This window comes from Azospirillum lipoferum 4B (assembly GCF_000283655.1).
Taxonomy (GTDB): domain Bacteria; phylum Pseudomonadota; class Alphaproteobacteria; order Azospirillales; family Azospirillaceae; genus Azospirillum; species Azospirillum lipoferum_C.
The window spans coordinates 322501-435817 of the sequence record NC_016622.1; the positions used below are offsets into that span (position 1 = coordinate 322501).

Annotated in this window: 99 protein-coding genes, 4 tRNA genes, 1 pseudogene and 1 riboswitch (1 of these 105 cut by a window edge); of the genes and pseudogenes, 64 read left to right on the plus strand and 40 right to left on the minus strand. The window is 67.7% G+C overall.

The window, feature by feature from the left end:
* The 5 genes from tyrS to AZOLI_RS01450 form a co-directional block, all read right to left on the minus strand.
* Positions 1 to 195, minus strand: the 5' end (the start) of a protein-coding gene (gene tyrS, locus AZOLI_RS01430; RefSeq protein ID WP_014246795.1) for a tyrosine--tRNA ligase. Its footprint begins 1062 nt before the window's first position; the window shows 195 of its 1257 coding nt (coding positions 1-195); its start codon is at positions 193 to 195; its stop codon lies beyond the left edge, outside the window.
* A 235-nt stretch (positions 196 to 430) separates the two neighbouring features.
* The gene (locus AZOLI_RS01435; protein ID WP_014246796.1) at positions 431 to 1090 is read right to left on the minus strand and encodes a YcbK family protein; all 660 of its coding nucleotides are present in this window, start codon (positions 1088 to 1090) and stop codon (positions 431 to 433) included.
* A 116-nt stretch (positions 1091 to 1206) separates the two neighbouring features.
* On the minus strand, positions 1207 to 1941 hold the full coding sequence (radC, locus tag AZOLI_RS01440) for a RadC family protein (RefSeq protein ID WP_044550293.1): 735 nt from the start codon (positions 1939 to 1941) through the stop codon (positions 1207 to 1209).
* A 262-nt stretch (positions 1942 to 2203) separates the two neighbouring features.
* Complete coding sequence (locus tag AZOLI_RS01445; RefSeq protein ID WP_014246798.1) at positions 2204 to 3157, minus strand: hydroxyacid dehydrogenase; 954 nt, start codon at positions 3155 to 3157, stop codon at positions 2204 to 2206.
* A gap of 27 nt (positions 3158 to 3184) precedes the next feature.
* Positions 3185 to 3853 (minus strand): 4-carboxy-4-hydroxy-2-oxoadipate aldolase/oxaloacetate decarboxylase, encoded by a 669-nt coding sequence (locus AZOLI_RS01450; protein ID WP_014246799.1) that lies wholly within the window; start codon positions 3851 to 3853, stop codon positions 3185 to 3187.
* A 295-nt stretch (positions 3854 to 4148) separates the two neighbouring features.
* Here AZOLI_RS01450 and AZOLI_RS01455 point away from each other — a divergent pair, with 295 nt between their 5' ends.
* Positions 4149 to 5237, plus strand: coding sequence for a tripartite tricarboxylate transporter substrate binding protein (locus tag AZOLI_RS01455; protein WP_014246800.1), 1089 nt, complete (start codon positions 4149 to 4151; stop codon positions 5235 to 5237).
* Between the two features lie 99 nt (positions 5238 to 5336).
* Here the strand turns inward: AZOLI_RS01455 and AZOLI_RS01460 are convergent, their stop codons facing one another.
* Positions 5337 to 6305, minus strand: coding sequence for a tripartite tricarboxylate transporter substrate binding protein (locus AZOLI_RS01460; protein WP_014246801.1), 969 nt, complete (start codon positions 6303 to 6305; stop codon positions 5337 to 5339).
* Positions 6306 to 6969: 664 nt separating this feature from the next.
* Between AZOLI_RS01460 and ykgO the strand changes: the two genes are divergently transcribed.
* The 8 genes from ykgO (at position 6970) to AZOLI_RS01500 (ending at position 17450) form a co-directional block, all read left to right on the plus strand.
* Positions 6970 to 7095, plus strand: a complete 126-nt coding sequence (gene ykgO / locus AZOLI_RS01465; protein ID WP_012973122.1) for a type B 50S ribosomal protein L36 — start codon at positions 6970 to 6972, stop codon at positions 7093 to 7095.
* 209 nt (positions 7096 to 7304) lie between these two features.
* Positions 7305 to 8792 (plus strand): FAD-linked oxidase C-terminal domain-containing protein, encoded by a 1488-nt coding sequence (locus tag AZOLI_RS01470; protein ID WP_014246802.1) that lies wholly within the window; start codon positions 7305 to 7307, stop codon positions 8790 to 8792.
* Between the two features lie 16 nt (positions 8793 to 8808).
* A complete protein-coding gene (locus AZOLI_RS01475) occupies positions 8809 to 10119 on the plus strand; it encodes an FAD-binding protein (protein ID WP_014246803.1) in 1311 nt (436 codons plus the stop codon).
* 17 nt (positions 10120 to 10136) lie between these two features.
* On the plus strand, positions 10137 to 11462 hold the full coding sequence (gene glcF / locus AZOLI_RS01480) for a glycolate oxidase subunit GlcF (protein ID WP_014246804.1): 1326 nt from the start codon (positions 10137 to 10139) through the stop codon (positions 11460 to 11462).
* 198 nt (positions 11463 to 11660) lie between these two features.
* Positions 11661 to 12368, plus strand: coding sequence for a phosphatidylcholine synthase (pcsA, locus tag AZOLI_RS01485; protein WP_014246805.1), 708 nt, complete (start codon positions 11661 to 11663; stop codon positions 12366 to 12368).
* A gap of 90 nt (positions 12369 to 12458) precedes the next feature.
* Positions 12459 to 13199 (plus strand): DUF72 domain-containing protein, encoded by a 741-nt coding sequence (locus tag AZOLI_RS01490; protein WP_014246806.1) that lies wholly within the window; start codon positions 12459 to 12461, stop codon positions 13197 to 13199.
* A gap of 115 nt (positions 13200 to 13314) precedes the next feature.
* The gene (locus AZOLI_RS01495) at positions 13315 to 16050 is read left to right on the plus strand and encodes a DUF2339 domain-containing protein (RefSeq protein WP_014246807.1); all 2736 of its coding nucleotides are present in this window, start codon (positions 13315 to 13317) and stop codon (positions 16048 to 16050) included.
* Between the two features lie 83 nt (positions 16051 to 16133).
* Complete coding sequence (locus tag AZOLI_RS01500; RefSeq protein WP_014246808.1) at positions 16134 to 17450, plus strand: hydroxyacid-oxoacid transhydrogenase; 1317 nt, start codon at positions 16134 to 16136, stop codon at positions 17448 to 17450.
* Here AZOLI_RS01500 and AZOLI_RS30240 read toward each other — a convergent pair.
* Both AZOLI_RS30240 and AZOLI_RS01510 read right to left on the minus strand, forming a co-directional pair.
* On the minus strand, positions 17441 to 19270 hold the full coding sequence (locus AZOLI_RS30240) for a tetratricopeptide repeat protein (RefSeq protein ID WP_014246809.1): 1830 nt from the start codon (positions 19268 to 19270) through the stop codon (positions 17441 to 17443). The two genes, AZOLI_RS01500 and AZOLI_RS30240, sit on opposite strands and share 10 nt — an antisense overlap.
* A gap of 727 nt (positions 19271 to 19997) precedes the next feature.
* Complete coding sequence (locus tag AZOLI_RS01510) at positions 19998 to 21794, minus strand: acyl-CoA dehydrogenase (protein ID WP_014246810.1); 1797 nt, start codon at positions 21792 to 21794, stop codon at positions 19998 to 20000.
* 218 nt (positions 21795 to 22012) lie between these two features.
* Here AZOLI_RS01510 and AZOLI_RS01515 point away from each other — a divergent pair, with 218 nt between their 5' ends.
* Together AZOLI_RS01515 and cobT are read left to right on the plus strand one after the other, a co-directional pair.
* Positions 22013 to 23059, plus strand: coding sequence for a hypothetical protein (locus AZOLI_RS01515; RefSeq protein ID WP_014246811.1), 1047 nt, complete (start codon positions 22013 to 22015; stop codon positions 23057 to 23059).
* 114 nt (positions 23060 to 23173) lie between these two features.
* Positions 23174 to 24199, plus strand: coding sequence for a nicotinate-nucleotide--dimethylbenzimidazole phosphoribosyltransferase (gene cobT, locus AZOLI_RS01520; RefSeq protein WP_014246812.1), 1026 nt, complete (start codon positions 23174 to 23176; stop codon positions 24197 to 24199).
* A gap of 36 nt (positions 24200 to 24235) precedes the next feature.
* On the opposite strand, the gene AZOLI_RS01525 is transcribed toward cobT, so the two are convergent.
* The 4 genes from AZOLI_RS01525 to AZOLI_RS01540 all read right to left on the minus strand — a co-directional run bounded on the left by AZOLI_RS01525 (position 24236) and on the right by AZOLI_RS01540 (position 27892).
* Positions 24236 to 24808 carry a hypothetical protein gene (locus tag AZOLI_RS01525; protein ID WP_014246813.1) on the minus strand — a complete coding sequence of 191 codons (573 nt, stop codon included), beginning with the start codon at positions 24806 to 24808 and terminating at the stop codon, positions 24236 to 24238.
* 19 nt (positions 24809 to 24827) lie between these two features.
* Complete coding sequence (gene dapE / locus AZOLI_RS01530; RefSeq protein WP_014246814.1) at positions 24828 to 25976, minus strand: succinyl-diaminopimelate desuccinylase; 1149 nt, start codon at positions 25974 to 25976, stop codon at positions 24828 to 24830.
* 245 nt (positions 25977 to 26221) lie between these two features.
* Positions 26222 to 27064 carry a 2,3,4,5-tetrahydropyridine-2,6-dicarboxylate N-succinyltransferase gene (gene dapD / locus AZOLI_RS01535; RefSeq protein WP_014246815.1) on the minus strand — a complete coding sequence of 281 codons (843 nt, stop codon included), beginning with the start codon at positions 27062 to 27064 and terminating at the stop codon, positions 26222 to 26224.
* Positions 27065 to 27172: 108 nt separating this feature from the next.
* Positions 27173 to 27892: a pyrimidine 5'-nucleotidase gene (locus AZOLI_RS01540; RefSeq protein ID WP_014246816.1), complete on the minus strand. Its 720-nt coding sequence runs from the start codon at positions 27890 to 27892 to the stop codon at positions 27173 to 27175.
* Positions 27893 to 28112: 220 nt separating this feature from the next.
* Between AZOLI_RS01540 and AZOLI_RS01545 the strand changes: the two genes are divergently transcribed.
* The 4 genes from AZOLI_RS01545 (at position 28113) to AZOLI_RS01560 (ending at position 32584) form a co-directional block, all read left to right on the plus strand.
* Positions 28113 to 29843: a sensor domain-containing diguanylate cyclase gene (locus tag AZOLI_RS01545; protein WP_014246817.1), complete on the plus strand. Its 1731-nt coding sequence runs from the start codon at positions 28113 to 28115 to the stop codon at positions 29841 to 29843.
* Positions 29840 to 31171: a DUF2336 domain-containing protein gene (locus tag AZOLI_RS01550; protein WP_014246818.1), complete on the plus strand. Its 1332-nt coding sequence runs from the start codon at positions 29840 to 29842 to the stop codon at positions 31169 to 31171. The genes AZOLI_RS01545 and AZOLI_RS01550 overlap by 4 nt, the downstream gene beginning before the upstream one ends.
* A 29-nt stretch (positions 31172 to 31200) precedes the next feature.
* Entirely contained in the window at positions 31201 to 31833 is a 633-nt protein-coding gene (locus AZOLI_RS01555; RefSeq protein WP_014246819.1) for a hypothetical protein, read from the plus strand.
* A gap of 106 nt (positions 31834 to 31939) precedes the next feature.
* Positions 31940 to 32584 carry a hypothetical protein gene (locus tag AZOLI_RS01560; protein WP_014246820.1) on the plus strand — a complete coding sequence of 215 codons (645 nt, stop codon included), beginning with the start codon at positions 31940 to 31942 and terminating at the stop codon, positions 32582 to 32584.
* Between the two features lie 8 nt (positions 32585 to 32592).
* On the opposite strand, the gene AZOLI_RS01565 is transcribed toward AZOLI_RS01560, so the two are convergent.
* Positions 32593 to 33945 carry a pentapeptide repeat-containing protein gene (locus AZOLI_RS01565; protein WP_014246821.1) on the minus strand — a complete coding sequence of 451 codons (1353 nt, stop codon included), beginning with the start codon at positions 33943 to 33945 and terminating at the stop codon, positions 32593 to 32595.
* A 332-nt stretch (positions 33946 to 34277) separates the two neighbouring features.
* Between AZOLI_RS01565 and ffh the strand changes: the two genes are divergently transcribed.
* The 15 genes from ffh to thiC all read left to right on the plus strand — a co-directional run bounded on the left by ffh (position 34278) and on the right by thiC (position 47205).
* A complete protein-coding gene (gene ffh / locus AZOLI_RS01570) occupies positions 34278 to 35663 on the plus strand; it encodes a signal recognition particle protein (RefSeq protein ID WP_014246822.1) in 1386 nt (461 codons plus the stop codon).
* A gap of 61 nt (positions 35664 to 35724) precedes the next feature.
* Positions 35725 to 36081, plus strand: a complete 357-nt coding sequence (gene rpsP, locus AZOLI_RS01575; protein ID WP_014246823.1) for a 30S ribosomal protein S16 — start codon at positions 35725 to 35727, stop codon at positions 36079 to 36081.
* A 49-nt stretch (positions 36082 to 36130) separates the two neighbouring features.
* Positions 36131 to 36712, plus strand: a complete 582-nt coding sequence (gene rimM / locus AZOLI_RS01580) for a ribosome maturation factor RimM (RefSeq protein ID WP_014246824.1) — start codon at positions 36131 to 36133, stop codon at positions 36710 to 36712.
* Positions 36713 to 36771: 59 nt separating this feature from the next.
* Complete coding sequence (trmD, locus tag AZOLI_RS01585; protein WP_244442547.1) at positions 36772 to 37518, plus strand: tRNA (guanosine(37)-N1)-methyltransferase TrmD; 747 nt, start codon at positions 36772 to 36774, stop codon at positions 37516 to 37518.
* 41 nt (positions 37519 to 37559) lie between these two features.
* A complete protein-coding gene (gene rplS / locus AZOLI_RS01590) occupies positions 37560 to 37955 on the plus strand; it encodes a 50S ribosomal protein L19 (protein ID WP_012973145.1) in 396 nt (131 codons plus the stop codon).
* Between the two features lie 101 nt (positions 37956 to 38056).
* Positions 38057 to 38191 (plus strand): 50S ribosomal protein L34, encoded by a 135-nt coding sequence (gene rpmH, locus AZOLI_RS01595; RefSeq protein WP_012973146.1) that lies wholly within the window; start codon positions 38057 to 38059, stop codon positions 38189 to 38191.
* A gap of 8 nt (positions 38192 to 38199) precedes the next feature.
* Positions 38200 to 38586, plus strand: a complete 387-nt coding sequence (gene rnpA / locus AZOLI_RS01600) for a ribonuclease P protein component (protein WP_014246826.1) — start codon at positions 38200 to 38202, stop codon at positions 38584 to 38586.
* 15 nt (positions 38587 to 38601) lie between these two features.
* Positions 38602 to 38973: a membrane protein insertion efficiency factor YidD gene (yidD, locus tag AZOLI_RS30910; protein ID WP_014246827.1), complete on the plus strand. Its 372-nt coding sequence runs from the start codon at positions 38602 to 38604 to the stop codon at positions 38971 to 38973.
* Positions 38974 to 39000: 27 nt separating this feature from the next.
* Complete coding sequence (gene yidC / locus AZOLI_RS01605; RefSeq protein ID WP_014246828.1) at positions 39001 to 40728, plus strand: membrane protein insertase YidC; 1728 nt, start codon at positions 39001 to 39003, stop codon at positions 40726 to 40728.
* 114 nt (positions 40729 to 40842) lie between these two features.
* A complete protein-coding gene (gene yihA / locus AZOLI_RS01610; protein WP_014246829.1) occupies positions 40843 to 41526 on the plus strand; it encodes a ribosome biogenesis GTP-binding protein YihA/YsxC in 684 nt (227 codons plus the stop codon).
* Between the two features lie 15 nt (positions 41527 to 41541).
* Positions 41542 to 42834: a cation:proton antiporter domain-containing protein gene (locus AZOLI_RS01615; RefSeq protein WP_014246830.1), complete on the plus strand. Its 1293-nt coding sequence runs from the start codon at positions 41542 to 41544 to the stop codon at positions 42832 to 42834.
* Positions 42835 to 42916: 82 nt separating this feature from the next.
* Positions 42917 to 43816, plus strand: a complete 900-nt coding sequence (gene argB / locus AZOLI_RS01620; protein ID WP_014246831.1) for an acetylglutamate kinase — start codon at positions 42917 to 42919, stop codon at positions 43814 to 43816.
* Positions 43817 to 43835: 19 nt separating this feature from the next.
* The gene (locus AZOLI_RS01625; RefSeq protein WP_014246832.1) at positions 43836 to 44123 is read left to right on the plus strand and encodes a hypothetical protein; all 288 of its coding nucleotides are present in this window, start codon (positions 43836 to 43838) and stop codon (positions 44121 to 44123) included.
* A 41-nt stretch (positions 44124 to 44164) separates the two neighbouring features.
* Positions 44165 to 45148 carry a magnesium transporter CorA family protein gene (locus AZOLI_RS01630; protein ID WP_014246833.1) on the plus strand — a complete coding sequence of 328 codons (984 nt, stop codon included), beginning with the start codon at positions 44165 to 44167 and terminating at the stop codon, positions 45146 to 45148.
* 79 nt (positions 45149 to 45227) lie between these two features.
* A riboswitch (TPP riboswitch) is annotated at positions 45228 to 45361 on the plus strand.
* A 119-nt stretch (positions 45362 to 45480) separates the two neighbouring features.
* Positions 45481 to 47205 (plus strand): phosphomethylpyrimidine synthase ThiC, encoded by a 1725-nt coding sequence (gene thiC / locus AZOLI_RS01635; protein WP_014246834.1) that lies wholly within the window; start codon positions 45481 to 45483, stop codon positions 47203 to 47205.
* Between the two features lie 155 nt (positions 47206 to 47360).
* On the opposite strand, the gene greB is transcribed toward thiC, so the two are convergent.
* Together greB and AZOLI_RS01645 are read right to left on the minus strand one after the other, a co-directional pair.
* Entirely contained in the window at positions 47361 to 47912 is a 552-nt protein-coding gene (greB, locus tag AZOLI_RS01640) for a transcription elongation factor GreB (protein ID WP_014246835.1), read from the minus strand.
* Between the two features lie 100 nt (positions 47913 to 48012).
* Positions 48013 to 51102, minus strand: coding sequence for an Rne/Rng family ribonuclease (locus AZOLI_RS01645; RefSeq protein ID WP_014246836.1), 3090 nt, complete (start codon positions 51100 to 51102; stop codon positions 48013 to 48015).
* 685 nt (positions 51103 to 51787) lie between these two features.
* On the opposite strand from AZOLI_RS01645, the gene AZOLI_RS01650 reads away from it, so the two are divergent.
* The gene (locus AZOLI_RS01650) at positions 51788 to 53299 is read left to right on the plus strand and encodes an N-acetylmuramoyl-L-alanine amidase (protein ID WP_014246837.1); all 1512 of its coding nucleotides are present in this window, start codon (positions 51788 to 51790) and stop codon (positions 53297 to 53299) included.
* A gap of 210 nt (positions 53300 to 53509) precedes the next feature.
* Positions 53510 to 56044, plus strand: coding sequence for a penicillin-binding protein 1A (locus AZOLI_RS01655; protein ID WP_014246838.1), 2535 nt, complete (start codon positions 53510 to 53512; stop codon positions 56042 to 56044).
* A gap of 41 nt (positions 56045 to 56085) precedes the next feature.
* Here AZOLI_RS01655 and AZOLI_RS01660 read toward each other — a convergent pair whose 3' ends face one another.
* On the minus strand, positions 56086 to 57192 hold the full coding sequence (locus tag AZOLI_RS01660) for a hypothetical protein (protein ID WP_014246839.1): 1107 nt from the start codon (positions 57190 to 57192) through the stop codon (positions 56086 to 56088).
* A 21-nt stretch (positions 57193 to 57213) separates the two neighbouring features.
* Entirely contained in the window at positions 57214 to 58650 is a 1437-nt protein-coding gene (locus AZOLI_RS01665; protein WP_014246840.1) for an MBOAT family O-acyltransferase, read from the minus strand.
* A gap of 347 nt (positions 58651 to 58997) precedes the next feature.
* Between AZOLI_RS01665 and prfB the strand changes: the two genes are divergently transcribed.
* Positions 58998 to 60129, plus strand: a protein-coding gene (gene prfB / locus AZOLI_RS01670; RefSeq protein ID WP_149225537.1) for a peptide chain release factor 2 whose coding sequence is annotated in 2 segments (ribosomal slippage) — positions 58998 to 59066 and positions 59068 to 60129 — 1131 coding nt in all. Because the reading frame shifts where the segments join, the coding sequence is not laid out codon by codon here.
* A gap of 141 nt (positions 60130 to 60270) precedes the next feature.
* A complete protein-coding gene (locus AZOLI_RS01675) occupies positions 60271 to 60597 on the plus strand; it encodes a peptidoglycan-binding domain-containing protein (protein WP_014246843.1) in 327 nt (108 codons plus the stop codon).
* Between the two features lie 15 nt (positions 60598 to 60612).
* Here the strand turns inward: AZOLI_RS01675 and AZOLI_RS01680 are convergent, their stop codons facing one another.
* From AZOLI_RS01680 to AZOLI_RS01695, 4 genes are all read right to left on the minus strand, one after another.
* Complete coding sequence (locus AZOLI_RS01680; RefSeq protein WP_014246844.1) at positions 60613 to 60849, minus strand: hypothetical protein; 237 nt, start codon at positions 60847 to 60849, stop codon at positions 60613 to 60615.
* Positions 60850 to 61054: 205 nt separating this feature from the next.
* The gene (gene otsB, locus AZOLI_RS01685; RefSeq protein ID WP_014246845.1) at positions 61055 to 61843 is read right to left on the minus strand and encodes a trehalose-phosphatase; all 789 of its coding nucleotides are present in this window, start codon (positions 61841 to 61843) and stop codon (positions 61055 to 61057) included.
* A 942-nt stretch (positions 61844 to 62785) separates the two neighbouring features.
* On the minus strand, positions 62786 to 63010 hold the full coding sequence (locus AZOLI_RS01690; RefSeq protein ID WP_244442498.1) for a hypothetical protein: 225 nt from the start codon (positions 63008 to 63010) through the stop codon (positions 62786 to 62788).
* Positions 63011 to 63203: 193 nt separating this feature from the next.
* Complete coding sequence (locus AZOLI_RS01695; protein WP_014246847.1) at positions 63204 to 64106, minus strand: ROK family protein; 903 nt, start codon at positions 64104 to 64106, stop codon at positions 63204 to 63206.
* A 218-nt stretch (positions 64107 to 64324) separates the two neighbouring features.
* On the opposite strand from AZOLI_RS01695, the gene AZOLI_RS30245 reads away from it, so the two are divergent.
* Positions 64325 to 66775, plus strand: a complete 2451-nt coding sequence (locus AZOLI_RS30245; RefSeq protein WP_014246848.1) for an ankyrin repeat domain-containing protein — start codon at positions 64325 to 64327, stop codon at positions 66773 to 66775.
* 23 nt (positions 66776 to 66798) lie between these two features.
* Here the strand turns inward: AZOLI_RS30245 and AZOLI_RS01705 are convergent, their stop codons facing one another.
* The gene (locus AZOLI_RS01705; protein WP_162488103.1) at positions 66799 to 68496 is read right to left on the minus strand and encodes a caspase family protein; all 1698 of its coding nucleotides are present in this window, start codon (positions 68494 to 68496) and stop codon (positions 66799 to 66801) included.
* Positions 68497 to 68802: 306 nt separating this feature from the next.
* Here AZOLI_RS01705 and AZOLI_RS01710 point away from each other — a divergent pair, with 306 nt between their 5' ends.
* Positions 68803 to 69066, plus strand: coding sequence for a DUF3126 family protein (locus AZOLI_RS01710; RefSeq protein WP_014246850.1), 264 nt, complete (start codon positions 68803 to 68805; stop codon positions 69064 to 69066).
* 35 nt (positions 69067 to 69101) lie between these two features.
* Here the strand turns inward: AZOLI_RS01710 and AZOLI_RS01715 are convergent, their stop codons facing one another.
* Positions 69102 to 69731, minus strand: a complete 630-nt coding sequence (locus AZOLI_RS01715) for a hypothetical protein (protein ID WP_162487945.1) — start codon at positions 69729 to 69731, stop codon at positions 69102 to 69104.
* Positions 69732 to 70307: 576 nt separating this feature from the next.
* On the opposite strand from AZOLI_RS01715, the gene AZOLI_RS01720 reads away from it, so the two are divergent.
* The 7 genes from AZOLI_RS01720 (at position 70308) to AZOLI_RS01750 (ending at position 76444) form a co-directional block, all read left to right on the plus strand.
* Positions 70308 to 71159, plus strand: a complete 852-nt coding sequence (locus AZOLI_RS01720) for an ABC transporter ATP-binding protein (protein WP_014246852.1) — start codon at positions 70308 to 70310, stop codon at positions 71157 to 71159.
* A complete protein-coding gene (locus tag AZOLI_RS01725) occupies positions 71152 to 72015 on the plus strand; it encodes an ABC transporter permease (protein WP_014246853.1) in 864 nt (287 codons plus the stop codon). Before AZOLI_RS01720 ends, AZOLI_RS01725 begins: the two co-directional genes overlap by 8 nt.
* Complete coding sequence (locus AZOLI_RS01730) at positions 72012 to 73166, plus strand: ABC transporter permease (RefSeq protein ID WP_014246854.1); 1155 nt, start codon at positions 72012 to 72014, stop codon at positions 73164 to 73166. Before AZOLI_RS01725 ends, AZOLI_RS01730 begins: the two co-directional genes overlap by 4 nt.
* A 72-nt stretch (positions 73167 to 73238) precedes the next feature.
* Entirely contained in the window at positions 73239 to 73586 is a 348-nt protein-coding gene (locus tag AZOLI_RS01735; protein WP_014246855.1) for a hypothetical protein, read from the plus strand.
* Positions 73587 to 73762: 176 nt separating this feature from the next.
* Positions 73763 to 74536, plus strand: a complete 774-nt coding sequence (locus AZOLI_RS01740; RefSeq protein ID WP_014246856.1) for an ABC transporter ATP-binding protein — start codon at positions 73763 to 73765, stop codon at positions 74534 to 74536.
* Complete coding sequence (locus AZOLI_RS01745; RefSeq protein WP_162487946.1) at positions 74529 to 75356, plus strand: ABC transporter permease; 828 nt, start codon at positions 74529 to 74531, stop codon at positions 75354 to 75356. The genes AZOLI_RS01740 and AZOLI_RS01745 overlap by 8 nt, the downstream gene beginning before the upstream one ends.
* 50 nt (positions 75357 to 75406) lie before the next feature.
* Complete coding sequence (locus AZOLI_RS01750; RefSeq protein WP_014246858.1) at positions 75407 to 76444, plus strand: ABC transporter substrate-binding protein; 1038 nt, start codon at positions 75407 to 75409, stop codon at positions 76442 to 76444.
* Positions 76445 to 76465: 21 nt separating this feature from the next.
* Here AZOLI_RS01750 and AZOLI_RS01755 read toward each other — a convergent pair whose 3' ends face one another.
* From AZOLI_RS01755 to AZOLI_RS32230, 6 genes are all read right to left on the minus strand, one after another.
* The gene (locus AZOLI_RS01755; protein ID WP_014246859.1) at positions 76466 to 77179 is read right to left on the minus strand and encodes an ABC transporter ATP-binding protein; all 714 of its coding nucleotides are present in this window, start codon (positions 77177 to 77179) and stop codon (positions 76466 to 76468) included.
* Positions 77176 to 77934, minus strand: coding sequence for an ABC transporter ATP-binding protein (locus AZOLI_RS01760; protein ID WP_014246860.1), 759 nt, complete (start codon positions 77932 to 77934; stop codon positions 77176 to 77178). Before AZOLI_RS01760 ends, AZOLI_RS01755 begins: the two co-directional genes overlap by 4 nt.
* Positions 77931 to 79763: an ABC transporter permease gene (locus AZOLI_RS01765; RefSeq protein ID WP_014246861.1), complete on the minus strand. Its 1833-nt coding sequence runs from the start codon at positions 79761 to 79763 to the stop codon at positions 77931 to 77933. Before AZOLI_RS01765 ends, AZOLI_RS01760 begins: the two co-directional genes overlap by 4 nt.
* Before the next feature lie 164 nt (positions 79764 to 79927).
* Entirely contained in the window at positions 79928 to 81187 is a 1260-nt protein-coding gene (locus AZOLI_RS01770) for an ABC transporter substrate-binding protein (protein WP_014246862.1), read from the minus strand.
* 160 nt (positions 81188 to 81347) lie between these two features.
* Entirely contained in the window at positions 81348 to 81788 is a 441-nt protein-coding gene (locus AZOLI_RS01775) for a MarR family winged helix-turn-helix transcriptional regulator (RefSeq protein ID WP_014246863.1), read from the minus strand.
* A gap of 384 nt (positions 81789 to 82172) precedes the next feature.
* Positions 82173 to 82346, minus strand: a complete 174-nt coding sequence (locus AZOLI_RS32230; protein WP_014246864.1) for a hypothetical protein — start codon at positions 82344 to 82346, stop codon at positions 82173 to 82175.
* A 386-nt stretch (positions 82347 to 82732) separates the two neighbouring features.
* On the opposite strand from AZOLI_RS32230, the gene AZOLI_RS01780 reads away from it, so the two are divergent.
* A complete protein-coding gene (locus tag AZOLI_RS01780) occupies positions 82733 to 84001 on the plus strand; it encodes an outer membrane beta-barrel protein (protein WP_014246865.1) in 1269 nt (422 codons plus the stop codon).
* Between the two features lie 334 nt (positions 84002 to 84335).
* Positions 84336 to 84917, plus strand: a complete 582-nt coding sequence (locus AZOLI_RS01785) for a polysaccharide biosynthesis/export family protein (RefSeq protein ID WP_044549452.1) — start codon at positions 84336 to 84338, stop codon at positions 84915 to 84917.
* A 138-nt stretch (positions 84918 to 85055) separates the two neighbouring features.
* On the opposite strand, the gene AZOLI_RS01790 is transcribed toward AZOLI_RS01785, so the two are convergent.
* A complete protein-coding gene (locus AZOLI_RS01790) occupies positions 85056 to 85319 on the minus strand; it encodes a hypothetical protein (RefSeq protein ID WP_014246867.1) in 264 nt (87 codons plus the stop codon).
* Between the two features lie 753 nt (positions 85320 to 86072).
* Here AZOLI_RS01790 and AZOLI_RS01800 point away from each other — a divergent pair.
* Complete coding sequence (locus tag AZOLI_RS01800; RefSeq protein WP_044549456.1) at positions 86073 to 86291, plus strand: superinfection immunity protein; 219 nt, start codon at positions 86073 to 86075, stop codon at positions 86289 to 86291.
* A gap of 36 nt (positions 86292 to 86327) precedes the next feature.
* Here AZOLI_RS01800 and AZOLI_RS01805 read toward each other — a convergent pair whose 3' ends face one another.
* From AZOLI_RS01805 to AZOLI_RS30915, 4 genes are read right to left on the minus strand one after another with little or no spacing between them, the layout of a single operon-like run.
* Positions 86328 to 86855: a hypothetical protein gene (locus AZOLI_RS01805; RefSeq protein ID WP_014246868.1), complete on the minus strand. Its 528-nt coding sequence runs from the start codon at positions 86853 to 86855 to the stop codon at positions 86328 to 86330.
* Between the two features lie 3 nt (positions 86856 to 86858).
* Complete coding sequence (locus tag AZOLI_RS01810) at positions 86859 to 87359, minus strand: hypothetical protein (RefSeq protein ID WP_044549459.1); 501 nt, start codon at positions 87357 to 87359, stop codon at positions 86859 to 86861.
* On the minus strand, positions 87356 to 87595 hold the full coding sequence (locus AZOLI_RS01815; RefSeq protein ID WP_081505898.1) for a hypothetical protein: 240 nt from the start codon (positions 87593 to 87595) through the stop codon (positions 87356 to 87358). The genes AZOLI_RS01810 and AZOLI_RS01815 overlap by 4 nt, the downstream gene beginning before the upstream one ends.
* A gap of 14 nt (positions 87596 to 87609) precedes the next feature.
* The gene (locus AZOLI_RS30915; RefSeq protein ID WP_162487928.1) at positions 87610 to 88605 is read right to left on the minus strand and encodes a hypothetical protein; all 996 of its coding nucleotides are present in this window, start codon (positions 88603 to 88605) and stop codon (positions 87610 to 87612) included.
* A 276-nt stretch (positions 88606 to 88881) separates the two neighbouring features.
* Here AZOLI_RS30915 and AZOLI_RS01825 point away from each other — a divergent pair, with 276 nt between their 5' ends.
* Positions 88882 to 89097, plus strand: a complete 216-nt coding sequence (locus AZOLI_RS01825; protein ID WP_044549464.1) for a hypothetical protein — start codon at positions 88882 to 88884, stop codon at positions 89095 to 89097.
* An 86-nt stretch (positions 89098 to 89183) separates the two neighbouring features.
* On the opposite strand, the gene AZOLI_RS01830 is transcribed toward AZOLI_RS01825, so the two are convergent.
* From AZOLI_RS01830 to rlmB, 6 genes and pseudogenes are all read right to left on the minus strand, one after another.
* Positions 89184 to 89894 (minus strand): recombinase family protein, encoded by a 711-nt coding sequence (locus AZOLI_RS01830; RefSeq protein ID WP_014246871.1) that lies wholly within the window; start codon positions 89892 to 89894, stop codon positions 89184 to 89186.
* A gap of 57 nt (positions 89895 to 89951) precedes the next feature.
* Positions 89952 to 91607, minus strand: coding sequence for a site-specific integrase (locus AZOLI_RS01835; protein ID WP_014246872.1), 1656 nt, complete (start codon positions 91605 to 91607; stop codon positions 89952 to 89954).
* 30 nt (positions 91608 to 91637) lie between these two features.
* Complete coding sequence (locus tag AZOLI_RS30920) at positions 91638 to 92186, minus strand: IS5 family transposase (protein WP_244442499.1); 549 nt, start codon at positions 92184 to 92186, stop codon at positions 91638 to 91640.
* Positions 92114 to 92392 (minus strand): annotated as a pseudogene (locus AZOLI_RS33095) (transposase); the annotation flags it as partial. The pseudogene AZOLI_RS33095 and the gene AZOLI_RS30920, both read right to left, overlap by 73 nt.
* Positions 92393 to 92701: 309 nt before the next feature.
* Positions 92702 to 92777: transfer RNA gene (locus tag AZOLI_RS01850), tRNA-Thr, on the minus strand.
* Between the two features lie 85 nt (positions 92778 to 92862).
* Positions 92863 to 93762, minus strand: a complete 900-nt coding sequence (gene rlmB / locus AZOLI_RS01855; RefSeq protein ID WP_014246874.1) for a 23S rRNA (guanosine(2251)-2'-O)-methyltransferase RlmB — start codon at positions 93760 to 93762, stop codon at positions 92863 to 92865.
* Positions 93763 to 93903: 141 nt separating this feature from the next.
* On the opposite strand from rlmB, the gene AZOLI_RS01860 reads away from it, so the two are divergent.
* From AZOLI_RS01860 to tuf (AZOLI_RS01935), 17 genes are all read left to right on the plus strand, one after another.
* A tRNA-Tyr gene (locus AZOLI_RS01860) sits at positions 93904 to 93989 on the plus strand.
* Between the two features lie 65 nt (positions 93990 to 94054).
* A tRNA-Gly gene (locus tag AZOLI_RS01865) sits at positions 94055 to 94128 on the plus strand.
* A gap of 80 nt (positions 94129 to 94208) precedes the next feature.
* Positions 94209 to 95399, plus strand: coding sequence for an elongation factor Tu (gene tuf, locus AZOLI_RS01870; protein ID WP_014246875.1), 1191 nt, complete (start codon positions 94209 to 94211; stop codon positions 95397 to 95399).
* Between the two features lie 192 nt (positions 95400 to 95591).
* A tRNA-Trp gene (locus AZOLI_RS01875) sits at positions 95592 to 95667 on the plus strand.
* An 88-nt stretch (positions 95668 to 95755) separates the two neighbouring features.
* Entirely contained in the window at positions 95756 to 95953 is a 198-nt protein-coding gene (secE, locus tag AZOLI_RS01880) for a preprotein translocase subunit SecE (RefSeq protein ID WP_014246876.1), read from the plus strand.
* A gap of 3 nt (positions 95954 to 95956) precedes the next feature.
* A complete protein-coding gene (gene nusG / locus AZOLI_RS01885) occupies positions 95957 to 96487 on the plus strand; it encodes a transcription termination/antitermination protein NusG (protein WP_014246877.1) in 531 nt (176 codons plus the stop codon).
* A 160-nt stretch (positions 96488 to 96647) separates the two neighbouring features.
* Positions 96648 to 97082, plus strand: a complete 435-nt coding sequence (gene rplK / locus AZOLI_RS01890; RefSeq protein WP_014246878.1) for a 50S ribosomal protein L11 — start codon at positions 96648 to 96650, stop codon at positions 97080 to 97082.
* Between the two features lie 4 nt (positions 97083 to 97086).
* Positions 97087 to 97800: a 50S ribosomal protein L1 gene (gene rplA / locus AZOLI_RS01895; RefSeq protein WP_014246879.1), complete on the plus strand. Its 714-nt coding sequence runs from the start codon at positions 97087 to 97089 to the stop codon at positions 97798 to 97800.
* 308 nt (positions 97801 to 98108) lie between these two features.
* Entirely contained in the window at positions 98109 to 98633 is a 525-nt protein-coding gene (gene rplJ / locus AZOLI_RS01900; protein WP_014246881.1) for a 50S ribosomal protein L10, read from the plus strand.
* Between the two features lie 58 nt (positions 98634 to 98691).
* Complete coding sequence (gene rplL, locus AZOLI_RS01905) at positions 98692 to 99069, plus strand: 50S ribosomal protein L7/L12 (RefSeq protein ID WP_014246882.1); 378 nt, start codon at positions 98692 to 98694, stop codon at positions 99067 to 99069.
* A 248-nt stretch (positions 99070 to 99317) separates the two neighbouring features.
* A complete protein-coding gene (gene rpoB / locus AZOLI_RS01910) occupies positions 99318 to 103511 on the plus strand; it encodes a DNA-directed RNA polymerase subunit beta (protein ID WP_044549473.1) in 4194 nt (1397 codons plus the stop codon).
* 102 nt (positions 103512 to 103613) lie between these two features.
* Complete coding sequence (rpoC, locus tag AZOLI_RS01915; protein WP_014246884.1) at positions 103614 to 107786, plus strand: DNA-directed RNA polymerase subunit beta'; 4173 nt, start codon at positions 103614 to 103616, stop codon at positions 107784 to 107786.
* A 116-nt stretch (positions 107787 to 107902) separates the two neighbouring features.
* A complete protein-coding gene (locus AZOLI_RS32235; protein WP_162487947.1) occupies positions 107903 to 108574 on the plus strand; it encodes a hypothetical protein in 672 nt (223 codons plus the stop codon).
* Positions 108575 to 108858: 284 nt separating this feature from the next.
* Positions 108859 to 109230 carry a 30S ribosomal protein S12 gene (rpsL, locus tag AZOLI_RS01920; protein ID WP_012973201.1) on the plus strand — a complete coding sequence of 124 codons (372 nt, stop codon included), beginning with the start codon at positions 108859 to 108861 and terminating at the stop codon, positions 109228 to 109230.
* Positions 109231 to 109242: 12 nt separating this feature from the next.
* Positions 109243 to 109713 carry a 30S ribosomal protein S7 gene (gene rpsG, locus AZOLI_RS01925; protein WP_012973202.1) on the plus strand — a complete coding sequence of 157 codons (471 nt, stop codon included), beginning with the start codon at positions 109243 to 109245 and terminating at the stop codon, positions 109711 to 109713.
* A gap of 27 nt (positions 109714 to 109740) precedes the next feature.
* Positions 109741 to 111813: an elongation factor G gene (fusA, locus tag AZOLI_RS01930; RefSeq protein WP_014246886.1), complete on the plus strand. Its 2073-nt coding sequence runs from the start codon at positions 109741 to 109743 to the stop codon at positions 111811 to 111813.
* 38 nt (positions 111814 to 111851) lie between these two features.
* Entirely contained in the window at positions 111852 to 113042 is a 1191-nt protein-coding gene (gene tuf, locus AZOLI_RS01935) for an elongation factor Tu (protein WP_014246887.1), read from the plus strand.
* Positions 113043 to 113317 lie beyond the last annotated feature (275 nt).

A 113317-nucleotide genomic window follows, 5' to 3' on the forward strand; every position in this document is an offset into this window, starting at 1 on the left:
CAGCAGATGCCCGACATGCAGGCTGGCCGCCGTGGCGTCGAAGCCGACATAGGCGGTCAGCAGCCCGCCGGGCGCCGCGCCGGCAAGGCCCGACAGGTCGTCGGCCGGGTCGCTGCACTGGTGGAGGAAGCCGCGCTCACGCAGGATGCGGAGGAACTCGGCGGCGCTGGATTTGGAAGGCATGGGAAAAGACATGGGGCAGGTCTCTTGCGGATGGACCGTTGCCGTCCGGAGACTGTCTCTGTCGGGGAGAGAACCATGGCCGCCGGACTTGCAACGGCATGGTTTCGGGGATGACCGATCGACGCCGCGCTATGAGAGCGGCGGATAATACATCGGGGCGGTGAGGGCGATGCGGTCGGTCATGCGATCTTCCCTACACCGGGTTGCCGGAAAGATCCACCCCCGGCAGGTCAATGCTGCCAACCGCTCAGCGCCTGCCGAGCAGCTGGCGGCGGGCGAGCGCGCGGTGAAGCTGCATCCGCTGGGACACGGTGCGGGGGCGGGCGCCGCGGATTCCGGGGGCGAACAGCCCGTCCAGATTCTGGCCGAACATCTCCCAGCTGCGCAGCGGCCCGGTGTCGATGTGCAGGAAATGCGAGCGCGGATACCAGCCGACCCCGCCGCGCTTGAGCTCCAGCGCGCTGCGATGCGCATCGGGCAGGCGGGAGGGCAGGGTGATGTCCAGCGCGCGGCCCAGCAGATGCTGGCTGTGCTCCGCCACGCCCAGGCTGCGCGCGGCCAGCATAGCGTTGGTCTCCGGCGTGCGGAAGGCCGACAGGATGGTCGCCTTGCTCTGCCCGACCGCCTCCAGGATGTCGGCGAGGAAATCGAGCGTGCCGACGTCGATCGGCCCCTCCTTGTTGGCGCGGTGGTCGCGCAGCAGCTTGGAGAGGTCGGCCATAGCGTCGGGCAGTGGACCGGAGGCGTCGCGGTAGGGCCCCTCGAACGTCTCGCCGGTGTGCTGGTTCCTGAGGCTGAGGCGGCGGGGTGCCGCGGGCGCGGCCAGCGCGCGGTCCGACATCAGGACAAGCGCTCCGCAGCCGATCAGCAGGCTTCGGCGCTTCAGGGAGAGGGACGAGGAGGACATGGAGGGGGCGGGTCTTTCAGCAGGGCACCGTCACGTCAACAAAATGGAGAGCGATTCGCAAATGCAAAGTGGCGGAGCATGGCCCGGCTGCGCGGAAAGCAGGGGGCCTTTACCGCTCACAGCAGGCGCTGGGCCTTGAAGCTGGTGTGGCGCCCGCCCTTGCCGATCACCAGATGGTCGTGGACGATCAGGCCGATCGCGTTGGCGGCGCGCACGATCTCCTTGGTCATCTCGATATCGGCCCGGCTGGGGGTGGGATCGCCGGAGGGGTGGTTGTGGACCAGGATCACCGCACTGGCCGACAGCTCCAGCGCCCGCTTCACCACCTCGCGTGGGTAGACGGGGGTGTGGTCGACGGTGCCGCGCTGCTGCACCTCGTCGGCGATCAGGGTGTTCTTGCGGTCGAGGAACAACAGGCGGAACTGTTCCGTCGGCTCATGCGACATGGCGGCGGAGCAATAGTCGATCAGCGCCTGCCAGGAGGCCAGCACCGGCCGGTCGATCACCCGCTGCTGCAGGGCGCGCAGGGCGGCGGCCCCGACGATGCGGACCGCGGCGACGGCGTTGTCAGTGCCGAGCGACACGCCTTCCGCCTTCAGCCCGCGCAGCCGCTCCGGCGGCGCGTTGACCACGCCCCACAGGTCGCCGAAGGTCCGGATCAGCAGCTTGGCCAGCGGCTTCACGTCGCGCCGCGGGCTGACGGCGAACAGCACCATCTCCAGCAGCTCGTAATCCTCAAGCGAATCAGGGCCGCGGTCGAGGAAGCGGCGGCGCAGGCGGTTGCGATGGTCCAGATAATGGGGATCGCCGTCGTCGGGCTCATCGGCCTGCCCATCGTCGGAGGCCGGCATCGAAGCCGCCCCCACAGGTGCGGCATCGGTGTTCGAGCCCAGGATCTCCGGAAAGGGCAGGAGGCCGGCGGTCAGGCCGGCATCGTCCATTTCCGCTCCGCCCCCCGCGCTTCCGGCCTTCCTGCCGCGTCCCGTCGTCTTGCGTCCTGCCATCGATCGTCGCCATCCCTATGTATGGCGCCGACTATAGCGTCTGAATGCGCGAGCGCACAGGGGGAGCGCTCGCGCATCCGGAGAGGGACGTCCGGTCCGGCAACGGTCCTCAGACGATCGCGGTGTCCGGGATGGTGCCGGTCAGCACGGCGCGGACATTGTCGGCGATCATGTGGCCGGTGCGGATGCGCGCCTCGTCGGTGGTGGCGCCGATGTGCGGGGTCAGGATCAGGTTCGGCACGCCCCGGAACGGGTTGTCGGCCGGCAGCGGCTCCGTCGCGAAGACGTCCAGCAGGGCGCCGCCGAGATGGCCGCTCGTCAGCGCCGCGGCCAGCGCCGCCTCGTCGAGGATGCCGCCGCGGGCGACATTGACCAGGATGGTGCCGGGCTTCAGCCGGGCGATAACCTCGGCGCTGACCAGATTGTGGGTCTCCGGCGTGTAGGGCAGGTGGAGCGACAGCGCGTCGGCACTGTCCCAGATGCGGTCGAACGACACCTTCTCGACGCCCATGCCGGCCCAGACCGGATCGTCGGCCGGCACATGCGGGTCGGCGGCGATCACCGTCATGTCCAGCCCCTGGGCGCGGCGGGCGACATGGCGGCCGATGCGGCCGAAGCCGACGATGCCCAGCGTCTTGCCCGACACCTCGCGCCCGATCAGCCGGCCGCGCGGCCAATTGCCGGCGACCACGTCGGGCGTGGCGAAATAGGTGGTGCCGCGCACCAGCATCATCAGGCCGGCGATGGCCAGCTCGGCCACCGATACCTCGTTGGCGCCGGTGGCGGGCAGGACGGCGATGCCGCGCTCCTGGCAGGCCGGCACGTCGATGTTGTCCAGCCCGACGCCCAGCCGGCCGACCGCCTTCAGGTTGGGGAAGGCGTCGAAGAAGGCGCCGCGGATCTCCGTCTCGTTGCGGATGCAGATGGCGCGGGCGTCCTGGCCCATCGCATACAGCTCGTCGAGGCGCTTGTAGAGGGTCTCGTCATAATGGACGTCGAAGTCGCGGCGCAGGTCGTCGACGGCGCTCGGCTGCATGAATTCGGAAATGATGATGTCGGGCATGGCGGAAGGCTCGATCAAGAGGGAGGGTCAGAGCGTGATGCCGGCGGCGTCCAGATAGGGCTTCAGGTTCAGAAGCTCGATCGTGGTTTCGCCGGCTTCCAGCTTGTGGCGGTAGGCCTCTTCCGCGGCCTCGCGGGCGGCGGCCTTCTCCAGCGTGTCGGCGGCCAGATCGCGGGGCACCACCACCACCCCGTCGTCGTCGGCGACCACGATGTCGCCGGCCGACACCATCACGCCGCCGCAGACGATGGTGGTGTTGATGTCGCCCTTGGCGTCGGTCTTGTTGGTGCCCTTCATGTTGGTGCCGCGGCAGAAGACGGGGAAGCCCATGTCGCGGATGGCGACGGCGTCGCGCACGCAGCCGTCGATCACCAGACCGCCCAGGCCGCGGGCGATGGCCGACGCGGTCAGCACGTCGCCCCAGGGGCCGGCGTCGGTCATGCCCTTGAAATCGACGACCAGGATGTCGCCCGGCTTCGCCAGCGCCACCGCGATGTGGATCATCAGGTTGTCGGTCGGCCCGCAGGACACGGTCAGCGCCGGCCCGCACAGCCGCATGCCGGGGAACAGCGGCTTGATCGGGTGGCCCATGGCGCCCTTCTTGCCCATCGCCTCGTGCAGGGTGGCGGGGGATTGGGCGCGCAGAGCCTCCAGCGTCGCAGCATCGGGGCGGAGGAAATCCTTGTGGACGGTCATGCCGGGAACAGCCTTTCGCGGATGAGCGGGGTACGATCCGGCTGCGCGCCGGACAATCCGCATAGCGGGTGAACATATACTGATAAACAAGTATTAGAATATTTGCGGGTTGCTGAAAATATCGAAACGGCGGTTGATTGGCAGAAAATCGCCTTTACGATGGAGCAACCGCAAGAAGGCGCCAGCCTGACAATTGGCGGTTGATAAAAGCAATTGAAAGATGCCGCATCCGCCTGGGCGGCGGTCCTGGGAAGGGCCCGGCTGTTCAGCGGATGCGAACCGAAGGAGGCGATGTATGGATACGAACGCGCGTCCCGCCGTGCGGGGTGGATCGACAGGAACGGCCGCCGACGGGGCCGGAACCGGGCGGTTCGGTGCCCTTTCGCGCGGACTGCGGCGGCGTGCCGCCCGGCTGGCCGGTGTCGCCGGGATTGCGGTCTCCGCACTGGCCGCGGCCTTCGGGCTGGCGGGGCCGGGTGCGGCCTGGGCGGCCTATCCGGAGAAGCCGATCACCCTGATCGTCGGCTATGCGGCCGGCGGCGGATCGGACTTCATCGTCCGTTCGCTCGCCCCCTTCATCGAGAAGGAACTGGGCGGCGGCACCCGCGTCATCGTGATGAACCGTCCCGGTGCCGGCGGCGAGATCGGTTTCGCCGCCATCGCCGACGCGGCCCCCGACGGCTACACCATCGGGCTGATCAACTCGCCCAACGTCGTGACGATCCCGATCGAACGCCAGGCCCGTTTCTCGCTGGACCGGCTCGACCCGCTCTACAATCTGGTCGACGACCCCGGCTCCTTCGTCGTCCACAAGGACAGCCCCTACCGGACGCTGGCCGACGTGGCCGCCTTCGCCAAGGCCAACCCCAACAGCGTGACGGTCGGCACCACCGGCATCGGATCGGACGACCATCTGGCCATGCTGGTGTTCCAGCGACTGACCCAGACCCGGCTGACCCATGTGCCCTTCCCGGGCAGCGCCGATGCCCACCGCGCGCTTCTGGGCCGGCATATCCAGGTGACTGCGATGAACATCGGCGAATCGGCGCGGGCTCGCGAGGGCGATCCGATCCGCATCCTGGGCGTGATGACCGAGGAGCGGTCGGCCCAGGCCTCCGACGTGCCGACCTTCAAGGAGCTGGGGTTCGACGTGAAGATGTCCTCGCTGCGCGGTCTGGCCGCGCCGACGGGGCTGCCGCCGGACATCCGCGCCAAGCTGGTGGATGCCATCGGCAAGGCCGTCCTGCATCCGGAATTCCAGGAGATCGCCCGCAAGGCCTATCAGCCGCTGCGCCTGCTGCCCCCCGACCAGTATGCGGCGGAGCTGAAGACCCAGGAGGCGACCTTCCGCACCATGTGGAAGGAGACGCCCTGGCTGAAATGACGGTCGCCGCGCGGTTCGGCGAGACGACCGTGCGGACATGGAAAAGGGCGCCGGCAGATCGCCGGCGCCCTTTCTTTTCGCGTCAACCTTGCGCAGGTCTTACTTCAGCCAGGGGTTCGTGGCCCACAGCTCGCGCAGTTCCTTGGTCGACTCGGCCAGTTCGGCGGCATACTTCTCCGGCGGCAGCAGGCGCACCGGCTGGTACAGTTCCTTCGCCTTGGCCTGGAAGCCCGGGTCGTTGGCCGCCTTGTCCAGGGCGTCGACCAGCTTGGTGCGGACGTCCGGCGGCAGCCCCTTCGGGGCGGCGATGCCGCGCAGCGACGACATCAGCGCGGCGAAGCCCTGCTCCTTGAAGGTGGCGACGTCGGGAGCCTGCTCCACCTTCGTCTCGGCCATCACGCCCAGGACGGCGATGGGGTCCTTCTGCTTGTACTGCATCGCCTCGCCGATGTTCACGGCGCTCAGCATGATCTTCTTGTTGGCCAGCGCCGCTTCGTTGGCGGCGGAGCCCTGGAAGGGCACATGGGTGAAGGTCACGCCGGCCTGGCGCTGGAACACCAGCATCGCCAGATGGTCGTCGGAGCCGATGCCGGTGGTGCCGACGGTGACGCCGTTGGGGTTGGCCTTGGCGAAGGTCACCACGTCGGCCAGCGTCTTGAACTGCCCTTCCTTGTGGACCGCGAAGGAGCTGGGATCGTCGACCAGATTGTAGAGCGGGTCGAGCCGGTCCAGCGAATAGCGGGCCTGGCGTTCGATCGGGATGGCGTTGACGTTGGGCGAGTTGATGGCGCCGATGGTGTAGCCGTCGGGGGCCGAATCGGCGATGGCGGCGAAACCGATCTCGCCACCGGCGCCGGGCTTGTTCACCACCTCGACCCGGGCGCCGTCGCCCAGCTGCTTCTCAAGGAAGGGCGCCAGGGCGCGAATCAGCAGGTCGGTGCCGCCGCCGGCGCCGAAGGCCACGATCATCGTGATCGGCTTCTCCGGATAGGCCGCCTGGGCGTTCGTGGCCGACATGAGCATCGCACCGGCCGCAGCCGCCAGAGTCAGAGACTTCCAGAACTTCATGATCCCCCCTTCGATGATGCACTGCGCAGGGCGGGCCGGAGTCGGCATGCCATGCGCGGAACGGGGCGGAGTCCGGCCCGGTCCGGCACGAATCGGCGCCGTCCCGGCGGGATCGGCTGTAATCGTGCGCGGCGGCGGGCCAGATGCCGCTGAATATCTGAGGATGTTCCTACATCAGCAAGAACAAGCCTTCAACTCCGCAGCATACAATTTCGCATCGTCGCGTCAATACACCGCAGAATATTGAGAAGGATTGGTGAATGTGATGGGGCCTGCCAAATAAATACTGTGTATTGGTTCAGAGAGTCGGCGATTTTTGTTGGGATTGGCTTGCGTTTGCCAAGTCGAGAATCATGGGCGGACAGTCGTCTTCCACTCGCCACCCATCAGGGCCGTCTAACGCGAAGTTGTATATCTTCCATACCATTTGCCGGAGCGCCCGCAGGGTTTCTCTTTATTGGAGAACATATTCCGGTATGACGTCCCAGTGATATGTACCATGTCTCCCGCCTCCCGCGCCTGTCGTTCCGCTCCTGCGGACGCGGTGCGAAGGGCGGTCGGCGGCGGCCGGTGTTTCGGGGCGTTCCCGGGCGTTGACAGTCGGTGGGCACCGCACTATGGTGCGCGCCTTCAATCGAGCCGCCGAGCGTTCAGGAACAGCATCATGAAAATCGTCAACTCCCTGAAGTCGATGAAGACGCGCCATAAGGCCTGCCGCGTGATCCGCCGCAAGGGCCGCGTCTACGTCATCAACAAGCAGAACCCCCGTTTCAAGGCCCGCCAGGGCTGATCGATCCGCAAGGTTCGATCGACTGCGAGGCCGGGCATCGCGCCCTGCCTCTCCGTCATCGGGTGTTTACGCAAGAGCCGCGCCTTCAGGTGCGGCTCTTGCGTTTTGGGGTCCCTGCATCCCCGTCGCCGCATCGCCTTGTATTAGGATCCCGGCGGATGGTACGTGTGGCTGACGAGTTCGCCGCAACGGGATGAGGACCGCCCGCCATGAAGATGCCGGTGCCGGACAGCGGGGTGATCGCCCGCCGCCGGGAGATCGTGGAGGCGCTGCGCGCCATCGTTCCCGGCGAAGGCGTGATCGTCGACGAGAACGAGCTGCGCGCCTACGAGTGCGACGGCCTGACCGCCTACCGCCAGCTGCCGATGGTCGCCGTCCTGCCCAGCACGGTGGAGCAGGTGTCCCAGGTCCTGAAGACCTGCAAGGCGATGGGGGTGAAGGTGGTGCCGCGCGGCGCCGGTACCTCGCTGTCGGGCGGCGCCCTGCCGCTGGCCGACGGCGTGCTGCTGGGCATGGGCAAGTTCAAGCGCATCCTCGACATCGATTATGCCAACCGCTGCGTCACCGTGCAGCCGGGGGTGACCAACCTCGGCATCTCCAACGCGGTCGCGCATGAGGGCTTCTATTACGCCCCCGATCCGTCCAGCCAGATCGCCTGCACCATCGGCGGCAACATCGCCGAGAATTCCGGCGGCGTGCACTGCCTGAAATACGGGCTGACCACCAACAACGTGCTGGGGCTGGAGATGGTGCTGATCGACGGCACCGTCATCCGGCTGGGCGGCAAGCATCTGGACGCCGGCGGCTACGACCTGATGGGCATCGTCACCGGGTCGGAAGGGCTGCTGGGCGTGGTGACCGAGGTCACCGTCCGTATCCTGAAGAAGCCGGCCACCGCCCGCGCCGTCCTGCTGGGCTTCCCCAGCAGCGAGCAGGGCGGCGACTGCGTGGCCGCCATCATCGCCGCCGGCATCATCCCCGGCGGCATGGAGATGATGGACCGTCCCGCCATCCATGCGGCGGAGGCCTTCGTCCATGCCGGCTACCCGCTGGATGTCGAGGCTCTGCTGATCGTCGAGCTGGACGGCCCGGCGGCGGAGGTCGACCATTTGATCGACCGGGTCGAGGCTATCGCCCGGACCAAGGGAGCCTGCTATGCCCGCGTGTCCAAAAGCGAGGAGGAGCGGCTGGCCTTCTGGGCCGGGCGCAAGGCGGCCTTCCCGGCGGTGGGGCGGATCAGTCCCGATTACTACTGCATGGACGGCACGATTCCGCGCAAGGCGCTGCCGCTGGTGCTGCAGCGGATGCAGGAGATGTCGGACCGCTGCGGCCTGCGCGTCGCCAACGTCTTCCATGCCGGCGACGGCAACCTGCACCCGCTGATCCTCTACGATGCCAACAAGCCGGGCGAGCTGGAGGCGGCGGAGGAGTTCGGCAACGACATCCTGCGCCTGTGCGTCGAGGTCGGCGGCGTGCTGACCGGCGAGCATGGAGTCGGGGTGGAGAAGCGCGACCTGATGACCGACCAGTTCGACGAGGCCGACCTTCAGCAGCAGCAGCGGCTGAAATGCGCCTTCGATCCCGACGGGCTGCTGAATCCCGGCAAGGTCTTCCCCACGCTGCACCGCTGCGCCGAGCTCGGCCGGCTGCATGTCCACCAGGGGGAGCTGCGCTTCCCCGACATCCCGCGCTTCTGAAGGACCGCTGTCCGCCATGACCATCACCACCTTGAAGCCGGATAGCGCCGCGCAGGCGTCCGACGCGGTGCGCTGGGCGCTGTCGGCCGGCGAACCGCTGGAGATTTTGGGCAGCGGCAGCCGCCGCGGGCTGGGCCGCCCGGTGCAGGCCGGCCACGCGCTCGACCTGTCGGGCCTGTCCGGCGTCATCGCCTATGAGCCGGAGGAGCTGGTGCTGACCGCGCTGGCCGGCACGCCGATGGACCTGATCCGCAGCATGCTGGCCGAGCGCGGGCAGCATCTGGCCTTCGAGCCGCCGGAGGGCGGGACGCTCGGCGGCTTGGTCGCCAGCGGGCTGGCCGGGCCGCGCCGCATCTCCGCCGGTTCCGCCCGCGACCACACGCTGGGCATCGCCGGGATCAGCGGCCGGGCCGAGGCCTACAAGGGCGGCGGCAAGGTGGTGAAGAACGTCACCGGCTATGACGTACCCAAGCTGATGGCCGGCTCCTTCGGCACGCTGACCGCGCTGACCGAGATCACGGTGAAGGTTCTGCCGGCGCCGGAGGACACCGCGACGCTGCTGCTGTTCGGGCTGGGCGATTCGGCGGCGGTGGCGATGCTCGACCGGGCGCTGCGCAGCCCCTACGAGGTGTCGGGCGCCGCCCATCTGCCGGCGGGGATCGCCGCGCGGTCGGGCGTGTCCGCCGTGGCGGGAGCGGGCGGTGCGGTGACGCTGGTGCGGCTGGAGGGCTTCGGCCCCTCGGTCGCCGCACGCGTCACCATGCTGCGTGAGGAACTGCGGGCCGACGCGGTGCTGGGGCGCGACGAGTCGCTGGCGGTCTGGCGCGAGGTGCGGGACGGGGGGTGGTTGGGGGAGGTGGTCGCTGGTTGCCCCCTCCCCAACCCTCCCCCGCCTTCGGCGGGAGAGGGAGCCTTGCCGACGACGCCCCAATCTCCCTCCACCGCGCAAGCGGGGGAGGGTCGGGGAGGGGGCATGAGCACTTCCCCTCCCGCACACCCGCCCCACCTCTGGAAACTCTCCGTCCCCCCCTCGACCGGCCCGTCCACGGTGGACGCCATCCGCCGGACGCTCGACGTCGAGGCTTTCTACGACTGGGGCGGCGGGCTGGTCTGGCTGGCGGCGCCGCCCGACTCGGGCGCAACCATCCGCAGCGCGCTCTCCGCCGGCGGCCACGCCACATTGGTGCGGGCGCCGGAGGCGGTGCGCGCCGCGACCGACGTGTTCCAGCCCTTGCCCGAGCCGCTGATGGCGCTCAGCCGCCGGGTCAAGGAGAGCTTCGACCCCAAGGGCATCCTCAACCCCGGCCGCATGTATGCGGGGCTGTAACGGGAAGACCGATCTCGATGCAAACGAACTTCTCGCTGGCCCAGCTGGCCGATGCCGCGATCCGCGACTCGGAACAGATCCTGCGCAAATGCGTGCATTGCGGCTTCTGCACCGCGACCTGTCCGACCTACACCATCCTGGGTGACGAGCTGGACAGCCCGCGCGGCCGCATCTACCAGATCAAGGACATGCTGGAGAAGGGCGGGCCGCCGCCCGACACCACGGTCAAGCACATCGACCGCTGCCTGTCCTGCCTGTCCTGCATGACGACCTGCCCGTCCGGCGTCCATTACATGCATCTTGTCGATCACGCCCGCGCCCATATCGAGGCGACCCACACCCGCCCGCCGGCCGACCGGGCGGTGCGCGACCTGATCGCACGGGTTCTGCCCAATCCGCGGCTGTTCCGGCTGGCCCTGCTGGGCGCCTCCCTGGGCCGGCCGTTCCGCGGCATGCTGCCCAAGCGTCTGTCCGCCATGCTGGCGCTGACCCCGGCCAGCGTCCCGGCGCCGAGTTACAGCGACCGGCCCGGCGTGCATCCGGCACAGGGGCCGCGGCGGAAGCGGGTGGCCCTGCTGATCGGCTGCGCCCAGCAGGTGCTGGCCCCGCAGATCAACGAGGCGACCATCCGCCTGCTGACCCGGCACGGCGTCGAGGTCGTGGTGTCGAAGGGCGCCGACTGTTGCGGCGCCCTGACGCACCATATGGGCAAGGAGGATCTCGCCCACGCCGCCGCGAAGAAGACCATCGACGCCTGGACCAGGGAGATCGAGGGCGAGGGGCTGGACGCCATCGTCATCAATGCGTCGGGCTGCGGCACCAGCGTGAAGGATTACGGCCACATGTTCCGCGAGGACTCCGCCTATGCCGCCAAGGCGGCACGGGTGGCGAATCTTGCGAAGGACGTCACCGAGCTGATGGGCGAGATCGGGCTGGCCCGGCCGGTGGTGGAGACGGGGCAGGCGGTCGCCTACCACTCCGCCTGTTCCATGCAGCATGGCCAGCGCATCAAGGAGCCGCCGCGCGCCCTGCTGCGCGCCGCCGGATTCCTGGTGAAGGAGATCCCCGACGCGCATCTCTGCTGCGGATCGGCCGGCACCTACAACATGCTGCAGCCCGAACTGGCGGGGGAACTGCGGAACCGCAAGGTCGCGGCCATCGAAAGCACGCAGGCCCAGGCGGTGGCGGCCGGCAATCTCGGCTGCATCACGCAGATAGCGTCCGGCACCGGCCTGCCGGTGGTCCACACGGTGGAGTTGCTGGACTGGGCGACCGGCGGGCCGATGCCCGAAGCGCTGGCAGGCCGGGCGGCCTTCCGGCAAGGCGGCGCGCAGGCGGCCTGAGACGAAGCGGAAGCGTGGCGGCACGGAGCGGCGTGGGTGGCGCCGGGGGTTTCGTACCCCCACAATTCTGTGTTTATCTGCGTTCATCTGTGTCAGAAGATCCGCCCGTTTCACCGCGTTCCGTCCCAGCCCCATTCCGTTCAGGTCATCGCCTTGTCCTTGCCACCGTCCTCCTCGCCACCCACGGAAAACATCGGCATGAGCGCCGGCTATGGAATCACCCATCGCCTGTCGGCCTGGGGCGTTCACATCTTCACGGCCAGCGGCGCCGTGCTGGGGCTGCTCGGTCTGTTGGCGGCGGCGGCGGGCGATGCCAAGCTGTGCCTGATGTGGCTGGGCATCGCGCTGGTCGTCGACGGCGTCGACGGCACGCTGGCCCGCCGGGTGTCGGTCAAGCAGGTGCTGCCGGGGATCGACGGATCGGCGCTGGACCTCGTCATCGATTACCTGACCTATGTCGTGGTGCCGGCGGTGTTCATCCACCGCTTCGGCCTGCTGCCGGACGGGCTGGTCAGCATCGCTCTCGCCGCCTGGATCCTGCTGACGGCGCTCTACTGCTTCGCCAATGTCGGGATGAAGAGCGGCGACAATTACTTCGTCGGCTTCCCGGCAATCTGGAATGTCGTCGCCCTGTATCTCTGGCTGCTCGACCTCAACCCCTGGTTCAATGCGGCGGTGGTGGTGGCGCTGGGGCTGCTGACCTTCACCACGGCCAAGTTCCTGCACCCCTTTCGGGTCAAGGCGCTGATGCCGCTGAACATCGCGGTGACGACGCTCTGGCTGCTCTGCTGCGTCGCGCTGGTGGTGCTGGAGCCGGCGCGTCCGGGCTGGCTGTTCGGTCTGTGGCTGGCCACCTCGGTCTATTACGCCGCCGTCTGTGCCTGGCGGACCCTGCGCGGCCCCTGATCGCCTGACGTCCGGGCGGCGGGGGAACAGCTCCGCGTGGTGGGCGTTGCCTGGATGCAAATCCGGCATCGCACCAGAGGGGACCCCGCCTTGGCCGCAGACCATCCGATTCGGATCGGCACCGCCGGCTGGAGCATTCCCAAGATGTCCGCCCCGGCCTTTCCCGCCGACGGCACCCATCTGGAGCGCACCGCCCGCGTCATGGCGATGACGGAGGTGAACAGCAGCTTCTACCGCCCGCACAAGCCGGAGACCTGGGCGCGCTGGGCCGCCTCCACCCCGCCCGATTTCCGCTTCGCGGTGAAGCTGCCCAAGGCGATCAGCCACGAGGCCCGGCTGGTCGGCGCCGACGCCGCGCTGGAGCGCTTCCTGGCGGAGGCCGGGATGCTGGGCGACCGCTTCGGTCCGCTGCTGGTCCAGCTGCCGCCCAGCCTGCGCTTCGACCGCTCGGTCGCGGAGGATTTCTTCGCGCTGCTGCGCGCCCGCTTCGACGGCGACGTGGTGTGCGAGCCGCGCCATGCCTCCTGGTTCACCGACGAGGCGGACTCCCAGCTGGTCGCCCACCGCGTCGCCCGCGTCGCCGCCGATCCCGCCCCGGTTCCGGGAGCCGGCGAACCCGGCGGCTGGGACGGGCTGCGCTATTGGCGGCTGCACGGGTCGCCGGTGATCTACCGCTCGGCCTACGAGCCGGCGGTGCTGGACGCGCTGGCCGAGCGGCTCCTGGAGGAGGCGGCGCGGCGGCCGGTCTGGTGCGTCTTCGACAACACCGCCGACTTCCACGCGGCGGACGACGCGCTGGCGACGATGGCGCGGCTGCGGGGCCGGTCATAAGCGCCATTCTCTATCGGACGACCCCCCAGCACGACCGAGACAGTGCATTGTTGCAAGGCTATCCTGCCGCGAAATGCCCCGATAGGAGGGGCAACGACGTGCAGGCGGTGCGGTTATGGAGTTCGTCGTCCTACTGCTGATCTTCGGCTTCATCACCCACCGGCTGGACCGCCGGCTGAAGGCGCAGGAGGCGGAAATCGCCACGCTGCGCGGCAGGCTGGACAAGGCGCTGACCGGCGCCGTTCCCCTGCAGGCGGCCCCGTCCGTCGAAGCGGCCCCCGAGGCGTTGCCGGACGCGCAGCCGGCGGAACCGCTCCCCGAACCGGTCCTTGCCGCCGAAGCGGCTCCCCTGCCGGAAGAGACCGCGCAGCCGACTGCACCGGAACCGGTCACCCCGCCGCGGGCGGGCTGGCGCGAGCTGGAGGAATCGCTGGCCTCGCGCTGGCTGATCTGGCTCGGCGGCGGCACCATGGCGCTGGCGGCGGCCTTCTTCATCAAGCTGTCGGTCGAGCATGGCTGGCTCGGGCCGTCTGTGCGGGTGGCGCTGGGGCTGCTCGCCGGCTTCGGGCTGATGGTGGGCGGCGAATGGCTGCGCCGCCGGCCGGCCCAGCGCGCCGTCGCGGCGCTCCGCCCCGATTACGTGCCGCCGGCCCTGACCGCCGCCGGCCTGTTCACCGCCTTCGCCAGCGTCTATGGCGGCTTCGCCCTGTTCGGCCTGTTCGCGCCGCTGGTCGCCTTCGCGCTGCTGGCGGCGCTGTCGGTCGTCGGCATCGGGCTGTCGCTGCTGCAGGGGCCGTTCATCGCCGCGCTGGGGCTGCTGGCCGGCTATGTCTCCCCCCTTCTGGTGTCTACCGGCGACCCGGACGCCTGGGGCCTGTTCGCCTATCTGCTGGCGCTGAACGGGGCGGGCATGGCGGTGGTGCTGTATCGCCGCTGGCGCTGGCTCGGCTGGGGGGCGCTGGCCGGTGCCGCGCTCTGGCCGCTGCTGTGGATGATCGACCCGTGGAGCCGCGGCGACGCGCTGCCGACCGGCCTCTACCTGCTGCTGACCTCCGCCCTGTTCCTGGTTCCGGCCGTGCTGGGCGTGGTTGCGGGAACCGCGGAGGACCGGCTGGCGGAGCCGGCGCCCGCCACCGGCTGGCGAGCGGCGCTGCCCGACTGGATCCGGCGCAAGCAGCGCCATCCCGCCGACCGGCTGGCGATGATGGCGATGCGGCTGTTCGGCCTGCTGGTCGCCGCCGTCACCTGGCGCGCCGGGCATGACGCGGTGTCGCTGACCGTGCTGACCCTGTTCGCGCTTCTCGCCATGGCCGCCGGCCGGCGGACCGAGCGGATCGCCGGAGTCGCCTGGATCGCGGCGCTGACCGTGCTGCTGTCGCTGGCGCCCTGGAACCTGCCCTATGTGCCGTCCAGCCCGCCGCCGCTGACTGCGGAGGGCCAGCCGCTGATCGTCGCCGATCCGGCCGGCTATCCGGCGGCGGTCGTGCGCTTCCTGTGGGTGGCGGGCGGCTTCGCGGCGCTGTTCGGCATCGGCGGTTTCGCCGCGCTGTGGGGCGCCCGGCGGGCGGCGCTGTGGGCGTCGCTGTCGGCCCTGGTGCCGCTGACCCTGCTGACACTGGCCTACGCCCTGGTCGAGCCGCCGGAGACCGCCATCGGCTGGCCGGCGGCTGCGCTGGCCTTGGCCGCCCTGCTGGTCGCCGGCACCACGCCGCTGGCCCGCCACCGTCACCGGCCGGGCGCCGCGCTGGGCCTGGCTGCCTTCGCCGCCGGGGCGAGCGGCGCCATCGCCCTTGGCGCCACAATGACCCTGCAGGAGGCGTGGCTGACGGTGGCGCTGGCGATGCAGGTGCCGGTGCTGGCCTGGCTGGAGCGGCAGATGACCCTGCGCGAGCTGCGCGGCGTCGCCCTGCTGGTGGCGGCCGCCGTGCTGGTGCGGCTGGCGATCAACCCCTATGTGCTGGATTACGAAGGCTATGCCTGGATCGCCTATGGCTATGGCCTGCCGGCGCTGGGCTTCCTGCTGGCGGCGCGCCTGATGCGGACGGCGCCGGACGGGAGAGGTGACGATCTGGTGGTGATGGTGCTGGAGGCCGGCGCCCTGATCTTCACCACCCTGATGCTGTCGCTGGGCATCCATCGCTGGATGGCCGGCAGTCTGGAGGCGGAGCCGTCCGGCCTGGCGGAGGTGGCGCTGCACACCCTGTCCTGGCTCGGGCTTGCCCTGCTGCTCGCCGCCGACCGGCGGTGGAGCGCGCGGCCGGTGGCGGTGTGGGGCCGGCGTCTGCTGGTGCTGATGGCCGCCGCGACCACCGTCTTCCTGCATCTGCTGGGGCTGAACCCGCTGTGGAACGACGAGTGGGTGGGGACATGGCCGGTGGTCAACCGGCTGCTGCTGGCCTATGGCGCGCCGGCCGTGCTGCTTCTGCTCTATCTGTGGTACGACCCGCCGCCGTCGCGCAGCCTGCGGAGCGCCGCGCCGGTCCTGCCGATGCTGCTGATCGCCACCAACCTCGCGCTGGAGATCCGCCGCGCCTTCCAGGGGCCGATCCTGTCCGGCTACGACATGTCGGACGCCGAATGGTACGCCTATTCCGTCGGCTTCCTGCTGTTCGCGGTGGCGATGCTGGTGACGGGGATCCGCTTCGGCTGGGGCTGGATGCGCCATGCCGGGCTGGTGCTGGTTCTGGCGGTGGTCGCCAAGGTGTTCCTCAGCGACATGTCGGATTTGGAGGGGATGTACCGCGTCGCCTCCTTCCTCGGCCTCGGCGTCTCGCTGGTCGGCATCGGCTGGCTTTACCAGCGCCTTCTGCGCCCGCCCGCTGACAATCTGTTGGACCAACGGACTCATTGACAGACCGGGCGGGGAACGCTCCCATACGGTGAAGGATGGGCCGGGAAGGAACCCGGCCCCCGCCACCGGAGGAGCAGCGCCAGATGGACCGCGAGACGCACGGCAACGCCTATCCCATCCTTCCCGACGGCGAGGAGGGCTTCACCGTCGAGGCGGCGCGGATGAAGTTCGGCCCCGGCATACTGGCCGAGCTGGGCGGCGATGCGGTCTCGCTGGGCATGACGCGGGTGGCGCTGTTCACCGACCCGCGGGTTGCCGCAACCGCCCCCTTCGCCATGGCGCTGGAGTCGCTGAAGCGGGCGGGCGTCGATCCGGTGGTCTATGACCGCTGCCGGGTGGAGCCGACCAGCGCCTCCTTCCTCGACGCCGCCGATTTCGCGCGGGATGGCGGCTTCGACGGCTATGTCTCCATCGGCGGCGGATCGGTGATCGACACCGCCAAGGCGGCGAATCTCTACGCCACATACCCGGCCGACTTCCTCGCCTACGTCAACAAGCCGCTGGGGGAGGGCATCCCGGTGCCCGGCCCGGTCAAGCCGCACATCGCCTGCCCGACCACCTGCGGCACCGGCAGCGAGACCACCGGCGTCGCCATCTTCGACCATGTGGAAAAGCAGGTGAAGACCGGCATCTCGTCGCGCCATCTGCGGCCGAGCCTCGCCGTCGTCGATCCGCGCACCATCGACAGCCTGCCGCCCGGCGCCATCGCCGCCACCGGCTTCGACGTGCTGACCCACGCCATCGAGAGCCACACCGCGCGCCCCTTCCGCTCCCGCCCGCGCCCGGACTCGCCGACGGCCCGCCCGCCCTACCAGGGCGCGAACCCGTGGTCGGACATCGGCAGCCTGCAGGCGATCCGGCTGGGCGGGCAATGGCTGGAACGGGCGGTCAACGACCCCGACTGTGCAGAGGCGCGCGACGCGCTGATGTTCGCGGCGACACTGGCCGGTCTGGCCTTCGGCAATGCCGGCGTCCACATCCCGCACGCCATGTCCTATTCGGTGGCCGGGATGAACCACAGCTTCACCGCGACGGGATACGAGACGGTGGACCCGATGGTGCCGCACGGCATCTCGGTGGTCCTGAACGCCCCCGCCGCCTTCCGCTTCACCGGCCCCGCCGCTCCCGAAGCGCATCTGTGCGCCGCCGAGGCGCTGGGGGCGGACACGCGCGGCGCTGTGCCGGAGGATGGCGGCGAACTGCTGGCGACCCGGCTGATCTCGATGATGCGGGCGACCGGGCTGCCGAACGGGTTGTCGGCGCTGGGTTACGGCGAGGCCGACATCCCCGGTCTGGTCAAGGGAGCCGCCGCCCAGCAACGCCTGCTGACCATCGCCCCGCGCCCAGTGTCGGAGGACGACCTGCGCGGGCTGTACGCGGATGCGATGCGTTATTGGTGAGGGGCTGGGGCCGCGCTGCTTTCGAGCTTGGTGAGGGTGGCGCGGGCGGTGGCGAGGTTGTCGGTTGCCAGGGTGATGTGATAGGGAGCGTTCAGGTGGGTGAACATTTCCAGGGCTGCCTCTTGGGCGGTGACCGCCTGTCTGGCGCTGTCCATGTCGCGGGTCTGTTCGGCCAGCGCCCGCAGGGCGTTGCCCATGTTGCTCTGCGTCATCGCCCAGTGGAGGGGAACGCGGTCGCGTGTGTACTCGAGCAAGGCGTTGTTGTAGGCGTCCACGGCCTGCCGCAGCCCTGTACTGTCGCCGTCGCGCTCCCCGAAACTTTGGAGGGCGGCTCCGAGATTGTTCTGCGTCATCGCCCAGTCGAGGGGAACGCGGTCGCGTGTGTACTCGAGCAAGGCGTTGTTGTAGGCGTCCACGGCCTGCCGCAGCCCTGTACTGTCGCCGTCGCGCTCCCCGAGCCTTCGGAGGGCAACTCCGAGATTGTTCTGCGTCATCGCCCAGTCGAGGGGAACGCGGTCGCGTGTCCGCTCGAGCAAGGCGTTGTTGTAGGCGTCCACGGACTGCCGCAACTGTGCGCTGTCGCCATCGCGCTCCCCGAGAATGCTGAGGGCGTTTCCGAGATTGTTCTGCGTTATCGCCCAGTCGAGGGGGACGCGGTCGCGTGTCCACTCGAGTAAGGCGTTGTTGTAAGCGTCCACGGCCTGCCGCAGCCGTGTACTGTCGCCGTCGCGCTCCCCGAGACTCAAGAGGGCGTTTCCGAGATTGTTCTGCGTCATCGCCCAGTCGAGGGGAACGCGGTCGCGTGTCCGCTCGAGCAAGGCGTTGTTGTGGGCGTCCACGGCCTGCCGCAGCCGTATACTGTCGCCGTCGCGCTCCCCGAGACTAGTGAGGGCTAATCCGAGATTGTTCTGAACGCGCGCCCATAGTGTGGCGTGGCTGTCGCGCGATGGCATTGCCTCGCGGTAGCGGGCGATGGCGGCCAGGAGGGCGTTGTTGTCGCCCCGCTCGTCGCCATGCTGCCGAAGGGCGTCGGCGGAATCGGTGAGATAGTTGCCGCGACCCTCCGTATCCCCGGTTGGCAGCAGATTGGCGGCGGCGAGGAAATGGTCGGCGGCGGCGCGGTGGTCGGAACGCAGGGCGCTCAGCCGCGCACGTTCGGCGCGGGTGGCGGCTTGACGGCGGGCAAGATCGTCGACATTGGCCTGCGCCTTGGCGCGGGCGGCGGCCTGGGCGTTTTCCAGCGTGACCAGCAGGCGTTCGGCGTGATCGTAATCACCCTTTTCAATGGAGATTCGGGCCTCGGCCAGTGTCGGGCGGTCATCCGGGCCGGCGGATTGCTCCAGCGCGGTGAGGCGGTCCACCATCTCGCGGTATTGCAGGGCGATGCTGGTCAGTTTGGCGGTGAGCTGTTCGGGGGGAACCTGTTCGTGCCGCAGGATGGTGAAGAAGGAGGTCAGCGCCTCCCGGCTGATCGTGCCGAACTGGTCGGCGACGGCGATGGCCTTCGCTTCGGAGCTTGCGGACAGGTCGCGCACGCCCGCGAAGATGGCGGCGATCTGGTCCGGCGTCGCACCGTGGTTCGTCGTGATCGTGTTGCCGGTCATCGATTCGCCGGTGCTGGCGCCGCCGGTGCTGGCGCTGACGTGGGTGCCGCCGGTCTGGTCCGGTGCTGGCGCTTTGGATTTGCGCTGCCAAAGCCAGCCACCCGCACCGCCCGTGAGAGTCAGAACGGCCAGCACTGCGGACAGGGCTCCCGCATTCTGCTCGGCATTGAGCCATGCCCAGATCGTTCCGGCGAATATGGAAAGCGTATCGGTCATAACAACGCGCAGTCAGGGGGAGGATTGCGCGCATCGTGTCATGTGGGTGGAGTGTCCCGCAAGCGAGGCGTGTTGCGTGTTCCCGCAGTTTTGGCAAAGCGTGATCCATCCCCTCTCCCCCCCGCTTTCGCGCAAACGAAGTTTGCGCTGTCGCGGCAGGCGGACCAAAGGTCCGCTGAGAGCGGGGAGAGGGTTAGGGTGAGGGGGACGCGTGGCGGCCTTTCACCGAGAATCCACCATGTGCATCCCCCTCACCCCGACCCTCTCCCCGGGGGGCTATGGCATTCACACAATTCCAGGCATCGCTAAGCTTCTGAGATAAAAGGAACTTTGCGTCATCCCCGCGAAGGCGGGGATCCAGGAAACTCCGCAGATCAGCGGCGTATGTGGCTGGATTCCCGCCTTCGCGGGAATGACGGCCGACAAAGTTGCTTTATTTCAACGTCTTAAGTGACGCTAAGATGTGTGAATGCCATAGCTCCCCGGGGGGAGGGGGGATGGTGCCCGTTTTTCCTGCTGGCTGTTGCCCGCGACACCCGCTCGTTATAGGAATAATACCCTATATCCGTGCGGAGTCCCCATGCCCCCCGTTGCCCGGTTTCCCACCCCGTTCACCGCTCCCCGCCGCCCTCGCGCGGCCGGCGTGGAACACCTGAACAGGGTCCGGAAAACCGTTTCACGGTGTTTCAAACGTTCCATCCACCCCCGCGAAACAGGGGTGCCAACCTCAGAACTGTTCCTCGCTCAGCGCCATCACCGTGTTGCGGGCGCTGGCGATGGTCGGCAGCAGGGCGGGGGCGGTCGCCAGAACCTGCTCGGCGTAGAAGCGCGCGACGATCAGCTTGGTTTCCAGGAAGGAGGCGTTGGCGCCGGGCTGGCGCAGGCCCTCCATCGCCTTCATCGCCGAACGCGCCAGCATCCAGCCGCCGGCCACACTGCCCCACAGCTTCAGATACGCCACCGCACCGGCCGCGGCGCCCTGCAGGTCGCCCTCCGCCTGGGTCGCGACCATCCAGTCGATGGCCTTGTCCAGCGCGTCCAGCCCGGCCGACAACTCGGCCCGGATCACGGCGAGGTCGTCGCCGGGGGCCGCACCCAGCTCCTCCACCGTCGCCCGCATGTCGGCGACGAAGGCACGGGCGGCGGCCCCCTTGTCGCGGCCGGTCTTGCGGAAGGTCAGGTCGTTGCCGTGGATGCCGTTGGTGCCCTCATAGATCGGGGTGATGCGCGCATCGCGGTAATGCTGGGCCGCACCCGTCTCCTCGATGAAGCCCATGCCGCCATGGATCTGCACGCCGGTGGAGGCCACCTCGCAGCCGATGTCGGTCGACCACGCCTTGACGATGGGGGTCAGCACGTCGACCCGCGCGGTGGCCGCGGCCCGCACCGCCGGATCCTCGTGGTGGCGGGAGATGTCGAGCTGCGTGCCGGCATAGAGCGCCAGCGCCCGCGCCGCCTCGGTCTTGGCGCGCATGTCCAGCAGCATGCGGCGCACGTCGGGATGCTTGATGATGGCGACGCCGGCGCCCTTCGGATCGGCCAGATCCTTGCTCTGCACGCGGCTCCTGGCATAGTCGCGAGCCTGCTGATAGGCGCGCTCGGCAATCGCCACGCCCTGGATGCCGACGCCGAGCCGGGCGTTGTTCATCATCGTGAACATGTATTCGATGCCGCGGTTCTCCTCGCCGACGAGATAGCCGATGGCGCCCTCGTCGTCGCCATAGGCCATCACCGCGGTCGGGCTGGCCATGATGCCCAGCTTGTGCTCCAGGCTGGCGCAGCGCAGGTCGTTGCGCTGGCCGGGGGTGCCGTCGGGCTTGGGCAGGAACTTCGGCACGATGAACAGGCTGATGCCCTTGATGCCGGCCGGGGCGTCGGGCAGGCGGGCCAGCACCAGATGGACGATGTTCTCCGTCAGGTCATGCTCGCCATAGGTGATGAAGATCTTCTGGCCGGTGATGCGATAGCTGCCGTCGTCCGCCCGCACCGCCTTGGTCCGCACCGCGGCAAGGTCGCTGCCCGCCTGCGGTTCGGTCAGGTTCATCGTCCCGGTCCATTCGCCGGAGATCATCTTCGACAGGTAGACCGCCTTCTGCTCGTCGCTGGCATGCTCGGTCAGCAGATCCACCGCGCCCTGGGTCAGCAGCGGGCACAGGCCGAAGGACAGGTTGGCGGCCTGCCACATCTCGTTCACCGCGAAGGCGACGGTCCAGGGCAGGCCCTGCCCGCCATACTCTGGCTCGAAGGGCAGGCTGTTCCAGCCCGCTTCGGTGAACTGGCCGTAGGCCTCCTTCCAGCCGGTGGCGGTGCGGACGACGCCGTTCTCCAGCTTCGCGCCCTCCTTGTCGCCGACCCGGTTCAGCGGGGCGAGCACGCCGGAGGCGAATTTGCCGGCCTCTTCCAGGATGGCGTCGACCAGATCGGGGGCGGCGCTGTCGCAATGGGGCAGGGCGGCGATGGCGTCGAGGCCCACCACCTCGTTCAGGACGAAGCGCAGATCGTCGACCGGAGCGGTGTAGGTCATGGCGGGGCGGTTCTCCCAAGGCAGATTTATAGGGGAAAGATTGTTTGGTTTACCTATACGTTAACATACAGCATCGGATGGCGCTTGGCGAGAGGGCGGGATGCCGCGTGGTTAAGGCTAGGCCCGCCACACGGCGCCATCAAGTCCCCACCTGATTGGCACGGCGTCTGCATAGGAGTGTCCGCCTCCCACCGGGGCCTTCACACGGGGATCGACCCATGACCTACGCTTCCGCCCTCGGCAATCCCAGCGACACCGCCGCCCAGCAGGCCCGCGCATCCCGCGGCCCGGCCAATGTGGAGGCCGCCGTTCGCAATGCCAGCGCCAGGACAGGGGTCGATTTTTCCTACCTCATGGAAAAAGCTGCCGTGGAGAGCGGCTATCGCACGGACATAAAGTCCTCCTCCTCGTCGGCGACGGGGCTCTACCAGTTCATCGACAGCACCTGGCTGCAGACGATGAAGGAGCATGGCGCCGACCATGGCTATGGCAAATACGCCAATGCCATCCAGACCCGCAGCGACGGCCGCCCCTATGTCGCCGATCCGGCGATGAAGAAGGAGATCCTGGAGCTGCGCAAGGATCCGACCGCCTCGGCCCTGATGGCGGCGGAATACACCCGCGGCAACAAGGAGTATCTGGAGGAGACGGTGGGCGGCAAGATCGGCTCGACCGAGCTGTACATGGCCCACTTCCTGGGGGCCGGCGGCGCGTCGAAGTTCCTGAACGCGATGCAGGAGAATCCCGGCCGCACCGCCCGCGACGTCTTCCCCGATGCCGCCGCCGCCAACAAGAACGTCTTCTACGACAAGGCCACCGGCAAGGCGAAGTCGCTGAAGGAAATCTACGACCGCTTCGCCACCAAGTTCTCGGAGAACCCGCTGGCCAGCTTCGCCCCGGCCCAGGTGGCGACCGACGCCGTGCGCAAGCAGGACATGCCGGACGGTTTCACCACCCAGGTGCCGATGGCCCCGGCCAAGGCGCTGAACGGCACGCCGCTGTCGATCTATCAGGTGCTGGCGCTGAACGCGCTGGAGACGCCGGACGAGGTCGACAGCATCAGCGGCCGCCCGGCCCGCCTGCGCGACAAGGAGAACCGCCGCATGCGCGAGGAGCCGGTGCGGACCGACCAGACGGCGGACACCGGCGTCGCCATGGGCTTCGGGCTGGGGTTGGGCCGGATCGTCGGCTCCGAATCGGCGACGCCGGTCGCCTCCGCAACCGCGGGCGCCGCCGGCAAGGATGCCGTGACCAAGGCGGCTTGAGCGGGGCGGCAGGAGGTGGAGAGGGGCAAAATGCCCTACGCTGGCGCTTTGACTTGACGGCCGGATGGGTGCAAGGTCGCGCCGTTTTTTGGCGCTCACCCCTCAGGACCGATCATGAGCAACCAGCAGCCCGCCGTCACCTTCGAGGAAATCCGCGCGCTCGTGCGCAACCTGCCCGGCCCCGACCTGGAGGCCGGCACCGCGGCCCTCCAGCGCGAACGGCAGCTGACCAAGCCCGCTGGCTCGCTCGGCCGGCTGGAGGAGATCGCGCAGTGGATGGCGACCTGGCAGGGCCAGCACCCGGCCGAGCTTCGCCGCCCGCGCGTCGCCGTCTTCGCCGGCAACCATGGCGTGGCCGCCCGCGGCGTCTCGGCCTTTCCGGCCGAGGTGACGGTGCAGATGGTCGCCAACTTCCAGAATGGCGGTGCCGCGGTCAACCAGCTCTGCGAGGTGGCCGACGCCGACCTGCGCGTCTACGAGCTGGACCTGGAGAACCCGACCGCCGACTTCACCCAGGGTCCGGCCATGGGTGAGGAGGAATGCTGCCGCACCATGGCCTACGGCATGATGGCGGTTGAGATGGGCGTCCAGCTGCTGGCGCTGGGCGAGATGGGCATCGCCAACTCGACCTCGGCGGCGGCGATGTGCCTCGCCCTGTTCGGCGGCGAGGCGGCCGACTGGACCGGTCGCGGCACCGGCATCGACGATGCCGGCCTTGCCCGCAAGATCGCTGCGGTGGAGGCTGGCGTCGCCGCCAACCCGCAGGCCAAGGACGACCCGTTCGAGGCGCTGCGCTGCCTGGGCGGCTACGAGTTCGCCGCCATCGCCGGCGCCATCCTGGCCGCCCGCGTCGCCCGTGTGCCGGTTCTGCTCGACGGCTTCGCCTGCACCGCCGCCGCCGCCGTGCTCTACAAGGCCGACCGCCGCGCGCTCGATCACTGCATGGTCGCCCACCGCTCGGTCGAGCCGGGCCACACCCGCCTGATGCAGGCCATCGGCAAGGAGCCGCTGCTCGATCTCGGCATGCGGCTGGGCGAGGGCTCCGGTGCCGCGCTGGCGATCAACATCGTGAAGTCCGCCGTCGCCTGCCACGCCGGCATGGCGACCTTCGCCGACGCGGGCGTCAGCACTCAGGGGTAACGATGGGTACGGATGGTGTGGGGGCGGCTTTCGCCCTCACAACATCCCGTCCGCCAGATCGCTGATCGCCGCCGACAGGAACAGGTCCAGCATCACCAGGGCCGCCGCGGCCAGCCCCGACAGCGACAGGGCGGTGCGCAGAACGAACCACTGGTAGGTCAGCATCGCCATCATCACGCCGAAGACCAGCGCTTCCGACATGCCGGACGGCAGCAGACCGCTGGCGGACAGAACGATGGCCGGCAGGTAGATCGCCATCTGCACCACGGCCGACCAGTTGTAGGCGGTCAGCGCGCCGGGATAGAGCTCCTCCTTGCCCAGCAGCGCCGATATGCGGAACAGGGCGAGCGGGAAGGCGGTCCAGCTGACGACATAGGCGATGCCCTCCACCGTCACCAGCTGCAGCACCGGGGTGCCGTCCAGCTGGTCCCACAGCCGGATCGCAAGCAGCAGGGCGTAGGCCGGCAGCACCACCAGCGCCGCATAGAAGGAGTTCAGCGCTCCCTCGGGAGTGCGGTCGAAGAACTCCATCCCCGTCCGGTCGAAGCGGGCCAGCCGCCAGGCGCCGGTCAGCGCGGACAGGATGGCGGGGGTGGTCAGCGGCATCATGGTGTCCCGGTTGGAAGACTCACCCGGCAAGGCGCGTGAACACGCCCTTCAGGATGGCCTCGTAGATGTCCGTCAGCCGGCGGAGATCCTCCACCGAACAATATTCGTCGACCTTGTGCATGGTCTGGCCGACCAGCCCGAACTCCACCACCGGGCAGACATTCTTGATGAAGCGGGCGTCCGACGTGCCGCCGGTGGTCGAGTATTCGGGACGGCGTCCGGTCACCCCCTCCACCGCCTCGGCCACCAGCTCGGTCAGCGGACCGGGCGGGGTGACGAAGCTGTCGCCGGAGCAGTAGACCTCCAACTCATAGGCGCCGCCGATGGAATCGAAGGTGCGGCGCAGCCACGCCTCGATGCCGGCCGGGGTGTGGGCGTCGTTGAAGCGGATGTTGAAGGTCGCCTTGCCCTGGGCGGGAATGACGTTTGTCGCCGTGTTGTCGACATCGATGGTGGTCAGCGCCAGGGTGGAGGGCTGGAAATGCGCTGTCCCCTCGTCCATCGGGTGTTCGGTGATGGCGGCCAGCATGCGAACCAGCCGCGGCAATGGGTTGTCGGCCAGATGGGGGTAAGCGACATGGCCTTGCGCGCCGAACACGGTCAGGAAGCCGGTCAGGCTGCCGCGCCGGCCGATCTTGATCATGTCGCCGAGAGCCTTGGGGTTGGTCGGCTCCCCCACCACGCAGGCGTCGATGCGCTCGCCGCGCTCGGCCATCCAGTCCAGCACCTTGCGGGTGCCGTTGATCGCCACCCCTTCCTCGTCGCCGGTGATCAGCAGGCTGATGGAGCCGGCGGGCGGGCCGTCCTGCAGCCGGCGCGACACGGCGGCGACGAAGGCGGCGATGGCGCCCTTCATGTCCACCGCACCGCGGCCGAACAGGCGTCCGCCCATCACCTCGCCGGCGAAGGGATCGACCGTCCAGCCCTTGTCCCCCGGCGGAACCACGTCGGTGTGGCCGGCGAAGCAGAAATTGGGACCGCCGGTGCCGAGCCGGGCATAGAGGTTCTCCACCGGCTCCGTTCCCTCCTGCTGGAAGCGCAGGCGGTGGCAGGTGAAGCCCATCGGCGCCAGCGCCGCCTCCAGCACGGCCAGCGCACCATCGTCGCGCGGCGTGACGCTGGGGCAGCGGATGAGGTCCTGGGCGAGGGCGATGGGGTCGATGGTCATGGGCTGTCCGGTTCGCAAGTCATGGTCCCTCTCCCGCCTTTCGCACAAACTTCGTTTGTGCTGACGGCGTCAGGCGGATCGAAGATCCGCCGAGAGCCCCGGGAGAGGGAAGGGGACCACCGCAAAGCGGTGGGAAGGGTAAGGGGTGAATCAAGGATCAGAAATCCATGTCCGGGTAGCCCCTCACCCTCCCCACTTTGTGGGTCCCCTCCCTCTCCCGGGGCGGGAGAGGGCCTATAAGCCGATCAGTCGCGCAGCAGGTCGTTGATCGCGGTCTTCGAGCGGGTCTTCTCGTCGACGCGCTTGATGATGACGCAGCAGTACAGGCTCGGGCCGGGGGTGCCGTCCGGCAGCGGCTTGCCGGGCAGCGAGCCGGGGACCACGACCGAATAGGCCGGGACGCGGCCCATGAAGACCTCGCCGGTGTGGCGGTCGATGATCTTGGTCGAGGCACCGATGTAGCAGCCCATGGAGATGACCGCACCTTCCTCGACGATCACGCCCTCGACGACTTCCGAACGGGCGCCGATGAAGCAGTTGTCCTCGATGATGACCGGGTCGGCCTGCAGCGGCTCCAGCACGCCGCCGATGCCGACGCCGCCCGACAGGTGGACGTTCTTGCCGATCTGGGCGCAGGAGCCGACGGTGACCCAGGTGTCGACCATGGTGCCGCTGTCGACATAGGCGCCGACATTGACGAAGCTGGGCATCAGGATGACGCCGGGGGCGACATAGGACGACTTGCGGGCGATGGCGCCGGGCAGGGCGCGGAAGCCGGCGTTCTGGAACTGGCCTTCGCTCCAGCCCTCGAACTTCGGCGGCACCTTGTCGTACCAGGAGGAGCCGCCGGGGCCGCCGGGGATCATCTCGTTGGCGTTCAGGCGGAAGGACAGCAGCACCGCCTTCTTCAGCCACTGGTTGACCTTCCAGCCATCGGCGGTCTTCTCCGCGACGCGCAGGTCGCCGGCATCCAGCGCGTCCAGCGCCGCGTTCACGGCGTCGCGGACGGAACCGGTGGTGGCGGTGGTGAGATCGGCCCGGTTTTCCCAGGCGGCGTCGATGGTGGCCTGCAGGCTGGCGTGGCTCATGGCGCGGTCGTTCTGCTGTCGATTGTCCAAGGGACGGCACCATGGAGCCGCATCGCGCCCGCTGTCAACCGTACCCGCGGCCGAAAATAGCCGCTTTGCGACAAAGCCCTACAGGCCCGCAACGCCGGCCAGCCAGGACGGCAGGTCGTCCACGGTGTGGTCGATATGGACCCCGGCGCCGACGCCGGCCTTCTCATACTCCTGCTCGCCGCGGACCCAGACTGTGGTCATGCCCAGCGCGTGGGCGGGGGCGAGGTTGCGGGCGATGTCCTCCACCATGCAGGCGTCGGCGGGGTTGACGCCGTGGCGCTCCACCAGGGTGGCATAGGGGCGGGGGTCGGGCTTCGGCACATAGCCGGCCGCGGTGATGTCGAACACCGCCTCGAACCGGTCGATGATGCCGAGCCGGCCGGCGACGTTCTCCGCATGGCGGACCGAGCCGTTGGTGTAGATGATCTTGCGGCCGGGAAGCCGGTCGAGCGCGTCGGCGAGCTGGGCGGAGGGCTGGACGCCGGTGACGTCGATGTCGTGGACATAGTCCATGTAGGCCACCGGATCAACGTCGTGCTCGCTCATCAGGCCGCGCAGCGTCGTGCCGTAATCGCGGAAGAACTGCTTCTGCCGCACCCTGGCCTCGTCCATGCCGATGTTGAAATGCGCGGCGATGAACTCGTTGATGCGGAGGTCGACCTGGGCGAACAGGTTGCAGGACGCCGGGTAGAGCGTGTTGTCGAGATCGAAGATCCACACCGCGCGGTCCCGCAGCGCGGAAGGGAGCTTGGTGGCGGGGGCGGGCGCCGGTGCGGCGGGAGAGGTCGGGGCGGTCATTCCCGAAGAATGGGGCCGATGCCGGCCGGCCGCAAGCCGCTTCACAAGGTCGCAGCCTGCCGATGGTGCCTTTCTCCGGGCGGGGCAATGCGGAGTTCTCCGCCTCGTTGGTTGATTGAAGATTAACCTCTAAAGGGGTAGCATGACCGGACTCTGCAATGCTTTGCAGCCTAAGGTTTCTGCCTCCGCCCGTTTCGTGGATTGCCCATCTGGGATCGCCGTGGACCTTCTTCTGACCACCGGTACCTCCGCCTCTCCCTCCGCCGCCACCGGCGGCCAGACCGGCCCCGTGACGCTTGTCGCGCTTTATCCCGGCCCGGCTCTGCGGCTGGACTCGGCCCTGGCCATCGCCGAAGCCAATGCGGAGGCGGAGGACATGATGGACAGCGATCCGCGCTGGCTGCCCGATCTCCGCGGCTGGCTCACAGCATCCAGCGTGGCGCCGGGCCTGCGCTCGGTGCCGGTGGAGTCGTTGCGCGGAATCATGATCGTCGAATGGGCGGGCGTGCCGCTGCCGGACGGCGGCTTCCTTCTGCTGGGCCGCGACGACACGCTGGAACGGCAGCTGCGCCATACGCTGACCGAATCCCGCCGCCGCTACAAGGATCTGGTGGAGGTCTCCTCCGACTTCGCCTGGGAGACGGGCCCCGACGGCACCTTCGTCTTCGTCAGCCACAAGGGCGCCCTGGGGTATCCGGCCGACGCGCTGATCGGCCGCGACCCGCGCAGCCTCGCGCTGGAGGAGGCGGAAGACCTGCCGATGCCCTTCGACTGCCGCCGCCCGGTCGACCAGACGGAGCTTTGGCTGAAGAGCGCCGACGGCACGCCGGCCTGCATCGTCGCCTCCGCCCTGCCGCTGTTCGGGCAGCAGGGCGACTGGATCGGCGCCCGCGGCGTCTGCCGCGACGTGACGGATCAGGTGCTGCGCTCCAACGAGCTGGCGCGCATCCGGAACCGCGAAAGGCTGCTGGGCCATATCGTCCACACCCTGCGCGACCGCCTGGACGCCGCGGAGGCGCTGGCCGTGGCCGCGACCGAGACGGCGCGGGCGCTCAGCGCCGACGGTTGCCGCATCTACCGGGCGGAAGAGGGGAGTGGGGAGGGCGACCGCGTCGCCCTGTCGCTGGTGGCGGAATTCGGGGCCGAACTGCCCGAGGTGGGCACCGCTCTGCTCGACCGCATTGCCAACGGCGAGGGGCTGGTGGCCGACCGGCTGGGCGACATCCAGCTGATCGGCGAGCGGACGGAATACCGGCAGGCGGTGAACGGCGCCTTGCTGGTCTGGCGCGCCGGAGATTCCGAACCCTGGGACGACGACGACCGGCAGCTGATGTCGGGCGTGGCCGACCATATCGGCATCGCGCATGCCCATCTCGCCTATCAGGAGCGGCTGCGTCGCCTGTCGGAACGCGACGGGCTGACCGGGCTGTTCAACCGCCGCACCTTCTTCGAACGGCTGGAGGAATCGATCTCGCGGCCGGACAGCGGCCCGTCGGCCCTGCTCTATGTCGACCTCGACAACTTCAAGGCGGTCAACGACCTGCACGGTCACCAGCAGGGCGACACGGTCCTGAAGGCCATCGGCACGCTGCTGACCACCGGGGTGCGGCCGGGCGACCTGCCGGGCCGGCTGGGCGGCGACGAGTTCGTCCTGTGGCTGGGCCGCACCGACGAGGCGAAGGCCCGCGTCGTCGCCGAACGGCTGCTGAAGGGCATGCGCGAACTGGCCCACCTGTCGGCCAGCCCTGAGAAGCCGCTGGGCCTGTCGATCGGCATCGCCGTCCACATTCCCGGCCGCGGCGAGACGGTGCGGGAGTTGACCGACCGTGCCGATGCCGCCATGTACGACGCCAAGAAGAGCGGCAAGGGCCATTATGCCCTGGCCCCCGCCTATCGGGCGGTCCCCGAGGTGTCTTCTTCCGATGTTCCCGCCGCGGAGCCCGCACCGTGACCCCGCCTGCCGCACAGCGTCCCGAAGCGCTCGACCCTGCCGACTACGAGTCCGCCAAGCGGATGGTGCAGAGCCAGGATCCGGCGATCCGCCGGAAGGTGGCCGAACATCCCAAGACCCGGCCGGAGCTGCTGTATTTCCTCGCCGCCGACGCCGCGGCGGAGGTGCGGCGCGCCATCGCGACAAACGCCGGGACCCCGCGTCAGGCCGATTTGCTGCTGGCCAAGGACCGCGAGGTCATGGTGCGTCAGGCGGTGGCGCAGAAGATCGCCCGCCTGCTGCCCGAACTGTCGGCCGATCAGGCGATCCAGATCGAGCGGCTGACCGTGGAGTGTCTGGAGACGCTGGCCCGCGATCAGGCGACGGAGGTGCGCGGCATCCTGGCCGAGGCGCTGAAGGACCTGCCCAACGCCCCGCACGGCGTGATCAACCGGCTGGCCCGCGACGTGGAGCTGTCGGTCTGCGGCCCGGTGCTGCAGCATTCACCGATCCTCACCGAAGAGGATCTGACCGACATCATCATGAAGGGGCCGGTGCGGGGCGCGATGACCGCCATCGCCAGCCGGCAGAACGTTACGGCGTCGGTCGCCGACGCCATCGCCCGGTCGGACGACGAGGCGGCGGTGACGGCGCTGCTCGGCAACCCGTCGGCCCAGATCCGGGAGGAGACGCTCGACCGCATCCTCGATCAGGCGCCGCAGCACGAGCCCTGGCATTCGCCGCTGGTCCGCCGTCCACGCCTGCCGGCGCGCGCGGTGGCGCGGCTGGCCAGCTTCGTCGCCGACAATCTGCTGAAGGTTCTGCAGGACCGGGACGATCTTGACCCTGCCGCCGCGCGCAATCTGGTGGAGGCGGTGCGCCAGCGGGTGGGGCAGGCCGGTGCCGGCGCCGCGCCCGGCCTGCCGCTCGGGCCGGTCGATTTCGGTGAGGAGGCGGTCGGCGGTGCCGCCGCCGGACCGGAAAAGCCGGTGGAACGCCCCAGCGACAAGGCGGCACGCCTGAACAAGGAAGGCAAGCTGACCGAGAAGCTGATCGAAGGATCGATGGTGGAGGGCGACCGCGCCTTCGTCATGGCGGCGCTGGCGGAGTTGTCGCAGATCGAGTTGGCGGTGGTCGACCGCATCGTCGCCACCCATGCGCCGCGCGCCGTCACCGCCCTGGTGTGGCGTGCCGGGCTGACCATGCGCTTCGCCCGGCAGGTGCAGTTGCGGCTCGCCCAGATTCCGCCAAAAACGGCGCTTAATGCTCGCGACGGCACGCACTATCCGATGACCGATGAAGAGATGCGCTGGCAGCTCGAATTCTTCGGCGTCGAGGCGAAGGCGTGACGTTCCGTCCCCTATCCGGTTCTTGTGGTATGCGTGTCGCTTTTCTTGCCTTTTTCGTCATCCTCATCGCCGCCGCCACCAGCTTCGCCGCCCCGCCGCGCGAGACGCCGGAGGAGCGGGCGGTCGCCGCGACCTTCGACGCCGCCCGGACCGCGCTGGCCGAAAGGCGCGGGTCGGCGGTGATCCCGCTGCTCACCCGCAACTCGGTCAAGACACTGGAGTCGGTGCGCGATGCCGCCCGCCAGCCCGGCGAGGCGCCGCTGCAGAGGCTGGAACCGGCGGAACGTTTCGCCGCCATGGGGCTGCGCCGCTATCTCGGCCCGTCGGACCTGCGCCGCATGTCGGTCGGCGACATCGCCAACCATGCGCTGAAGGCCGGATGGCTCGGACCCAACGTCATCTCCCGCAGTTCGCTGGGGCCGGTGCGGGTGAAGGGCGACCGGGCCTCGGGCCTGCTGATGGTCGACAACCGGCCGGCGCTGGTCCCCGCCGATTTCGTGCGCGAAGGCGGGGCGTGGCGCATCGACCTCGCCAGCGTCTTCACCTTCGGCAGCCAGATGCTGAAGGGCTTCGCCGCCATGTCCGGCAAGGATGAGACGGCCTATATCGACGACCTGCTGAACAGGCTGCCGGCCAAACCGGGGGCCACGACGCTCCGCTGAGGCGGGAATAGGACCATTCCGTTCCGCCGCGGCCATCCGCCCGGTTGCGGGCTTCCCATCCGTTGCGTAGACTCGCGCCCGCTTCCACCAAGTGTTGGCGCCGACGATGACCGCACCGGAAGAGACCAGTTCCTCACCAGCCGCCGGCCGGACCGTGCCCTGCGGCGCCCGTTTCCGTGCCGCGGTTCTGGAGCTTGCCGCCATGCGCGGGGTCGGGGTGCCGTTGCTTCTGGCCGCCTCGCTGCTGCTGGCACCGGAGGGGGGCGCCGATCCGGGCCTGCGCGACTCTGATGGGGAAGCGGTTCTTGAGGTGGGGAAAACCGACGCTTCCGATGCCGCGATCCGCAAGGCGCTGGCCATGGCGCTGGCGCTGTCCGATCCCGGCGCCCGTATCCTGCCGGGCGAGGATGTTCGCCGGCTGGAAGCGGCGGTCGAGACGCTGGGCTACCGCAACAAGACGCTGGCCCATGCGCTGCAGCGGTTGTCCTTCCAGCCGCTGGACGGCCGCATCACCGACGTGCGCGACGCCGCGCAGCTGTTCGGCTTCGTCAATGAATGGTGTTTCGACGAGGATCAGGTCCGGCGGCGATTCCGCGAACTGGCGCCGGTCTACCACCCGGATACCGGGATCGTCGCCTGCCGCGAGCGGATGGGCCAGTTGATCGACGCCCGCAACCTGCTGGTCCACCATGTCCGCAACGTCTATGGCTCCGGCGACTGGATGGGGAGGCGCGGCGGGCCTTCTGCGTGAGTTGAGCTTCAGCGCTCCAGCCCGATCGCCTCCTCGACGATCGCCTGGTCCAGCTTGGCCCCGTCCAGGACCGCGCCGGTCAGGTCGGCCCCGGTCAGGTCGGCTTCGCTCAGATCGGCCCCGGTCAGGTCGGCACCCGCCAGATTGGCGCCGGCGAGATTGGCTTTGCGCAGATCGGCCTTGCAGAGCAGCGCCATGCCCAACCGGGCCCGCTGCAGGTTGGCGCGCCAGATGTGGCCGCTCATGGTCTGGATATGGACGGGGCCGAGCTGGACGCCGGTCAGGTTGGCGCCGGTCAGGGTGGCCCGCTCGAAATTCACGCCGCGCAGATCGGCGTTCGACAGATCGGCCTTTCGCATGTCGGCCAGAGACAGGTCGGCTATCGCCATTGCCGCGCCTGTCAACCTGGCGCCGCGCAGCGCGATGCATTGCAGGATGGCCGCGGACAGGTTGATGCCGTCCAGCTTCCGCCCCGACAGGTCGAGCGCGGACAGGTCGGCGCGCTTGCCGGACTTGCCGCCGCTGTCGATCCAGGACAGATGCTCCACCAGGATGTCGCGCAGGTCGTCGTCCGGATTCTCCAGCGTCTTCGCCAGAACCGCCGCCTGGATGTTGGGGGAACGCAGCTGGGCCGCGTCCAGGATGGCGCCGATCAGCGTGGCGCCGCTGAAATTGGTGCGGTTGATGGCGCAGCCGGTCATCACCGCTCCCGACAGCCGGGCGCCCGAGAGGTTCGCCTCCGTCAGGTCGGCGTCGGTCAGGTCGCAGCCGGTCAGGTTGGAGCCGGTCAGGTTGGCGCGCATGAACTTCGTGCCGCGCAGGATGGCGTCGGTCATGTCGGTCTGCATGACGAAGGCGTTGGCGACCTTCGCCCGCGACAGGTCGGCGCCGCGGATGGTCGCCGCCGTCAACTCCGATGTCAGGACGCTGTCCTCATACTGGTGGGAGAGCATCTCGCCGCTGGAATCGTAATGCAGCAGGGTTCCATCGCGCAGATCGACCTCGACCAGCGTGGCCTCGCTCAGCACCGCACCGCGCAGGCAGGCGCCGCGCAGGTCGGCCCGGCGCAGGTCGGCCTTTTCCAGGTTGGCCAGCCGCAGGTCGGCCGCATAGAGGTTGGCGTTGGCAAGGTTGGCGCCGGTTAGCCGGGCGCTGAACAGCTTGGCGCCCGACAGGTCGGCATCCGACAGGTCGATGCCTGAAAGATCGAGATGCGACAGGTCGCGCATCTTCAGGTTGGCGCGCACACCGCCCGGCTGGCTCTTGCGGAAAGCCTGGTGCCGCAACAGGATCGCGTTGAGCTGGCTCTGGGTCAGCTTGGTTCGCGGGCTGTTGGAACCGAAGCCCTGGGCGGACGACATCGCCGGGATACCTTCTCTATTTGATGAGTCATAATCCGAAAGAGTGGCGAAAATTTCGTTAAGGTGCGAAGATTTGTGACAAGTGTCGGACGGATAACCGGCCGGCGGCAAGGTCGACCTTCGGCCGAAGCCATGGAGGTCCTTCTAGTGGTTGACTCTCCAGACCGGCTTCTCTATGTTTCGCCGACCTGTCTTCCGCCAAGTCGATAGACCGGGTACCCCGGCCCAATGCCGGGTATCTCCGCCAGTCCGCGAGTGTCGCGCACTGGCGCTTTCGTGCTTGTGCGGGTGGCGGCCTGACGCTGGACCCGGAACTGGGGAACGAGTATCGCATGTTCGAAGGCCTGACCGGACGCCTGGGCGACATCTTCGACAAGCTGCGCCGCCGTGGCGCGCTTTCCGAGGAGGATGTCTCGGCCGCGCTGCGCGAAGTTCGCGTGGCGTTGCTGGAGGCTGACGTCGCTCTGCCCGTCGTCAAGCAGTTCGTCTCCCAGGTGAAGGAGCGCGCCGTCGGGCAGGAGGTGCTGAAGTCGGTCACCCCCGGCCAGCAGGTCATCAAGATCGTCCACGACAACCTCGTGGAGATGCTGGGTGAAGGCGCCGACATCAACCTGAACGCCGCTGCCCCGGTGCCGATCCTGATGGTCGGCCTCCAGGGCTCGGGCAAGACCACCAGCACCGCCAAGATCGCGCTCCGCCTGAAGACGAAGGAGCGCAAGAAGGTCCTGATGGCCTCGCTGGACGTCCGCCGTCCGGCCGCCCAGGAGCAGCTGAAGGTTCTCGGCGAGCAGACCGGCGTCGCCACGCTGCCCATCGTTCCGGGCCAGGACCCGGTCGCCATCGCCAAACGCGCCATCGAGACCGGCCGTCTCGAAGGCTACGACGTCGTCATGCTCGACACCGCCGGCCGCCTCGCCATCGACGAGGAGCTGATGGCGGAGGTCGCGGCCGTCCGCGACGCGACCAAGCCGGTGGAAACGCTGCTGGTCGCCGATGCGATGACCGGCCAGGACGCCGTCACCGTCGCCACCAATTTCAACGACAAGGTCGGTATCACCGGCATCGTGCTGACCCGCATCGACGGCGACGCGCGCGGCGGTGCGGCCCTGTCGATGCGCCAGATCACCGGCAAGCCGATCAAGCTGCTGGGCGTCGGCGAAAAGATCGACGCGCTGGAGCCCTTCCACCCCGACCGCATCGCCGGCCGTATCCTCGGCATGGGCGACGTGGTGTCGCTGGTGGAGAAGGCCGTCGAGACCATCGACAAGGACGAGGCCGAAAAGCTCGCCCGCAAGATGGAGAAGGGCCAGGGCTTCGACCTCGACGACATGGCGATGCAGCTGAAGCAGCTCCGCAAGATGGGCGGCATGTCCGGCCTGATGGGAATGCTGCCGGGCATCGGCAAGATCAAGGACCAGCTGAAGGACGCCAACGTCGACGACGGGATGATCAAGCGCCAGGAGGCGATCATCTCCTCGATGACCAAGGCGGAACGCAAGAACCCCGACATCATCAAGGCTTCGCGCCGCAAGCGCATCGCCGCCGGTTCCGGCACCTCGGTGCAGGAGGTCAACAAGCTGCTGAAGCAGTTCGAGACCATGCGCGGAATGATGAAGCAGGTGCAGAAGCTTGGGAAGAAGGGGATGCTGCGCGGCGGCCTGGGCAATCTGCTTCCGAAGGGACTCGGCGGCTTCGGCGGCAAGGGGCCTTTCGGCTGACCTGACCGCCTCTCGAAATCACCTGATACCTGTTTGACTTGAGAAGAGAAAGTTTCGACCAATGGCTCTGAAGATTCGTCTGGCTCGCGGTGGTGCGAAGAAGCGTCCGTTCTACTCGATCGTCATCGCGGACGCCCGCAGCCCGCGTGACGGCCGCTTCATCGAGAAGATCGGCACCTACAACCCGATGCTGCCGCGCGAGCACGAGCAGCGCATCATCCTGAACGCCGAGCGCGCCAAGCATTGGCTGTCGGTCGGCGCCCAGCCGACGGACCGCGTCGTTCTGTTCCTGGCCAATGCCGGCCTGGTGGAGAAGCCCGCCGTCCGCGAGACCCCGAAGAAGTCGGCTCCGAAGGCCAAGGCGCAGGAGCGTCTGAAGGCCGAGGCCGCCGCCGCTGCGGCTGCCGCCGAGGCCTAAGGCTGGTGCCTGAGGTTGGGGTCGTGACGACGTGCCGGGTGCTCCTGCGATGACCGCCAAGATCTGTGTCGGCCAGTTCGCGGGATCGCACGGCGTGCGGGGGCTGGTGAAGCTGCGCAGCTTCACCGCCGAACCCGCCGACATCGTGACCTTTGGCCCGCTGTCGGACGAAGCCGGCGCCCGCCGCTTCTCGGTGACGCTCCAGGGCATGGTCAAGGACAACTTCCTGGCCAAGGTCGACGGGGTGACGAGCCGGGAACAGGCGCAGGCGCTGGCCGGTGTGCGGCTCTATGTCGACCGCGACGCCCTGCCGGCGACCGAGGACGAGGACGAGTTCTACCACGCCGACCTGATCGGCCTGCGTGCGGAACTCGCCGACGGAAGCCTCTACGGCACGGTGAAGGCGATCTACGATTTCGGTGCCGGCGACGTGCTCGAAGTCAGGACCGCCGGCGGGCCGCTGGAGATGCTTCCCTTCTCCAAGGCCTGCGTGCCGGTGGTGGATGTCCGGGGCGGCCGCATCGTCGTCGATCTTCCGGCCGTGATCGAAGCCCGCGAGGGCGCCGAGGACGAGGCGGAAGACGGGGGTGAGGACGGAAGCGGGGACCGGAGCGGGAGCGAGGGGCCGTGAACCACGGCGCCGAAGGCCCGCGGGTCTGGACCGCCAAGGTTCTGACGCTGTTCCCGGAGATGTTTCCGGGGCCGCTCGGCCATTCGCTGGCCGGCAAGGCGTTGGAAAATGGAGTCTGGGCGCTGGAATCGGTGGACATTCGCTCGTTCGCGCGCGATAAACACCGCTCCGTCGACGACACCCCCTTCGGTGGAGGGGCCGGCATGGTCATGCGGCCCGACGTGCTGGACGCGGCTTTGACCGCGACGGCGGGACCTGTGGGGGCACCGGGACGCGGCCGGGCGATCTATCTGTCGCCTCGCGGACGGGTGCTGAACCAGGAACTGGTCAAGGAGCTGGCCGCCACCCCGGTGGTGACGCTGCTCTGCGGCCGGTACGAAGGGGTGGACCAGCGGGTCCTCGATGCGCACGGCCTCGAAGAGGTCAGCCTCGGGGATTTCGTGCTGTCCGGCGGGGAGCTCGCCGCGCTGAGCCTGATGGATGCCGTGGTGCGCTTGCTCCCCGGCGTCATGGGCAACGTGGAGACGGCGGGCGAAGAGAGTTTCGAACGGGGGTTGCTCGAATACCCCCACTACACCCGGCCGGCGGTCTGGACCGACGGGCAGGGTGTGGAGCGCGCGGTGCCGGAGGTTCTGCTGTCCGGTCACCACGGAAAGGTCAAGGCTTGGCGGCTTGCCGAGGCGGAGGGGATCACGGAGGCCCGACGGCCCGACCTGTGGTCGCTCTACCAGGCGGGGCGTCCGGCAGAAAACGTTACGAACAAGGGTCGGCGGCAGGCTCGCCGGCGCGACCCGAAACCGGAGTGACGGTCCGCCGCGAGGCGCGCCGATAGAAAAGGGGTAGTGCTATGAACCTGTTGCAGCAGCTCGAGCAGGAGCAGATCGAGAAGGCCCTCGGCGGCAAGACGATCCCGGAGTTCTCCTCGGGCGATACCGTCCGCGTGAACGTGAAGGTCGTCGAAGGCACGCGCGAGCGCGTCCAGGCCTATGAGGGCGTCGTCATCGCCCGTAAGAACGCCGGCCTGAACAGCTCCTTCACGGTCCGCAAGATCAGCTACGGTGAGGGCGTGGAGCGCGTGTTCCCGCTGTACTCCCCGCGCATCGATTCGATCGAGCTGGTCCGCAAGGGCGCCGTCCGTCGCGCCAAGCTGTACTATCTGCGCGATCTGCGCGGCAAGGCCGCCCGCATCGCCGAGCGCACCACCGGCCGCGGCATGGTCAACGGCCGCCGGGCTGCCGAGTAAGGCGCCCACCGGTTCGTTCCAGGTTCATAGATTCGGCGCCCGGCCGTCAGGCTGGGCGTCTTCGTCCCGTCACCATCAGCAAAGCTTAAGGAGTAGGCGCCATGAAGCGCACGTTCCAGCCCTCCAAAATCGTGCGTAAGCGTCGCCATGGCTTCCGCGCCCGTATGGCCACCGTCGGCGGCCGCAAGGTCATCGCCCGCCGCCGCGCCCGCGGCCGCAAGGTTCTGAGCGCCTGATCCCCGCGATGGCGGCGCCGGACCACAAGGTCGGGCGCCTGATGCGGCGGCCGGAATTTCTGGCCGTGGCCGGGACACGGCGCAAGCATGTGGCTCCCGGCCTGATCCTCCAGGTGCGCCGGCACGACGACAAGCAGCGGCCCGCCGATGGCGGTCCGTCGATCCGTCTCGGACTGACGGCGAGCCGCAAGGTCGGCAACGCGGTGGTGCGCAATCGCGCCCGCCGCCGTTTGCGTGAGGCCGCGCGGCAGATACTGCCCATCCACGCCGCACCGGGCCACGACTTCGTCCTGGTCGCGCGCGGCGACACGGCCGAGCGGCCGTGGACCGACCTGCTCGGCGACCTGACGGCCGGGCTGAAACGCCTCGGCCTGTGGCGCGAGGCGGCAGGGTAGGGGGCCCGCGACGTCATGTTTCGCATTGCCGGCCTCAGCCCACTCGCGCATCTTCTTCGCGCGCTCGTTTATCTCTATCGCTGGACCTTGTCGCCCTTCGTGGGCTGGCATTGCCGTTTCCAGCCGACCTGCTCCTGCTACGCCATCGAATCGCTGGAAAAGCACGGCGCCATCCGGGGGGGATGGCTGACGCTGCGCCGGCTCGGGCGTTGCCATCCCTGGGGCGGGTCCGGCTGGGATCCCGTGCCCGACACATCGGCCCCGTCATCGTCGCGCGGCGGACTGCGCCGTCACCACTTTGATGCGGCGGATCGGGAAAAGGGCATGCGGCGGTTGCTCAGCCCGGCGAAAACCCGTAACAAGGCCGCGCACACGCCGCCCTTCTAGTAAAGGCCCCACGGCAACCGGGACGCCATGACCGACCAACGCAACCTCATCATCGCGATTGCCCTGTCGATCGCCATCCTTCTGGGCTTCCAGTATTTCTACGAGAAGCCGCGGGTGGAGCAGCAGAAGCAACTCGCCGCCCAGCAGGCCGCCCAGACGGAGCAGTCGGTGCCGGTGCCGGCCCCCGGCGTGCCCGCCCAGCAGCCCCCCGCCATGGCAGAGGTCGCGAAGGAGCGCCCCGTCCTGCTTGCCGAGCAGCTGGCGGCCGGCGCCCGCGTGAAGATCGACACGCCGGCTCTGCACGGCTCCGTCAACCTCGTCGGCGGCCGCATCGACGACCTGACGCTGGCCCAGTACCACGAGACCCCGGACCCCAAGAGCCCGGAGATCGTGCTGCTGGCGCCGGCCGGCACGCCCGCCGCCTATTACGCCGAGTTCGGCTGGGTTCCGCAGGGCGCCGGCATCGCCACCCCGACCGCGACCACCCGCTGGACCGCCGACGGCACCGCGCTGACGCCTGAGAAGCCGCTGACCCTGACCTGGGACAACGGCCAGGGCCTGGTGTTCGAGCGCAAGATCGCCGTCGATCCGGACTTCATGTTCACGGTGACGCAGACGGTCCGCAACACCGGCGCCAACCCGGTCACCCTGCTGCCCTACAGCCTGGTGTCGCGCACCGGCACGCCGCAGACCTCGGGCTATTACATCCTGCATGAAGGCCCGCTGGGCGTCTTCAACGGCACGCTGACCGAGCGGTCCTACGACGACCTGCGCAAGAAGGGCACCGAGCCCATCGAGACCACCGGCGGCTGGCTCGGCATCACCGACAAGTACTGGCTGGTGTCGGTCATCCCGGACCCGGCGCAAAAGGTCACCGCGCGCTTCGTCCACAGCACCGTCGCCAATGCCGACCGTTATCAGGCCGACTTCATGGGCGATGCGGTCACCGTGGCTCCCGGCGCCTCGGCCGAGAGCACCGGCCGCCTGTTCGCCGGCGCCAAGCAGGTGAAGCTGCTGGACGCCTATTCCGAAAAGCTGAACATCAAGAACTTCGATCTGGCGATCGATTTCGGCTGGTTCTATTTCCTGACCAAGCCCTTCTTCTACGCGCTCGACTTCTTTGGGCAGGTGCTGGGCAACTTCGGCCTCGCCATCCTGCTGCTGACCGTCTGCGTCAAGGCCGTCTTCTTCCCGCTCGCCAACAAGTCCTATCAGGCGATGAGCAAGATGAAGGCCCTGCAGCCCAAGATGCAGGAGCTGCGCGAGAAGTTCAGCGACGATCAGGCGCGCATGAACCAGGAACTGATGGCCATGTACAAGCGCGAGAAGGTCTCGCCTGTGTCGGGCTGTCTGCCGATCCTGATCCAGATCCCGGTGTTCTTCGCGCTCTACAAGGTGCTGTTCGTGACCATCGAGATGCGGCACGCGCCCTTCTTCGGCTGGATCCACGACCTGTCCTCGCCCGATCCGACGACCATCTTCAACCTGTTCGGCCTGATCCCCTGGGATCCTCCCGCCATGCTGCATCTCGGTGCCTGGCCGCTGATCATGGGCGTCACCATGTGGCTGCAGCAGAAGATGAACCCGGCCCCGCCGGACCCGATCCAGCAGAAGGTGTTCCAGTTCCTGCCCATCGTCTTCACCTTCATGCTCGCCGGCTTCCCGGCCGGTCTGGTGATCTACTGGGCCTGGAACAACCTGCTGTCGGTCGCCCAGCAGTGGACCATCATGCGCCGCATGGGCGTGAAGGTCTGATCGTCGGATCTTCGACCCCTCTGCCCATCGTCTGAGACCTGCCGCCGGCAAAGACCCTTGACGGGACTTTGCCGGCGGTATGTTTTTTAGCCCGTACCAACGAAAGCGCCCGCCATGACGACTCCCGACACGCCGACCACGAACACTCCCAGCATCGTTTCCGGCTTCGACGAGGCCGCGCTGGAGGCCGGGCGGCTGCTGTTCGCCAAGGAGTGCGACTTCGTCTGGGGCGCCAACGCGCTGAACCAGCTGCCTGAGGCCGATTTGCCGGAGGTCGCCTTCGCCGGGCGGTCGAATGTCGGCAAGTCGAGCCTGGTGAACGCGCTGACCGGTCGCAAGACGCTGGCCCGCACCTCCAACACGCCGGGGCGCACGCAGCAGCTCAACTTCTTCAACCTCGGCAACCGGCTGAAGCTGGTGGACATGCCGGGCTACGGCTATGCCAAGGAATCGAAGGAGAAGGTGGAGGCGTGGAACGACATGGTCCGCCGCTTCCTGCGCGGGCGGGTGACTCTGCGCCGGGCGCTGGTGCTGATCGATTCGCGCCATGGGCTGAAGCCCAACGACCATGAGATCATGGAGATGCTGGACCGCACGGCGGTTCCCTATGTCGTCGTGCTGACCAAGGCGGACAAGGTGAAGCCGACGGAGCTGGATAAGATCCGCCACGACACCCAGGCGGGGCTGAAGAAGCACCCCGCCGCCTTCCCCGACATCCACGTCACCAGTTCGGAGAAAGGCACCGGCATCGCCGAGCTGCGCGCCAGCCTCGCCGCGCTCGCACTCGCCGCGGAATAGCACGGAGAGACGGCGATGGGTGGCCTCTCCCCCGCGCTGCTGTTCCTGATGCAGGCCCTGCTGCTGATCGCGGGGCCGTTCCTGCTGTGGCGGCTCGGCGGCGGGCGTCACATCGCGCCGATGGTGGTGATCCAGATCCTGTTCGGCGTTGCTCTGGGGCCGTCGCTGCTCGGCCAACTGGTGCCGGAGCTGTGGGGCGTGCTGTTCGCGCCGGCCGCCCTGGCGCCGCTGTCGGGCCTCGCGCTGATGGCCGTCGTCTTTTTCGCCTTCCTGACCGGGCTGCACCTCGACCCTGCCGATTTCCGCGGGCGGGGCGGCGCCTTCGCCACGGTGGCGCTATCCAGCATGATCGTGCCGACGCTGATGGGCGGAGCGTTGGGCTGGTGGCTGGCCGGCGCTTTTCCCGGCATGACCGGACCGCACGCCACGCCGGGCCTGTTCGCCGCCGGCTTCGGCATCTGCGTCGGCGTCACCGCCCTGCCGGTGCTGGGTGCCATCCTGCGCGAGATGGATTTGCTGGGCGATCGGGTCGGTCGGCTGGCGCTGGGCTATGCGGCGGTGAACGATGCGCTGCTGTGGCTGCTGATCACCGCCGTGCTGGCTTGGGCCTCGGCGGATGGCCTGTCGGGCGGTGGCGGCGGCTGGGCGGTTGCCCGGGTGGGGGCGCTGGGCTTCGCCTATGTCGGGGTGACCGTTCTGGTCGTGCGTCCGCTGCTGGACCGCCTGCTGGAGCGGGTGGCACCCGACGGGCGGATGGGGGATACCGCGGTGGTGGTGACCTGCGCCGCCCTGCTGTCCTCGGCCGCGGTGACCGAGCTGATCGGGCTGCATTATATCCTGGGTGCCTTCGTCGCCGGAACCGCCATGCCGCGGCGCTACGCCGCCGCGATCCTCGACCGGCTGGAGCATTTCTCGACATTGATCCTGCTGCCCTTCTTCTTCACGCTGACCGGGCTGAAGGTGAACCTGACGCTGGACGATCCGGCGCAGTGGACGGTCTTCGCATTTGCCACCCTGGCGACGCTCGTCGGCAAGATGGCCGGCACGACCTTGCCCGCGCGCCTGAGCGGGGAGAGTTGGCCGGACGCCCTTCGGCTGGGCACGCTGATGCCCTGCAAGGGCCTGATGGAGGTGATCGTGCTGACCGTCCTGCTGGAGGCGGGGGTGCTGTCCGGCGCCTGCTTCTCGGCGATGGTGCTGATGGCGGTGGCGGTGACCGCAGTGACCCAGCCGATGACCCGGCTGGCCGGATGGTGGCGCCCGGCCGGCGCGGCATCGGCCGCAGCCGGCCGGCACGGGGGTATGTGACCGTTAAATTGACCCCTAGGCAACCGGCCGGCCTTTCCGTTAAAGAAACCCGACATTCCACCCCGACAAAGGGCATCCTCCCGTGCAGACTCCCACCCGTGACGAGTGGCTCGCCAAGGCCCGTACCCTGTCCGAAGCGCTGCCCTACATGCGCCGCTATGCCGGGAGCACCTTCGTCATCAAGTACGGCGGCCACGCCATGGGCGACGCCAGCCTGGCGGAGCTGTTCGCGCGCGACATCGTCCTGCTGAAGCAGGTCGGCATCAATCCGGTGGTCGTCCATGGCGGCGGTCCGCAGATCGGCCAGATGCTGGAGCGGCTGAAGATCAAGTCCAGCTTCATCGACGGCCTGCGCGTCACCGACAAGGAGACGGTCGAGGTGGTCGAGATGGTGCTGGCCGGCTCCATCAACAAGCAGATCGTCGCCGCTATCAACGGCGCCGGCGGCCGTGCCGTCGGCCTGTCGGGCAAGGACAGCAACCTGATCACCGCCCGCCGTCTGGAGCGCGTGCAGCGCGACCCCGACAGCAACATCGAGCGGGTGCTGGACCTCGGCTTCGTCGGTGAGCCGTACAAGGTCAACCCGCAGATCCTGCATGCTCTGGCGCAGTCGGACATCATTCCGGTGATCGCGCCGGTCGGCTTTGACGTCAACGGCGACACCTACAACATCAACGCCGACACGGCGGCCGGCGCGGTCGCGGCGGCGGTGAAGGCGGCGCGCTTCTTCCTGCTGACCGACGTTGCCGGTGTCCTCGACAAGGACAAGAAGCTGATCGAGAAGATGTCGCTGGAGGATGCCCACAAGGCCATCGCCGACGGCACCGCATCCGGCGGCATGATTCCGAAGATCGAGACCTGCATCGGCGCGGTGGAGCAGGGCGTCGACGCCGCTGTTATCCTCGATGGCCGCGTGCCGCATGCGCTGCTGCTGGAGATCTTCACCGAGGGTGGCGCCGGCACCCTGATCGGCAAGGCCTGATGCTGCGAACGGGGGGCCGATGAGCGACCTGCGCAAGGACCTGCTCCGCCAGATGAAGGCCATCCGCGACAGGATGGACCCGAAGCTGGTGGAGCGCGCCAAGCTGGCGGCGTTGGGCAAGGTCCCCTACGACAGCGATGCCGCCAAGGAGGCGGTCGGCCATTTCCTGGATGCCAAGCGGGACGGCGGTGCCTTCCGCCGCAAGCTCGAGCAGGCGTTGCGGGCGGAAGGCACGCCGCTGGACCTCGACACCGAGGGGAAGGTGCCGCCGCCGGTGAAGCCAAGACGCGGCGGCCGGATGACCTGACAACCCGACGCGCCGCCGCCAACCACGCAAGGAGCACGGCCTTGCTGCATGTCTTCGTCAATGACGTCGGTCTGCTGCGCTGGGCCAGAGAGGCCGCGGAGGGGGCGGAGCCGCTGCCCGAGGCCACCGTCTGGCTGGACCTGATCGATCCGACCGCCGAGGAGCTGGCGCGGGCGGAGGCGCTGATCGGCACCAGCCTGCCCACCCGCGAGCAGATGGCGGAGATTGAGGAGTCGAGCCGCCTGCGGATCGCCGGCGGCGCCCTGACCATGACCGTCACCGCCCTGGTCTGGGCCGACACCGACGAGCCGCGCATCGCAACGGTCAGCTTCGTGCTGGCCGGGCGCCGGCTGGTCACCATCCACGACATCGATCCGCAGGCCCTGCTGGCCTTCCGCCGCCGCGCCTCCCATGGGCAGGTGCCCGCCTCCCGTGGCGAACTGGTTCTGGCGGCGCTGGTGGACGGGATGGTCGACCGCACCTCGGCCGTGCTGCGGCGGACCGGGGTGGAGCTGGACGTGCTGAACCGCCGCTTCTTCCGCGGGCGCAAGCTGCGCTCGCGTGGCGAGACGCTGGACGACGCCCAGACGCTGAAGCGCATCGGCCATGCCGGCCACCTGATCGGCAAGGCCCGCCTCAGCTTGGCCAGCCTGTCGCGCATGACCGATTTCCTGGCGCGCGGCGACGGCTGGAACTCCGGCAAGGCGACACGGCGCTGGGCCAAGACGACGCTGCAGGACCTGCGCGGGCTCGACCAGTATGCCCGTTTCCTATCCGGCAAGGTCGCGTTGGCGCTGGACACTGCGCTGGGCCAGATCAATGTGGAGCAGAACGAGATCGTCAAGATCGTCTCGGTCCTGACCGTCCTGCTGTTCCCGCCGACCCTGGTCGCCAGCATCTGCGGCATGAATTTCGAAGAGATGCCGGGGACCGACTCGCCCTTCGGCTATCCCAGTGCCCTGGGGCTGATGCTGCTGTCGGCATTGCTGCCGATGATCTATGTCCGTCTGAAACGCTGGATGTGACGCGCGTTCCATACAGTATGGCCGGCGGATCGTTCGCAGTTCTTTCCTTTTGACAGGGGCCGTCCGTCCCGGCAGGATGGGCGCATTCCAGGGGGGTCCCGACAGGGGGCTGAGATACCAACGGCCGGACGGCGCCAAGCGTCACCGGCAGCGTGGTGACCCTTCGAACCTGATCCGGGTCATACCGGCGAAGGGAGGGACCTCGTGACGGGCCGATTCTCGCCCCGTCCGGCCGTATCAGACCCGTCATGTCGGGGAACGGCCCGCACGAAGACACCGCACCTCCGTCCGCAGTCCCGGGTTTGTCCGCCCAACTCCGACGGAGAAACCCAATGCCTAAGGACTTCAACGAAACCGCCCTCCGCATTTCGACCGGCCCGCTGCCGTCGTCGCGGAAAATTCATCTGCCGGGCACGCGCTTTCCCGATCTGCGCGTCGCCATGCGCGAAATCGCGCTGTCGGGCGGCGAGCCGCCGCTGACCGTCTACGACGCCTCCGGTCCCTACACCGACGAGGCTGTGGCCATCGATGTGCGGGCCGGGCTGGCCAAGCACCGCCGCGACTGGATCCTGGCCCGTGGCGATGTGGAAACGACGGCCGGTGGCGTGCTGCGCGCCAAGGGCGGCGGGGCCGTCACGCAGATGGCCTATGCCCGCGCCGGCATCGTCACCGCGGAAATGGAATACATCGCCGTCCGCGAGAATCTCGGCCGCGCCGCGGCGCTGGAGACAATCCGCGACGGTGAGGATTTCGGGGCCGAGATTCCCGACTTCATCACGCCGGAATTCGTCCGCGACGAGGTGGCGCGCGGGCGGGCGATCATCCCGTCCAACGTCAACCACCCCGAGTCGGAGCCGATGATCATCGGCCGGAACTTCCTGACCAAGATCAACGCCAACATCGGCAACTCCGCCGTGACCTCCTCGATCGAGGAGGAGGTGGAGAAGATGGTCTGGTCGATCCGCTGGGGGGCCGACACCGTGATGGATCTCTCCACCGGCTCCGACATTCACCAGACCCGCGAATGGATCCTGCGCAACTCGCCGGTGCCCATCGGAACGGTGCCGATCTATCAGGCGCTGGAAAAGGTGAAGGGCAGGGCGGAGGACCTGACCTGGGAACTGTTCCGCGACACGCTGATCGAGCAGGCGGAGCAGGGCGTCGATTACTTCACCATCCACGCCGGGCTGCGGCTGGCCCATATCCCGCTGACCGCGAAGCGGGTGACCGGCATCGTCTCGCGCGGCGGCTCGATCATCGCCAAATGGTGTCTGGCGCATCACCGCGAGAGTTTCCTCTACGACCATTTCGCCGACATCGTCGAAATCTGCCGCGCCTATGACGTGGCGCTGTCGATGGGGGACGGGTTGCGGCCGGGCAGCCAGGCCGACGCCAACGATGCCGCCCAGTTCGCCGAGTTGGAGACATTGGGCGAGTTGACGAAGATCGCCTGGGCGCGGGACGTGCAGGTGATGATCGAAGGGCCGGGCCATGTGCCGATGCACAAGATCAAGCACAATGTCGAGAAGCAGCTGGCCTTGTGCGGCGAGGCGCCCTTCTACACGCTGGGGCCGTTGGTGACCGACATCGCGCCGGGCTACGACCACATCACCAGCGCCATCGGTGCGGCGATGATCGGCTGGTTCGGCACGGCGATGCTCTGCTACGTCACGCCGAAGGAACATCTGGGGCTGCCCGACCGCGACGACGTGAAGGCCGGCGTCATCGCCTACAAGATCGCCGCCCATGCCGCCGACCTCGCCAAGGGCCACCCGGCGGCCCGATTGCGCGACGACGCCATGTCGCGTGCCCGCTTCTCCTTCCGCTGGCGCGACCAGTTCGCCCTGTCGCTCGATCCCGAGACGGCGATGTCCTACCACGACGAGACCCTGCCCGCCGAAGGGGCCAAGACCGCGCATTTCTGTTCGATGTGCGGACCGAAATTCTGTTCGATGAAGATCACGCAGGAAATCCGCGATGCCGCGGAGTCCGGCATGGCCGAGATGTCGCAGAAGTTCCGCGAGTCGGGCGGGGAGATTTACCAGCCGGCGGAGTGAGTGAGGTCCCGACAGTGATGCCCCCTCCCTAACCCTCCCCCGCTAACGCGGGAGAGGGGACTGCCGCCGCTCCTTCACACAGCTTTCGCAAAGCTCCTACCCCCTCTCCTGCCGAAGGCGGGGGAGGGATGGGGAGGGGGCATCAACGTCCCCACTCACCCCGCGTACCTGATCTCCAGCACCTCCACCTGCTCCATGCCCGCCGGCGTGCGGACGTCGACCATGTCGCCCTCCCGCGCCTTCAGAAGCGCGCGGGCGATGGGGGAGATCCAGCTGACATGGCCGCGGTCGGGATCGACCTCGTCGGCGCCGACGATGGTGATGGTGTTCTCGGATCCGTCCTCGCGGGCATAGGTGACGGTGGCGCCGAAGAAGATCTGTTCGCGGTTCTTCTGGTCCTGCGGGTTGACAACCACCGCCGATTCCAAGCGCTTGTTCAGGAAGCGGATGCGGCGGTCGATCTCGCGCAGGCGCTTCTTGCCGTAGAGATAATCGCCATTCTCCGACCGGTCGCCATTGCCGGCGGCCCAGGACACCACCTCCACCACCTTCGGCCGCTCCACCCGCAGCAGGTGGCGCAACTCCTCCTGCATGCGTTGGAAGCCGGGTGGGGTCATGTAGTTCTTGAAACCCTGCGGAAGAGGTGCCGGATCGTCGAGATCGTCATCGTCTGGCGTGTCGTTCTCGCGGGTGAAGGCCTTGCTCATGGTCCGACCTGTCCTGTGGCAGGAAGATAACGTCCGGGAAAAGGAAAAGGCGCCTTGCGGCGCCTTTTCCCGTTCCAGAGGTCCTAACGGGCCGTTCGGCTTACCGCTTCCACCAGCCGCGGCGAGGCTTGGCGGAGGTTTCGCCGTTGTCGCCGGCCGCAGCCGGAGCCTCGGCAGGTTCCGGAGCGGCGGCGGGAGCCGGCTCGGGTGCAGTCGGAGCGGCGGCCGGGGCGGCTTCGGCCGGAGCCTCGGCAGCGGCCTTGCGCTTGCGCGACGCCTTCTTGGCCGGAGCCGCGTCGGTCGCGACCGCAGCCGGGGCTTCCGCGGCGGCGGCCTTGCGCTTGCGGCCCTTGGCCGGCGCTTCGGCGACGGCAGGCGCGGCAGCGGGAGCGGCCTCGACCGGGGCTTCGGCAGCGGCCTTGCGCTTGCGCGACGCCTTCTTGGCCGGAGCCTGCTCCGTCACCGGCTCGGCAGCGGCTTCCACCGGCGCTTCCACCGGAGCGGCGGCCTTGCGCTTGCGGCCCCTGGCCGGCGCTTCGGCGACGGCAGGCGCGGACGCGGCTTCGACCGGAGCCTCGGCAGCGGTCTTGCGCTTGCGCGACGCCTTCTTGGCCGGAGCCTTCTCGACGGCGGCTTCGGTCGGGGTCGGGGCCGGAGCGGTCACCGGCGGCTCGGTCGCAGGCACCGGAACAGGGGCCTCTTCCGTGACCGGTGCCGGAGCGCTGTCGCCGGCCAGGATCCAGTCGAGGTCGGACGCCTCGGCCGGAGACTGTGCGGGCGCCTGGGCGGGAGCGGCTTCGGCCGGAGCGGCAGACGGCTGATCGGCAGCAGTCTCCTCGCCGCCTTCCAGCCCCTCCGCACCCTCGCGGCGGGACCGGCGGCGACCGCCGCGCTTGCCGCGGCGACGCTTCTTGCGACCCTCGCCATTGCGATCGCCGGCGTCGGCGCCGGTCTCCTCGTCGCCCTCGCCTTCGCCCTCGCCGTCATCCTCATCCGAGTCGTCGTCTTCGGCCGGCTCGGAGATGGCAGCGTCGGGGATCGCCTCGGCGGCAACCGGCAGGCCGGTCTCGGCCGCTTCGTCGCCCGTCTCGTCGGACTCCTCGGCGTCTTCGCCCGCACCGGTGGTGTCGCCTTCGACGCGGCCTTCCTCGCGGTCACGGCCCCGGCCACGGCGGCGCCGGCGACGACGGCGGCGATCCTCGCCATTGCCATCGCCATTGGCGCCGTTGGTCTCGGCGCGCTCGCCGGTCTCCTCGGCCTGGGCGGTCTCGACGTCGACCTCCTCCTCGACCGGCTCGACGACCGGCTCAGCGGCGAGCGCACGGTCGGTCTCGGCCATGACACGGTCGGCGCTGACCAGCGGACCGTCCTCGTCGGGCAGCCGGGCCTTGTTGCGCTCCAGGCGGTGGTCCGGGGCGATCAGGCTGTCGTCGGCCTGGACCATGACATGGAAGCTGTGACGCTCCTCGATCTTGGCCAGTTCACCGCGCTTCTGGTTGAGGATGTAGAGCGCGATGGAGGTCGGGACGTAGATGGTGATCTCCGCCGACCGCTTGCGGATGCCCTCTTCCTCGATGGCGCGCAGGACGTGCAGCGAGGCGGATTCGACCGACCGGACGACGCCGGTGCCCGAGCAGTGCGGGCAGCGCTCGAAGTTGGTCTCCAGCAGCGACGGGCGCAGACGCTGGCGCGACAGCTCCAGAAGACCGAAGGCGGAGATGCGGCCGAGCTGGATGCGCGCCCGGTCGTTCTTCATCGCCTCCTTCATGCGGCGCTCGACGGCGGCGTTGTTCCGCGGCTCCTCCATGTCGATGAAGTCGATGACGATCAGGCCGGCCAGATCGCGCAGACGCAGCTGGCGCGCCACCTCGTCGGCGGCCTCCAGGTTGGTCTTGTAGGCGGTTTCCTCGATGTTGCGCTCGCGGGTCGACTTGCCGGAGTTGACGTCGATGGAGACCAGCGCCTCGGTCGGGTTGATGACGATGTAGCCGCCGGAGCGCAGCTGCACCACCGGGCTGTGGATGGCGTCGATCTGGGTTTCCACCTGATAGCGGTGGAACAGCGGGATCTGGCTGTCGCGGTACAGCTGGACGCGCTGGGAATGGCCCGGCATCAGCATGTCCATGAACTCGCGCGCCGTGCGGAAGCCGGCCTCGCCCTCGACCCAGATCTCGTCGATGTCGTTGGAATACAGATCGCGGATCGACCGCTTGATCAGGTTCGCCTCTTCATAGATGAGGCAGGGCGCCGACGACTTCAGCGTCTGTTCACGGATGTCGTCCCACAGGCGCAGCAGATATTCCAGGTCGCGCTTGATCTCGGGCTTGGAACGCTCCAGACCGGCGGTGCGCAGGATGACCGCCATGCCGTCGGGAATGTCCAGGTCGGACAGGATTTCCTTCAGGCGCTTGCGGTCGGCCGGGTTGGTGATCTTGCGGGAAATCCCGCCGCCACGGCCGGTGTTGGGCATCAGGACGCAGTAGCGGCCGGGCAGCGACAGGTAGGTGGTCAGGGCGGCGCCCTTGTTGCCGCGCTCCTCCTTCGTCACCTGCACCAGCAGGACCTGCCGGCGCTTCACCACTTCCTGGATCTTGTAGGAGCGCAGCGGGCGCGCGCGGCGGCGCTGGGTCTCGACCTCTTCATCCTCGTCGCCGCCGACCATGTCAGGGGCGTCGGCGGTTTGGGCGGCGGCCTCGGACGGTGCGGCCTGATCCCCCGAACCGTTCTCCTCGGAACCGTTCTCGTCCTCACCGTCCTCGTCGCCGGCATCCTCGTCGGACGCCTCCGGCGCGATGGGGGAGGGCATCGGCGACCATTCCTCGACCACCTGCTCGGGGCGGATCGGCTCGCCCATCACGGCGCCGTCGGCGGCGGCCTCGGCCCGGGCTTCCGCCTGTTCCTCCAGCCGGCGCTCTTCGGCCAGCAGGGCCTCGCGGTCGGCGACGGGGATGCGGTAATAGTCGGGATGGATTTCGGAGAAGGCGAGGAAGCCATGGCGGTTGCCGCCATATTCCACGAAGGCCGCCTGGAGCGAAGGCTCGACCCGCGTCACTTTCGCGAGGTAGATGTTGCCCTTCAGCTGCTTGCGGCTGGCGATCTCGAAGTCGAGTTCTTCCAGCCGGTTACCATTGACCACGGCGACCCGGGTTTCTTCCGGGTGCGTGGCGTCCACCAGCATGCGCTTGGCCATATACGGTCCTCAACGGCGCGACCCAGGGAACCCGCGCGACCGGTCGGGCCGCCTGGACGCAGCGTCTGTTGTGGGCGAAGCATACGGCACGACGGACCGGAACCGCCGAACGGCGCTGACGAGAGCAGCCAGGACGGCCCGGTCGACACGCGCCGGGCTGCCGCCTTGCGGCCACAGCCAGCTTCGAGGTTTCGTCCTCTCACCGCCAATCCGAACGCGCCACCCCGCGACGTCCCTCCGGCGCAAATGGCCGGACAGGCGGTGTCGGAGGCGACGCCGCAGCCCCTTGGACGGCCCCGTGACCGGCGATCGGCTGGCCTCCGGATCGATGGAATCGAGTACCGGGGATCAGCGAATCGGCGCTCACCTTGGGAGTCCGACCCGAATCTGGCGAATTGCGGTCTGTCGCAAAGATACCATAGACAAGCGATCCCTCTTGCACAACGCGGAAATGCGCCGATTCGGCGAACAACTTCGTCCCAGGGAAGCGTAAGCGCGACTTTCCCCCGCAACGGCGTGTCGGGCCGCTGCCGGGGAGGCCGCGACTGCGGGGCGCGGGGTCACTGTTGCAGGAACGGCACCCCGGCCCGGAATTGAGACCGGCTGTGACGTTCCGCGTTGAGGGCGTTGAATTGGCTGGGCTATAGCTGGTCGTCCGCCCGCCGTCCGCCACCGGGGAGACACGATGCAACGGCCGCCCAGCCTGCCGACCGCCGCCATGCCCGACCGTCTGCCGACTGCCGCCCATCCCAAATGCCGGGTCGGGCGCGGCGCCGTGACGCGGGGGCTTGCGCGTGCGATGGGCGTGGTGCTGCCGGTCCTGCTGGCCCTGGTGCTTCTCGCCGGTCTTCCGGCCCTGGCGCAGACCACGGCGGCGCTGCCGTCCCCGCCGCCGCGCACCGCGGTGATCGATGCCCGGCTGGGTATCCATCCCGACAAGACCCGCTTCGTGCTGGAGGTGAGCGACCCGGTGTCCTTCAGCGTGTCGCTGGCCTCCGACCCCTACCGGATCATCGTCGACCTGCCCGATCTGGTCTGGCCGGGCGGATCGCTGCCGGTGGAGGGCAAGGGGGTGGTGGCGCGCTACCATCATTCGGCAGGCGGACCGCGCGGCACGCGCCTGACCTTCGAGACGGTCGGTCCGGCCAAGCTGCGGGAAGGCTACATGATCCCGCCGCGCGACGGCCGCCAGCCGCGCCTTGTCCTCGACCTGGAAAAGACGACGGTGGCGGAGTTCCGCCAGCTCGCGGCGGCGTCCGGTGCCAAGACGGGCGCGGGCATGGCGTCCGGCAAGGGCCAGCTGACGATGAATGCGGTGGTGGCGTCGGCGATGGCCGTTCCGGCGCCCCCTCCCTCCCAGGATGACCCGGCCGCGAGCGGGATCGTCTCCAGCCCGCCGCCCTTCGCGCCGCTGCCGCCGATCCCGCCGGCGCAGCTGATTCCGGCGGCGTTGCCGTCCGCCCCGCCGCTGCCCGACAGCAAGCCGTCCACCGTGGCGGAAAAGCCGCTGATCGTGCTCGACCCCGGCCATGGCGGCCAGGATCCGGGCGCCGTCGGCGTCGGCGGCATCTATGAGAAGGACATCACGCTCGCCGCCGCCAGGGAGGTGAAGCGCCAGCTGGAGGTGACCGGCCGCTACCGTGTCAGGCTGACCCGCGACGCCGACGTGTTCATCCGACTGCGCGACCGCGTCGCCATCGGGCGCGAGGCCGGGGCCGACCTGTTCATCTCGCTGCATGCCGACAGCATCAGCAGCGGCGACATGCGGGGCCTGTCGATCTACACCCTGTCGGACAAGGCGTCGGACCGCGAGGCGGAGATGCTGGCCGCCAAGGAGAACCGGGCCGACGCGCTGGTCGGGCTCGACCTGTCGGGCGAGAACCCGCTGGTCGCCAACATCCTGATCGATCTGGCCCAACGCGATACGAAGAACCATTCCAAGCGTTTCGCGACGCTGGCCCTGCAGAGCCTGGGGCGCGAGGTGCCGCTGATCCCCAGCAAGCCGCACCGGCAGGCCGGCTTCGCCGTGCTGACGGCGCCCGACGTGCCGTCGGTGCTGGTCGAGATGGGCTATCTGTCGAACCGCAAGGATGCCGGGCTGCTGGCCTCCGCCGCGCATCGCGAACGGCTGGGCCGCGGGCTGGCCCGCACCATCGACGCCTATTTCCGCTGGCTGCACGGCGCCCAGCGGAGCTGAGGCGGGACCGGGCGGCTTACCTCCTCTGCGCGGACACTTTTTCGCGGGCGCCCTCTGCGTGTCACATTTTCCTGACATGACGGGAACGAGGGCGGCACTTCGCATCGCAGCGGTGTAGGATGCGCCTGCCCTGTCAGCGCGCCTCTCGGACCGGACCCTCGAAGGGCCGGGACCGGAGCGCGTCGTTCGTCGTTTCTTGCGGGATCGGTCATGCGCCTTCTTCTGTCCTTGCTGATGGCCTTCGTGATGCTGGCTCTTGCCGGTGCCGGGGGGCTGGTCTTCCTGTTGGATCACTACGACCACGACCTGCCCGACTACACCAAGCTGGCCAATTACGAGCCGCCGGTTACCACGCGCATCTATGCCGGCGACGGACGCCTGATGGCGGAATTCGCGTCGGAACGCCGCATCTTCGTCCCGATCGACGCCATGCCGCGGCAGGTCATCAATGCCTTCATGGCGGCCGAGGACAAGAATTTCTACGCCCACCAGGGCGTCGACCCGCTCGGCATCCTGCGCGCGATCCTGACCAACATCGAGAATTTCGGCCGCGACCGCCGCCCGGTCGGTGCCAGCACGATCACGCAGCAGGTCGCCAAGAACATGCTGCTGACCAACGAGGTGTCCTTCGCCCGCAAGATCAAGGAGGCGATCCTGGCGGTCCGCATCGAGCGGGCCTTCACCAAGGACCGCATCATGGAGCTGTACCTCAACGAGATCTTCCTGGGGAACCGCTCCTACGGCGTGGCGGCGGCGGCGCTGAACTATTTCAACAAGGCGCTGGATGAGCTGAGCATCGAGGAGGTCGCCTTCCTGGCGGCCTTGCCCAAGGCCCCGTCCAACTACAACCCCGACCGCCAGCACGATGCCGCCGTCGCCCGCCGCAACTGGGTGATCGGGCGCATGTCGGAGGATGGCTACGTGACGCCCGAGGAGGCGAAGGCCGCGCAAGGACGGCCGCTGCTGACCCGCAAGCGCGACGAGCAGGAGGTGGTGACCGCCGAATATTTCTCCGAGGAGATCCGGCGCGAGCTGGTGAAGCTCTATGGCGAGCAGGCGCTGTATGAGGGCGGCCTGTCGGTGCGCGCCTCGATGAACCCGCAGCTGCAGGCGGCGGCGACCAAGGCGCTGCGCGACGGGCTGGTCGCCTATGACCGTCGCCATGGCTGGCGCGGGCCGGTCGGCAAGATGGAGAATTTCGACAACTGGCCGAAGAAGCTGGCCGCCATGCCGCCGCCCGCGGGCTCCGAGGGCTGGAAGCTGGCCGTCGTGCTGAAGGACGATCAGGCCGACGGGCTGGACATCGGTCTGGCCGACGGCAGCCGCGGCCGCATCCCGCTGTCCGAACTGCGCTGGGCCCGCGCGGCGAAGGAGGGCGAGGCCGTGGGACCGGCGATCCGCAAGCCGTCGGACGTCGCCAAGCTGGGCGATATCCTGCTGGTCGAGGCGATCAGCGGCCCTGCTGCCAAGGACGAGGACGAGAAGCCGGCCAGGAAGGGCGCCCAGGCGGCGGCGAAGGAACTTCCGCCGGGCAGCTATACCCTGCGCCAGATCCCGCAGGTGCAGGGCGGCCTCGTTGCGCTCGATCCGCACACCGGCCGCGTGCTGGCGATGGTCGGCGGCTTCTCCCCCGCCATGAGCGTGTTCAACCGCGCCACCCAGGCGCTGCGCCAGCCGGGTTCCTCCTTCAAGCCCTTCGTCTACCTGACCGCGCTGAACCAGGGCTTCACCCCGTCGTCGCTGGTGATGGATGCGCCCTTCGCCTACGATCCGGGCGGCGGGCAGCCGGTCTGGCGGCCGGAGAACTACAGCCACGAATTCTACGGCCCGACCCCGCTGCGAGTCGGCATCGAAAAGTCGCGCAACGTCATGACCGTCCGCCTCGCCCAGCAGATCGGCATGGACAAGGTCAAGGCGCTGGTCGAGAAGTTCGGCATCGTCGACAACCTGCAGCCCTATCTGCCGATGTCGCTGGGCGCCGGCGAAACCACGGTCCTGCGGCTCGCCACCGCCTACGCCATGCTCGACAATGGCGGCAAGCGGGTGGTGCCGACCTTCATCGACCGCGTGCAGGACCGCAACGGCAAGACCGTGTTCCGCCACGACAACCGCGCCTGCGAAGGCTGCACCAACGTCGCGTGGAAGGAAGGCATGGCCGTCCCCGCGGTGCCCGACACCCGCGAGCAGGTGAACGACCCGCGCACCACCTACCAGATCGTCTCGATCCTGGAAGGCGTGGTCCAGCGCGGCACGGCCGCGTCGCTGAAATCGCTGGGCAAGCCGCTGGCCGGCAAGACCGGCACCACCAACGACAGCCACGACGCCTGGTTCGTCGGCTTCTCGCCCGATCTGGTGGTCGGCACCTATATCGGCTTCGACCAGCCGCGCTCGTTGGGCAGCCGCGAAACCGGCGGCTCCGCGGCGGTGCCGGTGTTCAAGGACGTCATGCAGGTGGCGCTGAAGGACAAGCCGGCCACGCCCTTTCGCGTGCCGCCCGGCCTGCGCCTCGTCCGCGTGAATCCGGCCAACGGCCAGCTGGCCCAGCCCGGCGACAACCGCTCCATCTGGGAGGCTTTCCTGCCCGGCACCGAACCCAACCCGGACCAGCCGCAGATGGTGCTGGACGGCTCGGTCCAGGGGGCCGGCGCGATGATGGGCGACCCGAACGCGGGCTTCGATGGCGCCCAGCCGGGCGTCCCGACGCAGCCGTCTGCGGCGACGCTCGGTACCGGCGGGCTTTACTGAGTGAACAGGCGAGGGGGGCGTCCCGGCGGGCGCCCCTTTCGTCAATGGGTGGAGGCCGCTCCAGCAACCGTCCCCGCCACCGTCCCGGCCGCCGTCAGCGAGGCGATGGCGTCCACCGCACAACTGCCGAGCGGGCGCAGCTCCGGTTCCAGCGCCGCGAACATCGCGCGCACGCCGTCCTCGTTGACGTGCAGGGCGTCCATGAACAGCTCGTCATTGTCCACCGCGCGGCGGGCGTCGATCACGGTCACGCCGGACGGCAGGCGGCTCTTCATCTCGGCGAAGAAGGCGTCGAAATTCTTCAGCTTGCCGGCATAGGTCGGGAAATAGGGGGTGATGACCACCGCAACCCGGGTGCCTTGCGCCTGGGCGCTGCGGATGATGCGGTCCAGCGCCTGCCAATTGGCATCGGCGGCGGCCATCACCTCTTCCGGCGCGGCGGCGAGCTGCGCCTTCAGCGGTTCGGGGATGGCGCCCACCAGCGTGCGGTCGGCGGCGGGCTTCAGCAGTCCGGCGATCAGCCGCATGGTCTGGTTGTTGTTGAAGGTCATCAGGTGGAAGGCATGGTTGGCCATCCACAGCTGCTGATTCTCCTGGCGGACGAAGGCGTCGATGCGCGGCGAGTAATGGGCCAGCATCGGCAGGTCGGCGAGGTCGTGCGGGTTGTCGACCAGACCGGTCGGCTCCAGGATCAGCAGGCGCGGTGCGCCGTGCCGCTCGACGTAATCCTCCCACAGCAGGGCAGACAGCACGGTCGGCGCCCCGCCCATGCCCAGGTTCAGCGCTCGGCCGCAGGTCATGTCCTGCAGGGTGGAGACCGGGAAATGGTTGTCCGCCCGCGAGTTGCCCAAGACCAGCACGTCCGCCGGCCCGCGGGTGGCGCTGGCGGCCTGACCGGGTGCGGAGGCGAGCGCCGCCTTGACCATCAGGGCGCCCGGCGTCTCGTCCGTCCGGTTTTCCGGAGTCGGCCCGTCCGGCTGCCTGTCGGGCTTGGCTGCCGGCAAGTCCTGCGGCTCGTCCGGACGGTAGATCGCCATGAAGCGGTCGCTGGAGCGCAGAAGCAGGTCGCCCAGCGCCGAAGCCAGGACCCGGTCCATCGCCGTGACGGTGGCGAGGATCAACGCGATGCAAGCCAGAAGGCGGTACATGGGAGGATCTCCGTCCGGTCTTCAGAACTGGAAGTAGATGAAGGCATGGTTGGCGAAGCTGCCGAACAGCAGCATCACCAGGATCAGCGCGGAGCAGGCCATCGACCGCGCCACCACGTTGGTCCCGGCATAGCGGCGGCCGGCGCCGCGCTCGATCAGCGCATCGACCGTCAGCACGATCAGGCCGGCGACGGCGACGCGCAGCAGCGAGCTGGCCTGGAGGTTGCCCTGCTGCAGGCCGAAATCGCCGTGGGCGATGATGCCCAGGATGGTCCAGACCGTGTGCAGGCTGTCGGCGCGGAAGGGCAGCCAGGTCAGCGTCACCACCGCGAACACCAGACCGACCATCACCAGACGGCCGGCGGCGAGGACGGGGCCGCTGAGGCGCACCGGGCTGAGTGCGGCCAGCCGGCGCACGCCGTCCTCGACCAGCATCAGCCCGCCATGCAGCGCCCCCCACAGGACGAAGGTCCAGTTGGCGCCGTGCCACAAGCCGGAGATCAGCATGGTGATGACGACGTTGCGGATGCGCAGCCAGCGCGTCCGGCTGCCGCCCATCGGCACATAGACGTAGTCGCGGAACCAGGTGGACAGCGAGATGTGCCAGCGCCGCCAGAAATCGCGCATTCCGGTGGCGAAATAGGGCCGGGCGAAATTCTGGCACATGGTGTAGCCGAAGATCTGCGCCAGCCCGATGGCGATCAGCGAGTAGCCGGCGAAGTCGCCATAGATCTGCAGGGAGAAGCAAAACAGACCGATCACATGCTGGAGCGCGTTGAAGAACTCCGGCTGGTGGAACCGGGCGTCGACCACGATCGCGGCGTTGTCGGCCAGTCCGATCTTCAGGAAATAGCCCCAGATCACCTTTTCCAGCCCGGCGAAGCGCTCTTCGAACGGGATGTCGCGCGGGCGCTGCTGGATTTGCGGCAGCAGGTCGCGCGCCCGGACGATCGGGCCGGCCACCAGCTGCGGGAAGAAGGCGACGAAGGTGGCATAGCGCATCAGCGACCGTTCCGGCTGCTTCACCTCGCCGGTGTAGAGGTCGATGCCATAGCTGAGATTCTGGAAGGTGTAGAAGGAGATGCCGACCGGCAACAGGATATCGAGCGTCCGCCGCCCGACATCGACGCCCAGGGATGCGAGCGCGATCTCCGCGCTGTCGGCGAAGAAATTGTAGTATTTGAAGAAGAACAGCATGCCCAGGTTGGTGCCGAGGCTGATGAACAGGTACAGCTTCCTGGTCTGCCGGTCGGGCGCGTCGGCGATCTTCAGTCCGCAGTAGAAGTCGATGAAGGTGCTGAGCGCCAGCAGCGCGCAGAACCGGTAATCCCAATAGCCGTAGAAGATGTAGCTGGCCACCAGTAGGAAGGGCGTGAAGGCGCGCGTGCGGGCCAGCGCCATGAAGCCGGCGCTGAACACGGTGATGAACAGCAGGAAGTTCAGGCTGGTGAAGCTCATCGTGCCCCCGGCAGAGATGCTCGCGCGTCCGCGCAACTGCGCAAGAAAGGCGAAGTTCGGAGCCGAAGATAACCACGATTTCGGTGATTTCCCGCCGCCGCGGTAGGGTTGTGCGGCCGGATATGGGACGTACTCTGAAATGGGCCGGGCGGATGATTCCAAACGGTTAGGACCGCCAAGCCGGGACTGGGCCATACACGAAAGTGGCAAGCCCTCACCGTTCGCGGCGCCCGGATGGGCCTGATCCCAACCGCTGCCGGGTCATTAAGGGGGTGCAAGCGGGGAAGCGAGCCGCTACATATGCAGCCGACAAACCCTTCAACTCTGGCTGACGAGGAGGCACCGCCATGCGGGCCGAGATCGAAGCGGCCGCCGGCGAGATCAGAGAATCGCTGGCGCTGCTGAGGAGGCATCTTTGACTGGGACAATGCACTGCGGCGTCTCGACGAACTGAACAACCTCGCCGAGGACCCCAAGCTTTGGGACGATCCCTCGCGGGCCCAGACCATCATGCGCGAGCGTACCCAGCTGGAGGCCTCGGTTTCCGGCTACCGGTCGCTGGAGCGCGACCTGTCCGACAGCCTGGAACTGATCGAGATGGGCGAGGCGGAGGGTGACGCCACCGTCGTCGCCGATGCCGAGGCGCAGCTCTACGGCCTGCGCGACCGCGCCAACAAGCTGCAGATCGAAAGCCTGCTGTCGGGCGAGGCCGATGCCAACGACTGCTTCGTCGAGGTGAATGCCGGCGCCGGCGGCACGGAGGCCCAGGACTGGGCGCTGATGCTGATGCGCATGTACACCCGCTGGGCGGAGCAGCACGGCTACAAGGCCGAATGGCTGGACGAGACGCCGGGTGAAGAGGCCGGGATCAAGTCCGCCACCGTGCAGATCAAGGGCCACAACGCCTATGGCTGGCTGAAGACGGAGGCCGGCGTGCATCGTCTGGTGCGCATCAGCCCGTTCGACAGCCAGGCGCGGCGCCAGACCAGCTTCGCCGCCGTCTCGGTGTCTCCGGTGATCGACGACAAGATCGATATCGAGATCAACGAGAAGGACTGCCGCATCGACACCTACCGCGCGTCGGGCGCCGGCGGCCAGCACATCAACAAGACCGACTCGGCGGTGCGCATCACGCACATCCCGACGAACATCGTGGTGAGCTGCCAGCAGGAACGGTCGCAGCACAAGAACCGCGCCAAGGCGTGGGACATGCTGCGCGCCCGCCTGTACGAACGCGAGCTGAAGATCCGCGAGGATGCCGCGGCCGCGCTGGAAGCGACCAAGACCGACATCGGCTGGGGCCATCAGATCCGCTCCTACGTCCTTCACCCCTACCAGATGGTGAAGGATCTGCGGACCGACGTGGAGACCTCGCAGAGCCAGGCGGTGCTGGACGGTGCGCTCGATCCCTTCCTGGAGGCGGCGCTGGCCTCCCGGATCAAGGGGCAGAGCGACGACGCGCACGCCGCAGGCGGCTGACGGGTCGGGACGTAGGAAAGGGCGGTCGCTTGCGGCCGCCCTTTTCGATTCGGTGTGTGCTTGGAAAGCCCCCTTGGAATGGAAGGGTGGGCTCGGCTGTTACAACAGGCTGTCGCCCCAACGATTCGGAGCAACCGATCCATGAACAGACGTCTTCTTCCGGCGCTGACCGGCGCCATGCTGTGCGGCAGCCTGCTGCTGGCGACCCCGGCCTTCGCGGCCTGCGAAACGGACAATCTGCCGGACGAGATGCGTCTGGCCTTCATCTCCGGCGCGCAGGAGGCGCTGAACGAGCACGGCTTCAATGCCGGGCCGGTGGACGGCAAGATGGGATCGCGCACCCGCACGGCGATCCGCTCCTACCAGCGTGCCGCCAAGCTTCCGGTGGACGGCTGCGCCACCCAGGGGCTTCTCGATCACCTGAACTTCAGCCAGCCGAAGATCTACGGCCCCGGCAAGCGCCGCTGATCCGGCTTTATGACCTCAGGCCAGCATGTCGAGCAGCCGCTGGCTGTTCTCCTGCGTCGCCTGCAGGACCTTGGCGTTCGCGGCGAAATCCACCTGGGCGGCGGTCAGGTCGAGCACCACCGCCGGATCGAGGTTGCCCGCCGCGATCTGCGCCGACGCCGCTTCGGTGCGGGCCTGGGCATCCTGCACGCCGTCGAGCGCGCTGGCCTGCGGCCGGTAGGGCGTGGCGGAGGTGGCCGATCCGATATCCATGGCAGGCTGTCCGGCTGGTTGAGCGGGTAGGATAGCGGCTCGGGGGTTTAGGGTTGGTGAATGGGCAGCAGGCCTTGCAAACTTATACCAGCGGTCATTGATGATGACCGCTGGTATCCGCGCCGACTGGCGCGGCGGCGGCCCATGCCGCCGAAGCTCTTGATCCTGACAGGTCAGGATCAAGAGCCGCTGGTATTAGACCCCCTCACCCCTCCGCCAGCCAATCCGCCAAGCGCCCCAGGAACGCCGCGGCCTCCGCCGGATCGCGCAGGCTCCAGGTCGCCGCGGTCTCGGCCGCGCCGTCCATCACCCGGATGCCGATTCCGCGCCCTGCCAGCGCGCGGAAGGCGTCCTCGTCGGTCTCGTCGTCGCCGAGATAGATCGGCACGGTGCCGTCCCCCTCCAGCCCCAGCGTCTCCAGCAGGGCAAGGACGGCACGGCCCTTGTCCCAGGGCAGGTTTGGGCGAAGCTCGAACAGCTCCTTGCCGCCGGTCACGCGCAGCCGCGCCTGTTCCTGCGCCACTGCGCGGACGGTGTCCGCCACCACGGGCTTTTCGGGCGGGGCGACCTGACGGGTGTGGATGGCGATGGCGAAGCGCTTGCGCTCCACCAGCGCACCGGCGATGCCGCCCAGGCGGTCGTGCAGACTCCGTTCGGCGGCGTCGAGGTCGGGGACATACTCGACGCCGACCTGCCGGCGCAGGTCGGGACCGCGCAGGTCGAAACCATGGCTGCCCGCGAAGACCAGATCGTCCAGCGCCACCATCGCCGCCAGATCGTCCAGGTCGCGGCCGCTGACGAAGGCGACCGGGCATAGGGCCGACAGCCGCCGCACCACCGCGCGCGCCTCCTCCGGCATCACCGCCAGGTCCGGCCTCGGCGCAATGGCAGCGAGCGTGCCGTCGTAATCGAGGAACAGGGCAGGGGTGCGGTCGCCGATGGCCGCGGTGAAGGCGTCGAATTCCGAGATTGCGGAGGGTGGAAAATGGGTCAAGGGAGAAACCTCGCGCCGCTGCCAGGGGGATGCGGCGGCTGACCGGGGGCCGGCACGCCACTGGAGTGGTAACGGCCGGAACAGGCGGACGGCTTGCGCTCCGGCAAAAGGACCGACCGATTGTGGCCGATCTGCAACAGGCACCTCTAAAAGCTTCGGCCCCGCGCAGGGGCCGGCTTTGGAGGTTGCGGTGCCTCCGGGTTCTGGTACTGTTGCAGTGCAGCAAGCGATTGCTGCTTCGCCCTTCTTGGGCGTTTCCTCCCTAAACTCAAGGCCGCTGTATTCAGCGGCCTTTTTCTTGCCAGAAAGCCCCCTGGTAAGGCAACCCCTGACAAAAGTCATAGCGCTGCGATTTTCACGGGAAATCGACCGGCGAATGGTGAGGTCATGGGCGTTTTTGAAGCGCAGGGCGAGCGCCTGATATCCTGCCGCGGTTCCGTGCAGGACGTCGCCGGGCTCCAGAAAACCATTTGAATACAATACATTGCAAAGTACAGCGCCCATGCATGCGATGATGGACGCACCGGTGTTCAACGGCGCACCGGATTGGGAGAGGGGCCGAAGCGTTACCGCAGGACATTGCCGGGCCAGAGAATTTTTCCTGCCTTTTTCGCGGGCCGCCGTTCTTGCTGCGGTGCGGGGGAGTGAAAAACCGCCGCAGGCACAGGTAAGCACTGCACCGGCGTCGCGAACTGTCGTATAGAATCCGACGACACGCCCATCCGCCGCAATCCACAGGAGCCGTTCCCATGGACATCGCCATCATGGTCCTCGCCGTCGCCTTCTTCTTCTGGCAGACCATTTCCGACTGAGTCGGCTTCGACGCGACCGGCAGAGCCGCTCGGCGAGCAACAGGTCGGCAATCGAGAAAAGGGGCGGTCCCGGCGGGCCGCCTTTTTTCATGTGGCTGTCGGAAAACGGAGTTCGAACCCCACCGCCGTCTCAGTCGGCGGCGATGGGCGGCTCCAGCCGGTAATGGGCCGAGGCGATCAGCTGCAGCGTTTCCATGATCGAGCCGATGGCCTCATGCAGATCGGCCTGCTCGTCGCCGGGCAGCGTCGCAAGCACCGCCTCCAACTCCACCGCCGCGTTCTGCAGGCTGGCGCAGGCATGTTCCAGGTGGCGGCTGGTGCCCTGGCCAAAGCCGGGATCATTTGCAAAATGCAAACGCGCCGCCGGTTTCCCGGCCCGCGTCGCGTTCCGGTTTGCAAAATGCAAATGGACGCCGTTCCCCGTGGCCCGCGTCCCCAATTTCTTCCGCATCATGGGCGTATCCCCGTTCGGTCTGAACAGAGAATGCGCAAGTCCCGTGCCACTGCGTGACCGTTGGTTGCGATCACCTACGCAAAAATGGTGAGGCTCATTCCGGCCACAGGCGGGCGGCGCCGCGCATGCCGCTTTCCCCGCCATGGCGGGCGACGGCCATGCGGGTCCGCGGTGCGGCCGACAATGCCCAGGACCCCCAGCGCCGCGTCACCGCTTCGCACAGGCCGGGCAAGGCCGACAGGCCGCCGCCGACCACCACCATGTCGGGATCCAGCAGGTTCAGCACCGGGGCCAGCGCCCGGGCCAGCGCATCGGCATGGCGCGTCAGCGTCGCGGCTGCGACCGGATCTCCCGCCAGCGCGCGGGCGGCGATCTCCTGCGGGTCCGCCACTTTGCCGGCTCCGTCCTCCCCGCTCAGGTGCCGGTGCAGGCGCGACAGCCCGGCGCCGCACAGCATGGTCTCCAGGCAACCGGCCTTGCCGCAGCCGCAGGGCACCGGCGGGCCGTCGGCCTCCTCGCGCCAGGGCAGGGGGGCGTGCCCCCATTCGCCGGCCAGCCCGTTGGCCCCCGGCAGGATGCGCCCGTCCACCACGATGCCGCCGCCGACGCCGGTGCCCAGGATGACCCCGAACACCACCGCCGACCCGACCGCGGCGCCGTCCGTCGCCTCCGACAGGGTGAAGCAGTTGGCGTCGTTGGCGATCCGCACCGGGCGGCCGATCCGCCGCGCCGCGTCTTCGGCGAAGGGACGGCCGGCGAGCCAGGGCAGGTTCACCGCGCGCACGCGGCCGGCAGCGGGATCGACGATGCCGGGCAGGCTGATGCCGACGCCGCCGGTGCCGACCGGGTCGAGCGCCGCCACCGTCTCCGCCAGCGCGTCGAGCGTGGCGTCGTAATCGCGGGGGGTGGGGCGGCGGTGACGGGCCAGTTCGGCCCCGTCCGTGCCGAGCGCCACGGCCGCGATCTTGGTGCCGCCCAAATCGATTCCGACTCGCATGCCTGTCGCCGTCCAGATGGGGATTCAGCCGAGGATTCCGGGGGCAACCCTATACCGCTCCCCTGTCCGGCGGACCAGCGGCGCGTTCGTTCCGGATGGGTCAGTCCACCCACCCCGGAAGAGAGGGGGCTACCGCCCTTTGCACTGTCGGGGCTTGGGGGGCGCATCACTAGAGTCACATCAGCGCTTCCTTCACTGATCGGCGTCTTGAGATGTCCATGGACCGTTTTGCCCCGAAACACACTTCGCGCGCCCGGCGCGCCGCTCCGGGCCACCACGATCCCGTACGCGATTCCGCCGATGCCGCAGCATCGGCCGCCGAAATCCGCGATGGACTGGTGTTGGCCTTCCTGGCCCGCAAGAGGCTTCTGGTGCTGGTCGGCGATGCCGGATCGGGCCGTCCCGCCCTGTTCCGGCAACTGGTCGAGCATGTCGAGGCCGATGGCGCCATGGCGCTGCCGGTCACGGCCTCGGTCGGTGTCGAGGTGGAGGATCTGGTCGCTGCCGCCGGTACCGGGGCGCTGCCCGATCTGGCACCGCCGGGCGAGGACGGCGAGGGCGATTTCGACGCGCTGATCGCCGCGCTGGAAGAGCGGCTGGAACTGGCCGGGTCCGGCCTGCTGGCGGTCGACAACGCCACCGTGCTCGCCCCGCCGGTGCTGGCCGATCTGGTCGACCTGACGCGGGCCGAGACGCCGGCCGGTCGCTTCCTCCAGGTTCTTCTCTGCGGCACGCCGGAGTTGGAAGGAACGCTGGCGCGCGCCGGGCTGGCCGACGAGCTGCGCGACATGGGCGTGATCTACCGGATGGCGCCGGGCGGCGGTCTGCCCGACGAGCTGCCGTCGATGTCCGCCCTGCAGACCGAGCCGCGTCCGGCGCCGATGCTGGCGGTCTCGCCCCAGCTGCAGGAGGCCGATCCGGCCTGGATGGATCGCCGCAGTCAGCATCAGGCCCCGCAGCAGGCGCCGCAGCCGGGCCCGGCCCAGCCGGCCGCCACGCCTCCGGCGAACGACTGGTCGGGAGACTATGACTGGAGCGACCGTGGTCCCGATGCGATGGCCGCAAGGGGGATGCAGGCCGGAGCCTTGCCGGCGGACGCCATGCCCGTCGGGGCCATGCGGGCGCCGCGCCGGACCGGGCTTTATGCCGGTGCGGCACTGACCACGCTGGTGCTGCTGGGTGCCGCCGGTGCGGCCATCGCCACCGCCGTTCCCGGCGCCTCCCCCGACCGCGCTCTGGCGATGATCGAGGAGGGCTGGAGCCGGGCGCGCGATGCGGTGGAACGCACGGTGCAGGGGCTGATCGGCACCGATGTTCCGCTCGCCGGCGGCCAGCATGCCGCCGCCGACCTGCCGCCGGTTGCACCATCCCCGCAGCCGTCCGCCGCACCGCCGGCCGCCCGGCCGTCGGTGGCGCCCGGCGTCCAGGCCGGGCAAAGCAATGCCGCGTTTCCGGCCGCGCCGCCGCCGTCCGGCACCCTGACGGTGACGAAGCAGGCTGCAGCCCAGCCTTCGCCGCCCGCGCCCGCTCATACCGCTCCGGTGCAGACGGCTGCCTTGCCGCCGGCCCAGACCCAGCCGCCGGCCTCCCCACCTTCCGCAGCGGCCCCGGCCGCAGGCAATGCGGAAGCGGCACCGGGGGCCGCCTCGCTGCCGCCGCTGGAGGAGCCTTCCGCCACGCCGATTCCACAGGTGCCGCAGTCTGCCGTCCCCGATGCGGAGATCGCGCAGCGCGTGCGCATGATGGTCGATCAGGCCCGCCGCCAGATCGCCGGCAAGCGCCTGACCACCCCGCCCGGCGACAACGCCTTTGAGACGGTTCAGCGTATCCGCCAGATCGCACCGGCGTCGCCGGAAGCGACCGAACTGCTGGCAACCATGGAGGACACCTATCGCCGCTGGGCGATGCTGGCCGAGCGTGACGGCGACTGGTCGGAAACCAAGCGCTTCTACGAGCGGGCGCAGATGCTCTCGCCCAACAGCCCGGACCTTGCGGAGCGCATCCGCGCGGCGGGCGAGCAGCGCGCCTATACCGGTCCGGCCATGGGCGGTTCCGGAACCTCGGGCGGAAGCACGGCCGTGCCGGTGAAGGCCACTCCGGGCCTGCAGGATCGCGAATCGGTGCTGGCCCTGCTGCGCAATCCGGCGGAGCTGTCGCGCACGCTGCAGGGCGGCGCCAGCCCCGACAGCCGGCTCGACAGCGGCAAGACCCTGCTGATGGTCGCGGCCGAACAGGGACTGACCGACACGGTGCGCGTTCTGCTGGACCGGCGCGCCCGCAGCGACCTGCGCACCTCCGACGGGGCCACCGCCGTGATGTACGCGGCCTGGGGCGGCCATGACGCGGTCGTCCGGGCGCTGGCCGACGGCGGCGCGGACCTCGACACCACCAACAGCGACGGCAAGACCGCGCTGATGGCCGCCGCCGCCCGCGGCCACCAGGAGGTGACGCGCACGCTGATCCAGCGCGGGGTGATGGTGGACCGCACCACCGCCTATGGCTGGTCGGCGCTGATGTATGCCGCCAACAACGGGCACGAGGCGGTGGCCAAGCTGCTGCTCGACCATGGCGCCAACCCGTACCGCATGGATGCCAACGGCAACTCCGCCCTGACGCTGGGTGCGCTGCAGGGGCATGTCCAGGTGGTGGAGGTCCTGAAGCCGCGCTGATCGGCGCGGCTTCAGCGGGTCGGTCACTGGTCGAGGCGGACGGAGCCGCGCCACATCCCGGCGCTCTGTCCGCCGTTGCCGTAATGGAACACGCCCGGCCCGTCCGGCTGGCCGTTGCTGAATCGCCCGGCGAAGCGGCTGCCGTCGGTGAAGGTCATCACGCCATAGCCCGACATCAGGTCGTCGGACCATTCGCCCTCATAGGTCTGTCCATTGGCGAAGCGGTAGACGCCCGCCCCCTGGCGGATTGGCCGCCCGAGACCCGATCCCGATGACGGCTGCGCCCACGTCCCCTCATAGCGGTCGCCGGCCGGGAAGCCATAGCTCCAATAGCGGCTGTCGGGGCGGCTGCGCGCCCGCTCCGCCGCGGTGCGGGCATCGCCCAGTGCGCGCATCGCCTGCTGCTGCGCCGCCACGGCCGGACCGTCGGGTTGCGCGGATGCGGTGCCGGGCGGGGGAGTGGGGAAGCTGCGCGTCTCCTCCGTCCGGATCGGATCGGAACTGCCGGTGGCCGGCGGCTCGGCGGCCGGATCGCCGAAGGAGGGGCCGGCCTCCACGGTCCCGCGGGAACGGGCGGCCAGCGGCGACGGGTCGGCCCAGCGGGCGGCGAGTGCCCCGGCGGTGACATAGCCGTTCCGGCCGGACGAATCGCGCACGCGCAGCCAGCTTCCTTCCGGCACCGCCTCCAGCACCGTCACCACGGTGCCCGCCGGCAGCGGTGCGATGCCGCGGGCACCCACCGCCGGGCGGTCGAACAGCACGCCTGCCTTGGCCATCTCATACTCGCCCGGCGGCAGGCTGGGGCTGCTCACCACCGGCGGCGGCTCCTTTGGCGGCGGTTCCCTTTTCGCCAGGGTGGACGGGTCCTGCGGCTGCATGTCGGGGGAGGGCGCGGCCGGCGGCTTCGGTGCCGCGGCGACGGCCGGCACCAGGACCAGCCTCGTGCCCAGCCGGTCCTGCAGCCAGGGCAACTGGCGCCCATCGCTGCGTTCGGCGACGGAGCGCGCCACCTCGGCCAGCGAGTCGCGAAGGGTGACGCCGGGCTTGACCATCTCGCGGGCCAGCGCCGCGGTGAAGGGGGCCGGCCCCTTGGCCGATTGAGCGGGTACCGGCGGCACTCCGGGACGGTGGGCATAGACGACGAACAGGCCGTCCGCCTCCATCGGCGTCCCCAGCGCACCGCCGCCGACCCGCTGGGCCAGCGCGTCGGCCGTGCCCGGATCGATCACCACCACCGACTTGCGCCCGCTGTCGCGCAGGTCGCCCAGCACGGTGTCGAGGTCCAGCGCCGTGCGCGGCAGATCCTCCGCCTCCGCGGGCGCGGCGTCGGTGGGCAGCAGATACTCCCGCTCCCCGAGCCCGACGGCGAGGCCGGTGTAGTAGACGAAGCCCAGTTCGGCGCCGGACAGCGCCTCGCGGAAGCGCTCCAGTGCCGACTCCATCGCGACCCGCCCGACATTGTCGGCCCGCGTCACCGCAAAGCCGGCCTTGCGCAGCGCGGAAACCATCGCCCCCGCATTGGCGGCGGCCTGTTCCGACCGGCTGTCGAGCCCGTTGTAGCGGCCGTTGTCGATGACCAGCGCCACCCGCTTTTCCGTGTCGGCCACCGCGCCGCCGAAGGGCTGGGCAGCCAGCAGCGCCGCGGTGAGGACGGTCCCCGCAAGGGTTCGTCTCCACGGCCGGGGTGTGGGGAATGCGGCGTTGTGCGGCCGGGCAATCATGGTCAAGGCGTTCCGTCCTCCGTCTTCGCGGCGGCCTCCCGCGGGGCGCGACCATTTGTGCCGCCGCCCCGCCGGGCTGCGTACCGCCGCCGGGAGCATAGCCTTTTCCGCCGCTCCGGGACCCCGCTCTTTCGGGGCGCCGGGCGATGGCCGCATTACCCCGCGCGGAGGACCGCCCCGTGCCTCGGCGGCGTTGCAGGTCCTGATGCAACTCGCCGGACAAGCTCGCCGCTGGCGCGAGGTATCGCTTTCCCTTCGCCGCGAAGCCGCCTATATGACGCTCCTTCGCAGACAACGAGGTTCGCCATGCCGCCCGCAAAGCCGTCCGCCGTCCGGATGTCCGACACCGAAATCGCCCGCGTGCAGATGTACCTGCGCAAGACGCTGGGCAATCAGAAGATCGTGATCGAGCCGCCGGCCAAGGCCGGCCAGTCGGCCGAGGTGACGGTGGATGGCGAGTTCTTCGGCACGCTGAACCGTGACGAGGACGAGGGCGAGATTTCCTATGCCCTGAACGTCGTCATCCTGGAAGAGGACCTGCCGGAGCCGCCGGCCATCCCGCGCCGCTGATCGCCGGCCTTTTCCTGACGTTCCCCACTGGCGCCCTAGCGGCTGTGAGCGCGAAGCTCCGCCGCCAGGGCGGCCAGCAGGGTCTGCCCGCCCGACAGGGTCAGCCCGCGCACCAGAACGATCGCCTTGTGCCCGCCGCGCCGGTGCATGACCAGCCGCACGTTGCGGCTGCCGGCGGCCTTCAGCTCGGCCTTCACCGCGTCGTTGGGCGCCACGTCGCCGGCAACCAGCTTCAATTCCGCCTTGTGCCCGTAATCGTGCGCCGGATCGATCCAGGCGACGAACAGCGGCTTGCCGCCGACCATCGGATAGAGCGCCAGATCCCGGATCGTCTCGTGCGGATGGATGCGGGCACCGTCCACCGTCAATCCGCGTTCCGTCACGCCCAGCCGCACGGCCCGGCGCTGTACCGTCTCCGTCAGCGTCACCACCCACAGCAGCAGCACCGGCGCCGCGCAGAAGACGGCGAGCCACTGCAGCATGTCCGACAGTTCTTCCGGCGCCAGTCCGGCCCCGGCGACGAAGCCCGTCGCCAGCAGCCCGGCAATCAGCAGATAGCGTGTGCGTATCACCGGAGTCAGCACCGGTCTCGCCACGAAGACGGCACCGGCCGCGCCGTCCTCGCGGGTGACTTCCATGCTTGGCGGCGGCTTGGCGGCTGGCATATCGGCGGGATCGGAGCTGGGGAAGGGGCGTGATCCTGTTCCGGCGGCATGTCGGCCGTCCAGTTCTTTCGCGTGTGGCCCGGATCGGGTGTGTACCCGTGGAGCGTGCCGAGGGCGGGGTTGCCGCTCGCCGCCGCCTTGAAAATGGCGGGGGGCATGGTACTCTCAGGGGCAGGAGGTGACGCGAGCCGCTTTCCTGAATGGCGGGACCGGTTTCCCGATCCCGCCACCTCTGGCTTTACCGATCCTGGTCCCTGTTGAAGCCCGCTTCGAACTCGAACTTCAGCTTGAACCAGAAGCAGCCGAGCCACTTCAGGTATTTTCTCACTCGCGTCACCTCCTTTCGGTTGCCGGCAGTGCATGGAGTGCGTCCGTTGGCGCGAGAATACAGAGCATGCAATCGCGTGCCAATCGCGAATCCTTGACGAACTTGCCGCCAGGTTGCGGTTTGGCTCTGCCGCCCCGGCCGCGCTCGGCTCAGCGCCGCTGGTGCTGCAACCGGAGCGGTGATAGCGTGCGGGCAGGCGTTTCCAGACCGACCCGCTCAGCCTGACCTGCCGCGAAGGACCGTCGCCCGTGACCTTCCCACATCCGCTCGATGCCCGGGAGACGACCGCTTCCCGGCAAGGCTCGGAACCGTCCGTCGCGCCTGTGGTGGTGGAGGCGCGGAAGCTCTCGCTGGTCTATCCCACCGCCGACAAGCCGGTCATGGCATTGAGCGAGGTCGACCTGACCATCGCCAAGGGTGATTTCGTCTCGCTGATCGGTCCCAGCGGCTGCGGCAAGACCACGTTGCTGCGCGTGATCGCCGACCTGGAACGCCCGACCTCCGGCCATATCGCCATCGAAGGCATGACACCGGAGCAGGCACGGCTGAAGCGGCTCTACGGCTATGTCTTCCAGGCCCCGGCGCTCTATCCCTGGCGCACGGTGGAGCGCAACGTGATGCTGCCGCTGGAGATCATGGGGCTGCCCAAGGCCGACCGGCAGCAGCGCGCCCGAGAGCAGTTGGAGCGCGTCGGCTTGGTCGGCTTCGAGCGCAAGTTTCCCTGGCAGTTGTCCGGCGGCATGCAGCAGCGCGTATCGATTGCCCGCGCGCTGGCCTTGCAGCCGGACCTGCTTCTGATGGACGAGCCGTTCGGCGCGCTGGACGAGATCACCCGCGACCATCTGAACCTGCATCTGACCCAGCTGTGGCGGGCGACCGGCAAGACCTGCGTCTTCGTCACCCATTCCATCGCCGAAGCGGTGTTCCTGTCCACCCGCATCGTGGTGATGAGCCCGCGCCCCGGCCGCATTCTCGACGTCATCGACTGCAACAGCCTGCCGCGCGAGCGGACGCTGGACCTCCGCGAGTCGCCGGAATTCGCCGCCATCGCCCACCGCGTGCGGGAGGGGCTGAAGGAAGGGCACAGCTACGATGATTAGGCGTGCGCTTCCCGTGACCGTGATGACACTGCTGTTGCTGGCGGCGTGGTACATCGGCGCAGCGTGGCTGAACTGGCCGCAGGCGGCGGAGACGCTGGCCCGCGCCGGCAAGCCTGCCGAATTCGCAGACGTGCTGGCCCAGGCCTATACGATGAAGCGCCCCATCCTGCCCACCCCCGGACAGGTGGTGGCGGAGCTGTGGAATTCCCTGACCGGCTACGCGCCGACCAGCCCGCGCAACCTGCTGTTCCACACCTGGGTGACGGCGGAAGCGGCGCTGACCGGGCTGGCGATGGGGTTGGCGCTGGGCATCCTGCTGGCCGCCGGCATCGTCTATACCCGGACGCTGGAGGCCAGCCTGCTGCCCTGGGTGATCGCATCGCAGACCATCCCGATCCTGGCCATCGCGCCGATGATCGTGGTCATCCTCGGCAACATCGGGCTGACCGGGCTGCTGCCGAAGGCGGTGATCTGCATGTATCTGTGCTTTTTCCCGATCACGGTCGGCATGGTGAAGGGACTGCGGTCGGCCGATCCGCTGTGGCTCGACCTGATGCGGACCTATTCGGCCAGCGGGATGCGCGCCTTCTGGTCGCTGCGGCTTCCGGCCTCCATGCCGTTCCTGTTCGCCAGCCTCAAGGTGTCGGTCGCCATCAGCGTGGTCGGCGCCATCGTGGGCGAACTGCCGACCGGAGGGCAGGCCGGGTTGGGGGCGCGGCTGCTGTCGGGGTCTTATTACGGCCAGACCGTGCAGATCTGGGCGGCGCTGATCATGGCCTCGCTGCTGTCGGTGGCGCTGATCGCCGTGGTGCGCGGGCTGGAACTGGTCCTGCTGGGCCGGGCGGGGGCGCGATGAGCACCGCGGATCCCTACCGCACCAGCCTGCGGACCGCCGCCGACTGGGGACTGGTCGCCATAGCCGTGTTGACACTGGCCGCACTCGCCTTGCCGGTGGGTGCGCTGGGCGGTTCCTCTGTCGGCTGGTTCGGTGGGCAGGTGGGCGGAACCATGGCGCCGCTGTTCCTGATCGGGGTGGTGCTGGCGGTCGTCGCCGGCCGGTCCGCGCCGAAACGGGTCTGGGGTGCCTGGGTCGAGTTGGGCGGCGTGGCGTTGGCCTGGTTGCTGCCGCTGCATCTGCTGAACGAGGGGCTGGACCTGTCGGCCGGCTGGGGGCTGTGGCTGTTCCTGGTCGCGGCGACGCTGCTGCTGTGGCGGGTGATGGGGGTGCTGGCCGGGGTGCCGGGCTGGACCCGCTCGGTCGTCGTGCCCGGCCTGTTCGGGCTTGGCCTGCTGGTGGGGTGGGAGGTGCTGGTGCGCGGCTTCCAGGTGCCGGCCATCCTGCTGCCGCCGCCCAGCCGCATCGCGTCGGCCCTGGCCGCCCATGCGCCGGTGCTGTGGGACGATTTCCGCCAGACCGTGCTGACCTCCGTCCTGCGCGGCTATGTCATGGGCTGCGGCGCGGGGTTCCTGGTGGCAATCCTTGCCGACCGCGTGCCCTTTCTTGCCCGCGGGCTTCTGCCGCTCGGCAATCTCGCCAGTGCCATTCCGGTGGTCGGTATCGCGCCGATCATGGTCATGTGGTTCGGGTTCGACTGGCAATCGAAGGCGGCAGTGATCGTCGTCATGACCTTCTTCCCGATGCTGATCAACACGCTGGCCGGCCTTGGCAACTCGGAACGCATCCAGCTCGACCTGATGCGCTCCTACGGCGCCGGCTATGGGCGGACGCTGGTCAAGTTGCGTCTGCCGAACGCGCTTCCCTTCCTGTTCAACGGCTTGAAGATCAACTCCACCTTGGCGCTGATCGGCGCCATCGTGGCGGAGTTCTTCGGCACGCCGGTGGTCGGCATGGGTTTCCGCATCTCCACCGAAGTGGCGCGGATGAACCTGGACATCGTGTGGGCCACCATCGCGGTGGCGGCGCTGACCGGCTCCGGCCTCTATGGCGGCTTGGCGTTGCTGGAACGGGCGACGACGGCCTGGCATCCGTCCATGCGGCGGCGCTGAGCTGCCCTGCGTAACCGCGCTGGCACGGCCATTGCTTTCGTCCTGCCATTCCGGCTGGCAGGGGAGGTGGGCATGGCCGACATCGTCGTTCTCAAGCATGTCCGCCTGACGCGGGCGCTGGCGGCCATCGAAATGGCTGCGGTGTCGCTGGACGGCGAACTGGCGGATTTGCGCACCACAGGCCAAGCGGGGCTGCTGGGCGACCACGCCGAGGAGGCCACGCTCCTGCGCACCTATGTCCGCACCTTGCGCGTCCTGTTGCAGGCGATGACTCCCGACGAGGTGGACGAGGCCGGGCTCGGCGAGCGCCATGCGCTGGCGGAGGCCGCGGTCGGCCGCTGTGCCGCGGCGTTGCGGGCGCTGGACCTGCCGGTAAACAGTGGGCCGGCCGGCAGCGGCCCGGTCAGCGGCATCGCCTGACGACTCACTGTCGCGAAGCCGACAGCGCCTTGACGGCTTCCGGCCATTGCCATACTGCCGTATGGCTGGAATGCGGGGGGCCTTTCTCCTCTCCGCCTTCGAAACGCCGCGCTATAGTGGCAGGCCCAACGAACAGTCGGACCCCACCGACAATGGTGCAGGCATAAAAGGGCGCGATGAGGCTTCTCGTTTCCGATCTGACCCACCGCTATGACGATCTGACCGTCCTGGACGGCATCGACCTGACGTTGGCGGAGGGTGAAATCCTGGCCGTGATCGGCCCCAGCGGCTGCGGAAAATCGACGCTGCTCGGCATCGCCGGCGGCATCGTCGCCCCGACCTCCGGCAGCATCCGGGTGGAGGGGGAGGTGCCGGACGGCTGCCTGAACCCCATCACCTTCATCTTCCAGGATTTCGCCCTGCTGCCCTGGCGCAATGTGGAGGACAACATCGCCCTGGTGCTGGAGCATCACCGGCTCTCCACCGCCGAGCGGCGCGAGCGCATCGACAGCGGCCTGCGGCGCATGGGGCTGTCGGAGTTCCGCAAGGCTTTGCCCAAGCAGCTTTCCGGCGGCATGCGTCAGCGGGTCGGCATCGCCCGCGCGCTGGCGGTGCGCCCGGCCATGCTGTTGCTGGACGAGCCGCTGTCGGCGCTGGACGCCCAGACGCGCGAGCTGCTGATGGACGATTTCCTGGAGCTTTGGCGCCGGGAGAAGACCACCGCCCTCTACGTTACCCATAATCTGGACGAGGCGCTGCGGCTGGCCGACCGGGTCTGTGTGCTGAGCCGCCGCCCCGGCCGCATCCGCGAACTGGTCACCATCGAGGAACCGCGGGAGCGCCGGCAGGAGCCATCGGCCCAGGCCCATCTGGCCGAAGTGCGCGACCGCCTGTGGCACCTGATGAAGGCCGAAGCCCAGATGGCCGACCGGGAGATCGCCCGTGTCTGACAGCCTGAACCCGACTGCTGCGCCCATCACGCCTGCAATGGGCCAGCCCGTCCGCTTCCGTGGCGGCGGCTTCACTGTGAAACGCCATCCCTGGGCGGCGCTGGCGGCCTTCGCCGTGTTGATCGCGGTTTGGGAGGGGGTGAGCCGTCTCGGCCTCGCCAGTCCGCTGTTCCTGCCGCCGCCGAGCGCGGTCGGACGCGCGCTGGCCGGCATGGTTTCGGACGGATCGCTGTGGCTGAACCTGAAGGCGTCGCTGGCGCGCATCGCCGTCGGCTGGGTGCTGGGCACGGCAGGCGGCATGCTGGTGGGCTTCGCCATGGGCATCTTCTCCACCGCCCGCGCGGTCGGCGTGCCGCTGGTGTCGGCCTTCTTCCCGATCCCGAAGATCGCGCTTCTGCCGCTGTTCATCCTGTGGTTCGGCATTGGCGAGCCGTCGAAATTCGCCACCATCGGCTTCGGCGTCTTCTTCCCCACCGTCATCGCCACCTACAGCGCGATCGACTCCGTGCCGCGCAACCTGATCCGCATGGCGCAGAGCTTTGGCCTGCCCTGGCGGTCGATCCTGCGTTCAATCGTTCTGCCGGGGGCACTGCCGGGCATCCTGGCCGGATTCCGCATCACCGCCTCCATCGCGCTGATCCTGGTGGTGGCGGCGGAGATGATCGGCGCGGAATACGGCATCGGCGCCTTCGTGCTGATGGCCGGCAACCTGATGCAGACCGACACGCTGCTGGCCGGCGTGCTGGTGCTGTCGCTGCTGGGGCTCGCCATCGGCACCGTGCTGTCGCAGCTTGAGCGGCGCCTGCTGAACTGGCGCTGACCGGCCTTTTCCCAAGAAACCTGAACCATCCATCGGGAGGATTTCCGTCCATGACCGCCGCCATGACCGTGGCCCGCCTTACCCGGCGTGCCCTGCTCGCCACCGCCGGAGCTGCCTTTGCCGCCGGCACCCTGATGTCCGCCGCGCTGGCGCAGCCGCTGGAGAAGGCGACGGTCGGCGTGCTGGCGCTTTCTTCCTCCGGGCCGATCTTCATCGCCAAGGCCAAGGGCTATTTCGAGAAGGAAGGGTTGGACGTCGAACTGAAGATGTTCACTTCGGCCCAGCAGGTGCCGGTCGCGGTGACCTCGGGCGATGCCGATTTCGGGGTGACCGGCCTGACCGCCGGCTTCTACAACCTTGCCTCCAAGGGCGCCGTCACCATCATCGCCGCACAGAGCCGCGATGAGCCGGGCTTCCCGCTCAGCGCCTATCTCGCGACCAACGCCGCCTATGACGCCGGGCTGAAGGCGCCGGCCGACCTGAAGGGCAAGCGCATCGCCATCACCACGGTCGGCTCGACCTTCCACTACATGATCGGGCTGCTGGCGCAGAAGCACGGCTTCACGGTCAAGGACGTGACCATGGTGCCGCTGCAGGACGTGCCGAAGATGGTCGCCGCTTTCAAGGGCGGGCAGGTCGATGCCATCATCGCGCCATCGACCGTGTCGCGGCAGCTGGTGGCCGACGGCGCCGGCAAGATGCTGGGCTGGGTCGGCGACGAGACTCCCTGGCAGCTCGGCGCCCTGTTCACCGCGCCGAAGACGATGAAGGACCGCCGCCCGCTGGTGGAGAAGTTCATGCGCGCCTACAAGACCGCGCTGGCCGAATACCACGCCGCCTTCAACGGCAAGGACGCCTCCGGCCAGATGGTGAAGGGACCCGGCTATGACGAGTTGCTGACCATCATTGCCGACGCCACCAAGCAGAAGCCGGAAATCGTCGCCGCCGGCCTGCCCTATGTCGACCCGCAGGCCCGCCTGCTGGTGGACGACATCGTCAATCAGGTGAAGTTCTGGCAGTCGGAAGGGCAGGTCGACAAGGCGCTGGACCCGAAGTCGGTGATGGACCTCAGCATCGCCGGGCAGTGATGAGCGGGGGGAGGGGGGCGGTCACACGGCCAGATAGGCCGCCCTCACCCCGTCATCCGCCAACAACTCCGTCATCGTGCCGGTCCAGCGCAGGCGGCCGGTTTCGATGACGCAGGCGCGGTCGGCGACCGCGGAGGCGAAGGACAGACTCTGTTCGGACAGCAGCACCGACAGCCCCTCCGCCTTCAAGCGCCGCACCGCGTCGGCCATCTGCTTCACGATCAGCGGCGCCAGCCCCTCCGACGGTTCGTCCAGCAGCAACAGAGACGGGTTGCCCATCAGCGTGCGGGCCAGCGTCAGCATCTGCTGCTCGCCGCCGCTCATCCGGGTGCCGCGGCGGCCGCGCATCTCCGCGAGGTTGGGGAACAGCGCAAACAGCTTCTCCGGCGTCCAGGCGGGAGCGTCGGGACGGGGCGGCTGGCGGCCGACCTCCAGGTTCTCCTCCACCGTCAGGTCGGCGAAGATGCGGCGGTCCTCCGGCACATAGCCGACGCCGAGACGGGCGATGCGGTGGGCGGGCAGGGCCGATAGGTCGTGGCCGTTGAAACGCAGGGTCGCGGCGCGGCGCTCCACCAGCCCCATGATCGCCTTCAGCGTGGTGGTCTTGCCGGCGCCGTTGCGGCCCATCAGCGCCACCACCTCGCCGCGCCCGACGGTCAGGGCGATGCCGTCGAGGATGTGGGCGCGACCGTACCAGGCCTGCAGGCCATCGACCGTCAGCAGGGGTTCGCTCACGCCTCGCCTCCCAGATAGACGGATTGCACGCGGGGATCGGCGCGCACCTGATCCGGCGAACCCTCCGCGATCAGCCGGCCGCGGTCGAGCACCAGCACGCGGGTGGCGTGGCCGAAGACGACGTCCATGTCATGTTCGGTGAACAGCACGGCGAGGCCGCGCTCGCGCACCAATTCCGCCGTCAGCGCCATCAGGGCGAGCCGTTCGGCAGGCGCCATGCCGGCGGTCGGCTCGTCCATCAGCAGCACCGTCGGCTCGCTCGCCAGCGCCATCGCCAACTCGACCCGCTTGACGTCGCCATAGGCCAGCACACCGCAGGGTCGGTCGGCTTGGGAACCCATGCCGACGCGCTCCAGCAGGGCCAGCGCCGGCTCGCGGAACAGGGCGGCGGCCGGGCGCCACAGGCCGAACAGGCGGCGGGCGCGCGACAGCAGCACCATCTGCACATTCTCCGCCACCGTCATCGAGGCGAAGGTCGCGGTGATCTGGAAGGTCCGCCCGACGCCCAGCGCCCAGATGCGCCGCGGCGGCAGCCCGACCAGCTCCGTCCCGTCCAGCTTGACCGAGCCCGAGTCGGGCCGCAGCTGGCCGTTCAGCAGGTTGAAGCAGGTGCTCTTGCCGGCGCCATTCGGGCCGATCAGCGCCAGCAGGTCGCCGGAGCGCAGGGTGAAGGACACGCCGCCCACCGCCTGCACCCCGCCGAAGGAGCGTTGCAGGTCACGCACCACCAGCTCGCTCATGGGCAACTCGCTCATCTCCGCCTCCTGAAGCTGGACAGGAAGCCGACGATCCCCTGGGGGAAGACCAGCACCAGCGCGACGATGATCAGGCCCAGCGCCAGCCGCCACCAGTCGGTCATGCTCATCATCTTGGCTTCCAGCAGGTGGAAGGCCACCGCGCCGGCCAGCGGCCCGGCGACGGTCTGGATGCCGCCCATCAGCACCATCACCAGCGCATCGACCGATTGCGGCACCGCCAGCAGGGTGGGGAAGACGCTGCCCTTGGCGAAGGCATAGAGCCCGCCGGCCAGACCGGCCGCGGTGCCGGCCAGCACGAAGGCCATCCATTGGAAGCGGCGCACGTCGATGCCCACCGATTCGGCGCGAAGCCCCGAGTCGCGGCCGGCCCGCAACGCATAGCCGAAGGGGGCGAAGGCCGCCCGGCGCAGCAGCCACAGCGCCCCGCCGCACAAGCCCAGCGTCAGCCAGTAATAGGCGGCCTTGTTCGCCGCCCAGGCCGACGGCCAGACGCCGAGAATGCCGTTGTCGCCGCCGGTCACCGCATACCATTGGAAGGCGACCGACCAGACGATCTGGGCGAAGGCCAGCGTCAGCATGGCGAAATAAAGCCCCGACCGCCGCACGCAGAACCAGCCCGCCACCAGCGCCCCGACACCGGCAAGCAGCGGCGCGCCGGCCAGGGCCAGCGGCATCGGCGCACCCAGATGCTTGACCAGCAGGGCCGAGCCGTAAGCGCCCAGCCCGAACCACGCCGCATGGCCGAAGGACACCAGCCCGCCCAACCCGATCAGCAGATGCAGGCTGGCGGCGAACAGGGCGAGGATCACCACCTCGGTCAGCAGGATCAGCGCGTAGTCACCGGCGACCAGCGGTGCGGCGGCCATGACCGCCAGCAGGGCCAGTGCCCAAGCCCCGGCATGGCGACCGGCCGACAGCGGAACGGTGACGGCGGCGGGTGCGGTCGGCGGCGCCTCCTCCGCCCGGCCGAGCAGGCCATGCGGGCGCAGCACCAGCACCACCGCCATGAACAGGAAGACGATCACCAGCGTGATCTGCGGGAAGACCAGGATGCCGAAGGCCTGCAATTGCCCGATCAGCAGCGAGGCGAGGAAGGCGCCGGTCAGGCTGCCCATGCCGCCGACCACGACGACGACGAAGGCCTCCACCACGATGGCCATGTCCATATGCAGGGTCACCGCCTCGCGCGGGACCTGCAGGGCGCCGCCCAGCCCGGCCAGCGCGCTGCCGAGGAACAGCACGCCGGTGAACAGCCGCGCCGGATCGACGCCCAGCGCGCTGGTCATCTCGCGGTCCTGCGTCGCCGCCCGCACCAGCGTGCCCCAGCGGGTGCGGTTGAACAGCAGCCACAACAGCCCGAGCACCAGAGGCCCGAGACCGATCAGCACGAGGTCGTAGAGCGGGAAGGGCTGGCCCAGGATGTCGACCGAGCCCTTCAATCCGGGAGCGCGGCGGCCCAGCAGATCCTCCGGTCCCCAGGCCCAGGCGGTCAAATCCTGGACCACCAGAACGACGCCGAAGGTGCCCAGCAGCTGGAACAGCTCCGGCGAGCGGTAGAGCCGGCGCAGCAGCCCGATCTCCATCGCCGCGCCGAGAACGCCCATCGTCAGCGCCGCGGCGGCGACCGATCCCCAGAAGCCGGCCGGCGTGCCGCCGAACCGCTCGATCAGCGACCAGCCGGCATAGGCGCCGACCATGTAGAAGGAACCGTGCGCGAAATTCACGATCCGCGTCACGCCGAACACGATGGTCAGCCCCGACGACACCAGGAACAGCGTCGCCGCGGTCGCGAGCCCGCTGAGGGCCTGGACGAGGAGGAAGGACATGGGGGCGGGGTGTTCCGCGGGGGATCATGAGGTGGAGAGGTGCGGTGCCCCCTCCCCAACCCTCCCCCGCTAAAGCGGGAGAGGGAGTCGGTCGCAGAGCGGCGGCAGTCCCCTCTCCCACCGAAGGTGGGGGAGGGTTAGGGAGGGGGCAATTTGCCGGCGCCCTACTCCGCCGGCCGCATCTTGCGCACCACGTCGTCCGGCGGCAGGTAGTTGGCGCCGTCGGCGTAGCGCCAGTCCTTCATGGTGCCGCGGCCGTCCTTGACGGTGGTGGTGCCGACATAGGCGCCCATGGTCGCCTGATGGTCGGACGCGCGGAAGGTCACCGGGCCGAAGGGGCTGTCGATGGTAAGGCCGGCCAGCGCGTCGACGATCGGTTCCGCATTCGCGGACCTGGCCTTGGTGATCGCGGCGGCGACCGCCTTCATCGTGGTGTAGCCGACGACTGAGCCCTGCTTCGGCGATTCCTTGAACCGCGCGGTGTAGGCGGCAACGAAGGCCTTGTGGGCGGGGGTGTCGATCTGGTCCCAGGGATAGCCGGTGACGATCCAGCCTTCCGGCGCCTCGTCCTTCATCGGCTCCAGATATTCCGGCTCGCCGGTCAGCAGGCTGACGACCTTGCGGTTGCGGAACAGGCCGCGGCCCTCGCCCTCGCGCACCAGCTTGGCGAGATCGGCGCCGAAGGTGACGTTGAAGATCGCCTCGGGGTTGGCGGCGGCCAGCGCCTGCACCGTCGGGCCGGCCTCCAGCTTGCCCTGGGCCGGCCACTGCTCCGCCACGAATTCCACGTCCGGGCGCTTTTCCTTCAGCAGCTGCTTGAACCACGCCACCGCCGACTGGCCGTATTCGTAGTTGGGGGCGACGGTGGCCCAGCGCTTGGCCGGCAGCTTCGCCGCCTCCTCCACCAGCATCGCCGCCTGCATGTAGGTGCTGGGGCGCAGGCGGAAGGTGTAGCGGTTGCCCTTCGACCAGGTGATGGCGTCGGTCAGCGGTTCGGCGGCGACGAAGGGCATCTTGCTGCGCGCGGCGAAATCGGCGACGGCCAGCCCGATGTGGGAGAAATAGGTGCCGGCCAGCACGTCCACCGCTTCGTTCGCCACCAGCTCCTGCGCGACGCGCACCGCGTCGTCGGGCTTGCCGGCATCGTCGCGGGAAACCACCTGCAATTCGCAGCAGCCGATCACGCCGCCCTGGGCGTTGATCTCCTCCAGCGCCAGCTGCCAGCCCTGGCGGTAGGGGATGGTGAAGGCGGGCAGGCCGGTGTAGCTGTTGATCTCACCCACCCGCACCGGCGCGCCGCTGAATTTCGCGGATTGGGCGGCGGCGGGGCCCGTGGTCAGCGCGGCGGCGGCCAGTGCGGCGAACAGAGCGGCCGAAAGAAGGGACTTCGCCGTCGGCGAGGCGGTCGGTTGGCGGTGCTTCATCCTGCGGGGACCCCGGTTCGTGAGAGACCAGCGGCGTGTCCGGGTCGCGGTGCGACGCAACACACCGCGTTCATAGCAAACCCCGCGCAAAAGTCACCGACTGATCGGACGTTTTCCCGCGTCCATGCCCGATTCGCAGTCCGGCGGACGCCGCCCCTTGTCACATCAGCCGGACCAGCAGCGCCATGAACTGCACCCTTTCCTCCTCGGACAAAGGTTCCAGCGTGCGTTCGTGAGCGGCGGCGGCATTCGCCATCAGGTCGATGACCAGCGCCTGCCCGATTCGCGTCAGGCTGACGCTGGTGCGGCGGCGGTCCTGCGGGTCGGGGTGGCGTTCGACCAGATTGCGCTCCACCAACCGCAGGATCACGCCCTGGGTGGTCGCCGGATCCATGTAGGTCAGCCGGCCGAGCTGGTTCTGCGACAGCGCGCCCTCTGCGTGCAGGGTGGCCAGAGCCGCCCATTGGGTGGGCGTCAGCAGCGAATCGCCGATCAGGTCGATGAAGATGGCCGAGGCGCGTTGGTGCGCACGCCGGAGGCGGTGGTGAACCTGGCCGGCCAACTGGTAGTCGTCGGGAGGCAGTCGTCCGAAGTCGTCCATGGCAACGGGCCCGTGGTTCGCGCCCGCCTTCGGTCCGGGACGAAGGCTGGGGCGGGCACGGACCGCCGCTCCCGGCTGCGTGGGCAGGGATGGCGCGGCGTTTGCCGCCTGTCGCCATCCGATGCGTCCATTATGCGTTCCTTATGGAAAGCGTAGGGAAGACAACGACCGCAGAGCAACCTTCGCGGATGCGTCATAGAGCCACAGCGATGCATCGGTCATGATGCGAGCAATAAAAGAAGGCGCATGAGTCTGAAAAGAAGCCAGCTGACGATGATGCCGCAAGTTCCGGCGATTGCGATGCCGGAACATGTCGCTACCGGCGCTGTCCGTGCCGGTGGCCTCTCCTGGTCGGCCGTTCGTCTTTCCTGGGGTTTCTCTTTTTCAGGGTTGTCGCTTGGGTGGATAGCTGTCGGAGGGAGCGGTCTTCTCGTCGGGGCTCTCCGCGCCCTTGCCCGTCGGGGGCGTTACGCCGCCCGGCGTGTAGGGGGGCGTGGTGGCGTCGGGCGGACGCTTGGTCGGACGCGGCGGGGGCGGGGGGTCGAGTCGGCGTGTCATGAGGCACCTTTCCTGATCGGGAATCGCCATGAACAACCCCATGCCGGTCGGCCGGTTCCAAACAGGCGCGCTCCGGTAGGGCCAGTCCAACCGCCACCGGCTATGACCTTCATCTTAGGACTATTTGAAAAACGGTGGAATCGAGCGGGTTATTGACGAGGTTGTTCTCTCCAGACTGTGAGCTTTTGTTGCGGCCACACCACAGGACGATGCAAAAGCGGTGTAGCACCGGCTTCACTGTTGCATGGCAAGCACGCCTTGTTGTGTCTTTGCCGAGGATGTGTCCGCATCCGGTCCCGACGGGGGCCGGCGGTCGGGCGCTCCCACGAAGGAGCCGGAACCCCGGCCCAGTGAGCCGACCGAACCCAGCCAAGCGCGGTGACTCCATGAAGACCAGCACCCTTTCCCTTCTCGCCCTCGCTCTCGCGTCGACCGGGCTGACGTCGCTTCCCGCCGCCGCCCAGGATGACCTGCAGCGTGGCGAAACCGTGCTGGAGCGTCGCCGGCCCGAGGTCGAGCAGCTCGGCGTGCGCGCAGGCTCCTTCCTGTTCCTGCCGCGGGTGGAAGCGGGCGCCACCTACGACACCAACGTCTACGCAACCCGCGACAACCACGAGGACGATGTCATCTGGACCGTCCGTCCGCGGATCGACATCAAGTCCGATTTCGCCGCCCACGCGCTGAATTTCTCGGCCTCGGCCGATGCCGGCCGCTACAACGACCATTCGGGCGAGAACTACACCGATTATGCCCTGCAGGCGGCCGGCCGGTTCGACGTGAACAAGGGCGGAGCGCTGGACGGCCAGCTGTTCCATCGCCGCAACCATGAGGGCCGCGGCGACATCAACAGCCTGTCGGGCTATTCGGAGCCGGTGGTCTACCGCACCAGCGGCGGCGAGGCCGGCTACACCCAACGCTTCAACCGCCTGCGTGCGCGCCTGTCCGGCTCCGCCCAGTACAGCGAGTATGACGATGTCGGCCTGATCGGCGGCGGCATCGCGCGCCAGGAAGACCGTGACCGCTGGGAATACGGTACGGTCGGCCGCGTCGGCTACGAGTTCATCGAGGGCTACGAGGCCTTCGTCCAGGGCACCTATTCCTGGACCCGCCACAAGAACGACCGCGACGCCTTCGGCCTCGACCGCGACTCGGACGGCTACGAGGTGGTCGGCGGCCTCGCCACCGACCTGACCGGCCTGATCACCGGCGAGGTCTTTGCCGGCTACATGGTCCGCGACTACAAGGATTCGCGGCTGGAGGACTTCAGCGGCCTGTCCTTCGGCGGGCGCCTGAACTGGGCGGTCACGCAGCTGACCGCCGTCAGCGCCACCGCCAGCCGTCAGGTGCGCGAGACCACGGCCAGCCCCGGCTTCGGCACCGCATCCAGCTACACCCGCACCGTCTTCGCCCTGGGCGTCGACCACGAGTTGCTGCGCACCCTGGTGCTGAACGGCCGCCTGCAGTATCGCCAGGACGATTTCAACGGCAACAACCGCAAGGACAAGGTCTATACGGCCAGTGTCGGCGGCACCTACCAGATGAACCGCTACCTGTTCATGACCAGCGGCTACACCTATGAAAAGCGCAGCTCCAACGTGGGCGCCGCCGAATACAGCGACAACCTGATCTATCTGCGTCTCGGCGCGCAGATGTAATCCGGCGGTCCTAGGCCCACCACTGGGGAAATCCTGCCGAAGGGCCTAAAGGTTCCTCTGAACAGTACAGGGCGTCCGTCCTATGACGGGCGCCCTTTTCTTATGCCTGGTTTTGTTATCATGGCCGATGTACTGGAGAGATCCGAAGGCGGTAATTCCTCTCCACTTTTTCCCAAGCGCTTGCGAGTTGCTAGTCTCCACCCGAATTCAGGTGCGTGACCGAAGGGCGCCGCCGCAAGGCGACCGGCGGATGGAACGGTTTCTCGAAGCCGTCCCATCGTGCCGGACCGGACGCTGCGGCAGGCGCCCACCAGCCAGGGAAAGGGTTTTAGGGATGAATCGACGTCATGTGATCCGTGCGCTGGGCCAGGGGATCGGATTGACCGCGCTCGCCGTCGCCATGGTCGGCTGCGCCGGCAACGACGCTCCGTTGGAAACCGCCAATGTCGGCCAGATCAGCGAGTACCGTCTGGGGGCCGGCGACGCGTTGCGCGTCATCGTCTTCGGCGAGGAGCAGCTGTCCGGCGAGTTCCGCGTCGATGGCACCGGAAAGGTCGCCATGCCGCTGATCGGCGAGGTCTCGGCCAAGGACCGCAGCACCCGCGACCTTGAAAAGGAGATCTCCACCCGTCTGTCCGCCGGCTATGTGAAGGATCCGAAGGTCAGCGTCGAGGTGCTGAACCACCGTCCCTTCTTCATCCTGGGCGAAGTGCGGAATCCCGGCCAGTACCAGTATGTCAACGGCATGACCGCCCTGTCGGCGGTGGCGATGGCCGGCGGATACACCTATCGCGCCAAGGAGGACTACGTCCTCATCACCCGCGGCGCCGATCCCAAGAAGGAGATCCGCCGGGCGCCGATCACGACCTCGGTGATGCCGGACGATGTGGTCCGCGTGCCGGAGCGCTATTTCTGAGCCCAGGATTTCAGTTCAGGATTTCCGAGCTCAGGATTTCCGAGCCCGGGCATCGCCGGAGCGAACAACGAAAAAGCCCGGCCGGGAGGATGTCCCGGCCGGGCTTTTTCGCTGTCCGGCGATTGTCGGCGGCTGCGATCAGGTGTCCAGCGTATCGCCGCCCTTTTTCTGTCCCGACGGCATGCGCTGGTTCGGGGGAACCACCGGATCGCGTGAGATGCCGTGCGGCGGGGTGGTGCCGGCGGCCTCGTCGTCGGTGCCGAGCGGCGCGGCGGCGGGATCGGTGGCCGGAACCTTGTCGCCGGTCAGCCCGCGGTCGATGTCCGCGCGCATCCGGTTGGCCTCCGCGCTGGGAGTGGTGGGCGTGTCACGGCCCGACTCGGGACGCTGGGGCTTGGTCATGGTCGGTCTTTCGCACAAGCTGTGAGGGGCGTTCTGCCGCCTCTTCCAACCGCCGCCGCCTGCCGAGGGTTCCCCCGTGCAGCCGCCTTGCCCGCCAACCGATCCATGGAGCACCCGCTTCATGGGAATGTCACATGGGAGTTTCCGATGCGGGAAGCCGGCCCGACCCTGTTCGCTCTAGCGATGCTTGCCATGCCCGCCGCTCTGCTCGTCGCGGCGACGGTGGTGGCGTTTCGCAGGCACGGAGTGCGTCGGCTTTACTGGGCCGGCTGCGCGTTTCTGATCGGTGCCGGAAGCGCCGGCACTGCGGGCGTCGTTTGCTGCGCCCCCCCGATGATCGCAGGAGATGGCGCGATCATCGCCGAAATGCCGCCGGCCTTCGGAGTCGCACTGATGTTGGCGTTCGCCGGCTGCTGCGGCGCCCTGCTCGGCCTCATCGGACTTGTGTGCCGTCGCCGGGGTGGGGCCGGAGGCGCCGGAGCAAAATAGCCAGGGCGGTGGTGCCGGATACAGGAAGCGACCAAGACCGGAAAAATGCCTGTAAAATCAATATCTTAGGCGGGCGTTCGGACGGGGTGGACCTGCATGGTGGACTGTTGCGAAGTCGTCACGATGCGTCCAGCGCGCCCGGCGGTCAAGGGATTCCAGCAGGTCGATATTGACGCCTGAGACGGGCTTTGGACACTTTTAGGGCGTTGAGAGCTTGTTGCAAACTCAACCGGTACGAAAGTGAATGTATGAGCTGAGGAAGCAATGGACGGGCTGATTCCATTTGTCGGCAGCGCACTTGTTATCACGGCGTTGCTGGTGTTGATGTTCTTGCCGACCTTTTTCGCTATCAGGCGCAATCACTCCAGCTTTTGGGGGATCGTTGTCGCCAACGTGGTCTTTGGCTGGATGCCGCTGTTCTGGATATTTATCCTGATCTGGTCATTGAGTGGAAGGCACCCGCCGGAGCGGTCGAGGGCGTGACCGGCGGGCGCTGGCGCGGTATCAGGCGGATCGTATTCATTCCTCGTATCCATCGGCCTGATCTTCGCCAAGATCGACCTTCCGGCCCTTTAGCTCGGCGGCCTCTTCGTCGCTCATGACGGTAATCCTGAGTTCCGCCGGTGCGCCCGTGTCTCCGCCTTCCGTCAGCACGCCCAACCGGCGGAGTTCGACCAGCGCGATAGCGCCCGCCATGGTCGCCGCACGGGTCGCGCTGGGCGACAGGCCGCCGACTGCCAGGGCATCATGGGCGCGGAGGAGGGCGTGCATCGCAAAGCTGGTCGCCAGCGCCGTAGGGTCGGCGATGATGTCCAGAGGCGTCGAGGTGCCGCTTGGTGCTGGAGATGTGGAAGGGGGAGCCGAAGCTCCCCCACTACCTGCCCGCTCGCGCTTCCGGCGGAACTTGCTGACTGCCGCCGGGCTGACGCCTGCGAGGTCCGCAAGCTCGCCGACCGTGGTCCGCCCGGCGGCCAGCGCCGACCACATATCGTCGGTGATGCCGGCCAGACCGGGCTTGCTGGTGTCTCGGCGAGTGCTGAACGCCATGGGTCAGCCCCCGGAACGCCCCAGGGCGGCGACCATGGCGTCGCGCGTGGTCTGGGCAATCGCTTGCTCATGATCCAGCGCGCTGGCGATGCGGGCGACGCCACGGGCAGGGCCGGCGGTAGCGTCGGAGCCGCTGAAGGTCGTCACGAACGGATCGTCGAGCGCCAGCCCTGCGATGTGGGTCCGCTGCCGCCCGGTGATGGGCGCGTCCTTCGGTGCCTTGGTGAACTTCGGGATTCGGCTCGCACGCATGGCGTCCAGCATGGCGCGGTTGGCGTCCTGTTCGGGGTTCGGTGGTGCGCCCGCGTCGACCATCGCAGATTCGACCTGTCGAAGCTCGGCAGTGCGGAGGCGCTGCCAGCGCTGCCAGCGGTCGCGATAGTTCGCCTCGAACTCATAGCGTTCGTCGTCGGTGGCCGTCCCGGCTGCGACCTGTCGGAAAAGCTGTCGGGCAGCCTCCCATTCGTCGATGCTCGCAAAACCGGCCTTGTCAAAAGAACTCATTGGGGAACTCCTGAAACGGTAGACAGTTGAGAACCGAGACGGAGAGCGAACCGGCTGGTGATGGATTGCGCTTCCCTTAGGGCGGCTTGAAAATCCTTCGGGGTCTCCCCGAGTTCTTCCATATCCCGCCGGTAAGCGCGGTAGAGGTCGTGCAACAGCTTCGTCGTATCGAGGCTGTTCGACCGCGCAACGCCCCGGACGATCTGGGTGATCGTCTTTGCGCTGCAATCGAACATCGCTGCGATGTCCTCTACGGAGAAGGTAGGGAAGCATACCCACATGCGGCGGATCGCAAATGCTTCGACTGATTTGAAGATCTTCTTCCGTGGCATTGAATAACCCCAAGATCATCTTGAGCTATTTTGCCGTAATTACGGAAAAAATGCAAATCGAGGTCTTGCGCATTCGTGTTAGGGCGTGCTGCCGGAGCCGGAGCCGGAGCCGGAGCCGGAGCCGGAGTAGGGGCCGGAGTAGGGGCCGGCAGCGTTCGGGCGCTGGCTTGGCCGCTGGGCGGGGTCTGGGCGTTCGGGGGCAGGTCGGGAGCCGGACGCTCGCCGAATGAATCCTGATGAATATGGCGGGCTTCTGCGGCCAGTCGCCGGGCGTGGCTTTCCAGGTCGGCGCGAAGCTGGCCGCGAGCGATTACGAGCCGGGCTCCGTCGATCACGTGCTTGACGAGGTAGAGCAGCCCGCCGACCGCTCCGAGAGGGTAATTGCGCGGTTGGGAGAGGTTCGGGCGCTGGTCGTGATCGTAGACCCAGCGCCGCAGCTTGGGCATAGCCGGGTGATCGTGTGCGATCCGGCAGAGGATATGCAGATGGGGCCGGGGAGTGCTGGCGATGACGGCGACATAGGCGAGCGGTTCGCCCGTCCAGCGTCGCCACACTTTCGCCAGCGCCTCGACATGAAGCGGGAGCCGCTCAGGTAGCTCGACATCGTTGAGCGTGATGAAAGCGCCATCCCAGGCGTCGAGTTCGGAGCCGATGAGATTCGCGAGAATGCCGAGCTTGAAGCCCTTGCCAGCATCCTTGAAGCGGAAGTTAAGCAGCCTGGGAGTAAGGAACGAAACTAGCTTTGTAATTGCCAAACTATCATAAGAAGTTGCCTTACTTCGCCTACATACTGATCTGGTCCGCGGCTGATGGGAAAATGCGTATTCCATCAATAGGTTAAATGTCTCCTCCGGCGACATCGTGTCGATAACTGCCAGAGATTTCCCCTTGAAACGGCGACCCAGACCGATCATATTCTCCTCACGACCATTGAGAGCCTCTGCTACCACAAGGCCACCGACGCGCCAACGTCGGCGGCCTTATTCTTTTTGGGAAGTCGGATGAACTCCGTCAAGGCCGCCCGGTTAACGAAACAATTTGCGCAGGAACAAAACGAACCCCACTCGATTTGAAGGAGGTGGGTCTTTTTTTTGATGGCTTCCCATATCATTCATCGCTGAATGACAAGTTGATGTCTTGTTCCGGTACATCATCGGAAAATGAGGATGTATATTTTCTATTGACTTAAAATGTTCTTTGTGATGGAAGAATGGGATTCGTTTTCATTCGAGAGCGGAACAATGCGAGTGCGGATCGAATTTCACGATTTAGCCCTTGACAATTTCTCTGCGGATGATGCGCAAGAGCTTGTCGCGGTCATGCTGACGGAAGGCGTGATGCCATACGCCCTACGGGCCGGAGAGGTCGAGATTACCGCCTGGAAACCTATCCCCGACGAAGGGTGATAACCGGCAGTAACCGGGGAATAGGAAATAGGCGCTGGTCATTCGGCCAGCGCCTTTGTCATGTTCGGGGATGGCGATGACGCGCCTTATGCGACGCGCTGTAGAACGCGCTGCACCTGCGTTGCGCTCCACTGGCCGCCCCGTGCCGTGGGGATACCGCGGGCATTCAGTTCCTCGGCGATCTGGCGCAGGGAGGTATGGCCGGCGGTCTTGATCGTCTCAATGAGCGGAAGGAGGTCAGCGGCCAGTTGGGCGGCCTTGGACTTCACGGCGGCAGCGGCGGCTTTCTGGCCGGCTCCCGCAACAAGGTGATGGGCGGCATTACGGTTCCACTGTCCGTCACGGGCGACCTTGGCGGCCAGGGCGGCTTTCGTCCGTTCGGAGATCAAGCCCGCTTCCAACTCTGCAACGGCGGCCATCTGCTGGAGCATGAAGCGCCCGGCAGCACCGACAGGGATCGAGGGCAGGTCGCAGAACAGGACATCAACGCCCGAGTCGATCAACTTCATGAGGAAGGCGGCATTGCGCGCCAGTCGGTCGAGCTTGGCAATCACCAGCGTCGCGCGGTGAACGCGACAAGCGGCCAGAGCGGCGGCAAGCTGGGGACGGTCGGTCTTGCGACCTGATTCAGTCTCAACGAACTCGGCGACGGGCGGCCAACCACCGGACGATTCGATGAACCTGCGGATTGCGTCGCGCTGCGCATCAATGCCAAGGCCGCTACGGCCCTGTCGGTCGGTGGAGACGCGGAGATAGCTCACGACCTTCATGCCCGCCTTGACCATGACCGTCACCATTACACTTCATCGTTACGTGCGTTGCGATGAAGTGTAATGGTTGGCTCGACTGTCTCGTTATGCGTTTTTGGAATCGGAGAGATTCGCGCCTGGAATCCCTCTCCGGCTCCCGATGAACTCAGCGTCAATCCCGTCGTATGCGATGGCGTCGATAGCCTGCCTGAGTGCTGGCAGCTCCGCCCCCTTGCTGAACCGGCCCCGTTCGCCTGGAATCTCATGGCCGGATAGCTGGCTCACGATGTCGGGATGCACTTCGGCCCGGACCAGCGCGGTAATGCTGGTGTGGCGGAACGAATGGAAGTCCGGTCCTTCGATACCGAGTTGCCGCCGGAGCCGACCGAACCGCTTGGAGTAGTCGAAGCTCAACCTGTTGGCCGCGCCGCCCGCCTTGAGTTCCGGCCAGAGCATCCTGATCCCGGCGGCTCGACGCTCTGCGACAAGATCCATGAAGCCAAGCGCCAGCACGGTCTTGTGGATGGGCACCCTCCGAATGGCGGCAGCAGACTTCAGCCGCCGGGCGGGCGCGTCGCCGTCTGCGCCGTCGTCGCTCGCGTGGATGTCGAGATAGGGGATACCTCCTTCCTCCCGGATGTCGGCGACGCGAAGCTGCGCAAGCTCCTCCAGGCGGCAGGGGTGGAACAACGCCAGCACCGGGAGCCACCAATCTACATCGCGGATGATCTGGGGGCCGGGTTCGGTGCGGCGGGTCGCACCCTTGCAGCCGCGCCAGATTGGGGCGTTGAAAAGGGTGCGGAGTTGCTCGACGCTCCAGGCGTCGCGCTCTTGGTTCCGGCGGATTGTCCGCTTCGGCTTCTTATATGCCGCGCGGGCGATGTTCTGATCGGTTAGACCCCGGTCCACCGTCCAGCCCCAGAAGGCCGATAGGATCGTCGCGTATTTTTTGACCGTCACGGGCGAGATGCGCTCAATGGACGGGTCGGCGTCGGCCATGGCGACAAGCTCGACGATGCTCTTGCCCTTGAAGCGCGGGCGCTTCGTCCGGTGGGCTGGCAGGCGCTGGAGTGCGCTGACGAACTCGCCGATGTCGGCGCGGGTGTATTGGCTCAAGGGCCGGTCGCCCGCAATCTCCATGAAGATGCTGGCCGTTGCCTGCGCGTCGATGTCCATTGCTGGCCGCCATGCGCCAGCCGCCCGCTTCTCCAGGCTGTACCGCTCGAACGCCTTGCTGAACGTCTGGTCGTTCTTCCTCTGCGCTGCTGGCGCTGGCGCTGGCGCGGGAGCCGGGGCAGGGAGTGTCTCGGCGCTGGCGAACAGAGGATCGACGGGGCGGGCACTGTAGTCGCCTTCCAGGCGCGCGACGCCGAGACGCGCTGCCTCTGCCGCCGCGCGGAGAAGGGCGCGTGCCAGTTCGACGACGGTCGGCGAATCGGGGGAGGCATCAATCCCATGCTGCGCCAGCAGAGCAACGGCGGACCCGCTCGCAACGGCGATATCGTTGCGCCGCAGTAGGTCCGCCGCACCTTCGGCGCGGTCGCGGTCGCGCTGGACAGCACGCTCCAAATCGTCAGGATCGTCGAGCCGTTGCGCCGCCGCTTCCCGCTCGAACTCGGCGAGCGCGTCTGCGAACCACTGCCGGGCGAGACTGGCGATTTGCTCCGGGGAGAGGGTGGGATCGTTCTTGACCATGGCGAACAGCTGATCGGCGACAACGGCAAGGCGTCGGGCTTGCCGCAGGGCGGTCGCTTTTGTCAACGGGCCGAGAACGCGGCTTAGGGCGTGTCGTCAGTTGAGCCAGATGACAGCCGACACGAGGTAAACAGCCGCCAAGAAAGTGCTGGCAAGCTTGTCGTATCGAGTTGCAATGGCTCGGAAGCCCTTCAGCTTGTTGAAGAATCGCTCGACGAGATTACGTTCGCGGTACAAGGCGAAATCGGTATCGCGGGCGATCAGCCGATTAGCCTTGGACGGGATGACGGGGACGATGTCGCGCTCCTTCAATGCGTCGATCAGGGCGTCGCCATCATAGGCCTTGTCGGCGATGAGGGCCTGCGGCTCGACCGCGTCGAGCAGAGGGGCGGCTTGGCTGAAGTCAGAGGCCTGACCGGGGGTCAGGGAGATCGCCACCGGGTTGCCCAAGGCGTCCACGATGGCATGGATCTTCGTCGTCAGCCCCCCTCGTGATCGGCCGATGGCTTGGCAGGCGCCCCCTTTTTTCGCGCCCCGGCGCTGTGCTGGTGGGCGCGGACGATGGTCGCGTCGAGCATCATGTACTCGTTGTCGCTGTCCTCGGCCAGGGCTTTGAAAAGGCGCTCGAACACCCCGCTCTCGCACCAGCGGCGGTAGCGGCGGTGGGTGTTCTTCCAATCCCCGAACCGGGTGGGCAGGTCGCGCCAGGGAATGCCAGCCCGGTAACGGTACAGCACCGCCTCGACGAACAGGCGGTTGTCCTTCGCCGTCCCCCCGACATGGCCTACCCGCCCCGGCAGAAAATCCTGGACCCGCTCCCACTGATCGTCGCGCAAAGCATAGCGTCGCATTCGTCGGCCCTCCCGTCAGCCGACCCTCTATGAATCACGCATTCCTACCGCTGGGAATCCCATAACTGACGACACGCCCTAGCTCCCGCTGCCGGAACCGGGGCCCGAGATCGTCGGGAATGCGGCGACGGAAGAGATAGCGGCCAGCTCGGAGCCGGAGAAAGGCGTTGGGCACGACAGACATCCTGTGTGTCCATCATGCCACTGCCGCCGCCGTGGACCCCTCCGGTGGACCTGCTGCGTGGACCTACGGCCGGAAGGGTGGAGCTAACCCGAAAGATTAAGCCTTTACAGGGGCTTAGGGAGGTGTGGTGCCGGATACAGGAATCGAACCCGTGACCTTCTGATTACAAATCAGCTGCTCTACCAGCTGAGCTAATCCGGCGCACCCGTCGCTTGCGGGACGCACACCTTAGCGTCCCTTTTCCGCGTAAACAAGCACTTGCCCGTTCCCACGGTCGCGAGGCCCGTCACTCGCGCAGGCGGGCGACCTCGTAGAGGGCGACGGCGGCGGCGTTGGACACGTTCAGGCTGCCGACCGGGCCGCCCGTGGGCAGCCGGGCGATGGTATCGCAGCGATCCATCGTCAGGCGGCGCAGACCGCTGCCCTCCGCCCCCATCACCAGCACCGTCTTGCCGGTCAGATCCAGCTTCGCCAACGTCGACGCGCCCGACTCGGCGAGCCCAACCGCCCAGAAGCCGTTCTGCTGCAGATCGGTGAGTGCGCGGGCCAGGTTGGTGACGCGGACCAGCGGCACCGCCTCCAGCGCGCCCGAAGCGCTCTTCGCCAGCACGCCGGTGGTCTCCGGCGCATGGCGTTCGGTCACCACCACCGCGCGCGCGCCGAAGGCGGCGGCGGAGCGCAGGATGGCGCCGACATTGTGCGGGTCGGTCACCTGATCCAGCGCGACGATCACCGCGGACGTCTCGTCCGCCAATTCGTTGCACAGATCCTCGATGCCCAGTTCCGGCAGCGGCGAGGTGTCGATCACCATGCCCTGATGGACCGCGCCGGCCGGCAGCATGCGGTCGAGTTCCGTCCGGTCGACGACCGACGCCTCGGGCCGCTGCAGTCCCTGGGCGCGCGCCGCGGCGATGGCGGGTTCCAGCGCGGCCCGGCCGGATTCGGTCGCCAGCAGCCGGTGGATGCGCCGCTCGGGGTTGGTCCAGGCAGCGGCGACCGGGTGCAAGCCATACAGGATGACCCCACGCGCCGGCGGCGGGCGGTTGCCTTTCTGCCCGCCGCGGCGGGTGCGCGCACCTTCCTCCGCCTGATCCTGCCGCGGAACGGCCAGCCGCGGGTTGCCCGCGGCGTGGACGGTATGCTTGTCGGACTGGCGGCCGGAACCCGGATGTTTTGAGCGCGTCATGGTACCCACGAAGAAGGGGAGGGGGCCGCCGGAAACAGCGGCCGAATTTTTTCTGGTGTGAACCGCTTAACCCGTGTTGACAAGGCCTGAAAAATTCGCATATTGCCGAACTCCGCGGCGGGCACTGCCAGGCTGCGGATTGGAAGGGTGGCCGAGTGGTTAAAGGCAGCAGACTGTAAATCTGCCCGCGTACGCGTACGCTGGTTCGAATCCAGCCCCTTCCACCACTACTTTCCACGGCTTGTCCGTGATCGCGTTTGCCCCGGACGGTCGCGCCGGCGGGATGCTTTAGGCGGGTGTAGCTCAATGGTAGAGCAGAAGCCTTCCAAGCTTACGACGGGGGTTCGATTCCCCTCACCCGCTCCAATCCCGCGTGCGCCACGGAAAACGGATCTCGGCCGGGCCATTGTGTGCGTCCGGAACGTCGGGAACGAAAGACCAAAGCGATGGCGAAGGCAAAGTTTGAGCGGAACAAGCCGCACTGCAACGTTGGCACGATCGGCCACGTCGACCACGGCAAGACGTCGCTGACGGCGGCGATCACGAAGGTGCTGGCGGAGTCCGGCGGCGCCACCTTCACCGCTTACGACCAGATCGACAAGGCGCCGGAAGAGAAGGCGCGCGGCATCACGATCTCGACCGCCCACGTCGAGTACGAGACGACCAACCGCCACTACGCGCACGTCGACTGCCCGGGCCACGCCGACTATGTGAAGAACATGATCACCGGTGCCGCCCAGATGGACGGCGCGATCCTGGTCGTGTCGGCCGCCGACGGCCCGATGCCGCAGACCCGCGAGCACATCCTGCTGGCGCGCCAGGTCGGCGTTCCGGCGCTGGTGGTGTTCATGAACAAGGTCGACATGGTCGACGATCCGGAGCTGCTGGAGCTGGTCGAGCTTGAAGTTCGCGAGCTGCTGTCCTCCTACCAGTTCCCGGGCGACGACATTCCGATCACCAAGGGCTCGGCGCTGTGCGCGCTGGAAGACCGTCAGCCGGAGATCGGCCGCGACGCCGTTCTGGCGCTGATGAAGACGGTGGACGAGTACATCCCGCAGCCGGAGCGTCCGAAGGACCGTCCGTTCCTGATGCCGATCGAAGACGTGTTCTCGATCTCGGGCCGCGGCACCGTGGTGACCGGCCGCGTCGAGCGCGGCATCGTGAAGGTCGGTGACGAAGTCGAGATCGTCGGCCTGAAGGCGACGGTGAAGACGACGGTGACCGGCGTCGAGATGTTCCGCAAGCTGCTCGATTCGGGTGAGGCCGGCGACAACATCGGCGCGCTGCTGCGCGGCACCAAGCGCGAGGACGTCGAGCGCGGTCAGGTTCTGGCCAAGCCGGGTTCGATCACCCCGCACACCAAGTTCAAGGCCGAAGCCTACATCCTGACGAAGGAAGAGGGCGGCCGTCACACCCCGTTCTTCACCAACTACCGTCCGCAGTTCTACTTCCGTACGACGGACGTGACGGGCATGGTCTCGCTGCCGGAAGGCGTGGAGATGGTGATGCCGGGCGACAACGTCGCGATGGAAGTGGCTCTGATCGCCCCGATCGCCATGGACGAAGGCCTGCGCTTCGCCATCCGCGAGGGTGGCCGTACCGTCGGCGCCGGCGTCGTTGCCAAGATCGTCGAGTGATGCTATAAGCCTGCCTCCCCCGCCGGACCCCGGTTCGGCGGGGGAGTTCTATCTGCGCAAAGAGTACGGTCCGGCTTCCGCAAAGCCGCTCTGAAAAGTTATCTGGAACGTCGGGTCGAAAGGCCTTGACACCGCCGCCGAAAGAATGCTTTAAGCGGCGTCCCACGCCGAAGGGTGTGGCCGGACGGAGATAGGAGTGTAGCTCAATTGGTAGAGCACCGGTCTCCAAAACCGGGGGTTGGGGGTTCGAGCCCCTCCACTCCTGCCATCCCGTCCCAATAACGGCCGTCTCAACAACGGTTAGGGTAAAAAGCGGCGCCCTTCACAGTCGCTTCGGAGCTCGCACGGTTCGCACGATGGCTAAAGTCAATCCCGCAGAATTCGCGCGCGAGGTCCGCCGCGAGGTAGCCAGGGTCACCTGGCCGACCCGCAAGGAAACCGGCATCACGACCGCCATGGTCTTCGTCATGGTCGTTCTGGCCGCCCTGTTCTTCCTCGTCGTCGATCAGGTGCTGGCGGTTGCCGTTCGCTTGATCCTTGGGCTGGGAGGCTAAGACATGGCTGCGCGCTGGTACGTCGTTCACGTTTATTCCGGTTTCGAAAAGAAGGTCGCCCAGGCCATCCGCGAAAAGGCGGCTCAGAAGGGTCTGGAAGACAAGTTCGAGGAAATCCTGGTCCCGACCGAAGAAGTGGTCGAAGTGCGCCGGGGTTCCAAGATCAACACGGAGCGCAAGTTCTTCCCCGGCTATGTCCTCGTCAAGATGGACCTGACCGACGAATCCTGGTCGCTGGTGAAGAACACGCCGAAGGTTACGGACTTCCTGGGTGGTGGCGGCAAGCCGCAGCCGATTTCCCAGCGCGAGGCCGAGCGGATCATCCATCAGGTGCAGGAAGGCTTTGAGCGCCCCAAGCCCTCGATCACCTTCGAGGTGGGCGAGCAGGTTCGAGTGAGCGACGGCCCCTTCACCTCGTTCAATGGCGTCGTCGAGGAAGTCGACGAAGAGAAGTCCCGCCTCAAGGTGGCGGTTTCGATCTTCGGCCGCTCCACGCCGGTCGAATTGGAATACACGCAGGTCGAAAAGATCTGAGCGCAAGGTTCCAAAGTGTTTCGTGTCGGAGCTGCCGGTGCTTGCATCGGTGGCTCCATTCTGTTGCGGGAGGCTCGCCATGGCCGAACCGCAAAACCCCGCGACGCAGCGCCGGACCATCCGGTCGAGAGCGTGACGCGTCGTCCCAGGAGGTTGTGAGATGGCGAAGAAAATCGTCGGTTACATCAAGCTGCAGGTCCCGGCCGGCAAGGCCAACCCGTCGCCGCCCATCGGCCCGGCGCTGGGTCAGCGCGGCCTGAACATCATGGAGTTCTGCAAGGCGTTCAACGCCAAGACGGCGGACCTGGAAGTCGGCATGCCGATTCCCGTGGTCATCACCGCCTACGGCGACCGCACCTTCACCTTCGTGACCAAGACCCCGCCGGTCAGCTACTTCCTCAAGAAGGCTTCGGGCAAGGACAAGGGCTCGACGACCCCCGGCAAGGGCGGTTTCGTCGGCCAGGTCACGACCTCGCAGATCCGCGAGATCGCCCAGAAGAAGATGGTCGACCTGAACGCGCACGACGTCGACGCCGCCGCGACGATGATCGCCGGTTCCGCCCGCTCGATGGGCCTCGAAGTGGTGGAGGGCTGATCCTATGGCGAAGCTGGGCAAGCGTCTGACCGACGCCTACAAGAACGTCGACCGCGACTCCTTCTACTCGCTGGAACAGGCCGTCACCCTGGTGAAGGGCGCCGCGAAGGCCAAGTTCGACGAGACCATCGAGATCGCGATGAACCTCGGCATCGATCCGCGCCACGCCGACCAGATGGTTCGCGGCGTCGTGAACCTGCCGAACGGCACCGGCAAGACCGTCCGCGTGGCGGTGTTCGCCCGTGGCGCCAAGGTCGATGAGGCTCTGGCCGCCGGCGCCGACGTGGTCGGTGGCGACGATCTGGCCGAGCAGATCCTGGCCGGCAACATCAACTTCGACCGCTGCATCGCCTCGCCCGACATGATGGGCGTGGTCGGCAAGCTCGGTAAGGTCCTCGGCCCGCGCGGCCTGATGCCGAACCCGAAGCTGGGCACCGTCACCCCCGACGTGGCCGGCGCCGTCAAGGCCGCCAAGGCCGGCGCGGTGGAGTTCCGTGCGGAGAAGACCGGTATCGTCCACGCCGGCGTCGGCAAGGTCAGCTTCTCGGAAGAGGCGCTGGTCCAGAACATCCGCGCCTTCGTCGATGCCATCACCCGTGCCAAGCCGGCCGGCGCCAAGGGCCAGTACCTGCTGAAGGTCTCGCTCTCGTCGACGATGGGCCCGGGCCTGAAGCTCGACCTCGCCAGCGTGTCGGCTCCGGCCGGCGCCGCGGCGTAATCGACCGCCTTTCGCCGCCGGTGCCCCAGGGTGCCGGCGGCGACCGGGTGGATGATCCAAAGGGGGGCCTGCCCCCGGCGGAACGCCCGCCCACCCCTGTCCGAGACCGCAGGTGTCCGCCCCTTCTCCGGAAGGTGAGGGCTTAAAATTCACCGGCGCAGACAGGAGTTGAACCCGTTGACCATTCCGGATCCCGTCAAGGCGGGCCACCGGATCAGGAACGGCTTGAACTTCTGGGACAGGTTCGCCGGACCTCCGGCCCGCAAGGGCAGGGGGTCCATGTAAACCTCTGTGCAAGGAGGCGATCCGTGGATCGTACACAAAAAGAAGCGACGATCGCGGCTCTGCAATCGAAGCTCCAGGACACGGGCCTGGTGGTGGTCACCCACCATCTGGGCCTGACGGTGAAGGAAGTCACCGACCTGCGTGCGAAGGTTCGGGCTGCTGGCGCCAGCTTCAAAGTGACGAAGAACCGGCTCGCCCGTCGTTCCCTTCAGGGGACGCAGTTCGAGGGTCTGGACGGTCTCTTCAAGGGACCGACGGCGATTGCCTTCTCGAAGGATCCCGTTGCGGCCGCCAAGGTGGTGGCCGACTACGCGAAGACCAACGAGAAGCTCAAGATCGTCGGCGCCAGCCTCGGCACCCAGATTCTGGACGCGGAGGGGGTCAAGGCCCTCGCCTCGCTCCCGTCGCTGGACGAACTGCGTGGCCGCCTCGTGGGCATGATCCAGACCCCGGCGACCCGTATCGCCGGTGTTCTCCAGGCTCCGGGCGGCCAGGTCGCCCGCGTGCTTGCTGCCTACGCGAAGAAGGACGACGAGGCGGCGGCCTGACCAGGCCTAGTCACTCGTTTTTTACATCCCCAGAACTCAAGTCGTTTGGAGTAGTAACATGGCTGATCTGCAGAAGCTCGTCGACGATCTGTCGGCCCTGACCGTCCTGGAAGCCGCCGAGCTGTCGAAGCTCCTCGAAGAGAAGTGGGGCGTCTCCGCCGCCGCTCCGGTGGCCGTCGCCGCCGCCGGCCCGGCCGCTGCCGCTGCCGCTCCGGCCGAAGAGCAGACCGAGTTCACGGTGATCCTCGCCGATGCCGGCGACAAGAAGATCAACGTGATTAAGGAAGTCCGTGCGATCACCGGCCTGGGCCTGAAGGAAGCCAAGGACCTGGTCGAGGGCGCTCCGAAGCCGGTCAAGGAAGGCGCCACGAAGGACGAGGCCGCCAAGATCAAGAAGCAGCTTGAAGAGGCCGGCGCCAAGGTCGATATTAAGTAAGACCTTGTTGCGTTACGGATCATACAGTTCCACGCCGGACGGCGGCCGGTCCCCCAGGGGACCTGCCGCCGCACGGCGTTTTCTGCCTTCCGCCGGACCGGGCTCGCCCGGCCCGGCTCTTTCCGTCCCCATCATGGGGATGGCCCGCGCGGGCGCCCTTGGGACCGGTCGACACCAGTCGGCTTGATCCTACGGTCGGTTGAACGGTCGGTATAACGCGCATCACGTACAGACGTTTGGGGACATCCATGGCCAAATCCTTTACGGGTCGTAAACGTGTTCGGAAGAGCTTCGGGCGCATCCCGGAAGTCACCCAGATGCCCAACCTCATCGAGGTGCAGCGCAGCTCCTACGATCACTTCCTGCAAATGGACGTCGCCCCGGAAAAGCGGGCGAACCTGGGCCTGCAGGAAGTCTTCAAGTCGGTCTTCCCGATCAAGGACTTCTCCGACCGCGCGGTGCTGGATTTCGTCAAGTACGAGCTTGAGCAGCCGAAGTACGACGTCGAGGAGTGCCAGCAGCGCGGCATGACCTTCGCCGCCCCGCTGAAGGTAACCCTGCGCCTGTCCGTGTTCGACGTCGAGGAAGATACCGGCCTCCGGTCCATCCGCGACATCAAGGAGCAGGACGTCTACATGGGCGACATGCCCCTGATGACGGCCAACGGCACCTTCATCATCAACGGCACCGAGCGCGTCATCGTCTCCCAGATGCACCGCAGCCCGGGTGTCTTCTTCGACCATGACAAGGGCAAGACCCACGCGTCGGGCAAGTACCTGTTCGCCGCCCGCGTCATCCCCTATCGCGGTTCCTGGCTCGACTTCGAGTTCGACGCCAAGGATCTCGTCTATGTGCGCATCGACCGCCGCCGCAAGCTGCCGGCCACCACGCTGCTGTTCGCCCTGGACAGCGCGGAGACCGAGGCTCTGCGCACCGAGCGCAAGGCGAACCGCAAGGACCTGTTGCCTTACGAGGCGCAGGGCATGTCGAAGGAAGAGATCCTCAACTACTTCTACGACACGATCACCTACAGCCGCTCCGCCGGCGGTTGGAAGACCCCGTTCAGCGCCGAGCGCATGAAGGGCGTCAAGCTGGCGTCCGACCTGGTCGATGCCGCCACCGGCGCCATCGTCGCCGAGGCCGGCACCAAGATGACCCCGCGCGTCATCAAGAAGCTGGTCGAAGCCGGCCTGACCGAGCAGCAGGTCTCCACCGAGGAGCTGACCGGCCGCTATCTCGCCGTCGACATCATCAACGAGCGCACGGGCGAAGTCCTGTTCGAAGCCGGTGACGAGCTGTCGGCGAGCGACCTGGAGAAGCTGGAGAAGACCGGCGTCGACGAACTGCCGGTGCTGGCGATCGACCATCTGAACGTCGGCGCCTACATCCGCAACACCATGTCGGCCGACCGCAACGCCAGCCGCGAAGACGCGCTGATCGACATCTACCGCGTCATGCGTCCGGGCGAGCCGCCGACCCTCGAGTCGGCCGAGGCGCTGTTCTCGGGCCTGTTCTTCGACAGCGAGCGCTACGACCTGTCGGCCGTCGGCCGCGTCAAGATGAACGCGCGCCTGAACTTCCAGACCGACGACCAGATGCGCGTTCTCCGCAAGGAGGACATCCTGGAGATCCTGAAGGTTCTGGTGAACCTTAAGGACGGCCGCGGCGAAATCGACGACATCGACCATCTCGGCAACCGCCGCGTGCGCTCCGTCGGCGAGCTGATGGAGAACCAGTACCGCGTCGGCCTGCTGCGCATGGAACGTGCGATCCGCGAGCGCATGAGCTCGGTCGAGATCGACACGGTGATGCCGCACGACCTGATCAACGCCAAGCCGGCCGCCGCCGCCGTGCGCGAGTTCTTCGGCTCGTCGCAGCTGTCGCAGTTCATGGACCAGACCAACCCGCTGTCCGAGATCACGCACAAGCGTCGTCTCTCAGCTCTCGGCCCGGGCGGTCTGACCCGCGAGCGCGCCGGCTTCGAGGTGCGCGACGTGCACCCGACGCACTACGGCCGCATCTGCCCGATTGAGACCTCCGAAGGTCCGAACATCGGTCTGATCAACTCGCTGGCGACCTATGCCCGCGTGAACCAGTACGGCTTCATCGAGAGCCCCTACCGCAAGGTCATCGACGGCAAGGTCACCAACGAGGTGGTCTATCTGTCGGCGATGGAGGAGGGCCGCTACGTCGTCGCCCAGGCGAATGCCGAGCTGAACCCCGACAACAGCTTCGCCGCCGATCTGGTGTCCTGCCGCCAGGGCGGCGAATACCTGATGTTCCGGCCGGAAGCGATCGACCTGATCGACGTGTCGCCGAAGCAGCTGGTGTCCGTCGCCGCGGCGCTGATCCCGTTCCTGGAGAACGACGACGCCAACCGTGCGCTGATGGGCTCCAACATGCAGCGTCAGGCGGTGCCGCTGGTGAAGGCCGACGCGCCGCTGGTCGGAACCGGCATGGAGGCGACCGTCGCCCGCGACAGCGGCGTGACCATCGTCGCCAAGCGTTCGGGCATCGTCGACCAGGTCGACGCCACCCGCATCGTCGTGCGCGCCACCGACAGCTCCGACAGCACGGCGCCGGGCGTCGACATCTACAACCTGCTGAAGTTCCAGCGTTCCAACCAGAACACCTGCATCACCCAGCGCCCGCTGGTGAAGGTGGGTGACCGGGTGAACGCCGGCGACATCGTGGCCGACGGCCCGTCGACCGACCTGGGCGAGCTGGCGCTCGGCCGGAACGTGCTCGTCGCGTTCATGCCGTGGAACGGCTACAACTTCGAGGACTCGATCCTCATCAACGAGCGCATCGTCAAGGACGACGTCTTCACCTCGATCCACATCGAGGAATTCGAGGTCATGGCCCGCGACACCAAGCTGGGCCAGGAGGAAATCACCCGCGACATTCCGAACGTGGGTGAAGAAGCTCTGAAGAACCTCGACGAGGCCGGCATCGTCTACATCGGCGCCGAAGTCCGTCCGGGCGACATTCTGGTCGGCAAGGTGACGCCGAAGGGCGAGAGCCCGATGACGCCGGAAGAGAAGCTGCTGCGCGCCATCTTCGGCGAAAAGGCCTCCGACGTCCGCGACACCTCGCTGCGCCTGCCGCCGGGTGTCGTCGGCACCATCGTCGAGGTCCGCGTGTTCAGCCGCCGCGGCGTCGACAAGGACGAGCGCGCGCTCGCCATCGAACGCGCCGAGATCGAGAAGCTGGCCAAGGACCGCGACGACGAGCGCGGCATCCTGGAGCGCAGCTTCTACACCCGCCTGAAGGAAGTGCTGCTCGGCCAGACCGCGCAGTCCGGCCCGAAGGGCATGAAGGGCGGCACCGTCCTGACCGAGGAGGTGCTGGGCGGCCTGTCGAAGGGCCTGTGGCGCCAGATCGCCATCGCCGACGAGCAGGTGATGGAGACGGTCGAGAACCTGGGCAAGGTGTTCGACGACTCGATCAAGGCCCTGCAGGACCGCTTCGAGAACAAGGTCGACAAGCTGCAGCGCGGTGACGAGCTGCCGCCGGGCGTCATGAAGATGGTCAAGGTTTTCGTCGCGGTGAAGCGCAAGCTGCAGCCGGGCGACAAGATGGCCGGCCGTCACGGCAACAAGGGTGTCGTCTCGCGCATCATCCCGCAGGAGGACATGCCCTATCTGGAGGACGGCACCCCGGTCGATCTGGTGCTGAACCCGCTGGGCGTGCCGTCGCGCATGAATGTCGGTCAGATCCTGGAAACCCACCTTGGTTGGGCGGCTTCGGGTCTCGGCCGGCAGATCGGACGCGCGGTCGACCAGTACCGTCTGGCGATCCGTCAGAAGGCCGAAGGTGCTCCTCAGCTGGAGGCCCTGCGCAGCACGCTGAAGTCGGCGTATGGCGAGGTGACCTACAACGAGGACATCGCCGACATGAACGACGCCGAGCTGTTGGAGCTGGGCGGCAACCTGCGCAAGGGCGTTCCCTTCGCGACGCCGGTCTTCGACGGCGCTCGCGAGGAGGACATCTGCGTCCATCTGGAACGGGCCGGCTTCGACCGCTCGGGCCAGTCGACGCTGATCGACGGCCGTACCGGCGAGACTTTCGACCGCAAGGTGACCGTCGGCTACATCTACATGCTGAAGCTGCACCACCTGGTGGACGACAAGATCCACGCCCGGTCGATCGGCCCCTACTCGCTGGTCACGCAGCAGCCGCTGGGCGGCAAGGCCCAGTTCGGCGGTCAGCGCTTCGGTGAGATGGAGGGCTGGGCGCTCGAAGCCTACGGCGCCGCCTACACGCTGCAGGAAATGCTGACGGTGAAGTCGGACGACGTGTCCGGCCGCACCAAGGTCTACGAGGCCATCGTCCGCGGCGACGACAACTTCGAGGCCGGCATTCCGGAGTCGTTCAACGTGCTGGTCAAGGAGCTGCGCTCGCTCGGCCTGAACGTCGAACTGAACCAGCGGTCCTACTGAGCCGATTTGACGTGACCAAACCCCGGAGCGGCGCCGATGCGCCGCGCCGGGGTCATGCACTGCCCTTAACCGACAACGCGGCGATGCCAGCGGGAGACGGTCATGAATGAGTTGATGAACATTTTCGGCCAGGTCCAGGGGCCGCAGAGCTTCGATCAGATCCGCATCCAGATCGCGAGCCCCGAGCGGATCCGGTCCTGGTCCTACGGCGAGATCAAGAAGCCGGAAACCATCAACTACCGCACCTTCAAGCCGGAGCGCGACGGCCTGTTCTGCGCCCGCATCTTCGGCCCGATCAAGGATTACGAGTGCTTGTGCGGCAAGTACAAGCGCATGAAGTATCGCGGCATCATCTGCGAGAAGTGCGGCGTCGAGGTCACGCTGTCGAAGGTCCGGCGCGAGCGCATGGGCCATATCGAGCTGGCCTCCCCCGTCGCGCACATCTGGTTCCTGAAGTCGCTGCCGAGCCGCATCGGCCTGCTGCTCGACATGACGCTCAAGGATCTGGAGCGCATCCTCTATTTCGAAAACTACGTCGTCATCGAGCCGGGCCTCACCCCGCTGAAGCTGCATTCGCTGCTCAGCGAGGAAGAGTACATGAACGCCCAGGACGAGTATGGCGAGGACGCCTTCACCGCGTCGATCGGTGCCGAAGCGCTGCGCATCATGCTGTCCGCGCTCGACCTCGACGAGGAGAAGAAGCGCTGCCGTGAGGATCTGCGCGACACCAACTCCGAAGCCAAGCGCAAGAAGCTGGTCAAGCGCCTGAAGCTGATCGACGCCTTCCTGGCCTCGCAGTCGCGCCCCGAATGGATGATCCTGGAAGTCATTCCGGTGATCCCGCCCGAGCTGCGTCCGCTGGTTCCGCTCGACGGCGGCCGTTTCGCCACGTCGGACCTGAACGACCTGTACCGCCGCGTCATCAACCGCAACAACCGCCTGAAGCGGCTGATCGAGTTGAAGGCGCCGGACATCATCGTCCGCAACGAGAAGCGCATGCTGCAGGAGGCCGTCGACGCTCTGTTCGACAACGGCCGCCGTGGCCGCGTCATCACCGGCGCCAACAAGCGTCCGCTGAAGTCGCTGTCCGACATGCTGAAGGGCAAGCAGGGCCGCTTCCGTCAGAACCTGCTCGGCAAGCGCGTCGACTATTCCGGCCGTTCGGTCATCGTCGTCGGTCCGGAGCTGAAGCTGCACCAGTGCGGCCTGCCGAAGAAGATGGCGCTGGAGCTGTTCAAGCCCTTCATCTACGCCAAGCTGGAGCTGTACGGCCTCGCCTCCACCATCAAGGCCGCCAAGCGGATGGTCGAGAAGGAGCGTCCCGAGGTGTGGGACATCCTGGAAGAGGTCATCCGCGAGCATCCGGTGATGCTGAACCGTGCGCCGACGCTGCACCGTCTCGGCATCCAGGCGTTCGAGCCGACGCTGATCGAAGGCAAGGCGATCCAGCTGCATCCGCTGGTCTGCACCGCCTTCAACGCCGACTTCGACGGCGACCAGATGGCCGTGCACGTTCCGCTGAGCCTCGAGGCCCAGCTGGAAGCGCGCGTCCTGATGATGTCGACCAACAACATCCTGTCGCCCGCCAACGGCAAGCCGATCATCGTGCCGTCGCAGGATATCGTCCTCGGCATCTACTACATCTCGATGGACCGCCCGAGTGAGAAGGGCGAGGGCATGGTGTTCGCCAACGTCTCGGAGATCGAGCAGGCGCTGAACGCCAAGGTCCTGTCGATCCATGCGAAGATCAAGGCGCGCTACGTCGGCGTGGACGACGAGGGCAACGAGCAGATCAGCATCGTCGAGACGACGCCGGGCCGCATGCTGCTGTCGGAACTGCTGCCGCGTCACCCGAAGGTGCCCTTCTCGCTGATCAACCGCGTCCTGACCAAGAAGGACGTCGGCAACGTCATCGACGCCGTCTATCGCCACTGCGGCCAGAAGGAGACGGTGATCTTCGCCGATCGCCTGATGAAGCTGGGCTTCGGCCACGCCTGCCGCGCCGGCATTTCCTTCGGCAAGGACGACATGGTCATCCCCGTTGCCAAGGAGAAGCTGGTCAACGAGTCGAAGGAGCGGGTGAAGGAGTTCGAGCAGCAGTATCTCGACGGCCTGATCACCCAGGGCGAGAAGTACAACAAGGTCGTCGACGTCTGGTCGGAGTGCACCGAAAAGGTCGCCTCCGAGATGATGAAGGCGATCTCGACCACCGAAGCCGGCAAGCCGGTCAACTCGGTGTACATGATGGCCCACTCCGGTGCGCGCGGTTCCGCCGCGCAGATCCGTCAGCTGGCCGGCATGCGCGGCCTCATGGCCAAGCCGTCGGGCGAGATCATTGAGACGCCGATCATCTCGAACTTCAAGGAAGGCCTGACCGTGCTGGAGTACTTCAACTCCACCCACGGCGCCCGCAAGGGTCTGGCCGACACCGCCTTGAAGACGGCGAACTCCGGTTACCTGACCCGCCGTCTGGTCGACGTGGCGCAGGACGCCATCATCGTCGAGCATGATTGCGGCACCGAGCGCGGCATCACCGTGAAGGCGGTGATCGACGGGGGCGAAGTCATCAGCCCGCTGGGCGACCGCATCCTCGGCCGCACCGTGGTCGGCGACGTGATCGACCCGCTGAACGGCGAGCTGATCGTCGAGGACGGCGGCCTGATCGACGAGCCGACGGTCGACCGCATCGAGCGGTCGGGCATCGACTCGGTGAAGATCCGCTCGGTCCTGACCTGCGAGACCCGCGACGGCGTCTGCGCCAAGTGCTACGGCCGTGACCTGGCCCGCGGCACGCTGGTCAACACCGGCGAGGCGGTCGGCGTCATCGCGGCGCAGTCGATCGGCGAGCCGGGCACCCAGCTGACGATGCGTACCTTCCACATCGGTGGTGCGGCGCAGCGCGGTGCGGAGCAGAGCCAGATCGAGGCGGCGTTCGATGCGACGGTGCGGATCAACAACCGCAACGTCGTCATGAACTCGTCCGGCATCCCGGTCGTCATGGGCCGCAGCACCGAAGTCATCCTGCTCGATGACCAGGGCCGCGAGCGGGCGCGTCACCGCGTGCCGTACGGTGCCAAGCTGCTGGCCGACGAGGGCGTGAAGGTCGAGCGCGGCGCCAAGCTGGCCGAGTGGGACCCGTACACCCTGCCGATCATCACGGAGCGTGCCGGTACCGCCCGCTACATCGACCTCGTGGAAGGCATCTCCATGCGCGAGGTGATGGACGAGGCGACGGGCATCAGCTCCAAGGTGGTGGTCGACTGGCGCCAGCAGCCGCGCGGTGCCGATCTGAAGCCGCGCATCGCGCTGGTGGACGAGCGGGGCGAGCTGATCACCCTGCCGAACGGACTGGAAGCCCGCTACTTCATGTCGGTGGACGCCATCCTGTCGGTGGAGAACGGTGCCGAGGTCCGGGCCGGCGACGTGCTGGCGCGTATCCCGCGCGAGTCGTCGAAGACCCGCGACATCACCGGCGGTCTGCCGCGCGTGGCCGAGCTGTTCGAGGCGCGTCGTCCGAAGGACTTCGCCATCATCTCGGAAATGAGCGGCCGCGTCGAATTCGGGAAGGACTACAAGACCAAGCGCCGCATCGTCGTCCGCAACGACGAGACCGGTGACGAGAAGGAGTATCTGATCCCGAAGGGCAAGCACATCTCCGTGCAGGAAGGCGATTACGTCGAGCGCGGCGATCTGCTGATGGACGGCAACCCGGTGCCGCACGACATCCTGGCGGTGATGGGTGTGGAGGCCTTGGCCGACTACCTGATCAACGAAATCCAGGACGTCTACCGACTGCAGGGCGTGAAGATCAACGACAAGCACATCGAGGTGATCGTTCGCCAGATGCTGCAGAAGGTCGAGATCACCGACGCCGGCGAGACCACCTTCCTGGTGGGCGAGCAGGTCGACCGTCAGGAGTTCGACGAGGAGAACGAGAAGACGGTCGCCGAGGGGCTGCAGCCGGCCCACGGCCACCCGGTTCTCCAGGGCATCACCAAGGCCAGCCTGCAGACGCGGTCCTTCATCTCGGCCGCGTCGTTCCAGGAAACCACCCGCGTCCTCACGGAAGCGGCCGTCGGCGGCAAGGTCGACAACCTGGAAGGCCTGAAGGAGAACGTCATCGTCGGCCGTCTGATCCCGGCCGGCACGGGCTCCGTGGTGAACCGCCTGAAGCTGATCGCCGCCGAGCGTGACCGCGAAGCGGCCCTGGAAGCCGGCGCTCCGGAGGAAACTCCGGCCCTGCCGACCCCGGGCGAGGAAAGCTCCGCGGCGTGATCCGTCGGGGCGATTGAGCAGGGGAGGGGGCGCGTTCCGCAAGGGACGCGCCCTTTTTCTTTTATTCAAACCGCCGCATAATGGACGGAGCAGATATTTGAACTAAGGTGGGCGCCATGGATAATTTATTGTTAGCAGACGACGAATTGGGCCAAGTGTCCGAGGACGTCGTCGGTGGTCTCATCGACCTCATCCAATTGCTGGAGCGCAAATATACTGACCTCGGTTCCTGGCAAGGAGAAACGTCGGCTATTGTTATTGAATATCTCTCAGGATATGTGTCGCATCATTCAGGCGTGTTCCGGACCGAAATTCCGGACGAATATGGTGCGCGGCAATGTAGTTGGTTCGTCGAGAGTCTAAAAAATGAAGTAAAGGGGAAGCTCGCAAGGGAGCAGATTGGTATGGCCCTCGCGCGCAAAGGAAGGGGCGACAATGTAAATCTGCCGCCGACATACAAGGAGCAAATTCGGGATCTTGTTTCTCGTATTAAATTAATTATTGATGACGCGGCAATACCGCCCGATCGTCATGATGACATCATGGCGAAACTCAATGCTTTTGCGGCCGAAATTGAGAAGAACCAAACTAACTTAGAAAAGCTTGGGAAGCTGTGGCTGTCGCTCACTAGGCATGCAGGTGAGGGCGCAAAGAACCTCGAGCCAGCCGTTCGGCTGATTGAACGGGTGCGCAAGATGATCGGAGGTGTTCAAGACGAGCAGGAAGCCGCCGAGGCTGCCGCAATCACCCAAGACATTCGTAAAAGGCTGCCGCCACCCAGTGCGTAACCATTCCGCCGTCTCGACGTGATTGTCTTCGCGGCAAGCCAAAGTCGAGCGAATGCCATAGCAAAGGCCGCTTGACTCCGCCCAAGCCTTTCCCTAAAGTCCGCGAACTTCAAAGGACGCCGGGGCTCTCCGTGCGTCCGCTTGAATCCACCGATCCCGCCGATCGGAGTCCTCCGGTCGGCTTTCGCTCATTCAGCCCGCTCGGAACGGCAACGTTTCGCAGGCGGGCTTTTGCTTCGTCCGGCTCGTCCGGCCGAGTGATCTTGAAGGGATGAAGGGCAGATATGCCGACGATCAACCAGTTGATCCGTAAGCCGCGCGAGCCGTTGGCCGCGCGCAACAAGGTTCCCGCGATGGAGGCCTGCCCGCAGAAGCGTGGCGTCTGCACTCGCGTTTATACCACCACCCCGAAGAAGCCGAACTCGGCGCTCCGTAAGGTCGCCCGCGTTCGTCTGACGAACGGCTTCGAGGTGACGAGCTACATCCCTGGTGAGGGCCACAACCTCCAGGAACACTCGGTGGTCATGATCCGCGGCGGTCGTGTGAAGGATCTTCCCGGCGTTCGCTACCACATCATTCGCGGCACGCTGGATACCCAGGGCGTCAAGGATCGTAAGCAGCGTCGTTCGAAGTACGGCGCGAAGCGTCCGAAGTAAGGAGAACTCACGATGTCCCGTCGTCATCGCGCCGAGAAGCGTGAAGTCCTGCCGGACGCCAAGTACGGCGACCGCGTCCTGACCAAGTTCATGAACTGCCTGATGCTGGACGGCAAGAAGTCGGCCGCCGAAGGCATCGTCTACGGTGCGCTCGGCCGCATCGAGGTCAAGACCAAGAACGACCCCGTTCAGGTCTTCCACGACGCCCTCGCCAACGTGAAGCCGCACCTGGAAGTCCGTTCGCGCCGCGTCGGCGGTGCGACCTACCAGGTTCCGGTCGAGGTCCGTTCGGACCGCGCCCAGGCTCTCGCCATCCGTTGGCTGATCAGCGCCGCCCGCGCCCGCTCGGAAAACACCATGACCGAGCGTCTGTCGGGTGAGCTGCTCGACGCTGCCAGCCAACGCGGCACCGCCGTGAAGAAGCGCGAAGATACGCACCGCATGGCGGAAGCCAACAAGGCGTTCTCGCACTACCGCTGGTAAGGTTCACGCCTGTCCTGGTGATTTTGCATGCCCCGTTCGCACGCCCTCGACCGTTACCGCAACATCGGCATCATGGCTCACATCGATGCCGGCAAGACGACGACGACCGAGCGCATCCTGTTCTACACCGGCAAGTCCTATCGCATGGGCGAGGTCAATGACGGCACCGCCGTCATGGACTGGATGGAGCAGGAGCAGGAACGGGGCATCACCATCACCTCGGCAGCAACGACCTGTTTCTGGCACGACCACCGCATCAACATCATCGACACGCCCGGCCACGTGGATTTCACCATAGAGGTCGAGCGGTCGTTGCGTGTCCTCGATGGCGCCGTCGCCATCTTCGACGCGGTTGCGGGGGTCGAGCCCCAGACCGAAACCGTGTGGCGGCAAGCCGACAAGTACGGCGTGCCGCGCATGGCCTTCGTCAACAAAATGGACCGCGTCGGGGCCGATTTCCCCAACTGCGTCGCCATGATGGCCGACCGGCTGGGCGTCAAGCCGCTGGTCCTGCAGCTTCCCATCGGCAGCGAGGCCGGCTTTTCCGGGATCGTCGATCTGGTCGCCATGCGCGCCACGATCTGGAAGGCCGAGACTCTCGGTGCCGAATTCGAACACACCGACATTCCCGATGATCTGGCAGAAGCGGCAGCAAGCGCCCGTCAGGCGCTGCTGGAGACTGTGCTCGATCTCGACGAGGCGGCGATGGCCGCCTATCTGGAGCGCGGCGAGGAGCCCGCGCCCGACGCCCTGCGCGCGCTGATCCGCAAGGGCACGATCTCCAATGCCGTGGTCCCCGTGCTCTGCGGCTCCGCCTTCCGCAACAAGGGCATCCAGCCGATGCTCGACGCGGTGGTCCACTATCTGCCGGCGCCGAACGACATCGGCGCGGTGATGGGCCATGCGGTCGGAGGCGACCGTTCGGAGGAGCGGGCGGCCAACGACAGCGCGCCGTTCTCGGGGCTCGCCTTCAAGGTGATGAACGATCCCTATGTCGGGACGCTCACCTTCTGCCGCATCTATTCCGGCACCGCGAGCGTCGGCGACTGGATGCTTAACCCGGTCAAGGGCGAGCGCGAGAAGATCGGCCGCATGCTGCTGATGCATGCCAACAGCCGCGAAGACATCGAGCGCGCCCACACCGGCGACATCGTGGCTTTCGCTGGCCTCGAGCACACCGCGACCGGCGATACCCTCTGTGATCCCGCCAAGCCCATCGTGCTGGAGCGGTTGGACGTTCCGGAGCCGGTGATCGAGATCGTGGTCGAGCCGCGGACCGAGGCCGACCAGGAAAAGATGGCGGCGGCGCTGAACCGGCTGGGCCACGAAGACCCGTCGATGCGCGTGTCGGTCGACCGTGAGAGCGGCCAGACCGTCATCCGTGGCATGGGTGAACTGCACCTCGACATCGTCGTCGACCGGATGAAGCGCGAATTCCGCGTCGATGCCTCCGTCGGCGCTCCCAAGGTGGCCTACCGCGAGACGGTGCTGCGCGCTGCCGAAGTGGACCACACCCATGCCCGCCAGACCGGCGACCGCGCACAGTTTGCGCGGGTGACGCTGAAGGTGGAGGCGCTGGACCGCGGCGCCGGCTTCGTGTTCGAGAACCGTGCGGCTTCCTTGCCGCGGGATTTCGTCGCCGGTGTGCAGCGCGGGCTGGAAGCCGCCAAGGACAGCGGTGTCGTTGCCGGATACCCGGTCGACGACGTCAAGGTGACTCTTGCCGGCGGCGAGGCCCACGACGTCGATTCCTCGCCGCTCGCCTTCGAGCTGGCGGCGCGGTCCGCCTTCCGCGAGGCTATGACAAAAGCCGCTCCGGTGCTGTTGGAACCGCTGATGCGGGTCGAAATCATCACGCCGGACGACTATATGGGCGACGTCATCGGCGACCTGAACGGTCGCCGCGGACAGATCACCGGCATGGACCAGCGCGGCAACGCGCGAATCGTCACGGGACTGGTTCCCTTGGCGGCCATGTTCGGCTATGTGAACTCCCTGCGCTCCATGAGTCAGGGCCGCGCGCAGTACAGCATGCAGTTCGACCATTATGAGCCGGTGCCACAGGCCATCGCGGACGGTGTCCGCGCCAAGGTGGCCTGAAGACCGCTGGAACGATTGAGAAACGGAGAGACCACCCCATGGCGAAGGCAAAGTTCGAGCGGAACAAGCCGCACTGCAACGTTGGCACGATCGGCCACGTCGACCACGGCAAGACGTCGCTGACGGCGGCGATCACGAAGGTGCTGGCGGAGTCCGGCGGCGCCACCTTCACCGCTTACGACCAGATCGACAAGGCGCCGGAAGAAAAGGCGCGCGGCATCACGATCTCGACCGCCCACGTCGAGTACGAGACGACCAACCGCCACTACGCGCACGTCGACTGCCCGGGCCACGCCGACTATGTGAAGAACATGATCACCGGTGCCGCCCAGATGGACGGCGCGATCCTGGTCGTGTCGGCCGCCGACGGCCCGATGCCGCAGACCCGCGAGCACATCCTGCTGGCGCGCCAGGTCGGCGTTCCGGCGCTGGTGGTGTTCATGAACAAGGTCGACATGGTCGACGATCCGGAGCTGCTGGAGCTGGTCGAGCTTGAAGTTCGCGAGCTGCTGTCCTCCTACCAGTTCCCGGGCGACGACATTCCGATCACCAAGGGCTCGGCGCTGTGCGCGCTGGAAGACCGTCAGCCGGAGATCGGCCGCGACGCCGTTCTGGCGCTGATGAAGACGGTGGACGAGTACATCCCGCAGCCGGAGCGTCCGAAGGACCGTCCGTTCCTGATGCCGATCGAAGACGTGTTCTCGATCTCGGGCCGCGGCACCGTGGTGACCGGCCGCGTCGAGCGCGGCATCGTGAAGGTCGGTGACGAAGTCGAGATCGTCGGCCTGAAGGCGACGGTGAAGACGACGGTGACCGGCGTCGAGATGTTCCGCAAGCTGCTCGATTCGGGTGAGGCCGGCGACAACATCGGCGCGCTGCTGCGCGGCACCAAGCGCGAGGACGTCGAGCGCGGTCAGGTTCTGGCCAAGCCGGGTTCGATCACCCCGCACACCAAGTTCAAGGCCGAAGCCTACATCCTGACGAAGGAAGAGGGCGGCCGTCACACCCCGTTCTTCACCAACTACCGTCCGCAGTTCTACTTCCGTACGACGGACGTGACGGGCATGGTCTCGCTGCCGGAAGGCGTCGAGATGGTGATGCCGGGCGACAACGTCGCGATGGAAGTGGCTCTGATCGCCCCGATCGCCATGGACGAAGGCCTGCGCTTCGCCATCCGCGAGGGTGGCCGTACCGTCGGCGCCGGCGTCGTTGCCCAGATCGTCGAGTGATGACCCATCCGGCAGCCGCCGCAAGGTGGTCGCCGGAGAGGGGAGGGTAGGGCGGCGGGAGCGATCCCGCCGCCGGTTGCAAGAGACGGGTCGTCTTCCCCGCGCAAGCAGGAAGGGCGACCCGCCCGGTTCTAGCCATCGGGCGTCGGTGTTCGGGGCCGTCCGCCTGTCAATCCAGCTTCCTCCGATCCGGGGGGACGATTCAGGATTGACATGCGGGCGCTGAACGCCTAGAGATTACGCCCTCTGGATTTTGGGTTGGTGGTAGGCAGCTT

Excerpts from the sequence above, each read along its gene's own strand:
- AZOLI_RS01790 (WP_014246867.1), bottom strand. The coding sequence starts at position 85,319 with ATGACCAAGCCCCAGCGTCCCGAGTCGGGCCGTGACACGCCCACCACT.
- AZOLI_RS01615 (WP_014246830.1), top strand. The coding sequence starts at position 41,542 with ATGGGTGGCCTCTCCCCCGCGCTGCTGTTCCTGATGCAGGCCCTGCTG.
- rplA (WP_014246879.1), top strand. The coding sequence starts at position 97,087 with ATGGCGAAGCTGGGCAAGCGTCTGACCGACGCCTACAAGAACGTCGAC.
- AZOLI_RS01780 (WP_014246865.1), top strand. The coding sequence starts at position 82,733 with ATGAAGACCAGCACCCTTTCCCTTCTCGCCCTCGCTCTCGCGTCGACC.
- AZOLI_RS01515 (WP_014246811.1), top strand. The coding sequence starts at position 22,013 with ATGACCTACGCTTCCGCCCTCGGCAATCCCAGCGACACCGCCGCCCAG.
- yihA (WP_014246829.1), top strand. The coding sequence starts at position 40,843 with ATGACGACTCCCGACACGCCGACCACGAACACTCCCAGCATCGTTTCC.
- AZOLI_RS01510 (WP_014246810.1), bottom strand. The coding sequence starts at position 21,794 with ATGACCTACACCGCTCCGGTCGACGATCTGCGCTTCGTCCTGAACGAG.
- AZOLI_RS01770 (WP_014246862.1), bottom strand. The coding sequence starts at position 81,187 with ATGAAGCACCGCCAACCGACCGCCTCGCCGACGGCGAAGTCCCTTCTT.
- AZOLI_RS30245 (WP_014246848.1), top strand. The coding sequence starts at position 64,325 with ATGGACCGTTTTGCCCCGAAACACACTTCGCGCGCCCGGCGCGCCGCT.
- AZOLI_RS01830 (WP_014246871.1), bottom strand. The coding sequence starts at position 89,894 with ATGGTGACGGTCATGGTCAAGGCGGGCATGAAGGTCGTGAGCTATCTC.
- AZOLI_RS01445 (WP_014246798.1), bottom strand. The coding sequence starts at position 3,157 with ATGCCCGACATCATCATTTCCGAATTCATGCAGCCGAGCGCCGTCGAC.
- nusG (WP_014246877.1), top strand. The coding sequence starts at position 95,957 with ATGGCTGCGCGCTGGTACGTCGTTCACGTTTATTCCGGTTTCGAAAAG.
- rpsP (WP_014246823.1), top strand. The coding sequence starts at position 35,725 with ATGGCTCTGAAGATTCGTCTGGCTCGCGGTGGTGCGAAGAAGCGTCCG.
- AZOLI_RS01650 (WP_014246837.1), top strand. The coding sequence starts at position 51,788 with ATGCAACGGCCGCCCAGCCTGCCGACCGCCGCCATGCCCGACCGTCTG.
- AZOLI_RS01730 (WP_014246854.1), top strand. The coding sequence starts at position 72,012 with ATGAGCACCGCGGATCCCTACCGCACCAGCCTGCGGACCGCCGCCGAC.
- glcF (WP_014246804.1), top strand. The coding sequence starts at position 10,137 with ATGCAAACGAACTTCTCGCTGGCCCAGCTGGCCGATGCCGCGATCCGC.
- thiC (WP_014246834.1), top strand. The coding sequence starts at position 45,481 with ATGCCTAAGGACTTCAACGAAACCGCCCTCCGCATTTCGACCGGCCCG.
- AZOLI_RS01805 (WP_014246868.1), bottom strand. The coding sequence starts at position 86,855 with ATGGCGTTCAGCACTCGCCGAGACACCAGCAAGCCCGGTCTGGCCGGC.
- dapD (WP_014246815.1), bottom strand. The coding sequence starts at position 27,064 with ATGAGCCACGCCAGCCTGCAGGCCACCATCGACGCCGCCTGGGAAAAC.
- AZOLI_RS01450 (WP_014246799.1), bottom strand. The coding sequence starts at position 3,853 with ATGACCGTCCACAAGGATTTCCTCCGCCCCGATGCTGCGACGCTGGAG.
- AZOLI_RS01800 (WP_044549456.1), top strand. The coding sequence starts at position 86,073 with ATGGACGGGCTGATTCCATTTGTCGGCAGCGCACTTGTTATCACGGCG.
- rimM (WP_014246824.1), top strand. The coding sequence starts at position 36,131 with ATGACCGCCAAGATCTGTGTCGGCCAGTTCGCGGGATCGCACGGCGTG.
- AZOLI_RS30915 (WP_162487928.1), bottom strand. The coding sequence starts at position 88,605 with ATGATCGGTCTGGGTCGCCGTTTCAAGGGGAAATCTCTGGCAGTTATC.
- tuf (WP_014246875.1), top strand. The coding sequence starts at position 94,209 with ATGGCGAAGGCAAAGTTTGAGCGGAACAAGCCGCACTGCAACGTTGGC.
- AZOLI_RS01625 (WP_014246832.1), top strand. The coding sequence starts at position 43,836 with ATGAGCGACCTGCGCAAGGACCTGCTCCGCCAGATGAAGGCCATCCGC.
- ykgO (WP_012973122.1), top strand. The coding sequence starts at position 6,970 with ATGAAAATCGTCAACTCCCTGAAGTCGATGAAGACGCGCCATAAGGCC.
- rplS (WP_012973145.1), top strand. The coding sequence starts at position 37,560 with ATGAACCTGTTGCAGCAGCTCGAGCAGGAGCAGATCGAGAAGGCCCTC.
- AZOLI_RS01645 (WP_014246836.1), bottom strand. The coding sequence starts at position 51,102 with ATGGCCAAGCGCATGCTGGTGGACGCCACGCACCCGGAAGAAACCCGG.
- AZOLI_RS01555 (WP_014246819.1), top strand. The coding sequence starts at position 31,201 with ATGCGTGTCGCTTTTCTTGCCTTTTTCGTCATCCTCATCGCCGCCGCC.
- rlmB (WP_014246874.1), bottom strand. The coding sequence starts at position 93,762 with ATGACGCGCTCAAAACATCCGGGTTCCGGCCGCCAGTCCGACAAGCAT.
- AZOLI_RS01825 (WP_044549464.1), top strand. The coding sequence starts at position 88,882 with ATGTTCTTTGTGATGGAAGAATGGGATTCGTTTTCATTCGAGAGCGGA.
- rpoB (WP_044549473.1), top strand. The coding sequence starts at position 99,318 with ATGGCCAAATCCTTTACGGGTCGTAAACGTGTTCGGAAGAGCTTCGGG.
- AZOLI_RS01810 (WP_044549459.1), bottom strand. The coding sequence starts at position 87,359 with ATGAGTTCTTTTGACAAGGCCGGTTTTGCGAGCATCGACGAATGGGAG.
- AZOLI_RS01560 (WP_014246820.1), top strand. The coding sequence starts at position 31,940 with ATGACCGCACCGGAAGAGACCAGTTCCTCACCAGCCGCCGGCCGGACC.
- AZOLI_RS01765 (WP_014246861.1), bottom strand. The coding sequence starts at position 79,763 with ATGTCCTTCCTCCTCGTCCAGGCCCTCAGCGGGCTCGCGACCGCGGCG.
- AZOLI_RS01750 (WP_014246858.1), top strand. The coding sequence starts at position 75,407 with ATGACCGCCGCCATGACCGTGGCCCGCCTTACCCGGCGTGCCCTGCTC.
- AZOLI_RS01495 (WP_014246807.1), top strand. The coding sequence starts at position 13,315 with ATGGAGTTCGTCGTCCTACTGCTGATCTTCGGCTTCATCACCCACCGG.
- AZOLI_RS01675 (WP_014246843.1), top strand. The coding sequence starts at position 60,271 with ATGAACAGACGTCTTCTTCCGGCGCTGACCGGCGCCATGCTGTGCGGC.
- AZOLI_RS01710 (WP_014246850.1), top strand. The coding sequence starts at position 68,803 with ATGCCGCCCGCAAAGCCGTCCGCCGTCCGGATGTCCGACACCGAAATC.
- rnpA (WP_014246826.1), top strand. The coding sequence starts at position 38,200 with ATGGCGGCGCCGGACCACAAGGTCGGGCGCCTGATGCGGCGGCCGGAA.
- tuf (WP_014246887.1), top strand. The coding sequence starts at position 111,852 with ATGGCGAAGGCAAAGTTCGAGCGGAACAAGCCGCACTGCAACGTTGGC.
- radC (WP_044550293.1), bottom strand. The coding sequence starts at position 1,941 with ATGCCGGCCTCCGACGATGGGCAGGCCGATGAGCCCGACGACGGCGAT.
- AZOLI_RS01715 (WP_162487945.1), bottom strand. The coding sequence starts at position 69,731 with ATGCCAGCCGCCAAGCCGCCGCCAAGCATGGAAGTCACCCGCGAGGAC.
- AZOLI_RS01540 (WP_014246816.1), bottom strand. The coding sequence starts at position 27,892 with ATGACCGCCCCGACCTCTCCCGCCGCACCGGCGCCCGCCCCCGCCACC.
- rpsL (WP_012973201.1), top strand. The coding sequence starts at position 108,859 with ATGCCGACGATCAACCAGTTGATCCGTAAGCCGCGCGAGCCGTTGGCC.
- rplL (WP_014246882.1), top strand. The coding sequence starts at position 98,692 with ATGGCTGATCTGCAGAAGCTCGTCGACGATCTGTCGGCCCTGACCGTC.
- AZOLI_RS01435 (WP_014246796.1), bottom strand. The coding sequence starts at position 1,090 with ATGTCCTCCTCGTCCCTCTCCCTGAAGCGCCGAAGCCTGCTGATCGGC.
- greB (WP_014246835.1), bottom strand. The coding sequence starts at position 47,912 with ATGAGCAAGGCCTTCACCCGCGAGAACGACACGCCAGACGATGACGAT.
- trmD (WP_244442547.1), top strand. The coding sequence starts at position 36,772 with ATGTTTCCGGGGCCGCTCGGCCATTCGCTGGCCGGCAAGGCGTTGGAA.
- rpmH (WP_012973146.1), top strand. The coding sequence starts at position 38,057 with ATGAAGCGCACGTTCCAGCCCTCCAAAATCGTGCGTAAGCGTCGCCAT.
- AZOLI_RS01470 (WP_014246802.1), top strand. The coding sequence starts at position 7,305 with ATGAAGATGCCGGTGCCGGACAGCGGGGTGATCGCCCGCCGCCGGGAG.
- pcsA (WP_014246805.1), top strand. The coding sequence starts at position 11,661 with ATGAGCGCCGGCTATGGAATCACCCATCGCCTGTCGGCCTGGGGCGTT.
- AZOLI_RS01665 (WP_014246840.1), bottom strand. The coding sequence starts at position 58,650 with ATGAGCTTCACCAGCCTGAACTTCCTGCTGTTCATCACCGTGTTCAGC.
- AZOLI_RS01500 (WP_014246808.1), top strand. The coding sequence starts at position 16,134 with ATGGACCGCGAGACGCACGGCAACGCCTATCCCATCCTTCCCGACGGC.
- AZOLI_RS01785 (WP_044549452.1), top strand. The coding sequence starts at position 84,336 with ATGAATCGACGTCATGTGATCCGTGCGCTGGGCCAGGGGATCGGATTG.
- AZOLI_RS01525 (WP_014246813.1), bottom strand. The coding sequence starts at position 24,808 with ATGATGCCGCTGACCACCCCCGCCATCCTGTCCGCGCTGACCGGCGCC.
- cobT (WP_014246812.1), top strand. The coding sequence starts at position 23,174 with ATGAGCAACCAGCAGCCCGCCGTCACCTTCGAGGAAATCCGCGCGCTC.
- secE (WP_014246876.1), top strand. The coding sequence starts at position 95,756 with ATGGCTAAAGTCAATCCCGCAGAATTCGCGCGCGAGGTCCGCCGCGAG.
- AZOLI_RS01760 (WP_014246860.1), bottom strand. The coding sequence starts at position 77,934 with ATGAGCGAGTTGCCCATGAGCGAGCTGGTGGTGCGTGACCTGCAACGC.
- rpoC (WP_014246884.1), top strand. The coding sequence starts at position 103,614 with ATGAATGAGTTGATGAACATTTTCGGCCAGGTCCAGGGGCCGCAGAGC.
- AZOLI_RS01455 (WP_014246800.1), top strand. The coding sequence starts at position 4,149 with ATGGATACGAACGCGCGTCCCGCCGTGCGGGGTGGATCGACAGGAACG.
- AZOLI_RS01735 (WP_014246855.1), top strand. The coding sequence starts at position 73,239 with ATGGCCGACATCGTCGTTCTCAAGCATGTCCGCCTGACGCGGGCGCTG.
- AZOLI_RS01775 (WP_014246863.1), bottom strand. The coding sequence starts at position 81,788 with ATGGACGACTTCGGACGACTGCCTCCCGACGACTACCAGTTGGCCGGC.
- fusA (WP_014246886.1), top strand. The coding sequence starts at position 109,741 with ATGCCCCGTTCGCACGCCCTCGACCGTTACCGCAACATCGGCATCATG.
- rplK (WP_014246878.1), top strand. The coding sequence starts at position 96,648 with ATGGCGAAGAAAATCGTCGGTTACATCAAGCTGCAGGTCCCGGCCGGC.
- AZOLI_RS01680 (WP_014246844.1), bottom strand. The coding sequence starts at position 60,849 with ATGGATATCGGATCGGCCACCTCCGCCACGCCCTACCGGCCGCAGGCC.
- ffh (WP_014246822.1), top strand. The coding sequence starts at position 34,278 with ATGTTCGAAGGCCTGACCGGACGCCTGGGCGACATCTTCGACAAGCTG.
- AZOLI_RS01565 (WP_014246821.1), bottom strand. The coding sequence starts at position 33,945 with ATGTCGTCCGCCCAGGGCTTCGGTTCCAACAGCCCGCGAACCAAGCTG.
- dapE (WP_014246814.1), bottom strand. The coding sequence starts at position 25,976 with ATGACCATCGACCCCATCGCCCTCGCCCAGGACCTCATCCGCTGCCCC.
- AZOLI_RS01655 (WP_014246838.1), top strand. The coding sequence starts at position 53,510 with ATGCGCCTTCTTCTGTCCTTGCTGATGGCCTTCGTGATGCTGGCTCTT.
- AZOLI_RS01660 (WP_014246839.1), bottom strand. The coding sequence starts at position 57,192 with ATGTACCGCCTTCTGGCTTGCATCGCGTTGATCCTCGCCACCGTCACG.
- AZOLI_RS32230 (WP_014246864.1), bottom strand. The coding sequence starts at position 82,346 with ATGACACGCCGACTCGACCCCCCGCCCCCGCCGCGTCCGACCAAGCGT.
- AZOLI_RS01475 (WP_014246803.1), top strand. The coding sequence starts at position 8,809 with ATGACCATCACCACCTTGAAGCCGGATAGCGCCGCGCAGGCGTCCGAC.
- AZOLI_RS32235 (WP_162487947.1), top strand. The coding sequence starts at position 107,903 with ATGGATAATTTATTGTTAGCAGACGACGAATTGGGCCAAGTGTCCGAG.
- AZOLI_RS01705 (WP_162488103.1), bottom strand. The coding sequence starts at position 68,496 with ATGATTGCCCGGCCGCACAACGCCGCATTCCCCACACCCCGGCCGTGG.
- yidD (WP_014246827.1), top strand. The coding sequence starts at position 38,602 with ATGTTTCGCATTGCCGGCCTCAGCCCACTCGCGCATCTTCTTCGCGCG.
- AZOLI_RS01740 (WP_014246856.1), top strand. The coding sequence starts at position 73,763 with ATGAGGCTTCTCGTTTCCGATCTGACCCACCGCTATGACGATCTGACC.
- AZOLI_RS01725 (WP_014246853.1), top strand. The coding sequence starts at position 71,152 with ATGATTAGGCGTGCGCTTCCCGTGACCGTGATGACACTGCTGTTGCTG.
- AZOLI_RS01460 (WP_014246801.1), bottom strand. The coding sequence starts at position 6,305 with ATGAAGTTCTGGAAGTCTCTGACTCTGGCGGCTGCGGCCGGTGCGATG.
- yidC (WP_014246828.1), top strand. The coding sequence starts at position 39,001 with ATGACCGACCAACGCAACCTCATCATCGCGATTGCCCTGTCGATCGCC.
- rpsG (WP_012973202.1), top strand. The coding sequence starts at position 109,243 with ATGTCCCGTCGTCATCGCGCCGAGAAGCGTGAAGTCCTGCCGGACGCC.
- AZOLI_RS30240 (WP_014246809.1), bottom strand. The coding sequence starts at position 19,270 with ATGACCGATACGCTTTCCATATTCGCCGGAACGATCTGGGCATGGCTC.
- AZOLI_RS01695 (WP_014246847.1), bottom strand. The coding sequence starts at position 64,106 with ATGCGAGTCGGAATCGATTTGGGCGGCACCAAGATCGCGGCCGTGGCG.
- AZOLI_RS01815 (WP_081505898.1), bottom strand. The coding sequence starts at position 87,595 with ATGTTCGATTGCAGCGCAAAGACGATCACCCAGATCGTCCGGGGCGTT.